The organism is Streptomyces sp. NPDC092370 (assembly GCF_044755265.1).
Taxonomy (GTDB): Bacteria; Actinomycetota; Actinomycetes; order Streptomycetales; family Streptomycetaceae; genus Streptomyces.
Map to the genome: position 1 here is coordinate 203,046 of NZ_JBIVQO010000007.1, position 114,921 is coordinate 317,966.

95 protein-coding genes and 8 pseudogenes (1 of these 103 cut by a window edge) are annotated in these 114,921 nt (G+C 72.1%); 54 read left to right on the forward strand and 49 right to left on the reverse strand.

From position 1 onward, the window contains the following. Positions 1–120: 120 nt before the first annotated feature. A complete protein-coding gene (locus ACIQHQ_RS22380) occupies positions 121–570 on the reverse strand; it encodes a MarR family winged helix-turn-helix transcriptional regulator (RefSeq protein WP_402613977.1) in 450 nt (149 codons plus the stop codon). Between the two features lie 86 nt (positions 571–656). Here ACIQHQ_RS22380 and ACIQHQ_RS22385 point away from each other — a divergent pair, with 86 nt between their 5' ends. Next, complete coding sequence (locus ACIQHQ_RS22385) at positions 657–2,459, forward strand: ABC transporter ATP-binding protein (protein WP_402613980.1); 1,803 nt, start codon at positions 657–659, stop codon at positions 2,457–2,459. Positions 2,460–2,502: 43 nt separating this feature from the next. Then, a complete protein-coding gene (mltG, locus tag ACIQHQ_RS22390) occupies positions 2,503–3,348 on the forward strand; it encodes an endolytic transglycosylase MltG (RefSeq protein ID WP_402613983.1) in 846 nt (281 codons plus the stop codon). Between the two features lie 28 nt (positions 3,349–3,376). Here the strand turns inward: mltG and ACIQHQ_RS22395 are convergent, their stop codons facing one another. Further along, a complete protein-coding gene (locus ACIQHQ_RS22395; RefSeq protein WP_402613985.1) occupies positions 3,377–4,453 on the reverse strand; it encodes an NAD(P)-binding domain-containing protein in 1,077 nt (358 codons plus the stop codon). Positions 4,454–4,620: 167 nt separating this feature from the next. On the opposite strand from ACIQHQ_RS22395, the gene ACIQHQ_RS22400 reads away from it, so the two are divergent. From ACIQHQ_RS22400 to ACIQHQ_RS22430, 7 genes and pseudogenes are all read left to right on the forward strand, one after another. After that, complete coding sequence (locus ACIQHQ_RS22400; protein ID WP_031137210.1) at positions 4,621–5,043, forward strand: YjbQ family protein; 423 nt, start codon at positions 4,621–4,623, stop codon at positions 5,041–5,043. Between the two features lie 134 nt (positions 5,044–5,177). After that, positions 5,178–8,312 carry a SpoIIE family protein phosphatase gene (locus ACIQHQ_RS22405; RefSeq protein WP_402613989.1) on the forward strand — a complete coding sequence of 1,045 codons (3,135 nt, stop codon included), beginning with the start codon at positions 5,178–5,180 and terminating at the stop codon, positions 8,310–8,312. A gap of 135 nt (positions 8,313–8,447) precedes the next feature. Then, entirely contained in the window at positions 8,448–9,980 is a 1,533-nt protein-coding gene (locus ACIQHQ_RS22410; protein ID WP_402613992.1) for a sugar ABC transporter ATP-binding protein, read from the forward strand. Further along, entirely contained in the window at positions 9,977–11,035 is a 1,059-nt protein-coding gene (locus ACIQHQ_RS22415) for an ABC transporter permease (protein ID WP_402613995.1), read from the forward strand. Before ACIQHQ_RS22410 ends, ACIQHQ_RS22415 begins: the two co-directional genes overlap by 4 nt. A 45-nt stretch (positions 11,036–11,080) precedes the next feature. Beyond that, positions 11,081–12,244: a substrate-binding domain-containing protein gene (locus ACIQHQ_RS22420; protein WP_402613997.1), complete on the forward strand. Its 1,164-nt coding sequence runs from the start codon at positions 11,081–11,083 to the stop codon at positions 12,242–12,244. A 161-nt stretch (positions 12,245–12,405) separates the two neighbouring features. Continuing rightward, positions 12,406–13,512, forward strand: a complete 1,107-nt coding sequence (locus ACIQHQ_RS22425; protein ID WP_402613999.1) for an NAD(P)/FAD-dependent oxidoreductase — start codon at positions 12,406–12,408, stop codon at positions 13,510–13,512. A gap of 133 nt (positions 13,513–13,645) precedes the next feature. Further along, a pseudogene (locus ACIQHQ_RS22430) lies at positions 13,646–15,045 on the forward strand (cytochrome P450). 198 nt (positions 15,046–15,243) lie between these two features. Here the strand turns inward: ACIQHQ_RS22430 and ACIQHQ_RS22435 are convergent. Continuing rightward, positions 15,244–15,672, reverse strand: a complete 429-nt coding sequence (locus ACIQHQ_RS22435) for a response regulator transcription factor (RefSeq protein WP_402614002.1) — start codon at positions 15,670–15,672, stop codon at positions 15,244–15,246. Positions 15,673–16,314: 642 nt separating this feature from the next. On the opposite strand from ACIQHQ_RS22435, the gene ACIQHQ_RS22440 reads away from it, so the two are divergent. Further along, complete coding sequence (locus ACIQHQ_RS22440; RefSeq protein WP_402614521.1) at positions 16,315–17,796, forward strand: MFS transporter; 1,482 nt, start codon at positions 16,315–16,317, stop codon at positions 17,794–17,796. A gap of 27 nt (positions 17,797–17,823) precedes the next feature. On the opposite strand, the gene ACIQHQ_RS22445 is transcribed toward ACIQHQ_RS22440, so the two are convergent. The 8 genes and pseudogenes from ACIQHQ_RS22445 to ACIQHQ_RS22480 form a co-directional block, all read right to left on the reverse strand. Then, positions 17,824–19,812, reverse strand: coding sequence for a GDSL-type esterase/lipase family protein (locus ACIQHQ_RS22445; protein WP_402614005.1), 1,989 nt, complete (start codon positions 19,810–19,812; stop codon positions 17,824–17,826). Between the two features lie 258 nt (positions 19,813–20,070). Then, positions 20,071–22,983, reverse strand: a complete 2,913-nt coding sequence (locus ACIQHQ_RS22450) for an ATP-binding protein (RefSeq protein ID WP_402614008.1) — start codon at positions 22,981–22,983, stop codon at positions 20,071–20,073. A gap of 193 nt (positions 22,984–23,176) precedes the next feature. Next, positions 23,177–24,181 carry a (-)-alpha-amorphene synthase gene (locus ACIQHQ_RS22455; RefSeq protein ID WP_402614011.1) on the reverse strand — a complete coding sequence of 335 codons (1,005 nt, stop codon included), beginning with the start codon at positions 24,179–24,181 and terminating at the stop codon, positions 23,177–23,179. Then, positions 24,165–25,640 (reverse strand): cytochrome P450, encoded by a 1,476-nt coding sequence (locus ACIQHQ_RS22460; protein ID WP_402614014.1) that lies wholly within the window; start codon positions 25,638–25,640, stop codon positions 24,165–24,167. The genes ACIQHQ_RS22455 and ACIQHQ_RS22460 overlap by 17 nt, the downstream gene beginning before the upstream one ends. 853 nt (positions 25,641–26,493) lie before the next feature. After that, positions 26,494–28,533 (reverse strand): CocE/NonD family hydrolase, encoded by a 2,040-nt coding sequence (locus tag ACIQHQ_RS22465; RefSeq protein WP_402614017.1) that lies wholly within the window; start codon positions 28,531–28,533, stop codon positions 26,494–26,496. Between the two features lie 16 nt (positions 28,534–28,549). After that, the gene (locus ACIQHQ_RS22470; RefSeq protein ID WP_402614020.1) at positions 28,550–29,863 is read right to left on the reverse strand and encodes an acetyl-CoA carboxylase biotin carboxylase subunit family protein; all 1,314 of its coding nucleotides are present in this window, start codon (positions 29,861–29,863) and stop codon (positions 28,550–28,552) included. Between the two features lie 159 nt (positions 29,864–30,022). Next, positions 30,023–30,311: pseudogene (locus tag ACIQHQ_RS22475) on the reverse strand (ATP-binding protein); the annotation flags it as partial. Between the two features lie 181 nt (positions 30,312–30,492). Further along, on the reverse strand, positions 30,493–31,119 hold the full coding sequence (locus ACIQHQ_RS22480; protein WP_402614023.1) for a LysE family translocator: 627 nt from the start codon (positions 31,117–31,119) through the stop codon (positions 30,493–30,495). Between the two features lie 111 nt (positions 31,120–31,230). On the opposite strand from ACIQHQ_RS22480, the gene ACIQHQ_RS22485 reads away from it, so the two are divergent. Further along, positions 31,231–31,683, forward strand: coding sequence for an Lrp/AsnC family transcriptional regulator (locus tag ACIQHQ_RS22485; protein WP_402614025.1), 453 nt, complete (start codon positions 31,231–31,233; stop codon positions 31,681–31,683). Positions 31,684–32,351: 668 nt separating this feature from the next. Here the strand turns inward: ACIQHQ_RS22485 and ACIQHQ_RS22490 are convergent. Both ACIQHQ_RS22490 and ACIQHQ_RS22495 read right to left on the reverse strand, forming a co-directional pair. Further along, complete coding sequence (locus ACIQHQ_RS22490) at positions 32,352–32,867, reverse strand: putative immunity protein (RefSeq protein WP_402614028.1); 516 nt, start codon at positions 32,865–32,867, stop codon at positions 32,352–32,354. A gap of 448 nt (positions 32,868–33,315) precedes the next feature. Then, on the reverse strand, positions 33,316–34,404 hold the full coding sequence (locus ACIQHQ_RS22495) for an AI-2E family transporter (RefSeq protein WP_402614030.1): 1,089 nt from the start codon (positions 34,402–34,404) through the stop codon (positions 33,316–33,318). Between the two features lie 650 nt (positions 34,405–35,054). On the opposite strand from ACIQHQ_RS22495, the gene ACIQHQ_RS22500 reads away from it, so the two are divergent. Then, positions 35,055–35,270: a hypothetical protein gene (locus ACIQHQ_RS22500; protein ID WP_402614033.1), complete on the forward strand. Its 216-nt coding sequence runs from the start codon at positions 35,055–35,057 to the stop codon at positions 35,268–35,270. A 349-nt stretch (positions 35,271–35,619) separates the two neighbouring features. Here the strand turns inward: ACIQHQ_RS22500 and ACIQHQ_RS22505 are convergent, their stop codons facing one another. Then, positions 35,620–36,111, reverse strand: coding sequence for a DUF2243 domain-containing protein (locus ACIQHQ_RS22505; RefSeq protein WP_402614035.1), 492 nt, complete (start codon positions 36,109–36,111; stop codon positions 35,620–35,622). A gap of 136 nt (positions 36,112–36,247) precedes the next feature. Here ACIQHQ_RS22505 and ACIQHQ_RS22510 point away from each other — a divergent pair, with 136 nt between their 5' ends. Continuing rightward, entirely contained in the window at positions 36,248–36,781 is a 534-nt protein-coding gene (locus ACIQHQ_RS22510) for a hypothetical protein (protein ID WP_402614037.1), read from the forward strand. 72 nt (positions 36,782–36,853) lie between these two features. On the opposite strand, the gene ACIQHQ_RS22515 is transcribed toward ACIQHQ_RS22510, so the two are convergent. From ACIQHQ_RS22515 to ACIQHQ_RS22535, 5 genes are all read right to left on the reverse strand, one after another. Then, entirely contained in the window at positions 36,854–39,130 is a 2,277-nt protein-coding gene (locus tag ACIQHQ_RS22515; protein ID WP_402614040.1) for a S9 family peptidase, read from the reverse strand. Then, positions 39,103–40,887: an N-acetylglutaminylglutamine amidotransferase gene (locus ACIQHQ_RS22520; protein ID WP_402614043.1), complete on the reverse strand. Its 1,785-nt coding sequence runs from the start codon at positions 40,885–40,887 to the stop codon at positions 39,103–39,105. Before ACIQHQ_RS22520 ends, ACIQHQ_RS22515 begins: the two co-directional genes overlap by 28 nt. Before the next feature lie 507 nt (positions 40,888–41,394). Then, entirely contained in the window at positions 41,395–42,495 is a 1,101-nt protein-coding gene (locus tag ACIQHQ_RS22525; RefSeq protein ID WP_402614045.1) for a glutamate--cysteine ligase, read from the reverse strand. A 347-nt stretch (positions 42,496–42,842) separates the two neighbouring features. Next, positions 42,843–43,397, reverse strand: coding sequence for a phosphodiesterase (locus tag ACIQHQ_RS22530; protein ID WP_402614048.1), 555 nt, complete (start codon positions 43,395–43,397; stop codon positions 42,843–42,845). A gap of 463 nt (positions 43,398–43,860) precedes the next feature. Next, a complete protein-coding gene (locus tag ACIQHQ_RS22535) occupies positions 43,861–44,022 on the reverse strand; it encodes a hypothetical protein (protein ID WP_402614051.1) in 162 nt (53 codons plus the stop codon). Between the two features lie 334 nt (positions 44,023–44,356). Here ACIQHQ_RS22535 and ACIQHQ_RS22540 point away from each other — a divergent pair, with 334 nt between their 5' ends. Further along, a complete protein-coding gene (locus ACIQHQ_RS22540) occupies positions 44,357–45,706 on the forward strand; it encodes a DEAD/DEAH box helicase (RefSeq protein WP_402614524.1) in 1,350 nt (449 codons plus the stop codon). A 119-nt stretch (positions 45,707–45,825) separates the two neighbouring features. On the opposite strand, the gene ACIQHQ_RS22545 is transcribed toward ACIQHQ_RS22540, so the two are convergent. Beyond that, the gene (locus ACIQHQ_RS22545; RefSeq protein WP_402614054.1) at positions 45,826–47,304 is read right to left on the reverse strand and encodes a non-reducing end alpha-L-arabinofuranosidase family hydrolase; all 1,479 of its coding nucleotides are present in this window, start codon (positions 47,302–47,304) and stop codon (positions 45,826–45,828) included. Between the two features lie 746 nt (positions 47,305–48,050). Between ACIQHQ_RS22545 and ACIQHQ_RS22550 the strand changes: the two genes are divergently transcribed. Further along, a complete protein-coding gene (locus tag ACIQHQ_RS22550) occupies positions 48,051–49,481 on the forward strand; it encodes an endo-1,4-beta-xylanase (RefSeq protein WP_402614057.1) in 1,431 nt (476 codons plus the stop codon). A 97-nt stretch (positions 49,482–49,578) separates the two neighbouring features. Next, positions 49,579–50,886: an RICIN domain-containing protein gene (locus tag ACIQHQ_RS22555; RefSeq protein WP_402614527.1), complete on the forward strand. Its 1,308-nt coding sequence runs from the start codon at positions 49,579–49,581 to the stop codon at positions 50,884–50,886. A gap of 128 nt (positions 50,887–51,014) precedes the next feature. Here ACIQHQ_RS22555 and ACIQHQ_RS22560 read toward each other — a convergent pair whose 3' ends face one another. After that, positions 51,015–52,241 carry a GAF domain-containing protein gene (locus ACIQHQ_RS22560; RefSeq protein ID WP_402614060.1) on the reverse strand — a complete coding sequence of 409 codons (1,227 nt, stop codon included), beginning with the start codon at positions 52,239–52,241 and terminating at the stop codon, positions 51,015–51,017. Positions 52,242–52,541: 300 nt separating this feature from the next. Here ACIQHQ_RS22560 and ACIQHQ_RS22565 point away from each other — a divergent pair, with 300 nt between their 5' ends. Beyond that, positions 52,542–52,958 (forward strand): hypothetical protein, encoded by a 417-nt coding sequence (locus ACIQHQ_RS22565; RefSeq protein ID WP_402614062.1) that lies wholly within the window; start codon positions 52,542–52,544, stop codon positions 52,956–52,958. Here ACIQHQ_RS22565 and ACIQHQ_RS22570 read toward each other — a convergent pair. Then, complete coding sequence (locus tag ACIQHQ_RS22570) at positions 52,924–53,412, reverse strand: hypothetical protein (RefSeq protein WP_402614530.1); 489 nt, start codon at positions 53,410–53,412, stop codon at positions 52,924–52,926. The two genes, ACIQHQ_RS22565 and ACIQHQ_RS22570, sit on opposite strands and share 35 nt — an antisense overlap. 483 nt (positions 53,413–53,895) lie before the next feature. On the opposite strand from ACIQHQ_RS22570, the pseudogene ACIQHQ_RS22575 reads away from it, so the two are divergent. Beyond that, a pseudogene (locus ACIQHQ_RS22575) lies at positions 53,896–54,152 on the forward strand (enolase C-terminal domain-like protein); the annotation flags it as partial. A 192-nt stretch (positions 54,153–54,344) separates the two neighbouring features. Here ACIQHQ_RS22575 and ACIQHQ_RS22580 read toward each other — a convergent pair. Continuing rightward, positions 54,345–54,728: a DUF5997 family protein gene (locus ACIQHQ_RS22580; RefSeq protein ID WP_402614065.1), complete on the reverse strand. Its 384-nt coding sequence runs from the start codon at positions 54,726–54,728 to the stop codon at positions 54,345–54,347. Positions 54,729–54,786: 58 nt separating this feature from the next. Between ACIQHQ_RS22580 and ACIQHQ_RS22585 the strand changes: the two genes are divergently transcribed. After that, positions 54,787–55,554: a LysR family substrate-binding domain-containing protein gene (locus ACIQHQ_RS22585; RefSeq protein WP_402614068.1), complete on the forward strand. Its 768-nt coding sequence runs from the start codon at positions 54,787–54,789 to the stop codon at positions 55,552–55,554. 167 nt (positions 55,555–55,721) lie between these two features. Here the strand turns inward: ACIQHQ_RS22585 and ACIQHQ_RS22590 are convergent, their stop codons facing one another. The 4 genes and pseudogenes from ACIQHQ_RS22590 to ACIQHQ_RS22605 all read right to left on the reverse strand — a co-directional run bounded on the left by ACIQHQ_RS22590 (position 55,722) and on the right by ACIQHQ_RS22605 (position 58,609). Beyond that, positions 55,722–56,486, reverse strand: a complete 765-nt coding sequence (locus ACIQHQ_RS22590) for a DUF4142 domain-containing protein (protein WP_402614070.1) — start codon at positions 56,484–56,486, stop codon at positions 55,722–55,724. 589 nt (positions 56,487–57,075) lie between these two features. After that, positions 57,076–57,336: pseudogene (locus ACIQHQ_RS22595) on the reverse strand (beta-L-arabinofuranosidase domain-containing protein); the annotation flags it as partial. Positions 57,337–57,429: 93 nt separating this feature from the next. Next, on the reverse strand, positions 57,430–58,113 hold the full coding sequence (locus ACIQHQ_RS22600; protein WP_402614073.1) for an HAD family hydrolase: 684 nt from the start codon (positions 58,111–58,113) through the stop codon (positions 57,430–57,432). A gap of 19 nt (positions 58,114–58,132) precedes the next feature. Next, positions 58,133–58,609, reverse strand: coding sequence for an Lrp/AsnC family transcriptional regulator (locus ACIQHQ_RS22605; RefSeq protein WP_031111300.1), 477 nt, complete (start codon positions 58,607–58,609; stop codon positions 58,133–58,135). Between the two features lie 198 nt (positions 58,610–58,807). On the opposite strand from ACIQHQ_RS22605, the gene ACIQHQ_RS22610 reads away from it, so the two are divergent. Both ACIQHQ_RS22610 and ACIQHQ_RS22615 read left to right on the forward strand, forming a co-directional pair. Then, on the forward strand, positions 58,808–60,298 hold the full coding sequence (locus ACIQHQ_RS22610; protein ID WP_402614076.1) for an FUSC family protein: 1,491 nt from the start codon (positions 58,808–58,810) through the stop codon (positions 60,296–60,298). 247 nt (positions 60,299–60,545) lie between these two features. Then, positions 60,546–61,571: a lactonase family protein gene (locus ACIQHQ_RS22615; protein WP_402614078.1), complete on the forward strand. Its 1,026-nt coding sequence runs from the start codon at positions 60,546–60,548 to the stop codon at positions 61,569–61,571. An 86-nt stretch (positions 61,572–61,657) separates the two neighbouring features. On the opposite strand, the gene ACIQHQ_RS22620 is transcribed toward ACIQHQ_RS22615, so the two are convergent. From ACIQHQ_RS22620 to ACIQHQ_RS22635, 4 genes are all read right to left on the reverse strand, one after another. Further along, positions 61,658–62,581 carry a sirohydrochlorin chelatase gene (locus ACIQHQ_RS22620; protein ID WP_402614080.1) on the reverse strand — a complete coding sequence of 308 codons (924 nt, stop codon included), beginning with the start codon at positions 62,579–62,581 and terminating at the stop codon, positions 61,658–61,660. 110 nt (positions 62,582–62,691) lie between these two features. Continuing rightward, the gene (locus tag ACIQHQ_RS22625) at positions 62,692–63,678 is read right to left on the reverse strand and encodes an N-acetylglucosamine kinase (RefSeq protein ID WP_402614083.1); all 987 of its coding nucleotides are present in this window, start codon (positions 63,676–63,678) and stop codon (positions 62,692–62,694) included. Beyond that, positions 63,675–64,352, reverse strand: a complete 678-nt coding sequence (locus ACIQHQ_RS22630; protein ID WP_402614086.1) for a uracil-DNA glycosylase — start codon at positions 64,350–64,352, stop codon at positions 63,675–63,677. The genes ACIQHQ_RS22625 and ACIQHQ_RS22630 overlap by 4 nt, the downstream gene beginning before the upstream one ends. 100 nt (positions 64,353–64,452) lie before the next feature. Beyond that, complete coding sequence (locus ACIQHQ_RS22635) at positions 64,453–65,610, reverse strand: WD40/YVTN/BNR-like repeat-containing protein (RefSeq protein WP_402614088.1); 1,158 nt, start codon at positions 65,608–65,610, stop codon at positions 64,453–64,455. Positions 65,611–65,823: 213 nt separating this feature from the next. On the opposite strand from ACIQHQ_RS22635, the gene ACIQHQ_RS22640 reads away from it, so the two are divergent. After that, positions 65,824–66,408 carry a hypothetical protein gene (locus tag ACIQHQ_RS22640; RefSeq protein ID WP_402614091.1) on the forward strand — a complete coding sequence of 195 codons (585 nt, stop codon included), beginning with the start codon at positions 65,824–65,826 and terminating at the stop codon, positions 66,406–66,408. Between the two features lie 4 nt (positions 66,409–66,412). Here the strand turns inward: ACIQHQ_RS22640 and ACIQHQ_RS22645 are convergent, their stop codons facing one another. Continuing rightward, positions 66,413–68,428, reverse strand: a complete 2,016-nt coding sequence (locus tag ACIQHQ_RS22645) for a HEAT repeat domain-containing protein (RefSeq protein ID WP_402614094.1) — start codon at positions 68,426–68,428, stop codon at positions 66,413–66,415. 180 nt (positions 68,429–68,608) lie between these two features. Here ACIQHQ_RS22645 and ACIQHQ_RS22650 point away from each other — a divergent pair. Continuing rightward, positions 68,609–68,800 (forward strand): annotated as a pseudogene (locus ACIQHQ_RS22650) (PaaX family transcriptional regulator C-terminal domain-containing protein); the annotation flags it as partial. 73 nt (positions 68,801–68,873) lie between these two features. On the opposite strand, the gene ACIQHQ_RS22655 reads toward ACIQHQ_RS22650, so the two are convergent. After that, positions 68,874–69,662, reverse strand: coding sequence for a pectate lyase (locus ACIQHQ_RS22655; protein WP_402614097.1), 789 nt, complete (start codon positions 69,660–69,662; stop codon positions 68,874–68,876). Between the two features lie 449 nt (positions 69,663–70,111). On the opposite strand from ACIQHQ_RS22655, the gene ACIQHQ_RS22660 reads away from it, so the two are divergent. Further along, on the forward strand, positions 70,112–71,452 hold the full coding sequence (locus ACIQHQ_RS22660; protein ID WP_402614100.1) for a PHB depolymerase family esterase: 1,341 nt from the start codon (positions 70,112–70,114) through the stop codon (positions 71,450–71,452). A gap of 34 nt (positions 71,453–71,486) precedes the next feature. Here the strand turns inward: ACIQHQ_RS22660 and ACIQHQ_RS22665 are convergent. Next, a pseudogene (locus tag ACIQHQ_RS22665) lies at positions 71,487–71,993 on the reverse strand (NADH:flavin oxidoreductase/NADH oxidase); the annotation flags it as partial. Between the two features lie 16 nt (positions 71,994–72,009). Here ACIQHQ_RS22665 and ACIQHQ_RS22670 point away from each other — a divergent pair. Further along, positions 72,010–72,329, forward strand: a pseudogene (locus ACIQHQ_RS22670) (IS982 family transposase); the annotation flags it as partial. 19 nt (positions 72,330–72,348) lie between these two features. Here ACIQHQ_RS22670 and ACIQHQ_RS22675 read toward each other — a convergent pair. Continuing rightward, positions 72,349–73,692: an FAD-dependent oxidoreductase gene (locus ACIQHQ_RS22675; protein WP_402614102.1), complete on the reverse strand. Its 1,344-nt coding sequence runs from the start codon at positions 73,690–73,692 to the stop codon at positions 72,349–72,351. 208 nt (positions 73,693–73,900) lie between these two features. Between ACIQHQ_RS22675 and ACIQHQ_RS22680 the strand changes: the two genes are divergently transcribed. Continuing rightward, positions 73,901–74,356, forward strand: coding sequence for a DUF6214 family protein (locus ACIQHQ_RS22680; RefSeq protein WP_402614105.1), 456 nt, complete (start codon positions 73,901–73,903; stop codon positions 74,354–74,356). 29 nt (positions 74,357–74,385) lie between these two features. On the opposite strand, the gene ACIQHQ_RS22685 is transcribed toward ACIQHQ_RS22680, so the two are convergent. Continuing rightward, positions 74,386–75,042 (reverse strand): DUF305 domain-containing protein, encoded by a 657-nt coding sequence (locus ACIQHQ_RS22685; protein ID WP_402614107.1) that lies wholly within the window; start codon positions 75,040–75,042, stop codon positions 74,386–74,388. A 190-nt stretch (positions 75,043–75,232) separates the two neighbouring features. Between ACIQHQ_RS22685 and ACIQHQ_RS22690 the strand changes: the two genes are divergently transcribed. Next, on the forward strand, positions 75,233–76,735 hold the full coding sequence (locus ACIQHQ_RS22690) for an LVIVD repeat-containing protein (protein WP_402614110.1): 1,503 nt from the start codon (positions 75,233–75,235) through the stop codon (positions 76,733–76,735). On the opposite strand, the gene ACIQHQ_RS22695 is transcribed toward ACIQHQ_RS22690, so the two are convergent. The 5 genes from ACIQHQ_RS22695 to ACIQHQ_RS22715 all read right to left on the reverse strand — a co-directional run bounded on the left by ACIQHQ_RS22695 (position 76,723) and on the right by ACIQHQ_RS22715 (position 80,781). Then, positions 76,723–77,409: a TetR/AcrR family transcriptional regulator gene (locus tag ACIQHQ_RS22695; protein WP_402614112.1), complete on the reverse strand. Its 687-nt coding sequence runs from the start codon at positions 77,407–77,409 to the stop codon at positions 76,723–76,725. The genes ACIQHQ_RS22690 and ACIQHQ_RS22695 overlap by 13 nt on opposite strands. Before the next feature lie 201 nt (positions 77,410–77,610). Next, on the reverse strand, positions 77,611–78,300 hold the full coding sequence (locus ACIQHQ_RS22700; protein ID WP_402614115.1) for an HAD family hydrolase: 690 nt from the start codon (positions 78,298–78,300) through the stop codon (positions 77,611–77,613). Positions 78,301–78,372: 72 nt separating this feature from the next. After that, positions 78,373–79,041, reverse strand: coding sequence for a phosphatase PAP2 family protein (locus ACIQHQ_RS22705; protein ID WP_402614118.1), 669 nt, complete (start codon positions 79,039–79,041; stop codon positions 78,373–78,375). A 166-nt stretch (positions 79,042–79,207) separates the two neighbouring features. Continuing rightward, on the reverse strand, positions 79,208–80,143 hold the full coding sequence (locus tag ACIQHQ_RS22710; RefSeq protein ID WP_402614121.1) for a M56 family metallopeptidase: 936 nt from the start codon (positions 80,141–80,143) through the stop codon (positions 79,208–79,210). A gap of 98 nt (positions 80,144–80,241) precedes the next feature. After that, a complete protein-coding gene (locus ACIQHQ_RS22715) occupies positions 80,242–80,781 on the reverse strand; it encodes a DUF5134 domain-containing protein (RefSeq protein ID WP_402614124.1) in 540 nt (179 codons plus the stop codon). A 149-nt stretch (positions 80,782–80,930) separates the two neighbouring features. On the opposite strand from ACIQHQ_RS22715, the gene ACIQHQ_RS22720 reads away from it, so the two are divergent. Beyond that, the gene (locus ACIQHQ_RS22720; protein WP_402614127.1) at positions 80,931–82,601 is read left to right on the forward strand and encodes an FUSC family protein; all 1,671 of its coding nucleotides are present in this window, start codon (positions 80,931–80,933) and stop codon (positions 82,599–82,601) included. Positions 82,602–82,741: 140 nt separating this feature from the next. Continuing rightward, positions 82,742–83,368, forward strand: a complete 627-nt coding sequence (locus ACIQHQ_RS22725) for a MarR family winged helix-turn-helix transcriptional regulator (protein ID WP_402614533.1) — start codon at positions 82,742–82,744, stop codon at positions 83,366–83,368. A gap of 261 nt (positions 83,369–83,629) precedes the next feature. Here ACIQHQ_RS22725 and ACIQHQ_RS22730 read toward each other — a convergent pair whose 3' ends face one another. Both ACIQHQ_RS22730 and ACIQHQ_RS22735 read right to left on the reverse strand, forming a co-directional pair. Then, positions 83,630–84,391 (reverse strand): VOC family protein, encoded by a 762-nt coding sequence (locus ACIQHQ_RS22730; RefSeq protein WP_402614130.1) that lies wholly within the window; start codon positions 84,389–84,391, stop codon positions 83,630–83,632. A 138-nt stretch (positions 84,392–84,529) separates the two neighbouring features. Next, the gene (locus tag ACIQHQ_RS22735; protein WP_402614132.1) at positions 84,530–84,922 is read right to left on the reverse strand and encodes a VOC family protein; all 393 of its coding nucleotides are present in this window, start codon (positions 84,920–84,922) and stop codon (positions 84,530–84,532) included. Between the two features lie 72 nt (positions 84,923–84,994). Here ACIQHQ_RS22735 and ACIQHQ_RS22740 point away from each other — a divergent pair, with 72 nt between their 5' ends. Beyond that, positions 84,995–85,534 (forward strand): GNAT family N-acetyltransferase, encoded by a 540-nt coding sequence (locus ACIQHQ_RS22740; protein WP_402614134.1) that lies wholly within the window; start codon positions 84,995–84,997, stop codon positions 85,532–85,534. 81 nt (positions 85,535–85,615) lie between these two features. Here ACIQHQ_RS22740 and ACIQHQ_RS22745 read toward each other — a convergent pair whose 3' ends face one another. Next, positions 85,616–86,299 carry a glycerophosphodiester phosphodiesterase gene (locus ACIQHQ_RS22745; protein ID WP_402614137.1) on the reverse strand — a complete coding sequence of 228 codons (684 nt, stop codon included), beginning with the start codon at positions 86,297–86,299 and terminating at the stop codon, positions 85,616–85,618. Between the two features lie 248 nt (positions 86,300–86,547). Between ACIQHQ_RS22745 and ACIQHQ_RS22750 the strand changes: the two genes are divergently transcribed. The 5 genes from ACIQHQ_RS22750 (at position 86,548) to ACIQHQ_RS22770 (ending at position 91,177) form a co-directional block, all read left to right on the forward strand. Then, complete coding sequence (locus ACIQHQ_RS22750) at positions 86,548–87,945, forward strand: DUF6421 family protein (protein WP_402614140.1); 1,398 nt, start codon at positions 86,548–86,550, stop codon at positions 87,943–87,945. Beyond that, positions 87,942–88,736 (forward strand): SDR family NAD(P)-dependent oxidoreductase, encoded by a 795-nt coding sequence (locus ACIQHQ_RS22755; RefSeq protein ID WP_402614142.1) that lies wholly within the window; start codon positions 87,942–87,944, stop codon positions 88,734–88,736. The genes ACIQHQ_RS22750 and ACIQHQ_RS22755 overlap by 4 nt, the downstream gene beginning before the upstream one ends. Continuing rightward, entirely contained in the window at positions 88,733–89,803 is a 1,071-nt protein-coding gene (locus ACIQHQ_RS22760; protein WP_402614536.1) for a threonine aldolase family protein, read from the forward strand. Before ACIQHQ_RS22755 ends, ACIQHQ_RS22760 begins: the two co-directional genes overlap by 4 nt. Before the next feature lie 87 nt (positions 89,804–89,890). Then, on the forward strand, positions 89,891–90,463 hold the full coding sequence (locus tag ACIQHQ_RS22765) for a transglutaminase domain-containing protein (RefSeq protein WP_402614145.1): 573 nt from the start codon (positions 89,891–89,893) through the stop codon (positions 90,461–90,463). Positions 90,464–90,475: 12 nt separating this feature from the next. Next, positions 90,476–91,177, forward strand: a complete 702-nt coding sequence (locus ACIQHQ_RS22770; RefSeq protein WP_402614148.1) for a B3/4 domain-containing protein — start codon at positions 90,476–90,478, stop codon at positions 91,175–91,177. An 18-nt stretch (positions 91,178–91,195) separates the two neighbouring features. Here the strand turns inward: ACIQHQ_RS22770 and ACIQHQ_RS22775 are convergent, their stop codons facing one another. Both ACIQHQ_RS22775 and ACIQHQ_RS22780 read right to left on the reverse strand, forming a co-directional pair. After that, complete coding sequence (locus ACIQHQ_RS22775; RefSeq protein WP_402614151.1) at positions 91,196–91,924, reverse strand: lysophospholipid acyltransferase family protein; 729 nt, start codon at positions 91,922–91,924, stop codon at positions 91,196–91,198. A 185-nt stretch (positions 91,925–92,109) separates the two neighbouring features. Next, positions 92,110–92,518, reverse strand: a pseudogene (locus ACIQHQ_RS22780) (DUF4395 family protein). A 78-nt stretch (positions 92,519–92,596) separates the two neighbouring features. Between ACIQHQ_RS22780 and ACIQHQ_RS22785 the strand changes: the two are divergent. The 4 genes from ACIQHQ_RS22785 (at position 92,597) to ACIQHQ_RS22800 (ending at position 95,600) form a co-directional block, all read left to right on the forward strand. Further along, entirely contained in the window at positions 92,597–92,998 is a 402-nt protein-coding gene (locus tag ACIQHQ_RS22785; RefSeq protein WP_402614539.1) for a thioredoxin family protein, read from the forward strand. A gap of 83 nt (positions 92,999–93,081) precedes the next feature. Continuing rightward, a complete protein-coding gene (locus ACIQHQ_RS22790; protein ID WP_402614154.1) occupies positions 93,082–93,573 on the forward strand; it encodes a flavin reductase family protein in 492 nt (163 codons plus the stop codon). A 220-nt stretch (positions 93,574–93,793) separates the two neighbouring features. After that, complete coding sequence (locus tag ACIQHQ_RS22795; RefSeq protein ID WP_402614157.1) at positions 93,794–94,582, forward strand: electron transfer flavoprotein subunit beta/FixA family protein; 789 nt, start codon at positions 93,794–93,796, stop codon at positions 94,580–94,582. 55 nt (positions 94,583–94,637) lie between these two features. Then, a complete protein-coding gene (locus ACIQHQ_RS22800; protein WP_402614160.1) occupies positions 94,638–95,600 on the forward strand; it encodes an electron transfer flavoprotein subunit alpha/FixB family protein in 963 nt (320 codons plus the stop codon). A gap of 57 nt (positions 95,601–95,657) precedes the next feature. Here ACIQHQ_RS22800 and ACIQHQ_RS22805 read toward each other — a convergent pair whose 3' ends face one another. Then, entirely contained in the window at positions 95,658–96,563 is a 906-nt protein-coding gene (locus ACIQHQ_RS22805) for an endonuclease/exonuclease/phosphatase family protein (protein WP_402614163.1), read from the reverse strand. A 193-nt stretch (positions 96,564–96,756) separates the two neighbouring features. Between ACIQHQ_RS22805 and ACIQHQ_RS22810 the strand changes: the two genes are divergently transcribed. Together ACIQHQ_RS22810 and ACIQHQ_RS22815 are read left to right on the forward strand one after the other, a co-directional pair. After that, positions 96,757–98,058, forward strand: coding sequence for a DUF6986 family protein (locus tag ACIQHQ_RS22810; protein WP_402614166.1), 1,302 nt, complete (start codon positions 96,757–96,759; stop codon positions 98,056–98,058). Positions 98,059–98,205: 147 nt separating this feature from the next. Next, entirely contained in the window at positions 98,206–100,149 is a 1,944-nt protein-coding gene (locus ACIQHQ_RS22815) for a serine/threonine-protein kinase (RefSeq protein WP_402614169.1), read from the forward strand. On the opposite strand, the gene ACIQHQ_RS22820 is transcribed toward ACIQHQ_RS22815, so the two are convergent. Both ACIQHQ_RS22820 and ACIQHQ_RS22825 read right to left on the reverse strand, forming a co-directional pair. Then, complete coding sequence (locus ACIQHQ_RS22820; protein WP_402614172.1) at positions 100,095–100,910, reverse strand: hypothetical protein; 816 nt, start codon at positions 100,908–100,910, stop codon at positions 100,095–100,097. The genes ACIQHQ_RS22815 and ACIQHQ_RS22820 overlap by 55 nt on opposite strands. A gap of 8 nt (positions 100,911–100,918) precedes the next feature. Then, a complete protein-coding gene (locus tag ACIQHQ_RS22825) occupies positions 100,919–101,905 on the reverse strand; it encodes a LacI family DNA-binding transcriptional regulator (RefSeq protein WP_402614175.1) in 987 nt (328 codons plus the stop codon). A 271-nt stretch (positions 101,906–102,176) separates the two neighbouring features. On the opposite strand from ACIQHQ_RS22825, the gene ACIQHQ_RS22830 reads away from it, so the two are divergent. The 13 genes from ACIQHQ_RS22830 to ACIQHQ_RS22890 form a co-directional block, all read left to right on the forward strand. Further along, positions 102,177–103,130, forward strand: coding sequence for an ROK family protein (locus ACIQHQ_RS22830; protein WP_402614179.1), 954 nt, complete (start codon positions 102,177–102,179; stop codon positions 103,128–103,130). 234 nt (positions 103,131–103,364) lie between these two features. Next, positions 103,365–103,808: a helix-turn-helix transcriptional regulator gene (locus ACIQHQ_RS22835; RefSeq protein WP_402614182.1), complete on the forward strand. Its 444-nt coding sequence runs from the start codon at positions 103,365–103,367 to the stop codon at positions 103,806–103,808. Positions 103,809–103,818: 10 nt separating this feature from the next. Next, on the forward strand, positions 103,819–104,235 hold the full coding sequence (locus ACIQHQ_RS22840) for a VOC family protein (protein WP_402614185.1): 417 nt from the start codon (positions 103,819–103,821) through the stop codon (positions 104,233–104,235). A gap of 150 nt (positions 104,236–104,385) precedes the next feature. Then, positions 104,386–106,779, forward strand: coding sequence for an ATP-binding cassette domain-containing protein (locus ACIQHQ_RS22845; protein WP_402614188.1), 2,394 nt, complete (start codon positions 104,386–104,388; stop codon positions 106,777–106,779). 144 nt (positions 106,780–106,923) lie between these two features. Beyond that, entirely contained in the window at positions 106,924–107,199 is a 276-nt protein-coding gene (locus ACIQHQ_RS22850) for a hypothetical protein (protein WP_402614191.1), read from the forward strand. 50 nt (positions 107,200–107,249) lie between these two features. After that, entirely contained in the window at positions 107,250–107,486 is a 237-nt protein-coding gene (locus ACIQHQ_RS22855) for a hypothetical protein (protein WP_402614194.1), read from the forward strand. Between the two features lie 60 nt (positions 107,487–107,546). Further along, entirely contained in the window at positions 107,547–107,744 is a 198-nt protein-coding gene (locus tag ACIQHQ_RS22860; RefSeq protein ID WP_402614197.1) for a hypothetical protein, read from the forward strand. A gap of 144 nt (positions 107,745–107,888) precedes the next feature. After that, complete coding sequence (locus tag ACIQHQ_RS22865) at positions 107,889–108,932, forward strand: NUDIX domain-containing protein (protein WP_402614200.1); 1,044 nt, start codon at positions 107,889–107,891, stop codon at positions 108,930–108,932. A gap of 306 nt (positions 108,933–109,238) precedes the next feature. After that, positions 109,239–110,270 carry an ABC transporter permease gene (locus ACIQHQ_RS22870; protein ID WP_402614203.1) on the forward strand — a complete coding sequence of 344 codons (1,032 nt, stop codon included), beginning with the start codon at positions 109,239–109,241 and terminating at the stop codon, positions 110,268–110,270. Positions 110,271–110,345: 75 nt separating this feature from the next. Beyond that, a complete protein-coding gene (locus ACIQHQ_RS22875; protein ID WP_402614205.1) occupies positions 110,346–112,022 on the forward strand; it encodes an ABC transporter substrate-binding protein in 1,677 nt (558 codons plus the stop codon). Positions 112,023–112,096: 74 nt separating this feature from the next. Beyond that, the gene (locus tag ACIQHQ_RS22880) at positions 112,097–113,089 is read left to right on the forward strand and encodes an ABC transporter permease (RefSeq protein ID WP_402614208.1); all 993 of its coding nucleotides are present in this window, start codon (positions 112,097–112,099) and stop codon (positions 113,087–113,089) included. 26 nt (positions 113,090–113,115) lie between these two features. Continuing rightward, positions 113,116–114,216 carry an ABC transporter ATP-binding protein gene (locus tag ACIQHQ_RS22885; protein ID WP_402614211.1) on the forward strand — a complete coding sequence of 367 codons (1,101 nt, stop codon included), beginning with the start codon at positions 113,116–113,118 and terminating at the stop codon, positions 114,214–114,216. A 26-nt stretch (positions 114,217–114,242) separates the two neighbouring features. Continuing rightward, a protein-coding gene (locus ACIQHQ_RS22890) for an ABC transporter ATP-binding protein (RefSeq protein WP_402614214.1) crosses the window boundary here: on the forward strand, positions 114,243–114,921 show its 5' portion. The gene runs 407 nt beyond the window's last position; 679 of the gene's 1,086 nt are visible here — the first part of the coding sequence; it begins with the start codon at positions 114,243–114,245; its stop codon lies beyond the right edge, outside the window.

Consider the following 114,921-nt stretch of genomic DNA (forward strand, 5'->3'; position numbering starts at 1 on the left):
CCCGGGGGCCCCACGCCCCCGCGCCCCCGGGCGGGGTGCCCCCCCCCCCCCCCGGGGGCCGGCCCCCCCCCCCCCCCCGGGCGGGGGGGGGCCCGCGGCCCCGAGTCGTGGTCCGGCCGGTCAGCAGGACCGCACCGGCGCCCCGTCGATCAGCGCGTCCAGGAGCCCTCCGAGCGCCTCGCGCTGATCCCCGGTCAGCGGCGCGAGGATCTCCTCCGCCGCCGACCTGCGCGCCGCCCGCAGCTCGCGCAGCGCGGCCCGGCCGTCGTCCGTGAGCTCGATGCGGATCACCCGCCGGTTCGCCGGGTCCGGCACCCGCCGCACCTTGCCGCTCGCCTCCAGGCCGTCGACCAGCGTCGTCACGGCCCGCGGCACCACCTCCAGCCGCTCCGCCAGGTCGGCCATGCGGGGCGGCGAGCCCCAGTGCGCCAGCGTGCGCAGCAACCGGGACTGGGCCGGGGTGATGCCGAGCTCGCGCTGCTCCAGATGGCGCTTCTGGATGCGGTGCACCCGGCGGGTGAGCCGCAGCAACTGCTCGGCGAGCAGGCCGTCGGAGTCGGGCGTGGTCATACGGGAACAATATCAGGATGACGTTCATTGTGAGTATAGGTAACAATGAGCTGTGATCCGATCCGCCGCATCCCTCGTAGGAGCCCATGCATCCCGACCGTGAAGCCCTCTGGACCCCGCCGGCCGACTCGAAGGAGCAGCCCCGGCAGGTCCGCCGCATCCTCGGCCTCTTCCGCCCCTACCGTGGCCGGCTCGCGATCGTCGGCCTGCTGGTCGGTGCCGCCTCGCTGGTCTCGGTCGCCACGCCCTTCCTGCTGAAGGAGATCCTGGACGTCGCGATCCCCGAGGGGCGCACGGGCCTGCTCAGTCTGCTCGCCCTCGGCATGATCCTCAGCGCCGTCCTCACCAGCGTCTTCGGAGTCCTTCAGACCCTGATCTCCACGACGGTCGGCCAACGCGTCATGCACGACCTGCGTACCGCCGTCTACGGCCGGCTCCAGCGCATGTCCCTCGCCTTCTTCACGCGCACGCGCACGGGCGAGGTGCAGTCCCGCATCGCCAACGACATCGGCGGCATGCAGGCCACCGTCACCTCCACCGCGACCTCCCTGGTCTCCAACGTCACCAGCGTGGTCGCCACGATCGTCGCGATGATCGCCCTCGACTGGCGCCTGACGGTCGTCTCACTGCTGTTGCTGCCGGTGTTCGTGTGGATCAGCCGACGCGTCGGCAACGAACGCAGGAAGATCACCACCCAGCGCCAGAAGCAGATGGCCGCGATGGCCGCCACCGTCACCGAGTCGCTCTCCGTCAGCGGCATCCTGCTCGGCCGCACGATGGGCCGCTCGGACTCACTGACGAAGTCCTTCTCCGACGAGTCCGAGGAACTCGTCGACCTGGAGGTGCGGTCGAACATGGCCGGCCGGTGGCGCATGGCCGTCATCACCATCGTCATGGCCGCCCTGCCCGCCGTCATCTACTGGACCGCCGGCATGGCCCTCCGGTTGGGCGGCCCCGAGGTCTCCATCGGCACCATCGTCGCCTTCGTCTCGCTCCAGCAGGGCCTGTTCCGCCCGGCCGTGAGCCTGCTGTCGACCGGTGTGCAGATCCAGACCTCGCTCGCCCTCTTCCAGCGCATCTTCGAGTACCTCGACCTGCCGATCGACATCACCGAGCGCCCCGACGCGGTGCGTTTGGACCGGATCAAGGGTGAAGTCCGCTTCGAGAACGTCTCCTTCGGCTACGACGGCAAGGGCGGCCCGGTCCTGGACGGCATCGACCTCACCGTTCCGGCCGGCGGGAGCCTCGCGGTGGTCGGTCCCACCGGCGCCGGCAAGTCCACGCTCGGCTATCTGGTGCCCCGGCTCTACGACGTGACCGGCGGCCGCGTCACCCTCGACGGAGTCGACGTACGGGACCTCGACTTCGACACCCTGGCCTGTGCGGTCGGCGTCGTCTCGCAGGAGACGTACCTCTTCCACGCCTCGGTCGCCGACAACCTGCGCTTCGCCAAGCCCGACGCCACGGACGAGGAACTCCACCAGGCGGCGAAGGCGGCGCAGATCCACGACCACATCGCGGCCCTGCCCGACGGCTACGACACCGTGGTGGGCGAGCGCGGCCACCGCTTCTCCGGCGGGGAGAAGCAGCGCCTGGCCATCGCCCGCACCATTCTGCGCGATCCGCCGGTCCTCATCCTCGACGAGGCCACCAGTGCGCTCGACACCCGGACCGAGGCCGCCGTCCAGGACGCGATCGACGCGCTGTCGGCGAACCGCACCACCCTCACGATCGCCCACCGGCTGTCCACCGTGCGCGGCGCCGACCAGATCGTGGTCCTCGACTCGGGGCGGGCGGTCGAACGCGGCACGCACGAGGAGCTCCTGCGGCAGGGCGGCCGGTACGCGGCGCTCGTACGCCGGGACGCCCAACTGGAGCCGACAAGATGAAAATATGCCGGGTTTATGGCGATATGCGGGTTACCGTGCCCGCATGCAGAAGAACACTCCGCCGCCGAGCACGATTCGACTGACGCGCCGGGGCCGTATCGCCCTCGTCGCGACCGGAGCCGTCGTGGTCGGTACCGCCGTGGCGGTGCCGCTGCTGACCCTGGGCACCGAGGAGGAGGGCCGGCCCGCGACCCTGGCCGTCCCTGAGGGCTGGCGCGCGAGCCAGGTCTACGCGGCCGTCGACAAGGCCCTGGACCTGCCCGCGGGCAGTACGAAGAAGTCCCTGGACAAGGCAGCCCTGAACCTGCCGAACGACGCCGAGGGCAACCCGGAGGGCTATCTCTTCCCGGCCACCTATCCGCTCCGGGAGAAGGCCACGCCGGACAAGCTCCTCGCGCTGATGGTCGACACCGCGAACGAGAAGTTCAACGGCGCGCCCATCGCCGCCGGGGCGCAGCGCAACGCCATGAACGTCTATCAGGCCGTCACCATGGCCAGCATCGTCCAGGCGGAGGCGGCCACCAGGGCCGACATGGGCAAGGTGGCCCGGGTGATCTTCAACCGCCTCGAACGCGGCATGCCCCTGCAGATGGATTCCACCATCAACTACGCGCTCAACCGCTCCACCCTCCGTACAGCGGAGAGCGACACCCGGATCGACAGCCCCTACAACTCGTACCAGCGCATGGGGCTGCCGCCCACGCCCATCGGCAACCCGGGCGAGGAGGCGATGCGGGCGGCCATCAACCCGCCCCCGGGGGACTGGCTGTACTTCGTCACGGTCCGCCCGGGCGACACCCGCTTCACGGCCGACTACCAGGAACACCAGCGCAACGTCGCCGAGTTCAACGCGCAGAGCAAGAAGAGCGGAGCGCGGGCCGCCGGATGACCGCCCCGCGGTCCCGCCCCGGCCGGTGTCAGGCCGCGGCCGGCTTTCTCTCCAGCAGTCGCCTGATGTCCCGTACGGCCGCGCGGCCGGCCCGGTTGGCTCCGATGGTGCTGGCCGACGGGCCGTAGCCGACGAGGTGGACGCGGGGGTCGGCGGCCGCGTGCGTGCCGTCCATGCGGATGCCGCCGCCGGGGGCGCGCAGGCGGAGCGGGGCGAGGTGGTCGATGGCGGCGCGGAACCCGGTGGCCCAGAGAATGACGTCGGCGTCGGCATGGCGGCCGTCGGCCCAGTCGACGCCCGTCGGTGTGATGCGGTCGAACATCGGCTGCCGGTCGAGGACCCCGTCCTCGATGCCCTGCCGGATCGCGTCGTTGAGCGGCAGCCCGGTGACCGAGACGACACTGCGGGGCGGCAGTCCCCGACGTACCCGTTCCTCGACGAGCGCGACCGCCGCGCGGCCCGCGTCCTCGTCGAACGGTCCCTCGCGGAAGACCGGCGGGCGCCGCGTCACCCAGGTGGTGGCCGCCGCGTACGAGGCGATCTCCAGCAGGTGCTGGGTGCCCGAGGCGCCGCCGCCCACCACCACGACCCGCCGCCCCGCGAACTCCTCGGGTCCGGGGTACTGCGCGGTGTGCACCTGCTGCCCGAGAAAGGTCTCCTGGCCCGGATAGCGCGGCCAGAACGGCCGGTCCCACGTGCCGGTGGCGTTGATCAGCGCCCGTGCCGACCACACGCCGTCCGAGGTCTCCACGAGCAGCCGCCCGCCGGACCCCTCGCGCACGGCCCGTACGTGCACCGGGCGTCTGACCCGCAGGTCGAAGGTCCGCTCGTAACGGTCGAAGTACGCGCTGATCACGTCGGCGGACGGCCGCCGCGGGTCCGCGTCCGTGAGCTCCATACCCGGCAGCGCGTGCATGCCGTGCACCTTGCCGTACGTCAGGGACGGCCACCGGAACTGCCAGGCGCCGCCGGGGCCGGGGGAGCGGTCCAGCACGACGAAGTCGCGGTCCGGCTCGAAACCGGATCGCCGCAGGTGATAGGCGCCGGCCAGACCGGCCTGACCTGCGCCTATGACGACTACCTCGACCTCACGTGTGTAGTTCACATTTCTACTAACCGGGGCGGGGTCATGGATCTTCCCGCCGTGGATCTTCCCGCGGGCGTGCGATGCGAGGCTGGTGACGCCCGACCGGCCCGTCCGATCCGAAGGCGGTTTCGCCACCCGGCCGGGTACGGCCCGGGAGAGCCCGGCGCGTGCGTCAGGATGGGGGCATGTCAGATGTCTTCACCACCCGAGTCCTGAACGTCAGCACCGGTGCCGCGGAGAGGGTCCTCGACATCACCGGCGACTGCGAGTCCTTCCTGCGCGAAGCGGCGGCCGGCCGCGACGGCCTCCTCAATGTCTTCGTCCCGCACGCCACGGCCGGCATCGCCGTCCTGGAGACGGGTGCCGGCAGCGACGACGACCTCCTGGCCGCACTGCACACCCTGCTGCCCGCCGACGACCGCTGGCAGCACCGGCACGGCAGCCCCGGCCATGGCCGCGACCACGTCCTGCCCGCCCTCGTCCCGCCCCACGCGACCCTGCCGGTGCTGGGCGGCCGGCTGGAACTCGGCACCTGGCAGTCGGTGTGCCTGGTGGACACCAATCGGGACAACCCGGAGCGGAAGGTGCGCCTGAGTTTCCTGGGGTGAGTGCCGCCCGCCCTGCCGGTCACCGGCCCGTTCGGCGCCTGCGCGCCGTGACGCCTGCCCGTAATGCCCGTATCCTCATCAATGCCAGACTGTCTTTCGAGCAGCGGATTGCCGCGGCGCAAGTGAGGCGAAGCGTGGTTCGGTCGGGCGAGGAACCCAAGCCGGCGGGGCGTGCGACGGACGGCACGGGGCCCGCCAGTCTTCGTGAGCTGTTCCTCCAGGGCGAGCCGGTGGCGGAGGGCGTACGGACGTCCATCCTGAACTCGTGGCAGCGCTGCCGCACCCTGGGCCTGTCGCCGGACACGCTCGAGCTGCCCTACCGGGAGGACTTCGACCCGGGCGGCCGTATCGCCCGGGCGGCCGCGCCGGTGCTCGACCGGCTGCAGGCCACGTTCGCCGGGAGCCAGGTCAACATCTCCGTCGCCGACGCGAACGGGACGGTGCTGCTGCGCCGCTTCGGGGACCCGTCGATGGCCAGACGTCTGCCCGCCATCCAGGTCGTGCCCGGGTTCGTGTTCGCGGAGCAGGTCGCCGGCACCAACGGCATCGGGCTGGCCCTGGCGGAGCGGCAGCTCATCCGCGTCTACGGCGCCGAGCACTTCGCGGAGCGCTCCCAGCAGAACGCCTGCGTCGCGCTGCCCGTCCGGGACCCGCTCAGCGGGCGCATCGAGGGCGTGTTGTGCCTCGGCTATCCGCGCGGGTTCGAGCGGCCCGCCCTGGGCGTCGCCATCCGCAGGGCGGCCGAGGGCATCGAACGGCGGCTGCTGGCGCAGAGCTCCGCGCACGAGCGGGCCCTGCTGCGGACGTACCTGGCCGCCGGGGCCGAAACCGCCGGCCCGCATCGCGGCGTGGCGATGGACGCGCTGGCGAACGAGTTCCGGTCCCGCGACGAGGCGATCCTGAGGGAGAAGGCCGCCGAGCTGATCTCCGGCGCGCAGCGGGGTGCCGTCGAGGTGACCCTGCCCGGCGGCCGGCGGGTGACGCTCGTGAGCCGCCCGGTGACGAGCGGCTCCGGCGTGCGGGGCATCGCCATCGAGGCCGTGCTGCCCGGCGCCCCGGCGGGGGAGCCGTTCGCCCTGCCCCACCAGGCGGAGGAGCTGCCGGCCCTCGCCGCCCCGCTCCCGGCCGCGCGCCCGGCGATCATCTTGCCGCCCGGTCACCTCGCCACGGTCCCCGGCCCGGTCGTCACGGCCGACGGAGACGGCGGCACGGCCGGGCCGCACGCGGTCGGCGGGGCCGGTGCGACCGCCTCGCCGGGGGTGCCCGCCGAGCCCGGCGCGACCCTCCCGGCGGACGGCCACGGTAGCGCCGTCGGGCCGGTCGCGGGGGACAGGGGCGAATACCCCGCCGAGCCCGGCACGGCCGGAGGTCACCGGGCCCCCGAGCCCACCACGAGCGGTGGCCACCGCCCCGCCGAGCCCGGCACGGGCGGCAGGAGCCAGGACGTCGCCGGGCCCGGCGACGCCGTCACGGCCCGCGGGGGCCGGAGCGCCTCCGAGCCCGGCACGCCCCTCCCGGCGGGCGGCGGCCGGGGCCCGGCGGGCGAGCACTCCGAGGCGGCGTTCCCGGCCCGGGGACTGGTGATGCTGGGGGAGCCGCACGTCGGGGCCTACGCCCTGGCCGCGCGCCGGCGTCTGGAGCTGCTGTCCGAGGCCAGTACCCGCATCGGTACCACCCTGGACGTGCGCCGCACCGCCGAGGAACTGGCCGAGACCGCGGTCCCCGGGCTGGCCGACTTCGTCACCATCGACCTCCCCGACGCCGTGCTGCGCGGCGAGGAGTCCGCCGATCCCCTCGCCGACCTGCGCCGTACGGTCCTCCACGGAATCCGTGAGGGCCTGCCCTTCACCCCGCCCGGCAAGCGCATCGACTTCGGCCCGACCGCGCCCCAGCTGCGCTGCCTCACCAGCGGCGAGGCCGTGCTGGAACCGGATCTGAAGGCCGCCGCGGGCTGGCTCGCCCAGGACCCCGAGCACACCGCGCGTCTGCTGACCCACGTCCACTCCCTCATCGCGGTCCCGCTGCTCGCCCGCGGTGTCCTCCTCGGCATCGCCAGCTTCTACCGGTCCGGCGGCTCCTTCGGGGACGACGACCGCTCCCTGGCCCAGGAACTCGCCTCCCGCGCCGCCCTTTCCATCGACAACGCCCGGCGATACACCCACGAACGCGCCATGGTCCTGGCCCTCCAGCGCCGGCTCCTCCCGCACGGACTGCCCGACCAGGACGCCGTCGAGGTCGCCCACCGCTACCTGCCCGCCGAGTCCGACGTGGGTGGTGACTGGTACGACGTCATCCCCCTGTCCGGTGCCCGCGTCGGGCTCCTCGTCGGCGACGTCGTCGGCCATGGCATGCTCTCCGCGGCCACCATGGGCCGCCTGCGCACCGCCGCCCGCAGCTTCGCCGAACTCGACTTCCCGCCGGACGAGGTCCTCACCCACCTGGACAACCTGGTGGGCCGCCTGGACCGGGAGGACCCGGACGGCAAGGGCGCCGGCGTCATCGGCGCGACCTGCCTCTACGCCGTCTACGACCCGACCTCGCAGCGGTGCCTGATGGCCCGCGCGGGGCACCCACCGCCCGCGCTCGTCCACCCCGACGGCACCGTGACCTACCCCGAGCTCCCCGCCGGGCCCCCGCTCGGCCTCGGAGGCCTGCCCTTCGACGCCGTCGAGGTCGATCTCCCCGCGGGCAGTCAGCTGGTCATGTACACCGACGGGCTCATCGAGGACCGGCACCGTGACGTCGACGTGGTCCTGGAGCAGTTGCGCGAGGCCCTGGCCCATCCCGAGCGGGCTCCCGAGGAGACCTGCCGGGCGGTCCTGGACACCGTCGCCCCAGCGCACCCGCACGACGACATCGCCCTGCTCGTGGCCCGCGTGCACGCCCTGGACCCCGGCCGGATCGCCGGCTGGGAGATGTCCGCCGACCCGGCCCTCGTCGGCGAGGTCCGGGCGTCCGCCATGCGGTGGCTCACCGACCGGGGACTGGACGAGACCGCGTTCGCCGTGGAGCTGATCCTCAGCGAGCTGATCACCAACGCCATCCGGCACGGCGCCGAGCCCATCCGGGTGCGGCTGCTCTATGGCCGGACGCTGATCTGCGAGGTCTCCGACGCCAGCGACACCGCCCCGCACCTGCGCCGCGCGGCCAGTACCGACGAGGGCGGCCGCGGTCTGTTCCTCGTGGCGCAGCTCTCGCAGAGCTGGGGCACGCGCTACCTGCCCGAGGGCAAGGTCATCTGGGCCGAATGCGGGCTCGACGCGGGGTGACGCGGGCACCGGCCCGTGCCGACACCTCGATCTCCCGTCCGGAAAGGCGCGCCCCATCCGCGCCGCATCGACCCGAAGAATGTCCGGAGAATGCGCGAAATGCTGTAATTTGATCTGGTGTGTGACGCTCCCGACATGCCGACGAAGGCGGTTTCGCCCTTCGGGCCGGAACCCCTGGTCCGTATCCGCGGGCTCAGCAAACGGTTCGGCGGCACCGTCGCGCTGGCCGGGGTCGATCTGGACGTCCGCCCCGGCAGCGTCCTCGCCCTGCTCGGGCCCAACGGTGCCGGGAAGTCCACCCTCATCAAGATCCTCGCCGGAGTCCACCACGCCGACGCGGGACAGATCACCGTCGCCGGGGAGCCTCTCGGCAGCCCGGCCGCCACCCGGAGCATGTCCTTCATCCACCAGGACCTCGGGCTCGTGGAGTGGATGACGGTCGCCGAGAACCTCGCCCTGACCACCGGTTACGCCCGCCGGTCCGGGCTGGTCTCCTGGCGGCGCACCGGCGAGCGCTGCGCCGACGCCCTGCGGACCGTCGCCGCCCGAGTCGACCCCGGCGCCCCGGTCTCCGCACTCGCGCCGGCCGACCGCTCGCTGGTCGCCATCGCCCGGGCCCTGGCGGCACGCGCACGGATCGTCGTCCTCGACGAGCCGACCGCCCGCCTGCCCGCCGCGGACAGCGCCCGGCTCTTCCGCGTCCTGCACGACCTGCGCGACCGAGGGCACGCCATCCTCTACGTCAGCCACCGCCTGGACGAGGTCTACCGAGTCGCCGACGCCTTCGCCGTCCTGCGCGACGGCCGTCTCGTCAGCCACGGCCCGCTGGCGGACCGCAGCCCCGCCCGGCTGGTCCACGACATCGTCGGCGAGGTGGACGAACCGGCCCCGCACCGCATCGCCGCAATCCCGGCCGGCGCACCGTCGGCCCTGACCCTCGACGGCGTGCGCACCCCCAAGGCCGGGCCCGTCAGCCTCGAACTGGCGGTCGGGGAGGTCCTCGGCCTGGTCGGCCTCTCCGGAGCCGGGCACATGGACCTGGGCCGCGCCCTCGCCGGCGCCCGGCCCTTCCTGGACGGGCGGGCCGTGCTGCACGGGCGGCCGTACCGTCCCCGCACGGTCGCGGAGGCCGTCGGCCTCGGAGTCGGGCTGGTACCGGGCGACCGGCTGCGGGAGGGCTGCCTCGCCGAGCTGACCGTACGGGAGAACCTCCTGGCCAACCCCCGCGCCGGAGGCCTTCCCGCACCGCGCTGGATCGGCCCCCGTGGCGAACGGGCCAGGGCCGCGGCCCTGATCGAACGGTTCGCGGTGCGCCCCCGGGACACCGAGACACCCATCGCCACGCTGTCCGGCGGCAACCAGCAGAAGATCATGATCGGCCGCTGGCTGCGGTCGGACCTGCGGCTGCTGATCCTGGAGGAACCGACCGCGAGCGTCGACGTCGGCGCCAAGGCCGCGATCCACCGTCTGCTCCAGGAGGCACTTCACACGGGCCTCGCGGTCCTGCTGCTGTCCACCGACTTCGAGGAGGTGGCGAGCCTGTGCCGACGCACGCTGGTCTTCGTGCGCGGTGCCGTGACGGCGGAGCTGAGCGGCCCCGCCCTCACCGTCGCCGGACTCACCCGGGCGGCCTCGGCCCTGCCCCCCACCACGGCCGGGCATCCATGACGCCGCCGCCCCGGCCCCGCCCCGGAGGCCACCTTGTCGGCGCCTACGGCCTGCTCGTCCTCACCGCCCTGCTCTACCTGGTCTTCTCCCTCGCACTGCCGGACACCTTCCCCACGCTCGACACCCTCGACTCGATCCTGTCCAACCAGTCGATCCCGGCGGTCCTCGCGCTCGCCGCCATGGTGCCCATCGTCACCGGCGCGTTCGACCTCTCCATCGGCTACGGCCTCGGCCTGGCCCATGTGATGGTGCTGTGGCTCGTCGTCGAGGAGGGCTGGCCCTGGCCGCTCGCCTGTCTCACCGTGCTGGCCGGCGGACTGGCCGTGGGCGTCCTCAACGGCGTCGTCGTCGAGTTCGGCCGGATCGACTCCTTCATCGCCACCCTCGGCACCGGCAGCATGATGTACGCCGTGACCGGCTGGATCACCGACGGCGGCCGGATCGTCCCCGGCCCGGGGGGTCTGCCGCCCGCGTTCACCGACCTCTACGACTCCTCGTTCCTCGGCCTCCCGGTGCCCGCCTTCTACGTGCTCGCCCTCGCGGCCGTCCTCTGGCTGGTGCTGGAGCGGCTGCCGCTCGGCCGGTACCTGTACGTCGTCGGGTCGAACCCGCGCGCGGCCGGCCTCGTGGGCATCCCGACCCGCAGGTACACCGTCTACGCGTTCGCCGCCTCGGGCCTGATCGTCGGCTTCGCCGGGGTGCTGCTCGCCGCACAGCAGCAGATCGGCAACCCGAGCGTGGGCCTCGACTACCTGCTGCCCGCCTTCGTCGGCGCCCTCCTCGGCTCCACGGCGATCAAGCCCGGCCGGCCCAACGCCCTCGGCACCGTCGTCGCCGTCGCCGTCCTCGCCGTCGGCCTCACCGGCATCGCCCAGCTGGGCGCCGAGTTCTGGACGGTTCCGCTGTTCAACGGCGGCACCCTCCTCATCGCCGTGGGCCTGGCCGGCTACGCGGCCCGCCGGCGGCTGCGCGGCGGCGCGGCACGCGACACGCCCGCCGCGCCACCCCCGCCCCCCTCCTCCCCGGCGCCGCAGAACGGGACGTCACCGCCCTGATCACCGCGCCGCGCCCGCCGCGTCGATCCCCTCCCTGGAGCTCCCGTGCACCGCATCCGCAAGGCCGCCCCCGCAGTCCGCACCGCGCGGCTCGCCTCCTGTGCCCTGCTGGCCACGGCCGCCGCCCTCATCGGCTGCGAACGCGGTTCCTCCGGCGGCACGGAGGAGACCGCGACGGCCCCGAACGGCTGCCCCGCCGTCCACGCCCGGGCCCGGGAAGCCGTCACGCGGGCGCAGCGGACCGGCATTCCCTGGCAAGGGCCCACCAGCGGCCCCGAGGCGGTGTCCGGCAAGGCGATCGTCTACGTCGCCCAGACCATGACCAACCCCGGCGTCGCGGGCGCCGCCAACGGGGTGCGGGACGCCGCGCGGGCCATCGGCTGGAACGTCCGGGTCATCGACGGCGGCGGCACCCCGGCCGGCATCCAGGCGGCCATGAGCGAAGCCGTGGCCCTGCGGCCCTCGGGCATCGTCATCGGCGGGTTCGACCCCGACTCGACGGCACAGCAGGCCGCCCGGGCCAACGCACTGCGCATCCCGCTCGTCGGCTGGCACGCGGTCCCCGAGCCCGGCCCCAGCCGGCAGCCCGACCTCTTCACCAACGTCACCACCCGCGTCCAGGACGTGGCCCGGATCAGCGCGCAGTGGATCATCTCCGACTCGGACGGCCGCGCCGGGGTCGTGCTCATCACCGACGCCTCGATCCCCTTCGCGCGCAACAAGTCCGACTTGATCCGCAAGGAACTGACGAGTTGTCAGGGGGTGCGGCTGCTCTCGGTGAAGAACATCCCGATCCCCGACGCCAGCAGCCGCACGCCCCGGGAGATCTCCTCACTGCTGTCCCGGTTCCGGGACCGCTGGACCCATTCGGTGGCCATCAACGACCTGTACTTCGCCGACGCCGCCCCCGCCTTTCGCGCCGCCGGCGAGAAAGGCTCCGGCCCGCCCTTCAACATCGGGGCCGGCGACGGCGACCCGTCCGCCTTCCAGCGTGTGAACAGCAGGCAGTACCAGGCCGCCACCGTGCCCGAGCCCCTGTCCCTCCAGGGGTGGCAGATCGTCGACGAGTTCAACCGCGCCTTCTCCGGCCGTCCCCCCAGCGGATACGTGGCGCCGGTGCACATCGCCACGGCCGCCAACAGCGAGGGCGCCACCACCTGGGACCCGTCGGGCTACCGGGAGGCATACCGGAAGATCTGGGGGAAGTGACGGTCGGTCAGGTACCGATCCCTTCACGGAACATGCACGGAACCTCGTAATCCCTTTAGGTTTCAAGCGCTACTGTCGCGTCAGTCGAGTGGCCGCCGCGGGGCGATCGAAGCGGGGCCCCTCCGCGGCGGCCCTCATCCCCCCGGCACAGGAGATTCGGTGTGTACGACGGTGACGTAGTGGTGATAGGCGGCGGGTACGCCGGTGTGCGGCTGGCCAAGCGGCTCGACGGCACGGCCCGGGTCACACTGGTGGACCGCAAGGAGGTCTTCTTCCACCGCATCGCCTCCCTGCGCGCCGGAGTGCACCCCGAGTGGACCCACACGCCCTTCATCCCCTACGACCGGCTGCTGCGCCACGGCCGGGTGGTCACGGGCAAGGCCGTCCGCGTCGACACCGCCGAACGGCAGGTCGTCCTCGCCACCGGTGAGCGGCTGCCGTACGACGTGGTCGTGATCGCCACCGGCGCCGACTACCCCGAACCGGCCCGCTTCACCGGCACCACCACCGAGGAAGCGGCCAAGTCGTTCGCCGAGCACCAGCGTGACATCGCCACGGCCGGGCACGTCCTGGTCGTCGGCGGCGGTCCCGGCGGAGTCGAGCTCAGCGCCGAGATCCGCCTCGCCCGCCCGGACGCCCGGGTCACCCTCGCCCACTCCGGGCCCGCGCTGCTCGACTCCACCGGCGGCCCGCGCCCGGGCCGCAAGGCGCTGGCATGGCTGGAATCCCACGACATCGAGGTACGGCTCGACTCCTTCATGTCGCCCGGCAACGACTTCGGCACCTACCGCGACGCCCGCGGCACGCTCATCGAGGCCGACCTGTCCTTCTGGGCGACGGGCACCACACCCAACACGCTCTGGCTGCGCCTGGCCGGGCACGGCGACTGGCTCAACGCTGCCGGACGGGTGAAGGTCGACCGGACACTCCGGGTCGAGGGCAGGCTCGACGTGTTCGCCGTCGGCGACGTGAACGACGTCAGCGAACTCAAAATCACCCCCGCCGCCCTCGCCCAGGCGGACATCGCCGCCCACAACATCCGGGCCTACCTGCGGAGTTCCGGAAAGCACCGCAAGGAACCGCGCCTGTACCGCCCGATCCGGCGCATCCCGCTCATCGTGCCGTTCGGTTCCGCCGACGGACTGACCGTGCTGCCGGTACCGGGCGGCGAGTCCGCCGTACTCGGCAGCCGCACCACCACCCTGGCCAAGGCGAAGAGCCTCATGACGCCCTACATGCGCCGTCAACTCGGTTACACAGCGGCCTGACCCGCCGCCGGAGGCGCCCTCGCCACCCCACCCCCGTCGTTACCCGCGGTTCAGCCTGGGGTAGGGTCCCCACCGTTTCCGGCTACCGACTGGTGGTGCGCCGGTACAGGGCGTGTCGGAGGGTGGCAAGACGATGGAATCCCAGTGGGGTGACGGCGGATCCGTGGACCTTGACGACACGAGGCTGGAGACACTCCGTCCTGAACCACTGCTGACCAGGGACTACGAGACGCGTCCCGCGCTCGTGTACGAGCGGCTGCGCCAGCGGCACGGCCCCGTCGCGCCGGTCGACCTGCTGGGGGTGCCCGCCTGGCTGGTCCTCGGCTACCGCGAGTCGCTCCAGGTGCTCCAGGACGACGACGGCTGGCCCAAGGGCCTGGAGAACTGGCGGGCCCGCACCGAGGGGCGGGTCCCGGCCGACTGGCCGCTCGGCCCCTCCCTGGAGGTCAACCACATCCTGATCCAGGGTGGGGCCGGCTACCGGCCGCTGCGCACCGCCTGGGACGTATCAAGCCCTTCCAGGACCCCCGCCACCCCCAGGCCAAGCGCCTGAAGGCCGCCGTCACCGCCTACGCCGACGAACTGATCACCCTCATCGGACAGGGCGGCAGGACCGGCGTCGCGGACCTGTCCGCCCAGTTCTCCCGGCCGCTTCCGCTGATGGTGGCCAGCCATCTGCTGGGCTTCCCCGGCTCGCAGGGCGACGACGCGCTGATGGACATGTGGCGCGTGCTCGACGCGGGCCCCGACGCCGAGGCCGCACTGGAGCGCCTGCTGGCCACCTTGGCCGAACTGGCCGCGCTGAAGCTGGAGAAGCCGGGCGACGACTTCCCCTCGTACCTGCTGGCCGCCCACCCGGACCTGTCGCTCGACCACCTCGCCCGCGAGCTGTTCATGCTGCTGGGCATGACCTCCGACCACGTCGGCATCCTCATCTCCAACACCGTCGTGGAGGTCATCTCGGGCGAGGGCAGCGTGCGCGCCAGCCTGTCCGCCGGGATGGTCAGGGAGACCATGAACCGGGTGGTGATGCGCAAGCCGCCGCTGGTCAACTTCGTCCCGCGCTTCGCGGCCCGCGACACCCCGCTCGGCAACTACACCATCCGGGCCGGCGACCCGGTGTGGGTCTCCCCGGGCGCCGCCCACGCCGATCCGCTCTTCGCGGACCACGTCGCCTCGGGTACCGCCATCAGCACGCGGGCCCACCTGTCCTGGGGTGCCGGGCCGCGCCAGTGCCCGGCACGGGAGCTCGCCTCGACGGTCGCGGCGGTCGGCGTCGGCCGCCTGTTCGAGCGGTTCGACCACCTCGATCTCGCCCTGCCCGCCGACCAACTGCCGTGGCGATCCTCGCCGTTCATGCGGGGCCTGCGCTCCCTGCCCGTGCGGTACGAACTGGCCTGCGCGCCGCCTGCACGGCCGTGGGCACAGGAGCCCACGCCGGGGGTGGCCGAGCAGGTCCTGCCCGACCCGACCGCACGCCAGCGCTCCTCGCTGTGGCGGTATCTGACGGGCCTCATTCGCGGCGGCCGCTGACCGGCGCGGCGCGGGCCGAACGCCCATCCCGCATCGGCGTTCCTCACGGTCCCGGATGATGCCTGCCCGCCGCACACGTGACAAACGGTGCGGGTAGGCGGTGCGCCCGCGACGGGATGCTCGTGGCAGATCCCGGAACAGGGCGCGAGGGTCCGCGGCGGGCCGCTCACCTCGACGACCTGCCCGGCCGTTCCTGTGTCAGGGCCCTCGGAGCCCAGGGCCCCAAGCGGGGACACCGGGCCCGGAGCAGGGGCCCGGGGCCAGGGACCCAGGGCGCGGAAGGGGAGGCTGAAACGGAGGCGGAAACGGGGCCCGGAGGCTCACGCCCAGCCCGGCTCCGTGGCGACCCGGATCGCGGCGATCCCCTTGCGGCCGCCCGTCTTGTGGGTTGATCGCCGACGTATGGTCGCGGACCGTCGCCGCGGACAGACACAGCCGCTCGGCGATCTCCCGCGCAGGAGTGCCGTCGGCGGTCAGCCGCAGCACCTCCACCTCGCGCGCAGTCGGCGGGTTCGCCCCGCCTCCAGCGTGGCCGGCGCGAAACCCGGGCTCGACGAACCGCTGCCCCCCACCAGCTTGCGGACACCGTGCACCAGCCGGTCCGGCGGGGCGTGGGGCTGATGACACCGGCGGGCCCGTGTACCCCTGCTCGGCCGCCGCGTGCAGGGGTGGGGGTCGCGGCGTGCGGATCGAGCATGCGGCGTGACCGCTCGGGTGCCGTCGAGGCCATCAGCAGCAGTTGGCACTCCGGTAGCCGCGCCCCGCAGCTCGCCCCGCACGGCGATCTCCTCGCCGCCCTGCCTGGAGTCCACGCCGATCACGGCCACGTCCGGCCGGTACACCAGGACGCGCGCGAGGACGCCGCCGTCGGCCTCGGCGACGCCCTCGAGATCGCCCTCGCGCGACAGACGCCCTCGAGATCGTCCTCGCGCGACGGCAGAGCGGCGAACGTCCGCGCACGAGACCGGTCTGCTCGACGAGAAGAACGCGGATCACGGTCGCTCCTCTCCGCCGTACGCGGCCCGCCGGGCCACCGTGATCGGATCATCCCCGCACCCGCGCGGCTTCCGGTTCGGGCGGCAGCACGACCGGCCGCCCTGCGCACCCGGCCGCCGGTCCGGCAGGATGCCCGCGGAGGCCGACGGTGATCGAGTGGTGAGGCGTGGGAGCCGGGCGTACCGTCGAACGGTGGACACCGCAGGCAGCAGCCCGCAGCCGGCTTCACCACAGGCGACCACCACCAGGGAATCCGGTGGTGGCGGCAACGCGATGGCGCTGCTCGTCATCGCCTCCTGCCAGTTGATGGTGGTCCTCGACATCACCATCGTGAACATCGCGCTGCCGCACATCCAGAGCTCACTGGAGTTCTCCACCACCAGCCTGTCCTGGGTGGTGAACGCCTACACCCTCACCTTCGGCGGTCTGCTCCTGCTCGGCGGCCGGGCCGGAGACATCCTGGGCCGACGGCGCGTCTTCGTCTTCGGCGTGCTGCTCTTCGTACTCGCCTCCCTGCTCGGCGGATTCGCCCAGAACGCCGGGCAACTCCTCGGTGCCCGCGCCCTGCAGGGCGTGGGCGGCGCCATCGCCTCCCCGACCTCCCTCGCGCTGATCAGCACCACCTTCCGCGAGGGGCCGGAACGCAACCGCGCCTTCGGGGTGTTCGCCGCGGTCTCGGCCGGCGGCGGCGCGATCGGCCTGCTCGCCGGCGGCATGCTGGTGGAATGGCTGAACTGGCGGTGGGTGCTGTTCGTCAACGTGCCCATCGGCCTGCTCATCGTGCTCGCCACACCGCGCTTCATCCGGGAGTCCGACCGCCACCCCGGCCGCTTCGACATCACCGGCGCCCTGACCTCCACCGCGGGCATGGTGCTGCTCGTCTACGGCTTCATCAGAGCCGCGCAGGACGGCTGGCGCGATCCCCTCACCCTCGCCTCGTTCGCCGGAGCGGTCGTGGTCCTGGCGGCCTTCATCGGGATCGAGCGGCGTTCGAAACAGCCCATCACACCGCTGCACATGTTCGCCGACCGCAACCGCGCGGGCACCTACGGCATCATGCTGTGCCTGGCCGCCGCCATCTTCGGCATGTTCTTCTTCCTCACCCTCTTCGTGCAGAACGTCCTCGGGTTCAGCCCGCTCGCGGCCGGCCTCGCCTTCCTGCCGGTCAGCGCGGTCATCGCCATCGGCGCCGGACTGGCCTCGCGGTTCCTGCCCGTCTACGGGCCCAAGCCCTTCATGGTGATGGGCGCGATCCTGGCCGCGATCGGGCTGGCCTGGCTGACCCTGACCGACGTGCACTCCACCTACGCGGGCAGCGTCCTCGGCCCGATGCTCGTCTTCAGCATGGGCATGGGCATGGAGTTCGTGTCACTGACTTTGATGGCGCTGTCCAACGTGCCCACACCGGAGACCGGTGCGGCTTCCGGGCTCCTGAACGCCACCCAGCAGGTCGGCGGCTCCCTCGGCCTGTCCATCCTGGTCACGATGTACGGCACGGCCAGCACCAACGAGGCGGACAAGCAGGTCCCGGACTTCCTCCGGCAGGCGACCCCGGCCGAGCGCATCCGGTTCGAGCGCACCGGGCAACTGCCCAAGCCCTGGTCCGACGAGATCCTCACCGCCGGCGTCTCGGCCGCCTTCATCATGGCGGCGATCTTCACCGCCGTCGCCGCGCTGATCGCCCTGGTCGTCATCCAGGTCCGGCCCTCGGACCTCGAACGCCTCAAGGGAGGGGTGGGCCCCGGTCCGATGTGAGGCCCGCCCCCGCACCCTTCAGGCCTGCTACGAACCGATCCGCGCCGCGATGACCGGCGCCAGCCGGTCGGCGATGACCCGGTGCCCCCGGTCGTTGGGATGCACCGAGTCCGTCAGATCGCCCGAGCCCAGCCAGCCGGTCGTGTCGACGAAGGAGACCCGCGCGTCACCACCGGCGACGGCGGCCTTCACCGCGGCCTCGGTCTGCGGGACGAACCGCCCGCGGAACGTCTCCAGCGCGAAGATCCACGCCTGCGGATACGCGGCCCGCACCTTGCGCAGCAGACTGCTGTACGCCGACTGGAACTGTGCCGAAGTCACCCCGTGCCCGACGTCGTTGGTGCCGAGGTTGATGACGACCGCGTCGGCCCGGTAGCGCGAGAAGTTCCAGTCGGGGGTGGCCGCGTTCGGGTTGAGCTTGGTGAACTGCCGCTCCAGCCCCACGCATCCGTCCGCCGCGGCCACCAGGCATGCCCCGCCCTGCGCGATCTGCGTGTGCTCGACACCCAGCCGCTCACCGATCAGCCAGCCGTACGCGGTACGGGCGTTCTGCGAGCTCGTCGTGCCCACGGTGATGGAGTCGCCGACGAACTCGACCAGTTTCGCCGGGGCCGGTGGGGCGAACGTCGTCGCGCCGCTGTCCAGGACCAGTCCCTGGAACACGGCGTCGCCCCGGTACGACCCGGCCACCACCTGGTAGTTGACCTGCAGGGTGTGGTTACCGGGGGACAGGGCCGTCGGGGTCAGGTTCACCGTCCCCTTGACGTCGTCGTAGAACCTCACGGGGCCGTTGTCGATCCGCGCCCACAGGTCGATCGTGCCCCGCTGCTTCAGCTTGACCGTGCGGCCGGTGAAGCCGGCCCGGTAGTACGCACCCGCCCAGTACGGGGTGTAGGCCGTGGCGGAGCTGGTGGTGTCCCAGCGGCCGACGAACTTGATGTTCGGGTCGCCGGGCTGGCCGGGGGCGGCCGCCTTCGCCGTGGCGGTGGTGCCGAGCCGGGCGCGGACGACGGGGGCCAGACGCTCGGCGAACGCGGTGTGCCCTGCCTCGTTCGGATGCCCGTTGCCGTCCTCGTAGTGGATGCCGTCCGTGAGCCAGCCCGTGGTGTCGACGTAGTGCACCCGCGCGTCACCGGCGCTGTTGCGGGCGTTGACGGCGGCCCTGGTCTCGGTGACGTAGCGCTTCTTCAGCGTCTGCACCGCGAAGAGGTGCGCGGTGGGGTAGGTGGCGCGCACGTCGCGCAGGAAGGTGGTGTACGCCGACTGGAAGGCGGCGCCGGAGACACCGTGCCCGATGTCGTTGGTGCCGAGATTGATGACGACCGCGTCGGCCCGGTACCGGGAGAAGTCCCAGTTCGTGCCACCGGTGCTCGCCGCCTTGAAGAACTGCCCGCTCAGGCCGGTGCAGCCCGACCGGGCGACAAGGCAGTACCCGGACCGGGCGATCTGCGTGTGCCGCATGCCCAGCCGTTCGCCGGTCTTCCACGCGTAGGAGTCCAGCGCCAGCCGGTCGGTGAGGGCCCCGGCCGTGATGGAGTCGCCGACGAACTCCACCAGCCCGGACGGTGCGCCGGCGGCGACGGTGCGGGCCCCGGAGTCCAGGACCAGGCCCTGGAAGACGGTGTCGCCGGAGCGGTAGGCCAGGCGCAGGGTGTGGGTGCCGGGCGACAGCGGCCGGGGCGTGAGGTTCACCGTGCCGCGCACACCCGCGTGGAAGACGTCGGGTCCGCCGTCGATGCTCGCGTAGAAGTTGACCGCGTTCCTGGCCTTGACCTTGACCGTGGTGCCGGTGAAACCGGTCTGCAGATAGGCGCCGGTCCAGTGGGGTACGGCCGCGGTGCCGGCGGAGGTGTCCCAGCGTCCGACGTACGCGATGTTGGGGTCGGACACCGAGCCGTCACCGGGGGCGGCGTGCGCGGGCGAGCCGCCGGCCCAGGACAGCAGACAGGCCATGAGCGCGGCCGCCAGCAGGGCCGGCAGGGCACGTCTTGGGAAGGTGTGGGGGGTGGTCTGCACGGGGGTTCCCTTCACTCGGGAGGGGTGGGAGCGTTCCCAGCGGCAGCCTTTCGAGGGAAGCAGTGAAACGGTTCAACGTCAAGTCACCGGTTTGGGGAGGAAGTTGGGAGCCAGGGCGTCCTGGCAGAGCCGCACGGACCTCACCGAGTTCGGATTCGGGGAGTCGAGGGGGTATGGGAGGGCCGACGCGCGACCGCGGTGAGCGGTCGCGGAGTGCGGTTGCCCGGCGGCCGGGTGCGTGGCGCACGGGCCTGCCCGTCACCGTCCGGGCCGAGGACCGGCCTCCAGCGCCGCCCCGAGGCCGGCCGCGTCCGTGCCGAGTTTGCGGTACACGCAGGACAGCCGCTGCCGTACCCCTTGCACGGTGATCCCCAGCTCCATCGCGACCACCGACGCAGGGAGGCCCCCGGCGGTCATCTCGGCGGCCTTGCGTTCCTGAGCCGTGAGCATGTCGGTCTGTGCGTAGCGCAGGGGCAGGGGGCGCAGTCCGGCCGCGGAGAGTTCCCGCCTGGCCCGGGCGGCGAGACCCTCGGCACCGCAGTGCACCGCGCCTTCCAGACCCTGGTACAGCCGGTCGGCGGCGTCGTGCAGACGGCCGGCGCGGGCCAGCGCGGCCCCGTGGCCGACCAGGGCACGGGCCAGTTCGTACGCGGCGGGCGACTGCTGGAGATGGTCGACGGCCGCCGCGTGCGTCTCGAGCGCCGCCTCCCCGCCCGTCACCTCCGCCCGGGCGTGCAGCGCCTGGCCGATCGCGGAGGCCGCGCCGAAGTCACGGGCCCGCTTCACGGCGTCCTGCGCGTGGCGCACCGCCAGGTCGGGAGCACTGCGCGACAGGGCGGACGCCAGTCCCAGTTGCCAGGGACACCAGGCGGGGTTGCGCCAGTCCCGGCCCTCCAGCCACTCGCCGACAGCGGTCAGCAGGTCGGCGGCGTCGTCGAGCCGGCCCTCGGCCAGGAGCAGCTCGGCGTAGACGGTTCGCGGGTCGGGGTAGATGACGGCGTTCGGGATGTGCTCGCCGTAGTGGTACCTGTCGGCGAGCCGGCGTGCCGCCACGACACGGCCGCGGGCCAGCAGTGTCTGGATCAGGATGCCGATGGCGAACCACTGGGCGGGGACCGCGCCTTCCACCCGGTCGGCGATGCGCAGGCCCTCCCGCACCAGGTTCTCCGCCTCGGCCAGGCACCCGCGGCGGTACCGGATGTACCCGGAGAGCGTCTGGCCCAACGCCAGATGGGAGCCGCGCCAGCCCTTGGACTCGCACTCGGCCATGCCCTTCGCGAACAGTTCCTCGGCCCGTCGCGGCTGGTCGCAGTACATGAACACCAGAGCGACCGAGACGGGAACCTCGAAGCCCCGGTTCTCGTGGGTCCAGCTCAGTCCGCCGCGCAGGGCCTCCTCGGCGTAGGCGAGTGCCTTCTGCCGGGGCTCGCCGCGCATCATGGCGTCCCAGGCGCGCGAGCCGAGGATGCAGCGCTCCTCCAGACCACGGCCGGGAAGCCGGTCGGCCAGCCGGGCCAGTGCCCGCGAACGGCCGGCGGAGTCCGCCTCGTCGGTGCGGAACGCGCTCCACACGAAGTGGTCGGCCTGCATCCGCAACCGGATCCGGGGATGGGCGCCGGCCCGCTTGGCCTCATGAGCGGCCACTGTCGCGGCCTCCGCCATCCGGTCGGTGTGGGCCAGCGCCTGGGTCAGCCGGTACACCATCGAGGCACGCAGCTCGGGGTCGATGTCCTCTTCCGTGAGCGCCTCCCGCAGATGCGTGACGGTGGCCGTGGGCTTGATGAGGAAGGTCGCGCAGGCGAGTTCGTGCAGCAGCGCGGCGCGGTCCTCGGGAAGCGGCGGCTCCTGAAGGGCCCGGTTCAGCAGCCGCCGGGCCGCCTCCGGGGCACCGGAGTGCAGGGCTTCACGGGCGGCCTGCCGCAGACAGGCGACGGCCTCGGTGCTGCCCTCGCAGGGCACTTCGAGCAGGTGCCGGGCCGCGGCGGCGTAGCCGAGTCCGGCCGCCCGGACGGCCTCCGCGGCCGAGTTGTGCAGGCCCTCACGCAGGCTCGGCGCGATGGACCGGTAGATCGTGGTGGCGATCAGCGGGTGGACGAAGGCCAGGCGCTCCCCCGGCCCCTCGCCGTCGGCCAGGATGCGGGCGGCGCGCAGTTTCTCCGTGGCCTCGGCCGCCGCCGTGCGGCCGATCGCCGCAATACGGGCGGCCAGTTCCGGCGAGATGACCTGTCCGAGGACGGCCGCCGCGTAGGCGAAGCGGACGGTGGTGGTGCCCAGCCGCTGAAGTCGTTCGATCAGCCCTGGTCCCTTCACGGCGGCGGCCAGGTCCCGCATCACGGGAAGGTCCTCGCTGGTGCCCCTCAGATGGCGCTCGCCGAGCCTGATGGAGAGCTCCACGGCCTCGAAGGGGCTCCCTCCGGTGGCCTCCCAGCACTCCTCGCAGAACGCGTCCTCGGCCTCCTCGCCGACCTCGTCCCGGACGATCCGTGCCACGGCCGTCGCGCTGAGCGGCGCCAGGACGAAGGGGCGGTTTCCGAGGTCGGGGGACGGAGCGCTGAAGGCGGCCGCCTCGAGCGGCAGTTCGTCGGGCCGGAAGGCGACGACGATCAGCAGCGAGAGGTCCACGGCCCGGGGCGCGAACGAGGCGAGCCAGCTCAGTGATTCGACGTCGGCCCAGTGCAGGTCGTCCAGAAGCAGCACGACGGGTGCCTTCATCACCGCCAGGCGGGTCATCACCCAGTCGAGTCCGTCTCGGACCCCGGTCGGATCCGGCACATGGCCGCTCGGCGTCGCGACCAGGCCGAGCGCGGCGCCGACGATGTCGTGCCAGCCGCCCAGGAAGGTGCGGAGCTCCTTGTCGTCCATGGACGCCAGCGCGGGCTGGACGACCTGGCGCACCAGGTGGAACGCCAGCTCCTGCTCCTTCTCGCCGCCCCTGCCGGACAGCACGGTGAACCCCTGTGCCCGGGCCCGGGCCCGGGCCTCGGTCAGCAGGGCGGTCTTGCCCATCCCGGCAGGGCCGGTGAAGGCGAGGAGTCCGCCGCGTGGCGCCCGGGGCAGGCCGTCGACGGTGTCACACAGACCCGTCAGCGCCGAGTCGAGGGCGCGGAGCTCCTTGCGGCGCTCGAGCAACGGCCGTGTCTCGGGCGGGGGTTGCCGCAGCTCGTTCGCCATGTGCCGTACCGCTTCCTGTCGTCGCCCGTCGGGAGGCAGCGAGAGCGTACGCCTCCCGACGGGCACCGTTCCGCATTCTGGAACGAGCACGACGAAGAAGGGTGAATGACCTGCCACAGGCGCGTGAAACGCGGGTTCGGCGGGTACCGTCGCTTGAATGGGCACCCGCCTCGCGGCCTGTCGAAGCGCCCTCTCACCCCAAGGCCGGGCCCGCCGCATCCGCGTAGCGCGGCACCGTGCGGGACCAGTAGTAGCAGCCGCCGATCCAGCCGGCCATGCCTTCCACATAGCCGACGCCCGAAGGGCTCAACGACGGTCCGATCTCGTCGTAGACCGTCTCGAACTCGCGGATCGTGCGGTTGATCTGCTGGATGGCCAGGGTGACGGCCATCGGCAGGGGGCACTGGTGGGCCCGCTGGTAGGCGAGGGCCAGGTTGATCACCTCGCCGGACCGTTGCTCCTTGACCGCGGAGAAGAGGTCGGGGATCCACACCGCGGCGTCGGCCGACAGCCGGGTCAGATGCCGCATGAGCGGGTGGTGGAGTTCCCCGGAGCTCAGCTCGCACGGCTGCGCGGCCTCGCACAGCGGGAAGAAGGGCTCGACGCCCGCCGTGAGGGACCGTATCGAGGTGCACAGCCCGGACCGCAGGGGGGAGGGGTGGGCCTGGGCCACCGCCTCGTACAGCAGTCCGTGCACGTACTCGCGGCTCTTCCAGGCCCAGCGCGCGGCCTGCGCGGGTGTGCACCGTTCGCGGACCCGCCGGTACAGGTCGGCCAGCGCCGCTCCCAGAGGGGTGGAGGCCGGTGCTCCGTCCCGCAGGATCGCGATGCTCTCACACAGCATCGGCAGCAGCCGGCCCGGCCGGCGCCGGCCGACCTCCTCGGCCCGGTCGTCGAAGACGAACTGGTACGCGATCTGGTCGGCGACGAGTTGCAGCACGCCGGGATCCGCGTCGGGGCTGTTGTAGGACGCGAGTTCGCCCGGGCGGGTGCGGGAGATCATGACCGGCACTCCCGGTTCGTCACTCAGTCCGGTCCTGCGCAGCCACTGGTCGACGCCCGCCGTGGCCGCCGCTTCATGTGGGTTCCGGCGGAACGGGAAGGGCATGTAGAGATGAGCGTCGATGAGCTCCACCAGGGTGGAACTGGCGATCCCGCCCGGTGTGACGACCGCTGTTTCCTCATGCGTGGTGGACACCGCTGCCACCGCCCCTCCGGGTTTTCTCCACCCCGGCCACCGTGGGCGCGGCTCCGGTCGCGAGGGCGGCGGCGTGCGGCTCGGCGCCGCCCGGTGCGTCCGCCCGCGGTGCGCAGATCATCGTCAGGGACCTCGGGCCCAGCGTCGCGCCGGGGCGCGGCGGTGCGACGGGCCCGGCCGGATGCCGTAGCCGCCAACGGCCGGCGATGGTCGCCAGGGCCACCGTCATCTCGGCCATGGAGAACAGGTCGCCGATGCACTTGCGGCTGCCCGCGGCGAACGGGATGAGCGCCCCGTGCGGACCGGGGGCGGCCTCGCCCGCCGCCCAGCGCTCGGGCAGGAACCGGTCGGGCTCGGGGAACGACGCCGGGTCGTGGTGCAGCAGGTACGGGCTGTACAGGACCGTCGTTCCCCGCGGCAGCCGGCGTCCGGCCAGCTCCGCCTCGCGGGTCGTGACCCGGGTGAAGAGCCAGCCCGGCGGGGAGTGGCGCAGGGTCTCGGTGAGGACGGAGCGGGTGTAGACCAGACGCGGCAGATCGTCGACGTCGGGCAACCGGCCGCCGAGGACGGAGTCGACCTCGGCGTGCAGCCGCCGCTCCACCTCCGGGTGCCGGGCCAGGAGACTGAAGGCCGAGGCCAGACACATCGAGGGGCTCTCGGAACCGGTGAGCAGGAGTGACACCAACTGGTCCTGGACCTCCCGGTCCGTGACCGAGGTCGTGCCGTCCTCGGCCTGGGCGGCCGCCAGCAGGAGCCCCAGCAGATCGTCGCGGGGCGGGCCCTGGCGGCGCTCGGCGACGGCCCCGTCGATGAGCTCGTGTACCCGCCGCACCGCGCGCCGGTAGCGGCGGTTCGCGGGAGTGGGAAGACGGAACAGGGCGTCGACCGGTACGACCGTGCGCACGAACAGGCCGCGGACGATGGCGGCGAGGCAGCGCCGCACCTCGTCGGTCGCGGCCGGACCGAGCGCGTCGGACAGCAGGAGCCGGCTGATCAGCCGGGTCGTCAGACCCAGTGTGGCGGCACTGACATCGACCTTCTGCCCGTCGCGCCAGTCACGGCACAGCGACTCGGCCTCCTCGGCCATCAGGTCCGTCTGAGCGGCGACGCCGGCAGGGCGGAAGGTGGGTTGCAGCATGCGGCGCTGACGCCTGTGCTCCCCGTGCGGACATGTGACGACGCCGTTGCCCATCAGCGCCCGAAGTCGCTCGTACTGCGGCCCGCCCTTGTCGAACGTCAGGGTGTCCCGGAGCATCCGGTGAACGAGCTCGGGGTGACACACCATCCACGCCCGCTGGGGGCCCAGGCGTATCTCGACCAGATCGCCTTGGGCGGGAAGAGAATTCAGAAACTCCAGCGGCCGACGGAACAAGGCGATACCGTGGCCGATGGATGGGAATATGCCTGGAGCAGTACCAACCGTCCATGCCTGTTCCGATTCAGGAACGGAACCGTTCATCGAAATACCACCCGCTTCGGTCGACCAGGGAAAACGGTGACTTTTCACCGACGTGGCGCTTGCACCATGTCCTGCCCAGTCCCAGTGGGCCGCCGACTCGACGAACCCCTCCTCCAGGGGGGCGCACGGGTGCACGGGGAAGCGCTGAGTGCATCACCACCGAAGTCCGTCAGGCGGCAGGCGGTCTTCTTCCGTCACTCGCGCTTCACGACCCGCCACCGCGCACCGCCGCGGGGCACCTCCCGGTCGAAGTGGGCGGCGTCCGACCCGCGCTGCAGGAGACGGAGCGGGCCCGATCCGTGCCGTCGTGCGGTCCGCGCCTGCCTGGGCAGCCGGCTGGTCGGCGTACAGCCACCGGCTCGACGCCCTGCATCCGAAGGGGCTCGGGCGGGCGCTGCCGTCGGTGTGCGCCGACGCCTGGTAGCCCTGCCGCTCAGAGGGAGCGGCCGCTGTCGACGAGCCGGGCCGGGTTCGCCAAAGTCATGGGTGTGCCCCTGTCGTTGTCGGCGGCGGGCACGGCGTCGGGGATGCCCTCATGGCAAGGCGGACGCGGCACGTGTCCGCGCCCGCCCCGCGCGGTGTCTCCGGCAAGCCGCCGCGGCCCCGACCGCCACCCGCCCGGCCGACGTTCCGAACAGCGGGTTGTCCCGTCGGCAGGGGACGGCCGTGGCACACCGGCGCATCGGTGTCCTGCAGCCGAGCTGAGCCGTCTCTTCGCCCGGGAACTGGGCCATGACGAAGAGGTCCTGGCCCTCTGGTAGAGGGCCAGGACCTCATCACCTACGACCTCTTCGGCATGGGCCCGCACGACGGGCACTTCCGCTGGTGCGCCGCCCGGCTCAGATGAAGCGGCCTACAGCAGGTCGCGGGGGATCTTCTCGTTCCAGGTGCGGGAGAAGACCCGCCGGTCCGCCTCGTACGCGTCGAGGGTCGCGTCGACGAAGAAGTCCGTCTCGTCGCACGTGAGCCGGGTGTGGGTGACCACCCGCGCGTCCCAGTCGTCCCGCCGGAACCGCATGGTCCAGGTGGTTTCGCCGCCGACCGAGGTGAAATCGTCGGCGACCGCCGTATAGCGCTCGTGGGCGCGGCGGCCGGCCTCCAGGCCGATGTCCTCGAAGCGGACCGTGCCCCGGTCCTTCACGATGTCCAGCTCGGAGTGATAGCCGATCAGGTCCCGCTTGACCTCCCAGCGCTCCTCCGGGGGCGTCACCTGGGTCATGGCGAGCGGGGGAGTGCCCTCGGGCTCGCCGAAGGGGGACGACGGCACCTCGTCGGGCTCGTCCACCGGCCGCACCGGCAGGGTGAGCGTGCTGGAGTGCTCGTGGACGCTGAGCATGGCCGGCTTGGGCGCCGGCCAGGCCAGCGGCCAGTACGACGTCGACAGGGACAGCCGGATGCGGTGGCCCGGCGGGAACGCCTGCGCCACACCGTTCAGCGGGATGGTGGCCCGGTAGCGTCGGCCCGGCTCCAGCAGCTCGGGAGACTCGGTGCTGTCACGCCGGGTCAGATTGAGAATGCCGTACGACACGCGCGTCGCGGCGCCGTCGGGGCTCACGTCGGACAGCCGCGCGGCCACCAGGGCGACCGGCTCGCTGACCGACAGGTCGAGCTCCACGGTCGGCGAGCCGAGGATCTCCACCGGCTCGGTCAGCGGCTCGGTGTCGAAGACGAGCGAACCGCCGTCCTCCTCCCGCTGGTCGTAGGGCAGGTCCGGCGGCGCGTTGTACGAGGCCCACTTACCCGCGAACTGCCCGACCGACAGCGGCGACCGGACGGTCATCGCCTCACCGCCCTCGGGCGCCCGGGCCTCGGTCTCCCGCGGTGGCCCGATCGTGTGCCGGGTGAGCGGGTGCCTGACGGGCCGGATGTGCGGAGACGGCCAGTCCGGCTCGCCCACCCAGCGGCCCGGCCGCTCCTCGTAGGAGGTGGAGGGCGGCACGCTGTCCTGCATCCACGCCTGGAGCATCGGCCCGTCCATGACGCCGTTGTCGACGCCCTTGAGCCAGTGGTCCCACCACCGCACGAGCTCCTGGAGGTAGCCGATCGCGGGACCGGGCTCCCCGAGGTGCGGGAACTTGTGCGACCAGGGCCCGATCAGCCCCTTGCGGGGCACGTCCAGGTTGCCGAGCAGCCGGGTCACGGCGTTGGAGTAGCCGTCCGCCCAGCCGCTGGAGGCCAGGACCGGGCAGCGCACGCTGGAGTAGTCCTCGCACACCGAGGCGTGCCGCCAGTAGTCGTCGCGCCGCTGGTGACGCAGCCACTGCAGGACCCAGGGCTCGGTGTTCTCCAGCCGCTCGTGCCACATCTCGCGCCAGCGGTCGCCGACGACGGACGGGTCGGGCGGGCAGGTGCCGTAGGCGAACATGGTGCCCGCCTCGGCGAGGTTGTCCGACAGCAGGGCGCCGCCCATGTAGTGCATGTCGTCGGCGTGCCGGTCGTCGGTGAACGAGGCGATGGCGATGGCCTTCAGGCTCGGGGGCCGGCGGGCCGCCACCTGGAGCGCCGCGAACGCGCCCCAGGAGATGCCCATCATGCCCGTGCCGCCGTCGCACCAGGGCTGCTCCGCCAGCCAGGCCAGGACCTCCTCGGCGTCCGCCTGCTCCCGTTCCAGGTACTCGTCGCGCAGCACGCCCTCCGAGTCACCGGTGCCGCGCAGGTCGACGCGGACGCAGGCATAACCATGCCCGGCGAGGTAGGGGTGGTGGATCGAGTCGCGTACGGCGGTCAGGTCGCGCTTGCGGTACGGGATGTACTCCAGCACCGCCGGCACCGGCTCCTGGTCGGAGGAGGTGGGGCGCCAAATGTGCGCGGAGAGCCGGACCCCGTCGGACATCGGGATCGTGACGTGCTCTTCTTCCTTCGTCTCGTACGGCAGGTTGGTCACGTAACGCATGGAAGTGACGTGCTCCTCACTTGCGCGCGGCGTCGCCCTCGGACGGGGCGTCCTCGAAGGCGAGGCCCAGGGCGGCCACGCAGTGGTCGAACTTCTTCCGCAGATCCGCCTCGTCGGCTCCGCCGGTGTAGATGTGCGCCAGCTCGTAGCTGTAGCTGTCCTGCCCGGGAAGGTCCGAGAGCCTCTCGCCCTCCTTGGGGATCACCTCGATGCGCACGCCCGGGGTCTCCCGCTCGATGCGGGCGATCTCCTCGGGACTCGGCACCCGGCGCACCACACCGTCGGTGAACCAGCGGTGGTACCACTTCGCGGCCATCGCGTACGAGCCCTCGCGGTGTGGCATGCGCGGGTCCTCGCCGAGGGCGAGGCTGACCATGCAGTGATGGTTGGGCACGCCGTCGACGTACTGGAACAGCTCCGCGTGGGACTGGGAGTGCCGGGGGTTGATCTCCAGCAGGTTGATCTCCTGGGTTCGCGGGTCGTAGAAGTACTCGATGCTGAAGGTGGCCGAGTCCATCCCGATCTGCCGCATCACCCGCTCGCTGACGTCGTGCAGTTGGGTGATGACCGGCGGCGGCAGCATCGAGGGGTACTGGTGGCGCAGGAAGCAGGAGGAGTCGGGGTACTGGATGGAGTCCAGGACCCCGTAGATGGTCACCTCGCCCCGGTGGACGTAGCCCTCGACGGCGACCTGGACGCCGGACAGCGCCTCCTCGGCGAGGCAGACCCGGCCACCCACGCCGTCCATCTCCGGTGGCAGGTCGATGCGTTCGAGAATGTGCTCGAAGGGGCGGCCGATGCGCGATATGCCGCCTCGGATCTCGGCGACGGCCTTGCGGAACTCCTCTTCGTCATCCACTCCGAAGGCGAGTTCGGAGGAGTACGAGAGGGCGGGCTTGAGCCACATCGGGAAGGTCACGTTCTCCGGCGGGCGCGGCGGGTCGGCCGACAGGTCGACCTGGTCGAAGCGCGGGTGCCGGTCGGTGGCCTTCTGCTGCTCCAGCCGGCTCCAGTACTTGTGCTCGCACTTGACCACCGACTCCAGGCTGGTGCTGCGGGTGCCGTAGCGCTCGCTCAGCATCGGGACGAGGGTGCTGACCGGGAAGTCCCAGTAGCCCACGATCGCGTCGATGCTGCCGTCGAACGCGTCCAGCACGCCCTGGGCCTTGTCGAACAGCGTGGGCAGGTGCACTTCGCCGACCTGGAGTTCCTCGATTGTCAGCAGCTGGTGGAAGCGCAGCCGGTCGGCTCCCGGGACCTGCTGGAGCGTGGGCAGATTGGCCTCGTCGAGCCCGATCACAAAGACGTTCTTCACCGTCTCGTCAGACACGGCTCTCCTTCCGACGACGTACGGCCCGAGGGCCGGCTTGCAAGATCGTCGGGGTACCCCTCCTACCTGCGGGCATGCCGCTTTGGACACCGCGCCCGTACCGGACGCCGGGGAACAGGGCCGCCGCGACCCGGGCACCCTCGACCCTGTGCGCTCGGCTCACACCCCGGCCGGCAAGGACTGTTTTGTCCAGATGGTCTTGCCCGTGGGAGTCCGGCGAGCGCCCCACCGTTCGGCGAGCTGGACGACGAGCAGCAGACCTCGTCCGCCCTCGTCGAAGACCCGGCCCGGCGCAAATGCGGCGCGGTGCTGTTGCCGTCGGACACCTCGCAGATGAGGGTCGCATCGCGGATCAGCCGCAGCTCGATGGGGGCGCCGCCGTAGCGGAGCGCATGGGTGACCAGCTCGCCGACGCCAGTTCGGTGGCAAACTCCGCCTGCGCCAGACCACATCCGGCCTGCGACATGGAGGTGCTCTCCGACGACCTGTGCAGCCGGCCGCCCGGCTGGATGATGAACACCGTCGCTCGTTCCCGCCGGGCTTCGAGTGCGCCGAGCCTCACCACCGGGACGGTGATCCCGCGCTGGGTTCCCCCGTGCTCGTCTTCGGCAGTCGCCTCCCTCGGTCCGTCAGACTGCCATGCGTTCCACCAGCAGAAAGCCGCCGATGACGATCATCAGGGCGCCGGAGGCACGGGTCACCGCCCGGGCCGCGGAGGGCCTGGTCCCCAGGACCGTGCGGGCCAGCACCCCCACGGTGAGGTAGACGACGGCGCAGGCGGTCATGTGCAGTGAGCCGAGCAGGCCGGTCTGGCCGGCGACCGGCCAGGCGCCCGCGGGGTCGATGAACTGCGGGAACAGGGAGAAGTAGAGCAGCAGGGCCTTGGGGTTGAGCCCGCTGGTACCCGCTCCCTTGAGCATGACCCGCACTCGGGAGGAGGTCCCGGATTCCGGCTCGGCCCCGGTGGCCGTCAGGGTGGCCGGCTGCCGCAGCACCCCCCACCCGAGCCACACCAGATAGCCGGACCCGGCCACGGTCAGCGCGGTGAGCAGCGTCCCCGAGCTCGCCACGATCACCACCAGGCCCGCGACCGCGAGCAGGGTGTACCCCGCGTATCCGGCGACCAGTCCGGCGACCGCCGGCACGACCGACCGGTCCCGCAGGCCCGCCGTGATCGCGTAGGCCCAGTCCGCGCCGGGGGTGAAGATCAGCAGCAGATTTACCGCCAGGAAGGCCGCCAGCGTCGTCGTGTCCATCGATCGTTCCCTCTCACGTGCCGTGGTGCGAGAGGGAGGCTAGGCCGGATCGGCCCGAAGGTGTTCCCTTCTTTACTCCTTGATCGCGTGATCTGGGGCAGAATCTTCTCCATGGATGCCCTGGACCGGAAAATTCTCACCGAGCTGCAGCTGGACGGCCGTCTCACCGTCACCGAGCTGGCCGCCCGCGTGAAACTGAGCGTCTCGCCCTGCCACCGCAGACTGCGCGATCTCGAACGTGAGGGCGCGATCCGCGGATATCGCGCGGTGGTGGATCCGGCCGCCGTGGGACTCACCTTCGAAGCCCTGGTCTTCGTCACCCTGCGCTGGGAGGACGCCGACACGGTCTCCGCGTTCGAAGAGGCGGTGACCGCCGTCCCGCACGTGCTCCAGGCCCAGCGCCTGTTCGGCGACCCCGACTACCTCCTGCGCGTCGCCACCACCGACCTGGGCGCCTTCCAGCAGCTCTACGACCAGCAGCTCGCCCGGCTTCCCGGCGTCCAGCGCCTCAACTCCACGCTCGTCATGAAACACGTCGTCGACGACCGCCCCCTGCCGGAGTGAGCGGCTCACCCCGGCGAACTCCTCCTGGACCGCCCCGGGGCGGGATGCCGGCCTCGTCGAGGCCGGCAGTGCTCTTGCCTGCCGGGCCTTTGATGTGCCCAGGAGAACAGGTGTCTCGTCGCCCACCGCCTGGGCGTGCGGCACTGTACGGCCTGTCCGGCGGCGGGAAGACGGACACGGCGGAGCGGGAACGTCCCGGAACACCGGCTCGTCGCCCCTGAGTTCGCCCACCTCCCGGTCGCCCACGCCTGACCTCGCCACGCCCGAATCCGCCCCATGCCGCCGACCCAGGGGGGCATCGTGCCCGACACCACGACACGACCACCGTCCTGCCCGCACTCCCCGCGCTGAGCGCGCAGGGCGAGCGCCTGATCGAGCTGAGGGTGCACGAGAGGACCGAGTCGTCCGCCGACGAGATCCGCACGTTCGCCGCCGGGGCCGGGGCCGGGGCGGGGGCCGGAGGGCCGGGGGCCGGGGGGTCGGGGCCGACGGCGACGGTGCGCCGCCGGCCGTGCGCCCGGACTTGGCCCCCGCCCTCGCGCCGCTGCTCCGCCGCGACGGCGAGGTGCCGGTGGATCAGCAACCTCCCGTGCCTGCGATGGCTCGGAGACCGAGAGGCGCCGGCGGCGATCAGCTCCGTGTGGACGGTGCTGACGCGCGACGCGCGCTCAGCAGTCAAACACCGACCAGCAGATGTCGTTGCGCAATCGCTGGTCGTCACATACGAGCTCGCGAATCGCCTCCGGGAGCTGGTCGCGCTGCCATTGGCACTCGCGTCGCCCTGCGGCCTCACTCTCGCCTTTCGGCGCGGCGGCGCGTGCGGCCTTGATCGCATAGGCAGCCGCACCGAGCTCGTGCGCGGCGACGTGTGCGACGACTGCGGCCTGGCCGGCGGCGTAGGCGGCATGCCGTGCTGCGCCGCGCAGGTCTCGAGCCGCGCCCATGGCATGGCCGCCCGCCGCGCGTGCCTGCATCATCTTGACCTCACCACGCGCCCAGGCGCGGGCATGCTCGAGCGCCTGGCGCGGCCGTGGGTCCTCAGGCCGAGCCGACTCGAAGAGGTCAAGGACGTGCTCTGCGCAGGCTGCCGCCCAAAGCGCGAGGAGATGGTGATCCGAGTCAGTGAGGGTCCCACCACGGCGGATCGTCACGAAGCGAGGGTCCCTGACCTTCGGGAGGATCATGGTTGGCATCCCTTTCGGCTGGTATGAAGCGAAGCCTGCAAACCCGGTGGTCGGTCTGGCAAGCCCGGCTAACACTTCCCGGCCGGACGAGACGAGCTCTCAGTGAGCCTTTGGTTCGCCTATCGAGTCATTCATGCCAATTTTCGGTGGCCGGATACGAAGACCGAACCCCAAGCGAAACGCCCGGAAAACGGCTTCTGCGGCCAACAACAGATCAGTTACGCGCCGGGTTCCTCACAAAAGCTGGCTCGTCCGGCTCGAGCACGGCCTCGATGTCGTGCGGCAGGCCGAATGGGTCATCGATCTCGGCCCGGACGGTGGCAAGCACGGCGGAGAGGTCGTGTTCACCTCCGCCGGGTGAACCGCTGGCGTCTGACCGGGACTCGCGCCGCGGTGCCGGCCCGCACGGCACCACGGTGGGGACCGCGGATCCGGAGGGGGCGCCGGCTCAACCCCCTCCCCGCAGCGCCTGGTACACGGACCACACCACAGCCACCAGGGGTACGGCCACCACCGCGCCGATCACCCCCGCCGCGACGGCCCCTCCGACCACCGCCAGGGCGACCACCACCGGGTGCAGGCGCACGGCCCAGCTCATCACGATGGGGTGCAGGAGGTGGCCCTCGATCTGGCCGATGACCACGATCAGGGCCACGACCACCAGGGCGATGAGCGGCCCCTTCGACGCCAGCGCGACGACCGCGGCGATCGCCAGAGCGATGGGCGAGCCGATCAAGGGGATGAACGCGGCCAGGAACTCCAGCAGGGCCAACGGCACGGCGAGCGGCACCCCGAGGGCGAACAGCGCGATGCCCACGAGGACCGCGTTGGTGGCCGCCACCAGCAGGATGCCGTGCGTGTAACCGGTGAAGGTCCGCCAGGCGGCCCCGGCCGCGACCGCGAACCGCTGCCGGGCCCGGCCGGGGAGCTGGTCGCACAACCACTGCCACTGCTTGTCGCCGGAGTGCGTGAAGAAGACCGCGCAGAACAGGGCCAGCGCGAGCACGGTCAGCACCTCGATCAGTCGGCTCGCACCACTGAGCGCCGTGCTGATGAGGGTGGAGCGGTGGTCCGAAAGGAGCTTGCCGATCCGCGACTGGAGGTCGTCGAACGCGTCCGCCGGGAGCCGGAAGGGCGGTTCCTCCAGCCGCCGCTCGATCCGGTCGATCCCCGCCACGAATTCCTTCTCCAGTCCGGTCCGCTGGTCCGCCACGGTCTCACCCACCAGAGCCAGTGCCCCGAGGACGAGGACGATGCCACCGATGAGCGCGACGGCGACCGCGAGCGGCCGGGGCATGTAACGGGCGAGGAGACCGGCCACGGGACGCAGCACCGCGGTGATGACGAGACCGAGGAAGACGGCGACGGCGACCCGGTGGAACTGCCCGAGCAGGGAGAAGGCGACCCGCACGACGATGCCGACCGCGATGAGCCGCCACGCGTACGCGGCCGCGGTCCGCAGCACGCCCGGCACGCGCGACTCGGCGTCATTCGGGCGGGGCAGGGCCGAGGCGGGTGGATCGGGGGGCGTCGACATCTCATGCCCGTACCACCCCTCGGCCGCCGAACCGCCGAGCCGGCCCGCAATTCCCCCGAAGGCCGGTACGGGCCCGGCCGGTCGGACGCCGGGTCCGGGGGACCTGCCGACGGTGATCCAGGCCGGTCCCGTCCCGCCGGTCGCCTGCCGACGGTGATCCAGGCCGGTCCCGTCCCGCCGGTCGCCTGCCGACGGTGATCCAGGCCGGTCCCGTCCCGCCGGTCGCGGTGGCCTGATGACGTCCGACCGGGGCGCCCGGCGAGGAAAGCCGCGGAGGCGACGCGGCAGATCCCCGCCGCGGCCGTCACCGTCAGCCGGTACGCACCATGTCCTCCGTTCCCTCACCGTCGCCGTGGAGTCTGTGCACACGGCAACAAGGCGGAAGACGGCCGCCGGATCCGTCTGTCACCGATCACGGACATTCCTCGGCGCGGTGGCCCGCGCACGGCCGCCTGAACAGCGCAAGCGGCCAGAGCGGCCGGTCGCCTACCGCCCCGACCCCGACCTGCCGCCGCGCCCCGCCGCACATCGGGCGGCACGAGCGAGCGGTGGGCCGGCGCGGTGTGCCCCGCTGCGCCGAGCGGCGGGCACCCGGGCGTTCGGCCATGCTGGGCCAGGTGGCACCCCTTCCACACGACAAGGAGCCCCGTATGCCCACGGACCAGGTCGGACGATTCCTGGCAGCCCTGGACCCGCAGCACCGCGAGGACATCGGCTCCCGGCCGCGCGAGGAGCAGGAACGCCTCGCGGGGGCCTGGGAGCGGGAGCTGGAGGCGGATGACGAGCTCGACACCCTCGACGAACTGTCACCGCCGGCGGCGGAGGCCGAGGCGGCCCGCCGCGTCCTGGAGCGCGAGACCGACTAGAGCGAACCCTCGCGGACTACCCCGCCCCCGGACGCTCCGGGACGTCGTCGCCCTTCCGCGCAGGCGCGACACCGTTGCGCTGCGCCGGACGGGAGCGTGACACGGGACGAGCTGACCGGGCCGGGCGCCACTGACGCGGGCCGGGACGTTCGGAGCTCCGCTCGATCCGCATTCCTCCGAAGCCGGCGCACATCCTGTCGGACAGCCGCGCCGCATCATCACGGACGCCGCGCATCTCGTACGGCTGCGGCGCCGGGGATCGCCGTACGGCGGTCTCTGTTCGAATCTCCGCGGCGATTTCCCCGGCATCGTGCGACGAAGACGGAGGCCGGCTTCTCGCCGACAGCCCTCAAGAGCCGCCCTCGCCCCGGTCGCGCCGGGCCGCACGGACGGCGAGGACCACGCCGACGAGCAGCAGGAGCAGGCCGGCGATGTTCCAGGCCCAGTCGTACGGCGTGACATCCACCCCGTAGCGGATCTGGTGCAGGCGCAGCAGCTTGTGGTCGACGATCCCGTCGAACACCTGGAACAGGCCCAGGCCCAGGAAGAGGCCCGCCCACGCAGAGGTCCGGACCAGGCAACGGCGGCGGCGCAGGTCGGCGTAGAGAAAGAATCCGGCGACCAGGCCCAGCAGCTCGACGCTGTGCAGCAGCCCGTCGGACAGCAGACCCACGCGAGTGGTGGAACGGTCGTAGAAATGGTGCCAGCCGAGGAGCTGGTGGAAGACGATCTCGTCGACCGCCGCCATCACGGCCGCCCCGATCAGCACGCAGACGGCCATCGACCTCCCGGGTTCGGGCCCGACGCCCGGGGAGGTGGTCGACCGGGCCGTTCTCGTCATGGGCATCGCCTCCTGCCGTGGTGCGGGCCCCCGCCACCCGCCGTCCCGTGCCGCCGCCGGGGGGAGACAGCGGCGACGTGCCTGCCGTCGCCGACGCGGAGGTGACCTGACGGTGATACCGGGTACCCGCCCCGACATGCTCAAGCGCGCACTGTGGCAGGGGCTGGTCGCCGGTACCGCCGGAGGCGTCGTGATGACCCTCGGCGAGAAGATCGAGCAGGCCGTCACCGGGCGGCCCGACTCCCATGTGCCGGCCCAGGTCCTCCAACGGCTCATCGGTCTGCCCGAACGTCCCGGCGCCCAGCCGCTGCCGGTCAACTGGGCCATGCACGTCGGCCAAGCCGCCCTGCTCGGCGTGCTGCGGTCGGTCATGGCCCAGTCGGGGCTGCGCGGGCCGTTCGCCTCCGCCAAGTTCGCCGTGGTCCGCCTCACCAACGACCAGATCCTGGAGAACGCCACCGGTGTGGGCGCCCCGCCGCCCACCTGGCCCCGCAGGGAACTCGTCGTGGACGTCCTGCACAAGACCGTCTACGCGTTCGTCACCGGCGCCGTCGCCGACGCCTTGGCGGCCCGCAACGGTCCCGGGCCCGGACAGCGCCACGCCGCCGTGCGCCCGGGCCGCCACGCCGGTGTCGGACCGCTTCCCCGCAGGCACGCGCACGGCACGTGAACCTGGACGACGGCAAGAGGTGCAGGGCGTCCCGGGCCGCGTCGACGTCCGTGACGCCGACCTGGACGCCGCTCACCCGTTGAGGTGTCGTGCCAGCCAGTCCGCGGCGGCACGGCGGAAGAGCCGCCGGTTGTCCGCACGCAGGAAGTCGTGTCCCTCGTCGCGCAGAGTCAGGAGTTCGGCGTGGACGCCCCGCTCTCGCGCGGCCCGTACGAACTGGTGCGACTCCCCGGGCGGCACGTTGGTGTCGTGTTCGCCGTGGACGGCGAGCAGCGGGGCGCGCAGCTGGTCGATGCGGTTCATCGGCGACAGGGCACGCAGCAGTTCGCGGTCGCGCTCCGGGTGGCCGTACTTGTGCGCCGCCGATTCCGCGATCCAGGGTTCCGTACCGGCGAAGAAGCTGAGGAAGTCCGACATGCCGCACACCGCGACGCCGGTACGGAAGAGATCCGGGTGCCACACGAGCGAGGCGAAGGTCAGATAGCCGCCGTACGAACGGCCCATGACCGCCAGCCGCGTCGGATCGGCGGGGCCCGCCGTGACCGCGTGGGCCGCGCAGTCCGCGACGTCGTCCAGCGCGGCGAAGCGGCCTGCGCCGAGGTCCGCGTCGACGAACGACCGGCCGTGCCCCGAGGATCCGCGTACGTCGGGTGCGAAGACGTCCAGGCCCCTTCCGGCCAGCTCGTGGTAGAGCGGGTTGAACACCGGACGTTCCTGTTCCTCCGGGCCACCGTGCAGGTGGATCACGCAGGGTGCCGGTTCGCCGGGGGAACGTCCCGGTGCCCTGTAGTACCAGCCGCTCAGGGACAGCCCGTCCCGCGCCGTCAGCCGCAGGGGGACGGGGCGTACCGGTGGGCGGCCCGGCGGGGTGGCGTCCGCGTCCCGGGCCGACCAGGGGGTGCGGAGCAGGGACACGCCTTCGTGGGCCCACCAGACGCCCGGCCGCCGCTGCGACCCGGACAGCGCGAGCAGCAGCCGCCCGGCGCCGGCGGCGGTCACGCGCGTGACGACCTCGTGAGGCAGGGCGAGGGGCCTGGCCGGGCCCGTGCTGTCCGCCGTCTGCCCGGCCGGGAAGGTCTCGACGAGTTCCAGCTCGCTCGCGCCCTGCGCGTTCCACGCCAGAGCGGCCGTGCGGCCGTCGTGGGCCAAGGCCAGGAGTTCGAGATCGTTTCCCTCGCGTTCGGCCACGACGGACACACCGCGCGGTCCTCCGTCGGCGTCCAGAGCGACTTCGAGGAGCGCCGCGTACTCGCGGTCGGCGTTGCTGCGCAGCCACAGCGTCCCGCCCTCGGGTGAGAACCGGCCGATCCACGGGTCGCCGTCGGCCACGGGCATCGCGAAGGTGGCCGCCGAGTCGGCGGTGCGCCGCACGACCGCCTCCCGCCGTCCGCGCGGCCCCCGGCGCAGCAGCACGAGTCCGCCGTCGTGGCTGAGGTCGCACGCTCGCAGGGAGGCGGCGTGCGTCTCCGCGGTCAGCAGCACGGGGGACGCCAGGCCGTCGGGGTCGATCAGGTAGACGGACAGGCCCCCGCCGGGCCGGGCCGCCGGGACCCCCGCCGAGCCGCCCGCCGGTGACCCTTCCGGCGCCGCCTCAGGGGTGCTTGCGTACGCCGATGCGGCGTCGGCCCCCGGTGACCCGTCGTACACGGCCGCGCCGAGGAGCCGCGCACGTCCGTCCCGGTCCGGCCGGTCGGCCGCCGGGCGGGCCCCGGCGAGCAGGCCGTCCGCCGGGCCGTGGCCGGACAGGGCCCGCCCCGCGAACCCCGGGGACGCGGGGGGCGGCGCAGCCGCGACGGTGACGGCGACGGCCGAGCCGTCGTGCGCCCAGCACCCCAGATAGGCGGAACTGGCCGGATCGGCCCCCGCCAGGATGCGGCGGCCGGTGCCGTCGGGCCGTACGCACAGCACCCGTGTGTGCTCACCGCCGCCCGGCGCGGTGGTGTACGCGATCCAGCGCCCGTCCGGTGACCAGGAGACCTCTTTGACGGGGTCGGGTGAGGAGTCGAGCAGCCGCACCTCCTCGCCGCCGACGGGGCCGGCCCAGAGCTGGGGGACGCCGCCCCGGTCGCAGATGAAGGCCGCCTCGGTGCCGTCGGCGTCGGCGGAGGGATACCAGCAGCCGTGCGCGCGCAGCCGGGTGACCGCGTCCTGCGGGCCTCCCGCATCCGGCAGCGGCACCGGAGCGGGGGCAGCCTCCCGGACGGCGCCGGAGAAGTCTCCCGCCCGGGCGTCCGTGGGCGTCCCGGGCGGGGGGCCGAGCGTCCCGGACCGCACGCGCGGGGACGCCGGATCGTACGCCGTCCGCACGCCCTCGCCGTCGGTCATGTGATCCCGTGGGTCTGCAGCCATATCTCCAGCAAAGCGATCTGCCACAGGGCGTTCGCACCCCGCTTGGTCCGGTGCTCGTCGGGCGCCGCGAGCAGCCGGGCCACGTACGACTCCTGGAACAGGCCGCGCCGCTTCGCCTCGGGTGCCTCGAGCGCCTCCCGTACTCGTTCCAGCACCGGGCCGGCCATATGCATGATGGCCGGAACCGGGAAGTAGCCCTTGGGGCGGTCGACGACCTCCAGGGGGAGGAGCTTGCGGCCCGCCTCCTTCAGCACGCCCTTGCCGCCGTCGGCCAGCTTGAGCTCCGGCGGGCAGGCCGCCGCCAGTTCCACCAGTTCGTGGTCGAGGAACGGCACCCGGGCCTCCAGGCCCCAGGCCATGGTCATGTTGTCGACCCGCTTGACGGGGTCGTCGACCAGCATCACGTGCGTGTCCAGCCGCAGGGCCGCGTCCAGCGCGGTCTCGGCTCCCGGGACCGCCATGTGCTCGCGCACGAAGCGGCCGGAGACGTCGTCCCGGGTCAGCAGGTCCGGGCGGAGCATGCCGGCGAGATCGGCGTGCGGCCGGTCGAAGTAGGTCGCCGCGTACCGCTCGGGTTCGTCCTCGCGCGGTACCCCGGCCAGTTCCGGATACCAGTGGTAACCGGCGAAGACCTCGTCGGCGCCCTGCCCGCTCTGGACGACCTTGACCTCTTTGGACACCTGCTCGGACAGCAGATGGAAGGCGACCACGTCGTGGCTGATCATCGGCTCGCTCATGGCCGCGATCGCACCGTCCAGCGCCGTGGACACCCGGTCGGAGGGGACCATCAGCCGACGGTGTTCGGTTCCGAACTCGCGTGCCACCAGGTCCGAGTAGTGGAACTCGTCCCCCTGCTCTCCGCCCTCCGACTCGAACCCGACGCTGAAGGTCCTCAGGTCGCGCTGGCCCTCGTCGGCGAGCAGCCCGACGATGAGGCTGGAGTCCAGGCCGCCGGAGAGCAGGACACCCACCGGTACGTCGGACACCATCCGGCGGCGCACGGCCGTGCGCAGCGCTTCGAGCACAGTGTCACGCCATTCGTCCGGGCCCATGCCGGTGTGCTCGGGCCGACGCGTGTAGGAGGGCTGCCAGTAGCGGTGGTCCCGGTGGGTGCCGTCCGGCTCGACGACCCGCACGGTGGCCGGGGGGAGCTTGCGCACGCCGTTGAGGATCGTGTGCGGCGCCGGGACGGTCGCGTGCCAGCTCAGGTAGTGGTGCAGGGCCACCGGGTCGAGTGAGGTGTCCACGTCCCCGGCGGCGAGGAGGGCGGGCAGTGTCGACGCGAACCGCAGCCGGCCCGGCGTCCGCGCCAGGTACAGGGGCTTGATCCCGAGCCGGTCGCGAGCGAGGACGACACGGCCGGTCCGGTGCTCGACGACGGCGAACGCGAACATGCCGTGGAAGCGCTCGACGCAGGCGGTTCCCCACTCCAGGTAGGCGTTGAGCACCACCTCCGTGTCCGAGGTGGACGTGAAGCGGTATCCGAGGCCGCGCAGTTCCTCGCGCAGTTGCGGATAGTTGTACACGCAGCCGTTGAAGACGCCGGTGACCTGCCCGCGGGCGTCGGTCATCGGCTGGGCCCCCTGGTCCGACAGATCGATGATCTTCAGCCGCCGGTGCCCCAGGGCGACCGCGCCCCGCGTCCAGGTCCCCTCCCCGTCGGGCCCGCGGGCGGCGAGCCGACCGCTCATGCGCTCGACGGCCGTCAGGTCGGCCGGGCCGCCGTCGAAGCGGATCTCCCCGCTCAACCCGCACATGACATCCCGCCTCCCTTCCGCGTGCCGGCGGTCACGCGCGGCCGGTGCATCGACGCGCCCCCTCCGGCGAGGACTCGGACGGTTCTGCGAGACATGACAAAGCCCTTTCTGCTCAGGGACGGGAGCCGAGTCGTACGGCTGCGGGGCGCGCGAAGGCGACGGCCTCTTCCGGGCGTACCCGCGGTGCGCCACGGCGGTCCCCGGGTGATGTGCACCGGTACGTCGGTGGCCGATGCAGCCGGACGTCCCCGGACCGGTCGGGAGGCACGCGCCGTGCACCTCTCTCCCACGTGGATGCCCATGCTCACGGTCACTCCTAGGGGTGCCGGGCGTCTGCCCCGAGGCCCGCCCCGGCACCGGGCGGTTGCGGTGCTCTGTGCCGTCTTCTGGGTTCCCCGACCGTGAGCGGATAAGCCGGACGTTCACACGCTGCACCACCGGCCTCAGGAGTTTCGCACCCGCGTCGGTGACGACTCGCCCGGTCAGCGCCGTGCGGGCACCGTGCCGTCAGGGGGTGGTGCTCTCGTCGACGATCAGCTCCATGACCGCGGTGAGACCGCCTTCGGACAGTGCGGCACGCTGCCGGTCGGCGCCGGTGCCGTGGCGCAGCAGCCGGTGGACCAGGGCCGTGATCTGCCGGGTGTCACCGGCCGCGTCGAGCGCGGGAGCCACATGCCGCAGGAGCCGGCACAGCACGTCCCCGGCACGGCGTCGTTCGCCGTCGCTCGGGTCGATCAAGGTGTCGCCGAGGCCGTGCCGGGCGGCGTGCCACATGCCGGCGTGCAGCAGTTCGGGCGCGCAGTCCGCGGCGGGCGCCCGGTCGGCGGTCGCTTCCGCGAGGGCGGTCGCCACCAGGGCACGGACGATGCCGGCGCACATGACCGCCTCGTCCGCGCGCAGCTGGACGTCCATGCAGCGCACTTCGATCGTGGGGTACCGCTCGGAAAGGCGCGCCTGCCAGTACACCTGGCCGGTGTCCGAGATCAGGCCGCTGTCCACCAGGTGCTGGATCCGCCGCTCGTAGTCCGCGGCGTCACGGAAGGCCGGAGGCACACCGCCCACCGGCCACCGGTTGAAGATCATCGTGCGCCAGCTCGCGAACCCGGTGTCGTGAGCGTCCCACAGCGGAGAGTTGGCCGACATCGCCGTCAGGACCGGCAGCCACAGCCGGATACGGTTCAGGACCTCGACGCCCGCCTCCCGGCTGGGCACACCGACGTGCACGTGCATGCCGTTGATCAGCTGTTCCGCGACGAGCTGCGGTGCCTGCGCGACCATGGCCCGGTAGCGGGCGCGGTCGGTGACCGCCACGGGGTGCGTGTCGCGCAGCGGTGGCGTCCCACAGGCCGACATCCGGCACCCGTGTTCCTCGGCCGCCGCCCCGACGGCGTGCCGAAGACGCAGCAGGTGCCCGCCGACCTCGTCGAGTGTGCCGCACACCGGCGTCGCCACCTCGACCTGCGCCTGGAGCAGTTCGGACTGCACCTCCCGCTCGCCCACGCACCGGGCCTGGCCGGCCGCCATGCAGACCTTCTCCGCCTGTGGCGCCGGGAACCCCGCTATGGGGTCGACCAGCAGGTACTCCTCTTCCACGCCGACCGTCGTCATCGACCGCCCTCTGCTTCCTCGCGGCCGCGCACCGGCTCGCGATTCTCCGACGCCCATCGCGGTGCGGATCGCCTCGGCGAGGCGCCCGCCCTGGGGCTGACACCGAGTGCCGCAACCGCTTCATCACAAACCCCACACGGTTGAGGAGGTGCGGCGCCGATGGTGCGAAGTCGAGGCCGGGCGCTTCACCCGGGGCGTGTGCGGTCGAGGCGTACGGCAGGCCCGTGAGGACCGGGGCGTCGGCGGTGAAGGGGGCCCGGCACCCGGGCAGGCCGCTGCGCGGCCCGGTCGAAACGCACGGTCCGTCCGGTCGGCAGCGGGCGCAGGTGTGCTGAAACCCTGCCTGATCAGCCGCGCGCACGGCCCGCCCGGGAGCCCCGGTAGGCGGCGCGGCGGGTCCTGGCCAGGGCACTGCCGGGGGTGAATCCGGGCACGCTGTGCGCATAGATGTCGAAATCCGGGCCTTCGTGCCGGCGCAGCGGCAAGGGCGCGCGGACCGTGAGGACGGCGAACGGACGCCGGGGCCGGTCGGAGGACTCGGCGCACAGGTCGAACAGGAGCGGTCCGCTCGCCAGGGCCCGCTTCAGACTCGCCGGGTCGCCGTGCACCGGCGCCCGCCCGGAACGGCGTGGAAAGGCGGTCAGGACGCCGCGGCGGCCGCCGACCCGGTAGGGGAGCAGGCTGGAGTACGGGCCACCCAGCGCGTCGGCGCGGGGCAGTGGCAGATGTCTGGTGATCCTGCCTCGGCCGCTGCTGGTCAGGAGCAGGTCGAGAGGGCGGTCGACACCGTCGGCGTGCTGCACGCGCACGGCGAGACCCAGCCCGTCGGGCAGCCGCCCGGGCAGGCCCGCCGCTCGTGAGAGACGGACTGTGGCGGCGTACGTCCGGGTGCGTCCAGCCACGGCACGTCCCAGGGTGTGCCCCCGACCGTGACCTCCAGATCGGCCGAGCACGTCAGCCCGTGGGGATGCAGCGCAGGGGCCGCGCGGAGCGTGGCCAGGCGACGGAAGCCGGCTTCGACCGTGGCGATCGCCCAGGATCCTGGCGGTGCGCGTCGCCGCCGCTCGGCGGTGGCCGGCGCGTCAGGAGGTGCCGGCGCGACCGTCGCGGGCCGGACCGTCCGCTCTTCCATCGCTCTGCTCCTCGCTGTCATCGAGCATCGGTGCCCTTCCACCCCGCCGTCGCTTCCCGGAGTCCCGGAGTCCCGGAGTCCCGGAGCGCAGGCGCGGGCGCGGCGCGGGCCTCGATCGTCTTCAGCCGACCACGCATGCGGCACCCGCGGGGCGGGCTGGTCGTGGACCGGTCCTCGCAGCAGGCAGGGACCGGGTCCACGGCCGACGCCGCGGTCGATGACCCGAGCCGGGGTCATCCGGTGTCTTCACCGGAGGGCTCCTGCGCGTCGGCGGGCTCGCTGCCGCCGGACGCGTCCGGCTCCGGACGTCCTTCCTCCTCCGGATGGACGTCCCGTTCACCGGTTTCCCGCTCCAGGGGGGAATCCGGCTCGCGTTCGGCTTCAGGGCTGCTCATGGTGCCTCCTCCGCGCCGTGGGGAACGGGTCTCCCGACTTCCCCTGTACCGGGGAGCGGAAACGGCGGACCGAGGCCCCCGGGAGCGCGTGGGGTAGGTCGTCCCCCGGCCGAGCGGCACGACCATGGCGGGCCCGGACGGCGAGCCCGTGCTAGCCTCGGCTGTTTGCATCGTCGGGTGCTCCGTGCGGTGCCCCTGGCTGGTGACCGCGTCCCGGCCGCGCCCTCCTCGGTACGGTCCCTTCGGAGGAAGGCTTTCTGTGAGCAGTGAATCAGCACGCGCCGATGCCCGGCGGCAGGACGATGCGGCCGAGGCGGCAGGCGCCGCTTCGGGGCTGCCCACAGCGACATCCTTCGCGCAGCTGGGGCTGCCGGCCGCGGTCCTGCGGGCGCTCGACGAGCACGGTGTGACGGTGCCCTTCCCCATCCAGGCGGCGGCGCTGCCGAACGCGCTCGCCGGTCGGGACGTCCTGGGCCGGGGCCGCACCGGTTCCGGCAAGACGCTCGCCTTCGGCCTGGGGATGCTCGTCCGGACATCAGGCCGGCGCGCGCAGCCCAAAGAGCCGCTGGCGCTCGTGCTGGTGCCCACCCGGGAGCTGGCGCAGCAGGTCGCAGAGGCGCTCACCCCGTACGCCGAGGCGCTGCGGCTGCGGCTGGCGACCGTGGTGGGCGGCGTGTCCATCGGACGGCAGGCCGCCGTGCTGCGGGACGGCGCCGAGATCGTCATCGCCACGCCCGGCCGGCTGCACGACCTCATCGCGCGCAGGGACTGCCGCCTGGGACGGGTGCGCATCACGGTCCTGGACGAGGCCGACCAGATGTGTGACCTGGGGTTCCTGCCGCAGGTCACCGAGATCCTGGACCAGGTGCGTTCGGACGGGCAGCGGATGCTGTTCTCCGCCACCCTCGACCGGGACGTCGACGAGCTGGTGCAGCGCTACCTGCGCGATCCGGCCGTCCATTCCGTCGACCCCTCGTCGAGCGCCGGGTCCGCGATCGAGCACCACGTCTTCGTCGTGCACGGCCCGGACCGGTACGCGGTGACCACGGAGATCGCCGCCCGGGACGGCCGCGTCCTGCTGTTCCTGGATTCCAAGCACGGCGTCGACCAGCTCACACGGCATCTGCGGGCCAACGGGGTGGCCGCCGCCGCCCTGCACAGCGGCAAGTCCCAGCCGCAGCGCACCCGGACCCTCGCCCAGTTCAGGAACGGGCAGGTCACCTCACTGGTGGCGACGAACGTCGCCGCACGCGGTCTGCACGTCGACGACCTCGACCTCGTGGTCAACGTCGACCCGGCCACCGACCCGAAGGACTACCTGCACCGCGCGGGCCGCACGGCTCGGGCCGGCCGCTCCGGCACTGTCGTGACCCTCGTCCTGTCGGGACAGCGCCGCGAGACGAGCCAGGTCATGGCGGACGCCGATGTCGCTCCCAAGGTCACCAAAGTGCGCTCCGGCGAGGCGGAGTTGAGCCGGATCACCGGTGCCAGGACCCCCTCAGGGGAGCCTCTCGACGGCGGGCCGGCCGTATCCCGCCCCAAGAATCACAACGCCCCGTTCCGCGGCCTGGGCAGCGCCAAGGACACGAAGAGCGGCTCCGGCGGCAGGCCGTCCCGCAAGAGCAGCGAGGCCCGCAAGCTGGCGGAGGCCCGCAAGGCGGCCCGCGTGCGGCGCGGCGGCTGAGACCCGGCTCGCCCCGTCGCCGTATGAGCGCCGACATCGGTACGTGACCAGGGCGGGCTCGGCCTTCCGCCGAGCCCGCCACACCGGCTCCCTGCCGGAGCCGGGCTGGTGTCACGCCGTCAGCGCCGCAGGGTCAGCAGACCCGGGCGGTAGGGCCATTGGCCGTAGTCGCCACCGGAGTTGGGGTTGCGTCCCTGGTAGAGGAACTGCAGGTTGCAGGGATCGACGGTGAAGGTCTGGTCGGCGCTGGTGCGGATCAGTTCGCCGTGGCTGATGTCGTTGGTCCAGGTGGCGCCGCTGTTGGCCTTCCCGGCGAAGGGGTTGCTCTCGGTCGCGGCCTGGGGTGTCCATGAGCCGTTCAGGCTCGTGGCCGTGAACGAGCGGAAGTAGCGGCCCTGCGCGCCCCTCGCCTCGACGATCATGAGGTAGCGGTTCTGGCCCTGGAGCTTGTAGACCTGCGGGGCTTCGAACAGGTTGTCCGCCGTATCGCTCATGATCGTTGTGTAGGTCGAGCCGAAACTGCTCGGGAAGTTCCCGATCGGCATGCTGGCCCGGTAGATCTTGCCGTTGTCACCGGCGAAGAACAGGTACATGTTCTGGTCGTCAGCGATGAGCGTCTGGTCGATGGGGCCGGTGCCGGAGCCGGTGATGCTCCCGGAGAAGAGCACCTTCTGTGCCGACCAGCCGTTGGGGTTGGTGGGGTCGCTCGACGTGCGGTAGGAGAAGGCGCTCCCTCCGCCCCACTGGTAGGCGAGCACCCAGATGTTCTTCGGCGCGAAGTAGAAGAGCGTGGGCGCGACGGTGGAGGCCGACATCGTGTTCTGGCTGGCCGAGGCCATCTCCGACCAGTTGGTGAACAGGCCGAAGTTCATGGAACCCCAGCCCACTCCCGTTCCCGCGGCGCCGTGCGTCGTCGCGTAGACGAGGTGCTTGCCGTTGTAGGGGGCGACGGTGAAGTCCTTGAGCGAGGCCCACCCGGCCTTGGGCTGCGCCAGCGCGCCCGTCGACGTCCAGCGGTATGTCGAGGGAAGAGCGCACGGGCCGGGGTTGTCGGCGCCGACCTTGACCAGCTGCCACTGCTGGTTGGTGCCGCCCCAGTCGTCGTACTGGACGATGTTCGCGTTGTCGGCGGTGGAGCCGCCCTGGACTTCCAGGGCCTTGTTGCTGTGGCGCGAAACGAGCCGTACGTAGCCGTCCGAGCTGTCGGCCAGCCGCCACTGCTGGTTCGTGGCGTTCAGGTCGGTCCACTGGACGATCGATCCGCCGTTCGCGGTGGACCAGTTGTGGACGTCCAGCACCTTGCCCGAGAGGCGGGACTTGATGCGGTAGTAGCCACCGCCCGAGTCGACGAACTGCCACTGCTGCTGGCTCTGGTCGTTCCTGGTCCACTGGGTGATGCGAGCACCGTCGCCGGTCGCCATGTTGTAGACGTCCAGGGCTTTGCCGCTATTGCGGTTGACCAGCACGTATGAAGCGTTGGGGTCCACGGTCGCCGCGGCGGCGGGCTGGGCGCCGAGGAACGTGGCCACGAGCAACAAGGGCGAGAGGATGGCGAGTAAGCGTCTTGGGCGGACCGGGGACGGGTGGCGAAACCACATCGGAGGGCCTCCTTTGGGGGTGGGGTGAGGTGACCCGATGAATCTCGGAGCGGACCTGCCGGGGGGTGGGAATCTCGAAACTTTCGAGGAATTCCCGAATGCCGTGACGCCACAAGCTAGGAATAGGGCGCTCTCGGGTCAAGGCCTGTCGCCGATCTGTCCACAAACAGCGCCTCCCCCTCGGGCCTGACGCGCCGACGCGCCGACCGGAAACTTCCGGAGTGCGCAGGCTCGTCCCGGCCCAGGCCCCACGGCGTCAGCCGACCGCGACGTCGGCGGTTCGCCTTCCGCTCGCCGGGGTCTCCAGAAAGTTTCGGGCGGGAAAGCGAAACTTCTTCTGTGAGGAGTATTGACGATTCATCGTCAACAGCTCAATCATCCCTGTCTGAGAACCGGCCCAGTTCGAGAGGCCGAACCCGGCCCTGGGCAATCCGTGCCGCACGGCGGATCCACGCACAGCCGCACGACGGATCCGCGCACCACAGCACCCGCGTCACCCCCTTTCGCTCCGGTGAGGTTCGCACCAGCGCATCCTGGCTCTTCGCGCAGTTGGAGAGGTGCGCGACGCCGCGCGGCGGTCCCCCGGCCGAGCCGCGATGGAGTACCCCATGCCTGTGCCGAAACGCCGCCCGCCGCCCGCGTACTGCCCGGGTTCCGGCCCGCCGCGTCCGTCTGCCGACTGGGGGCGGACGACACGTTCCCCCGCGCTTCAGCCCTTCCGTGATACCGACCTTGGAGGCACAGCCATGGGCTCGTATGCCCTTCCCAGACCTGTTGTCCGCCGGAAGACCCGCGGCCTGCTGCCGGCGCTGGTCGTCGGCGTCCTCGCTATGGTCGCCGCACTGGTGGCGCCGCCGCCCGCACACGCCGCCGAGAACACCCTCGGCGCCGCGGCGGCGCAGAGCGGCCGCTACTTCGGCACCGCCATCGCCTCGGGCCGGCTGGGCGATTCGACGTACACGACGATCGCGAGCCGTGAGTTCAACTCGGTGACGGCCGAGAACGAGATGAAGATCGACGCCACCGAACCGCAGCGGGGCCAGTTCAACTTCACCGCCGCTGACCGCGTCTACAACTGGGCGGTGCAGAACGGCAAGCAGGTGCGCGGCCACACCCTGGCCTGGCACTCGCAGCAGCCCGGCTGGATGCAGAGCCTCAGCGGCAGCACGCTGCGCCAGGCGATGATCAACCACATCAACGGCGTGATGGCCCACTACAAGGGCAAGATCGCCCAGTGGGACGTCGTGAACGAGGCCTTCGCCGACGGCAGTTCGGGAGCCCGGCGCGACTCCAACCTGCAACGCACCGGCAATGACTGGATCGAGGTCGCCTTCCGCACCGCGCGCGCCGCCGACCCGGCCGCCAAGCTCTGCTACAACGACTACAACGTCGAGGACTGGACCTGGGCCAAGACCCAGGCCATGTACGCCATGGTCCGGGACTTCAAGCAGCGCGGCGTGCCGATCGACTGCGTCGGCTTCCAGTCGCACTTCAACAGCGGCAGCCCCTACAACAGCAACTTCCGCACCACCCTGCGCAACTTCGCCGCCCTCGGCGTCGACGTGGCCATCACCGAACTCGACATCCAGGGCGCCCCGGCCACGACCTACGCCAACGTGACCAACGACTGCCTGGCCGTCCCGCGCTGCCTGGGCATCACCGTCTGGGGTGTGCGCGACTCCGACTCCTGGCGACCGGAGCACACGCCGCTGCTGTTCAACGGCAACGGCAGCAAGAAGCCCGCCTACACCGCCGTCCTCAACGCGCTCAACGGCGGCTCCACGACGCCCCCTTCGGAATCCGGAACGATCAGGAACGCCGCTTCGGGCCGCTGCCTGGACGTGCCGGGCACCAGCACCACCGACGGCACCCAGCTCCACCTGTGGGACTGCCACAACGGCACCAACCAGCAGTGGACGTACACCTCCGCCGGTGAGCTCAGGGTCTACGGCAACAAGTGCCTGGACGCCGCCGGCACCGGCAACGGCGCCAAAGTCCAGATCTACGGCTGCTGGGGCGGCGACAACCAGAAATGGCGCCTCAACTCCGATGGATCCATCGTCGGCGTCCAGTCCGGCCTCTGCCTCGACGCCGTCGCAGGCGGGACCGCCAACGGCACCCTGGTCCAGCTCTACTCCTGCTCGAACGGCAGTAACCAACGCTGGACCCGCACCTGATGGGACCCGCAGACGAAAGGGTGAATCGATGAAGACGTACGGTGCGGCTTCCTCCGCCCCGCCACGCAGAGATCGCTGGTGGTCCCGGGTCGCCGCCGTGGTGGCTGCGACCCTCGCGATCGGCATGCTCTCCGCGGTGAATCCGGCGCCCGCCGAGGCGGCGACCGTGGACACCAATGCCTGGTATGTCCTGGTCAACCGCAACAGCGGCAAGGCGCTGGACGTCTCCGGCACGTCCACCGCCGACGGCGCGCGGGTCAGCCAGTGGACGCGCAACGACGGAGCCGCCAACCAGCAGTGGCAGTTCGTGGACTCCGGCGGCGGCTTCTACCGCCTCAAGGCCCGGCATTCGGGCAAGGTTCTCGACGTGGCCGGCGCCTCGACCGCAGACGGTGCCGCGATCCAGCAGTGGGCCGACCACAACGGGGCCAACCAGCAGTTCCGCCTGGCCGACTCCGAGGCGGGCCACGTCCGGCTGATCAACCGCACCAGCAACAAGGCGGTGGAGGTGCAGGGCGCCTCCACCGCCGACGGCGGCAACGTCGTCCAGTACTCCGACTGGGGCGGCACCAATCAGCAATGGCAGATGATCAAGCTGTCGTCCGGTGGAGGCGGCGGCGGATGCGGCAGCGCCCCGACTCTGGCGAGCGGTACGCACACGATCCAGAGCGGCGGCAAGAGCCGCAGCTTCATCCTCAGGGTTCCCGCCAACTACGACAACAGCCGCCCCTACCGGCTGATCTTCGCGTTCCACTGGCGGGGCGGGACCGCCGGCGACGTCGCCTCGGGTGGCACGAGCGGGGCCGCCTGGTCCTACTACGGCCAACAGGAACAGTCGAACAACGGCGCGATCCTCGTCGCCCCCCAGGGCCTCGGCAACGGCTGGGCGAATTCGGGCGGTGAGGACGTCACCTTCGTCGACGACATGATCCGGCGCATCGAGGGCGGCCTCTGTGTCAACCCGGCACAGCGTTTCGCCACGGGATTCAGCTGGGGCGGCGGTATGAGCTACGCACTCGCATGCAGCCGGGCGAACGTCTTCAGGGCCGTAGCGGTCATCTCCGGCGCTCAGATCAGCGGGTGCAGCGGCGGCAACCAGCCCATCGCCTACCTCGGAATCCACGGCATCAGCGACAACGTCCTCAACATCGGGCAAGGCCGGTCCCTGCGCGACAGATTCGTCAGCAACAACGGCTGCACCCCCCAGAGCCCGCGCGAGCCCGCGCCGGGCAGCCGAACGCACATCACCACCGCCTACTCGGGCTGCCGTGCCGGATACCCGGTCCGATGGGCCGCGTTCGACGGAGGCCACATACCCGGTCCGGTCGACGGCTCCGGAGGCGAAAGCGGCGTCACCACCTGGACCAAGGCAGAGATCTGGAGGTTCTTCGCACAGTTCCAGTAACACCCCCCCCGCACCACGGAGGGCAGCCGGAGCCATCCCGGCTCCCTCCGTGGACGGCTGTCCGAGGCTCTAGAAGAAACCCAGCCTCTTCGCCGAGTACGACACCAGCAGGTTCTTCGTCCGGTCCGTCAGTCCCAGTCCCGCAGCGCCGTCGTCAGCCGGCCCGCCACGATCGCGCGGCGCGTGTCGTCCGGGCCGAGCAGACGCAGCGCGTGCTCGTGGATCTCCGCGTCGTAAGGGGCCCGTTCGCCGTACCGCAGGGCGTGCTCGGGGCGAGTGCTCGCCAGCACCGCCTGCCGTACCGCCACGTCGAGGCGGGTGCGCCACTCCTCGATGCCGGGTGCCTCGGAGCGGGGCAGGAGCGGACCGCCGTAGCGGCGCAGGGCGGTGTGGGTGTCGCCCTGCTCCAGTGCGCGCAGGACGTCGGCGGCGTCGCAGGACACGGGGGCGGTGAGGGCGTAGTGACGGGGGGAGATCGCGCCGCCCAGCGCCCGGCGCAGGTGGGAGATCTCCGCCTTGAAGGTGGACGAGGTGACCGGCCGGTCGCCGTACAGGGCGGCGCGCAGCCGCTCCGGGGTGAAGCCCTCGGGTTCGAGCGCGAGGAGGGTGAGGATCTCCAGCTGGCGGGGGCGCAGCCGGAGGGAACGTCCTTCGTGCACGGCGTGTTCGGAGCCCAGACACGTGAGCCGGAGCGGGCCCGGACGGGGAGCCTCCGTCGTCAGGCGGGCCTCGATCGTCGCCACCAGTGTGCGGACGGTGGACATGGCCAGGGGATGCGAGCGGTCCCAGGTCGTGGACAGGTCCAGAACGCCGAGGACACGACCGTCCCGGTCGTGCACGGGGGCGCAGTAGCAGACCCAGCCGTGCAGGGCCGACACCAGGTGCTCCGCGGAGAACACGGAACTCGGGCGGCCGGTGCGCAGGGCGAGGGACAGCGCGTTCGTCCCCATGGCCTGCTCGTCCCAGCGGCCGCCCGGCGCGAAGTTGACCCGCTCGGCCAGGCGGCGCATGCCCGGACCGCCGCAGGTCCACAGGATCGTGCCGGACTCGTCGGTGACCGCGGTGACGAACCCGGCGTCCTCGCCGATGCTGTGCAGCTCCCCGGCGAGTGCGGACACCGGCCCGTACAGCGGTGAGGCCGTCCAGCGCTGGTGCACCCGGCCGTCGTCGGTGAGCGGGGCGCTGTCCCGGCCCGGGTCCACACTGCCCAGCGAACGCGCCCAGGACTCGGTCACCTCGTGGCGCAGCGCCGCGGTGCCCGGCCGCGCGCCCGGGACGGTCAGCCGCGGCACCCAGCGTGACCACTCGTGCTCCAGCACGGCCCTGCGCTGCCGGAGGTCGGGGCGCTGCGACATGGCCTCTCCCTGCCGTCGTACCGGTTTCTCGACGTCAGGTCAGTGTTACCGGATGCGCCTGCCCCGGTCGAGGATTCCGTCCGGCCCGGGAACGACGTTCCGCAGGGCGGGGCCGAGGGCGGCGGGATGGTCTGGAAGTGACGGGTCGGCCTGGAACCGTCCTCTGCTCTGAACGGGCGACCGCCTGACTGGATGTTTGTCCGGTATCCGCGTGCCGCCGTACGGGTGACGGGTTCACTCGACCCGACGGACGCGGCCCGGCCCGCGTACCACCGGTGCGCGGGGCCGCGTTTGCCCGGCATGGACAGCACGGAGACGGTGCGGCGCCTTCCCGGGAGCGACGCCGCGCCCCGCTCGTACGCCGAACTCACCAGCGGATACGCGGGACATCCGCCGATCTACGCGGCCCTGCTCGCCGAGTGGGAGGCCCGGGGGCACACCGTCCCGGAGCACCGCGACGGCCAGTGGGTCTCCTTCGCGGCGCCGGCCGAGAGCGAGACGTGGACCACCGTCACCTCGTGGACCGCCGGCCGGCACATGAGTCCTGTCGCCGCCGCCCCGCACCCGGCCGCCGCTCCCCAGCCGGCTGCCGGCCGGCACCCGGGGGCGGCCGCTCCCGCCGGTACCCGCCCTGCCCCCGGCCGCCCCCCGGGGGCGGCGGCACCCTCGTCCGGCGCCCGCCTCACCAGCCGTCCCTCACCACCGGCTCCGCGCTGACCGGCGTCAGCACCGCGAGGGTGCCGCTGGCCTCCCGCAGGGCCGCTTCGAGGGTGCCGGGCGTGTGCAGGGCGCCGGTTCCGTCCGGCGGGACGAGCCACTCCAGACGCCCGGCGGGCCGGTACGGCGGAGGAACGGCGACCCAGGAACCCCGCCCGACGTGCCGTACCCCGAAGCCGATCCACTCGCTGACGGGATCCGGCGGAAGGAAGAACCCCACTCTTCGCGCGGCGCAATCCACCAGGGTGGGGCCCGGCACCTTGAGCGGGTCGCGCCACAGGATGTCCAGTGCGAGGAGGCCGAGCCGGTCGGGAACGCTGAGGACGTCCCAGTACCGCCCGGCCTCCACCAGTGCCGTCCCCGTGCCGTAGTCCCACTCACGCTTGCACTCCTGGGGGTCCGTGGCGGCCGCGGCGAGCCACTCGACGGCTTGCTTCCACATGACGCTCTGCATGGCCACCCCAAGCACAGTCGGCGGCGCCGCGGTCTGGCGCACGGGACACGAGCCGGTGACCCGCGGGGTTCCGCGCGCCGCCCGGCCGTTGTCATGGTCGTAGATATTTCTACGCCCCGGAAGGGGTGGCGTGGCCTGGCGTTTTGGGACGGGCCCCTCCCGGTCGAATCAGGGCAATCGAAGGTGCCGTCCCGTAACGCTGCGGTCAACTTCGCGCAGGTCCGGCCGCGCTACGGGCTCGGTCACCCGGGGGAGTGCGCCCCTCCGCCGGGAGGGGCGCACGGATGTCACCGGCGGGGAAGCCTCGGCTCGTAGTCCGGCTGAACCGCCGCATGCAGCCGGTGTCGTCCCGGCTGCGCAGCCCGGAATCGACGTACCGCCGGTGCAGCCGCTCCGGTCGGTCGTGGTCGAGTTCGACGCCCGGCCCCGGTCCGGCCGGCACCTCGACCCCTCCGTCGGCGCTGCTCCGGCACGCCCGGCTGGTGTGTGATCGCCGGGGAGCACCTCAGGCCCGCCGTCGAGCAGGACGCGATCCAGGTGCTGTTCACCGACCACCACCACGGGGGGCGGGCTGCGCCACACCCGCGAACCGGCCATCGGGTGCGAGGCGTTCGGACTGGCCCCGTCGATGCACTCCACCTCGCATCTGGGCATCAGCCTGAGCGATGCCCCACGTCGCCGCGGCCGTCCCCCGCCTCGACCACTCCTGCGACACGCACTACCCGGGGAACGCCGCCGACGGCTGGTGTCCTCGATGCCGTCCTTGAGGCCGACGACCCGGGACAGGCCGGCGTTCTCCGCGGCCGTCTCGGCGGCGAGCCCGCGTGAGGCCCAGGAACACGGGGAAACAGCACGGCCCCCACCGGATGATCCGGTGGGGGCCGTGCGAAAGGGAGGTGCGAAGAGGAGGTTCGAAATGGAGGGTGATCAGGTCAGTCCTGACGCTCGGCGTTCTTCTTCTTGATCCGGGCGGCTTCCTTGCGGACCTCCGCCTGGGTGGCGCGCTCCCGCTCCAGCCACTCGGGGCTCTCCTGCTTCAGCGCCTCGATCTGCTCGGTGGTGAGGGGCTCGGTGACACCCGCGCGGGCGAGTCCCGCGATGGAGACACCGAGCTTCGCGGCCACGACCGGCCGGGGGTGCGGGCCGTTGAGCCGCAGGTCCTGCAGCCATTGCGGCGGATTCGCCTGGAGCTCGTTCAGCTCGGCGCGCGAGACGACACCCTCCCGGAATTCGGCGGGGGTGGCCTCGAGGTACACACCCAGCTTCTTCGCCGCGGTCGCGGGCTTCATCGTCTGGGTGCTCTGGTGCGACGTCATGCCGTCCAGCGTATCGAGCGTGTGCACGATGGCCGACCACGCCCGGTAACCTGGCGAGGTGACAGGCTCGGATGCAACCCCCTCGTTCCGGCTCGCCTACGTCCCCGGGGTGATGCCCGACAAATGGGTGCGCGTCTGGAACGAGCGGCAGCCCGATGTCCCGCTGATCCTCACGCAGGTGCCCGCCGGAGCGGCCGCCGAACTGCTGCTGGACGGGGACGCCGACGCGGGACTTCTCCGCACACCCGTGGACCGGACGGCCTTCGGCGCGATCCCCCTCTACACCGAGCAGACGGTCGTCCTGGTGCCCAAGGACCACCTGGTCACGGCCGTCGACGAGGTGGCGCCGGACGACCTGGCCGACGACGTCGTGCTGCACCCCCTCGACGACGTCCTCGACTGGGACAGCCTGCCCGGGCGGCCCGCCCTGGAGCGGCCCGCCACCACGGCCGACGCGGTCGAGCTGGTCGCGGCGGGCATCGGCGTCCTCGTCGTCCCTCTGTCGCTCGCCCGCCTGCACCACCGCAAGGACCTCACCCACCGGCCCCTCAGGGACGCCCCCGAGTCGAGTGTGGCCCTCGCCTGGCCCGAGGACGCCAAGACGGACGAAGTCGAGGACTTCATCGGCATCGTCCGCGGCCGCACGGTCAACAGCACCCGGGGGCGTCAGCAGCCTTCGGCGCGGGGGGAATCCACCGGTGCGGACCGGGGCGGCGCCCGGCGCAAGCCGGTGTCCGGCAAGTCGGCGGGGGCGAAGCGCACCGGGAGGAGCGGAAGCGGCGCGCCCAAGGGCAACAGGCGCGGCAAGCCGCGCCGGCGTTCGTAGTACCGGGCCGACCGTCACCGTGGCGCCGACACCGGCCGTCGTGCGTGCGGCCCGGGGCAGGCGTCGTGCGTGCGGCCCGGGGCAGGCGTCGTGCGTGCGGCCCGGGCCAGCCGTCGTTCGCGGGTGTGGGGCCGGCGGACGGACCGCGGCCCCGCACCCGTACCCGCTCAGCTTGCCGACGGGGACGGCGCCGGCGCTCCAAAGGACGGATTGGGGGCGACCGTCTGGAAGTCCTTCAGGTCTTCGGGGACCGGCAGCACGCGGACCGGCGCACCCTGCTGCGGCGGCGGCGGTGTCGTCTGCTCCTGGGGCAGCTTGGGCGGGGAGGTGATCTGGAAGCTGACCTGCTCCTGGTTGATCAGGCCGGTCTGCTCCAGGACCGTGATGTGGTCGAGAACGGTGTCGTTGGTCGTGTCGGCGAGCTCCCGCACGAGGCTGTTCCGGGTGGTCGCCCGGATCTTGGCGATCGCCGGGAAGATGCCCCCGTGCGCGACGCGCATGATGGTCACGGCCGTGGACTCGAACTCCTTGCCGGTGCTGCCTTCGGCCGTCGCCACGAACTGCTGCTGCTGCGGCGACGGCTCGTTCGGCAGGGTGATGCCCAGGTCCGTGGAGACCTTGCGGCAGCCCGCGTCGAGCCGGCCGTGACCCACGAGCAGGTGCTTGGCGACTTCCTGCATCTCCGGCGACGAGCTCCGCTGCTTGATCAGTTGCCCCAGCGGGTACTCCCACAGGCCGGCCGCGCGCACGCGCACCACGAAGTCGCGGTCCGCCTCGGTCAGCGGGCCCCACTGGGTGTTGGCGATGATGCGGTCCTGGCCGGAAGCCGCGTTCTGCACGCCCAGCATGCTCGGGTAGGCGAGCGCGGTGAGCGTAAGGATCAACGCACCGCCCACGAACGCGGTTCCTGCCGTGCTGCGCGAGATGCGCATCGTGCCTCCTGGGATATGAACGGCCCAACACCAAGAGGTACGGATGCCAGGGGCGAAACAATCACCTCTGCCGTAAAAAAGTTCGGTCGTCTCCGGCGCTCGCCCGGACGCCGGACCCGATCCCTCCGACGGGTGCTCAGGGCTTGTACGACGCCGCTGCCGCCGTCGCCACCACCGTCTCCCCGTCCGCCCTGCCCAGCAGGCGGGCCGTCACCCACGCGGACACCGTGGACCGTACCCGCGCCACCAGCGCCCCCCTTGCCCGGGAAGGGCGCCCCGGCCCCGATCTCTTCCAGGAGCGTGGTCCCGTCGGACTTCGCCGGTTGGCGTCGCCCGGGTCCCGGCCGCCGAACACGAGCTTCGGCTCGACGCGCCGGAAGTGGGCGTGCGTCGGCTCCTCCGTCCCCTCGGAGAACGGCGCCCACGCGGTCCCGTCCAGAGGGAAGTGCAGCGGTGCGTCCGGCACCGGGTGTGGGGGACGGAGACGGATCGCCGGACAGACCGGCGTCGCGGTACAACCCCACCTTCTGTACAGGGCCCGCTCGTATGGTCCATGTCCTCGGGGTCCCTGCTCGTGGACGAACAGGGTGCGGCTCGGCTTGAGCATGTCGTACGCGCAGGTCTCGGCGGTGGCACCACCGATCGTGCCCGCGATCATGTCCCGGGCCTTCAGGAACTCGCCCGTGCTGGTGCCGCCGATACCGTACATGCGGTGCGGGACGACCATGTCCCAGAAGTTCTCGCCGAGGTGAGGCACGGCTCCTCGCCCGACAGCCGCACGGAGCCGGTGAAGATCGGGATGTGCTGGCCGGCGTGCAGCCCGTCCAGGATGTCGGTGTTCGCCGCGCACGCGTCGATCAGCCGGTCCAGGCCGAACAACCGGGCCGGTGCCAGGTGTTCCGGCTTGCCGGTGATGGGCGTGCGGATCACGGGAGAGGTGACGTCAGGACAGCCGAGCCCGGCTCACGAGCCAGGCGTACGCGGCCCGCGCCGTGAACTCCCCCTGGCCGCCCCGCAGCAGCAGATCCGCGGTGGCGAACTCCGGTGCGTCCGCCTGCGCCGGGACGTACGGGATCGCGATGCACCGCATGCCCGCCGCGTGCGCGGCGGCGGCGCCCGGAGCCGCGTCCTCCAGTACGACGCAGTCGGACGGGGGCGCGCCGAGCCGGCGGGCCGCCTCCAGAAAGACGTCGGGAGCGGGCTTGCCGTGCGCGACCTCGTCGGCGGACAGGTGCGCGTCCAGCCCGGTTCCGGCCAGTACCGCCGAGATGGCCTCCGGGGACGAGCCGGAGGCCACGGCCATGGGAACGCCGTCGGCCGCCAGCAGTTCGACGAGGGTGCGCATCTCGGCGTAGGCGCGCGTGGCGCCGCGGGCCAGCTCCAGATAGCGGCGGTTCTTGGCGGCGAGCAGTTCGTCCACCGGGGCGCGCAGGCCGTAGCGGTCCTTCCAGTCCGCGACGGTCTCCTGGGTGCTGATGCCGACGTACCGCTCGTGGTCAGCCCAGGTGAAGTCCGCCACTCCGAATGCCGCGAGCGTCTGACGGCCCGCCTCGTAGTAATTCGGCTCGCTGTCCACGAGCGTTCCGTCGAGATCGAAGATGACCGATATTCCGTGGAGCGGGCTCATGCCGCCATGCTCTCAAAGATCATCCGCGGGCCGACCGCCCGATCGACTCCACCAGCGGCAGCATCCGGTGGGAGACGCGTTCGCGCAGGGCGACCTCGGTCCGGGTGCGCACCACCCCGGGCATGCTGATCAGCTTCTGGACGACGTCCTCCAGATGCGCGTTGTCCCGCGCCACCACCCGGGCCAGCAGATCCCCGCCACCGGTGATCGAGAAGGCCTCCACGATCTCCGGTACCGCCGCCAGCGCGTCACCCACCTCGTCGAGATGACCCTGGGTGACCTCGATGTGCACGAACGCGAGCACCGGATGTCCGAGTGCGGCGGGGGAGAGGGCCGGTGCCGTGCCGGTGATCACGCCATCGCGCTCCAGCCGGTCGAGCCGGGCCTGCAGGGTGCCCCGTGCCACGCCGAGGATCCGGGCGTACTCGCGCACGCTCGTGCGCGGCTGCTCCAGCAGCAACCGCAGGATGCGGGTGTCGAGCTCGTCCACGGGCATGGCGCGTCCTCCTCGGCCGTTGGCTCTGCCGCGGCCGCCCCTCAGCCGCGCCGACAGTACCAATGGACCAGTCTAGAAGGAGCCGGTTGAGCCAGTGGCCTCCGAGATGCTCATATGGGGGAGTCGATGGCGCTGCGGACCCCGCGGCGCCTTTTTCGTGCCTACTCGTGGCCGGCGTTTCGAAAGGGGCGGTAAGCGGTGCTGAAGAGGGTGTTCATGGCTCCTGATCCGGGGCGGACGCGGTTGCGGTTCGGCGCGCGCGCCGTGCTCGGCATCGCGCTCGCGGTCGCCGTGTGCGGCCTCGCCGGGCATTCCCTCGCGGGTGCCGTCACCGGCGGTCTCGCCGCCCTGCTCGCCTTGTTCACCGTCACCGACGCCACGGTCCGCGGCCAGGCGGTCACGACCGCGCTGCTGCCCGCCGTCGGCCTCCCGGTGCTCACCGCCGCGGCCGAGCTGCACGACCATCCGGTGGCCCGCGACCTCACCTTCCTCGCCCTGGTCGGCGCGGGCGTGTACGCGCGCCGCTGGGGGCCGCGCGGGCACAGCCTCGGTGTGTTCGCGTTCATGACCTTCTTCGTGGCGCAGTTCCTGGATGCCACCACCGACCAGCTGCCCCAGCTGTACCTCTCGGTCCTGCTGTCCGTCCTCGCCGCCGCCGTGGTGCGCTTCGGTCTGTGGTGCTACGAGCGTCGCCGGCCCGTGCCCGCCGTGCCCGCGCCGCCGGGCGGCACGGGTCTCGCCCGCGTGACCACCCGCCAGGCGATCCAGGCCACCGCCGGGGCCGGCTTCGCCCTCGTCGTGGGCCAGCTGGTGTCCGGGCAGCGCTGGTACTGGGCGGTCGGCGCCACCTGGTGGATCTTCGTCAACACCACCTCGCGCGGAGAGACCCTGGTCCGCGGCTTCCGGCGGCTGCTCGGCACGGTCATCGGCATCGCCCTCGGCCTGCTCGTGGCGGTGCCCGTGCACGGCGACCCGGCCGTCACGGCCGCGCTCGCCGCCGTCTGCGTCTTCGGCATCTTCTACACGGCCGCCGTGTCCTACACCTGGATGATGCTCTGGGTCACCCTCCTCGCCGGACTGCTCTACGGCCTTCTCGGCGTCCTCGGCCCGGACCTGCTCGCCCTGCGTCTCGCCGAGACCGGCGTCGGGGCGCTCGGCGCCGCCCTGGCCGTGATCCTCGTCCTGCCCGTCACCACCCACAGCATCACCGACGCCTGGATCCGGCGGGCCCTGCGCTGTGTGCACGCCTGTGCCGTCGAGACCGCGCGCCGCCTGGCGGGGGCGCAGGACGCGGACCCGGCCCCGCGGGTGGCGGAGCTGGAGCAGCTCCTCGCCCGGGTACGGCTCTCCGTCGCCCCGCTCGTGCACCCGCTGAACCCGATGCTCGGCCGCAAACGGCGCGCCCGGCACGTGCTCGCCCTCCTCGACGACTGTGCCCGGGAGATCCGCGGCCTGGTGGCCGTCGCGGCCGACCCGGAGGCCTCCCACGACGCCCGTCTGGCCACGGCCTGCCGACGGGTGGAGGCCGCCGTCGAGGCCCTCACCGAGGGCAGGGACATCGCGGTCCACGCGGACGGGCTCCCTCACGCGGAACCGGCCCTGGCCCATCTGCACGGCCTGGAACGAGCCCTGTCCGAACTGGCCCGTCCCTTGCGCGCGCCGTCGGGCTCCCCGCTGGTGGGTGCCTGAGGGGCGCTCTCCGTCCCGGGAGGCACGGGTCGGTGTGGGGCCGGCCGTCGCGTGCCGCGTGGGGCCCGCCGCCCGGTGGGGAGGTCAGACACTGGGCTCCCGGCCCGGCAATCGGCCTCGGACCGGTCGCCGCCCCTGACTCGGGCCCGGGGCCGACCGGGCGACCCGCCCCCTTGACCGCTTGGTCTAGACCGCGCATGATCGGCTGCGCGGTCCTTCCGGGCGGCACGGCGAGAGGGAGACAGCGGTGGCGGACGGCGGGCGGCGGGCGTTCATCGGGTCGTTCACGGCGGCCGGCGGTCCGGGGATCGTAACGGCGCAGGTCGACACCGACAGCGGCGCGCTGACCGTGCTGAGCAGCGTGAACTCCGTTCCGGACCCCTCCTGCCTCACCCTCTCGCCCGACGGCGGGACGCTGTACGCGGTCAGTGAAACGGCCGACGGCGCGGTGACCGCGTACCGGGTGGACGGGGACCAGCCCGAGCCGGCCGGGCGGCCCGTCCCGGTCGACGGCAGTGGTCCGACCCACCTCGCCCTGTTCGCCGGTCACGTCCTGACCGCCAACTACGGCTCCGGCAGCGTCACCGCGGTCCCCGTCCGCCCCGACGGCACCCTCGCGCGATCCGCTTCCGGAGTGCTCCGGCACACCGGCGCGGGGCCGCACACGCCCCGCCAGCAGGGGCCCCACGCCCACCAGGTGCAGCCCGACCCGAGCGGCCGGTGGGCCGTCAGCGTGGACCTCGGCACGGACTCGGTGCGGGTGTGCACGCTGACGGACGGCGCTCTCGCCCTGCACCGGGAGACCGCCCTGCGCCCCGGCTCGGGGCCGCGCCACCTGGCCTTCCACCCGGACGGCTCGCACGCGTACGTCGTCAACGAACTGAGCCCCTCCATCACCCTCTGCCGCTGGAACGCGGCGGAGGGCGTGCTGACGCCGCTCTCCGAGACGCCGGTGCTGTCCGGCGCACCGGCACGTGACGCCTACCCCTCGGGCATCGTCGCCTCGCCCGACGGCCGCTTCGTCTGGACCGCCACCCGCGGCGAGGACGTCCTGTCCGTGCTGGCCGTGGAGGGCGAGGGACTGCGGCTCGTCACCACGGTGCCCTGCGGTGGCCACTGGCCGCGCGCCCTCACCGTCTCCGACGGATTCCTGTACGTCGCGAACGAGCGCTCCGGAGAGGTGACCTGGTTCGCCGTCGACCCGCGTACGGGCGTGCCACGACGCGCCGGTTCCCTCGGTGTGACGGCCGCGTCCTGCGTGGTCCTGGGCTGACGGAGAGGTCCCGCCCGGAGCGCGGCCCTACGACGGGAAGGCCCGCTCCGAACCCGGAGCGGGCCTTCCCGTCGGTACGTCCCGCCTCAGCGGGCCGGCGCGCTCTGCGCCTGCTGCGGCGCGATACCCAGGGCCGTCGTGTACTTGGCCAGCGCCAGCTTGCCGATCGCCGGGTACGGGCCGAGCGATTCGGCGGCGGAGCAGCCCGCCTCCTTCGCGGCCTCCTCGACCAGGCCCTGCTCGATCTCCGGGCCGATCAGATACGGCGCGAGCGCCAGTTGGCGCGAGCCCGAGGAACGCAGCTGCTCGGCGACGGACGCGATGGAGCCCTCCTGGTCCAGGGCCGCCGCCATCACCGGCACGGCGAGGCGCGCGGCGAGCAGCATGCCGGTGATCCCGGCCGCCTGCACGGCCTCGTCACCGCCGACGGAGGCCAGGATGATGCCGTCCGCGGCGGTCGCCACGGTGAACAGCCGGGCACGGTCGGCACGGGCCAGACCGGCCTCGGACAGCCGCACGTGCAGCGCCTCGGCGAGCAGAGGGTGCGGGCCGAGGACATCGGTCAGCTCGGCGGCGACGCGGCTCTCCATGAGGGCCTGGCGGACCTGGCGCAGCAGCGCGCTGTCCGGGCCGGCGAGCAGCGGCACGACGACGGCGACGGGGCCGTCGGGCATCTTGACGTCCAGGCCGGCGGCCCGGGCCTGCTCGAAACGGGCCGTGCGCTCCTCGGCGGCGTGCACGAGCACGGCCTGCAGCGAGGCGAACTCCGCGTTGTCCCCGTCGAGGTATCCGATGCGGGCCTCGAGGCCGGGCAGCTCGGAGCGGGCGATGCTCACGACCTCCTCGGCGAGGCTGCGCGTGGCGCTACTGGGCGTCCCCGGCACGGCGAGGACGAGCGCGGGCGCGCCCTCGGGAGCAACCAGCGGCTCGGGACGGCGGTGCCGTCCGGGCTGGCGGGGGCGCGGCATTCGTACGGGCAGGCCATCCGCGGGCCCAGTGGGGGAACTCATGGCGCCGCATGTTACTGGCTTCCAGGGTTCCCCTGTTCGGGGAGGGTGCAGGTGAGCGGTATCCGTCCTGTTTTGTCTGATGAGTTACGTACGGACCGGATACGGTTGGATCAATCACCCGACCGGGTGGTCACGGACAACATCCTCTCGTCACCCGGCAGCGTGAGCGCACCGGCGCTCAGCTCGGCGGCGATGCGCACCGCTCCGTGCAGCGGATCGCCCTCGGCCGGCAGCCGCCGTGCCCGCGGCAGCCGCCGCGCCAACTCCTCGTCCACAGGCCCGAGCAGTGGGGCGCCCAGCTTGAAAAGGCCGCCGGTGACGGCGACACACGACTCACCGCCGGAGGGGCACACGGCCGCCGCGGAGTCGGCCACGTGCCGGGCGGCCGCGCGCAGGATGCCCGCCGCGACGGGATCCTCACCGGTGCAGGCGGCCACACGAGGCGCGAAGGAGGCGAGGACGGCGGGCCGGTCGGGACGGGGGTACAGCGCCCCGGGCAGCCCCGCGACGGGCCCGAACATCTCCTCGGCGCAGGCCAGCAGGCGGGCCGAGCCGTCCGTACGCCCGTCGTGGGCGCGCAGCGCGGCCTCGAGACCGGCCCGGCCGATCCAGGCACCGCCCCCGCAGTCGCCCAGCAGATGCCCCCAGCCGTCCGCACGCCGCCAGCCGGTCAGATCGGTGCCGATGGCGACCAGTCCCGTACCGCCGGCGATCACGGCACCGGGACGTGGCCCCAGCGCGCCCATGTACGCGGTCACGGCATCGGCGGCCAGCGCGACCGTGCGCACGCCCCACTCCCGGGCCAGGGCACCCGGCAGTTCGGCGCGCAGCCCGTCGCCCAGGGACGCCAGACCGGCCGCGCCGACGACCACGGTGGCCAACGGCACCGGTCCGGCCTCGGCGGTCAAGGCACGTACCAGCGGCACGAGTCGCGCCATGAGGTCCTCGGGGTCGATGCCCCGCTCGCCCGTGCGGACCGGCTCGTCGCAGGCCCGACGGGCCAGCGGACCGCGTTCGGCGGTCCCCAGCACGGCACGCAGACCCGAGCCGCCGGAGTCCACGGCGAGGAACCCGGAACCCTCCGGCGCCCCGGTCACGGCAGGCGCCAGTCCACCGGTTGGCCACCCTGACGCATCAGCAGGTCGTTCGCCCGGCTGAACGGACGGGATCCAAAGAAGCCCCGGTCGGCCGACATGGGGGAGGGGTGGGCGGATTCGACGGAGGGCAGGTCGCCGAGGAGCGGACGCAGATTGCGGGCGTCACGGCCCCACAAGATGGACACCAGCGGCTTTCCACGCCCCGCCAGGGCCCGGATGGCCTGCTCCGTGACCTCCTCCCAGCCCTTGCCGCGGTGCGCACCGGGCTTGCGCGGGGCGGTGGTCAGCGCCCTGTTGAGCAGCAGCACGCCCTGCCGCGTCCACGGCGTGAGGTCGCCGCTGGACGGCTGGGGAAGTCCCAGGTCGGCGGTCAGCTCCCGGTAGATGTTGATGAGGCTGCCGGGCAGCGGCCGCACCTCGGGAGCGACCGAGAAAGACAGCCCCACCGCGTGCCCCGGAGTGGGGTACGGGTCCTGACCGACGATCAGGACACGCACGTCGTCGAAGGGCTGCTGGAAGGCCCGCAGGACGTTCGGCCCGGCCGGCAGATAGGTGCGTCCCGCGGCGATCTCCGCGCGGAGGAAGTCCCCCATCGCGGCGACGCGTTCGGTCACCGGTTCCAGGGCCTTCGCCCAGCCCGCTTCGACGATCTCATGCAAGGGTCGTGGTGCCACGGGCGTCACCCTACTGCCGTACGGGCAGCGGCTATCAACCGGTGGCCAAGGCTGCTGGGCGACCTCGTCCTTCGCCTCGTCCCCCCGTGTCATCCGCGTCTCAGCCGACGACCGCGGCCCGCACGCACAGCACGTCCGGCAGGTGCGACGCGAGGTGCCGCCAGCTGTCGCCGTCGTCCGCCGACGCGTACACCTCGCCGTTGCGGTTGCCGAAGTAGACGCCCGCCGGATCGGCGTCGTCCGTGCACATCGCGTCGCGCAGCACGGTGCCGTAGTGGTCGTCCTGGGGCAGCCCCGCAGAGAGCGGCTCCCAGCTCTTGCCCGCGTCCGCTGTCCGGTAGACCCGGCACCGGTGGTCGGCCGGGACCCGGTCGGCGTCGGCGTTGATCGGGAACACGTACGCCGTGTCGCCCCGGTGCGGGTGCGCCGCCGCCGCGAAACCGAAGGTGGACGGCAGGCCTTCGCCGATGTCCGTCCAGTGCGCGCCCGCGTCGTCGCTGCGGTACACCCCCCAGTGGTTCTGCAGATACAGGCGGTCCGGGGTCACCGCATCCCGCGTGACCTTGTGCACGCACTGGCCGAACTCCGGGTTCGGGTCGGGCAGGAACACCGCGGAGACACCCGAGTTGGAGGGTGCCCAGCTCGCCCCGCCGTCCAGTGTGCGGAACACGCCGGCGGTCGAGACGGCGACCGTCACCGCCTTGGGATCGCGCGCGTCCGTGAGGACGGTGTGCAGTCCCTCACCGCCGCCGCCGGGCACCCACTTCGACCTCGTGGGGTGCTCCCACAGGGGCCGGACCAGCTCGAACGTCTCCCCGCGGTCCTCCGAGCGGTACAGCGCCGCCGGTTCGGTGCCCGCGTACACCACGTCCGGCTCGGCGGCGGCCGGGTGCAACTGCCACACGCGCTCCAGGGACGCCCCGGTGTCCTTCGGGAACGTGACGGCCGGACGGGCGGGTTCGGTCCAGGTCCGGCCGAGATCGTCGGAGTGGAACACGGACGGGCCCCAGTGCGCGCTGTCCCCGCCGGCCAGCAGCCGCGGGGTCCCGGCCCGGGTGTCGATGGCGATCGAGTACACGGCCTGCGCGTTGAAGTAGGGGCTCTCGTCGAACTCCCAGGCGCCACCACCTCGCCGGCGCCCGATGAACAGGCCTTTGCGCGTGCCCACGGCGAGCAGAACCTCGGTCATGCCGATCACCTCCGCGGCGTCATCGTCGACGCCTTCGTCCCAGACACCGGCCAGTCTGCACCCGACCACTGACAGTCACCTCCGCAACCCACTCCGCCGCAGGTCAGCGGGGTGTCGGCGGCGTGGTCGGGCAGCGCGGCGGACCGCTTTGGGAAGCCGCTCGCGAAGGCCGGGGCCGGTGGGGGCCGGCAGACCCAACCGGATGTAGTGAGCATGCAGGCGCCGCCGTCCGTATGGGGAGGGCGGCGGGATGGTCGTGGGCTCGTGAGGAGGAGGCCTCCGATGGCGTTACGTGGTCCGAGGGTGTGGCTGTGGCGCTGGCGGCGCAATCCGCTCAAGCGCCGTGCGGACAGGGTGGAGGCCTGGGTCGTGCTGGGCGTGTGGGTGCTCACCGCGTTCGCCGGGGTGCTGGCCGGGACGACGGTGAGCCGGTCCGTCGAGGACGGGCTGGCCAGGGAGCGCGTGGAATGGCATCCCGTCGAGGCACGGCTCACCGAGCGCGCTCCCGGAACGGCCTCCGACAACGCCCATGTGTCGCGCGCCGAGCAGGTGTGGGCGACGGCGCACTGGACCGCCGCCGACGGTTCCGGGCACTCCGGCCAGCTACGGGTGCCGGCGGGCAGCGCCGCCGGGACCCCGGTCACGGTGTGGACGGATCCCGAGGGCCGGCAGGTCACCCGGCCCGTCACCGTGTCCCAGGCCCGCGTGCGCGCCTTCCTGATCGGCGGTGTGGCGGGCGTCTGCGCCGCGGCCGTGCCCCTGTTCGGCGGCCGCGCCCTGCGCGGCCGCCTGGAGCGTCGCCGCATCGACCAGTGGGACGTCGAGTGGTCCCGCTTCGGCCCGATGTGGGGGCGTACGGCGGGGTGAGGACCTACCGGTGCCCCGTTCCGGCCAGCGCCTGCCGGCACACCCGCAGCAACTCCAGGTCCTGGTGTATGCCGTAGCCGCCGCGGTCGGTTCGATGCCGCCGGGGGGAGGCGAGCTCCGCTCGGAGCAGGTCGTGCAGAGGTGTTCCCGCCGGACCCAGGACCGCGACGCACGCGGCGACCGTCCGACGCGTGCCCGGGTGCTCCGCCCAGGCGGAGCGAAGGACAGGAAGGCACTGTTCCGGCTCAGCGGCCGCCCGCCACATCGCGCACGCGGCCGTGACCCGCTCCCACGGGTCACCGGAGCGGGCCATCCGGCGCAACCCCGGCAGGGCCGGGCGGGCCGCAGGCCCAAGCCGCCCCAGCACGGCCGCCGCACGGCGCCGCCGACCGCTCGCGGGGCCCGTCAACTCCGCGAGGAGCACGGGCAGCACGGCGTCCGTATCGCCCGTGACCGACCACAGCGCGTCCGCCGCCGCCACCGCGCAGTCGGTCTCCAGCAGCCCGCGCAGATCCGGTATCGCCTCGCGCGCGGCGCTGCCGAACGCGCCGAGGGCACGAACCGCCGCTTCCGTCACGGTCTCGCGCCGCCCCGGCCCGTCCGGCAGGCCGCGCAGCAGGCGTGACACCGCCGGAACGCACTCGGCGTCGCCCAGTGCGGCGAGGGCCGACAGCAGGGGAACGGCTCGCTCGTGCGGGTCGGGCGCGTCGAGCGGCACGCGCGCGAGCCGTCTGCGCAAGGTGGGGGCGAGTGGCAGGGCAGCGCGGCCCAGGTGGGGTATCACCAGCCCCAGGTCGTTCGGGACGACCGGGCCCGCCAGCACCTCGGCCAGCACCGGGGTGGCCCGCGCGTCCCCGGACCGGGCCAATGCCTTGAGCGGGCCGCCCAGAGTCGGCGCACCCCGCTCCCCGTGCCGTACACGAAGCTCGGGGCGGTAGGTCACCAGCGCGTACAGGTGGTCCGCGGCGGGCGCGGCCAGCGCGAAGAGCTCCACCAGGACGGCGACCGCAGCGTCGTGCAACCGCTCCTCCTTCGCGCCCAGTTGGGCGCCTATGAGGGTGACGGGCTCCGCATGGCCGGTACGCCACTCGCGCAGCAGTCCGGCCGACATCCACACGCCGTTGCACCGGTCGAGGGGATCCGGGCTGGTCAACTGCCCGCGCAGCAGGGCGACCCGGTCGGCCACCCGGCCGCCGAGCGCGGAGTGCAGGGTCCGCAGCAGCCGGGAGCCCTCCTCGTGGGAGGGGCGCAGGCGCCGCAGCCGGCGGGCGAGCGTGTCCGGGCCAGGACCACCGCACGGGTGCCCGGCCCGGGCCCGTTGCCCCGATCTGTCCCTGAGCAGGTGGACGACGGTCGGTACGAGATCGGCGGGGAGCAGCTCCGGGGCGCACCCCGCGAGCTGTCCGAGTGCGGCGAGCCGGAGACCGGGGCCGTACGGAGGCCCGCTCAGCTCGGTCAGCAGACGCACCGCCTCGCCGGCGTGCGCAACGCCGTCCGGGCGGTGCCGCTGGACGAACAGACCCAGGCTCTCCGTCAGCGCGAGCAGGACCCGGTCGTCCCGTTCCACGGTGATCCGCTCCCGCACCAGGGCGAGCACCCGCGCCGGCTGGTCGAGGAACCGCACGAGCGCCCCGGGCACCGCCCGGCGCACTCCCGCGTCCTCGTCCCCGGCGAGCCGCACGAAGATCTCGGCCCGCGCGCGCAGGGCCGCACGGGCTCCGGCCGCGAGATCGTCACGGGGCCCGCCGATGTCGCCGATGCTGACGAGGAGTTCCACCACGCCCTCCCGGTCCCGCACCTCCTCACGGGCGGCGAGCGCGAGAAGAAACGGAACACAGGCGAGCGTCGAGTCGTACACATCGCCCTGGTGGTGCACGGCGCCGTACATCCCGTCGAGCGCGGTCTGCCGCTCGGCCGGGTCTGCGGAGGCCAGTCCCCGCAGTAACCCGGGCACGTCCTCCGCGCTGCCGTACGCATGGCGCAGCGAGGCCCAGTCGACCTCGTCGATCCCCCTGAACACGTTGTCCTCCCCCGGGTGAAGTGCCACCTGACGGGGAGTCTGCACCACGGCACCGACAACGAAGCGGAATCAGGAGGTGACTGTGCGCGAACTGTGCGCACGATGGCCGGAGTTCGAGTCGGCAGTCCACGCCGGTCAGGCCGCCCCGACGCCCCCGCCGGGCAGCGCCCGCTCCACGATCGCGCCGGCGACTCCCGCCCGGCCGACCGCCTGAGCGCCTTCGCCGCCGTCGTGCGGCACCTGCTCGCCGACCCCGTGCTGCCACCGGTACTCCTGCCCGCCGACTGGCCCGGCGCCGAACTGCGCGCCGCCTACGGCGACTACCGGCGGGAGCTGATCGAGGAGGTACGCGCGCGCGTCGGCGGCACCTGACGCGGACGGCCGTGCGCAGCGCCCGCCGGGACGCTCCGCACGGCCGCCTTCTCCGTGGGGGGATCGCCTGGGACTACCTGTAGGTGATGTCCGAGGTGGAGTAGAGGCAGTTCTTGCTGTCGGGCCCCGATCCGACGGCGGTGTTGTTGTTGTACTTCTGGCAGGGGACGACCTTGCGGCCGGAGTCGTTGCGGATCGTGATGTTCCGCAGGGTCGCCACGTCGTTGCGGTTGACGTTGATGCCGACGAGCCGCGCGGTGGAGCCGGTGCCCGTCACGTCGATGGTGTTGAGATTGACCTTGCGCGTGTACTGCGTGGAGCAGTCACCGCAGGAGCGGTAGAGCGTCTTGAACTCCTGCACCGCGAAGTTGGAGATGGTCAGGGTGCCGCCGCCGTTGTGCTGGAAGACCTTGTCCGCCGCCTTCTTCGCGCCGCCGCCGATCACCTGGTACGTGGCGCCGTTGCCGCCGCGGAAGGTGGCGGCGTCCTCGCCGACGTCCTCCCACCAGACGTTCTGCAGCGTGCAGCTGCCCTCGCAGTGGATGCCGTCGGCCGCGGGGGCGCCGAGGATGACGTTCTTCAGCACCGCGCCGTTCGACAGCCTGAAGATCGGGTCCTGGCCCTCCTCCTGGCCGTCTCCGGCCAGGGCCCCGGTGCCGTAGTACCGCTTCATCCCGTAGTCCTTGGTGCCGGAGACGGAGATGGTGGACGAGGTGCCCTGGCTGCCGTTGGGGGTCGGCCAGGTGGCGGCGCTCGCCGCCGGGGCATTCACTGTCATGATCATGACAACCGACAGGCCGAGTGTGGCCAGCGCGCCGGTCAGCGCCCGCCTGCGGGCGGGCGGACGTGTCGCAGAAGTCATGTCCCGATTCCTTCTGTCGTGGGGGTGGATGGGGTCAGGGCCTTCCGGTGGTCGTGCGTCCCGTGAGGGTTCCGTGGGGCTCACGGCTTTTCATGTACATGAATTGCATTCGACTTGCTGTCCCGTGTGTGGGGCACGAGTGCGTTCGTTCGCGCCGCCGGGTCACACTGTTGAACGGAACGTAGAGGGCAAGCGCTTTCTAGTCAACGCCTCACGCACAACGTATTCGGCCGGTCCGATGGCGGCGCTGGGGGTGTGGGAGCGCTTCCATGAAAGCCATGTCCATGCCACCATGCCGAAACGGATGCTTCCCTCCACGCTTCGGCAGCGAGCCCGCGGAAGGGGGCTGCCCGAAGGCCTCGCGCCCCGCTGACCCGGACCGACCCCTTCGCCGAACAGCCTCGTACGACGTCCTGCGCACCGCACCCCACAACGGAAGGGACCCGGACGTGCCTGCCACCCCCCATCCCGCGACGAGGAGACCCCTGCGGTCGATCCTCCTCGCGCTCGTCACCGCGCTGCTGCCGTTGCTCGCGGCCTCCGCGCTCACCGCGCCCGCGGCGGCCGCGGGCGAGCTGGCCCGCGCTTCGGCCCGCCAGGGGGCCGTAACCGCCGCGGCCCTCACCGAGGTGACGAACTTCGGCCCCAACCCGAGCAACCTGCGCATGTACCTGTACGTGCCGGAGAGCGTGACTCCCGAACCGGCCGTCGTGGTGGCCGTGCACTGGTGCACCGGATCGGGCCCCGACATGTACAACGGCACCGAGTACGACACGCTGGCCGACCGGTACGGGTTCATCGTGCTCTATCCGTCCGTCACCCGCAGCAGCAAGTGCTTCGACGTCTCCTCGCCCCAGGCCCTGCGCCGCGGCGGCGGCAGCGACCCCGTCGGCATCAAGTCGATGATCGACTGGGTCACCCGCACCTACGACGCCGACACCGGCCGGATCTTCGCCACGGGCATCTCCTCCGGCGCGATGATGACGAACGTCCTGCTCGGGGACTACCCGGACGTGTTCGCGGCGGGCGCCGCCTTCTCGGGCGTCCCGTTCGGCTGCTTCGCCACCACCGACGGATCCGAGTGGAACAGCGCCTGCTCGGGCGGCACGGTCACCCGCACCCCGAAGGAGTGGGGCGACCTGGCCCGGGGCGCGTACCCCGGCTACACAGGGCCTCGCCCGCGGATGCAGATCTGGCACGGGACCCAGGACGACGTCCTGCGCTACCCCAACTTCGGGGAGCAGATCAAACAGTGGACCGATGTGCAGGGCGTGAGCCGGACGCCCGCCACCACCGACACCCCCCAGTCCGGCTGGACCCGCACCCGTTACGGCGGCACGGGCGACCGGGCCCCCGTGGAGGCCATCAGCCTCCAGGGCGTCGGCCACAACCTGTACGCCCAGGGCATGGCGTCCCGCGTGCTCACCTTCTTCGGCCTGGACGGCTCAGGCCCGGCTCCCCAGCCTCCGCCCGGTGCCTGCAAGGTGACGGCCTCGGTGAACGCCTGGAACACCGGTCTGACCGCCACCGTGACCGTCACCAACACCGGCTCGACCACCGTCAACGGCTGGAAACTCGGCTTCACGCTGCCGGCGGGGCAGACCGTCACAGGCGGTTGGGGTGCCACGTACGCGCCGTCGTCCGGGTCGGTCACCGCGACCAACGTCTCATACAACGGCACCATCGCGCCGGGTGCGAGCGTGAGCATCGGATACCAGGCCGGTCACGGCGGCAACAGCGCCGTTCCGGCCGCGTTCACGCTCAACGGGACGGCGTGCGCGGCCGGTTGACGTAGCTGTGTGAGTGCCGGACCGGACGGTCGGATCAGCCGGGCCGGTGGTACTGGTCCGGCACCCGCACCTCGCCGCAGAGCTCCCGTGCGGCGAGCCGCGCCCACGGGGGGTGCGCAACGGCTCGGGGCCCAGCAGGACCGCGTCCGCCTCGCCGTTGGCCGGGATCTTCCCGGCCTGCTCGACGTCGGTGACGAGGCCGACCGCGACGATCGGCAGGGCCGTCTCGTTCTTCACCCGGGCGGCGAAGGGCATCCGGTGGCCGGGGCCGATGGGGATGCGGACGCCGGAGGCGTTGCCGCCGCTGGAGACGTCCAGCAGGCCGATGCCGTGGTCCCCGCAGGTCGGTGGCGAAACGGACCGTGTCGTCCGCGCTCCAGCCGCCGTCCTCGAGCCGATCCGTCGCCGAGATGCGGAAGAACAGCGGCTTGTCGTCCGGTCAGACCTCCCGCACGGCGTCGACGACTTCGAGGGCGAAGCGAGTGCGGTTCTCGTACGAGCCGCCGTAGGCGTCGGTGCGGTGGCTGGAGTGCGGGGAAACGCCACGTCGTCCACCGCAGGTGATCCTGGCCGACAAGGGCTCGCCGGGAAGGAGTTCCAAGCGTTCGTCATCGAACGGCAAGGCGCCCGTCTGGTGCGGCCCGACCGCGAGGACGAACCGGCCCGCTTCGGCAAGATCACTCGTGCCCGCCAGTGGATCGAGGCTGTCATCGACGCCCTCAAAGGCCGGTTCAGCCTTGGACGACACGGCGGCGGTACACCGGCCGGGGTCTTCGCCCGTACCGGCCGAAGACCCCTCGCCCTCGCCGCCGGCGTCTGGCACAACTGGACCACCGACGCCCTGATCGAACGATCCCTGATCGCCTGCGACCACTGAGAACACCGGACTCATTCATCTAGGGAGCCCGGCCCGCTGCGGCCTTCAGGAGGGACGGCCAGTCCGGGAGCTTGACGACCCCGCGGCCCAGTGCGGCTCCCAGGTCCGCCTCCGCTCGCTCGATCGACCGCCAGCCCTCCCATTCGACCGGGTGGATGCCCGCGGCGTGCAGCAGCGGGAGCGGGTCGTCCGGGACGGCTCGCAGGGCGAGCGCCGGGGCGTCCTCCAGGAGGGACGTCGCGGTCTCCTTCGCACAGGGGCGGTTCGAGCCGATGACGCCCGTGGGACCGCGCTTGATCCAGCCCGCCACGTACTCGCCCGGGGAGGCGACCCCCTCGCGCAGGACCCGGCCGCAGAGGTTCGGAACCGTACCGGTGCCCGGATCGAACGGGAGGTCCTCCAGGGGTACCCCGCGGTAGCCCACGGAGCGCAGGACCAGCTGCCCCTCGATGACCTCGTGGCGGCCCGTTCCCGTCACGCCGCCGTGGCCGTCCGGGACCGTCCGCTCGAACCGCGCCGCGCGCACGTGGCCCTGCCCGGCGAGCAGTTCGGCGGGGCGGAGGAAGAACCGCAGGTGGATGCGGCGGGGCGCGCCGGTCGGGGACGCCTCGGCCCAGCCGCGCAGCACGTCCACGTTGCGGCGCTGCGGGGCGGGCAGCGCGCAGGGGTCGGTGTACCCCGGGTCCAGGGCCAGCTCCGCCGGGTCCACGACCACGTCGGTCTGCGGCAGGGTGCCCAGCTCGCGCAGTTCCTTGGTGGTGAACCGGGCCTGGGAGGGGCCCCGCCGTCCCACCATGTGGATCTCGGTCACCCGGCTCGCCCCCAGAGCGGCCAGGGCCGCCTGCGGCATGTCCGTCGGGGTGAGCTCGGCCGGTCCACGGGCCAGCATGCGCGTGACGTCGACGGCGACGTTCCCCACACCGATCACCACGGCAGACCGGGCGTCCCGCAGGAAACCGGCGTCCACGGCGTCCGGGTGGGCGCTGTACCAGGACACGAACTGTGTCGCCGACCAGCTTCCCGGCAGGTGCTCACCGGGGATGCCCAGATGCCGGTCGGTGGCGGCGCCCACGCAGTACACCACCGCGTGGTAGAGCCGGCGCAGTCGCGCCACGCTCACCCCGTCGGGGCCGATCCGCACACCGCCGAGGAACCGCACCCGGTCGTGCTCCAGTACCGCGCGCAGCTGGTTCTGCAACGACTTGATCTTCTCGTGGTCGGGCGCCACGCCGTAACGGACGAGACCGTACGGACACGGCAGCCGGTCCAGGACGTCGACGCACACCTCGGAGTCCAGCCCGACGAGGCTCTGGGCGGTGTAGCACCCGCTCGGCCCGGAACCTACGACGGCGACGCGCAGCACGGCGGTACTCCTTACCCGGGGGATCCGGCGGATCGCGGGAGAGCGCTGACGCCTCCAGCATCGCACCGGCCGGGCTCCGCTGACAGGGTGCCGTACGCCACCCGGGCGCGTGTCCGATCTGTAGGGAATGTGATCATGCGGTTACGTTCGGTGTGTGCTGGAAGCCTCCTTTCTGAATCTTTCTGATCGCTCTCCGGCGGGGGACGCGGTGTCCGTGCGCCCCGCGTGGGAAGTACGGGAGAACGAGGGTGCCACCCGGTGGTTCGAGTTCCGGCTGGCCTTCGCGGACGGCGCCCGGGTCGACGCGCTGGCCGTCGTGGGCGGCGGATACGTCGGTGTCGAGGAGGTGCGGGCCCAGCCCGCTCTGTCCCTGGACGACCTGGCCGTGCTCGCCGACTGGATCGAGGAGTCGGTGGCCGAGGCGTGCGCCGGGTCCGGGCCCGATGGCCGCGGGGGCGAGGGGCGCCGTGCCCGGCCGGTCTGGCCGCGCGGCGCGGAGGGGCGGCGGCTGGTGGCGCAGGAGTACCGCGCCGCCCAGCTGGACGGCGCCGACCCGGTCCTCGCCGTCATGGGCGCGACCGGGCACAGCCGTCGTACGTCGCTCAGGCTGATCGGCCAGGCCCGGGACGAGGGTCTGCTGTCACCGCGCCGCGCCCGGCGCTGAAAGCGGTCGGGCCCCCGCCCCGGAGCGTGTCAGAGCATGTTCCGCATCCGGGTGATCTCGCTCGTCTGCTGCGCGATCACCTCGTCGGCCATCTCCTCGACGCGGATGTTGTTGCCCTGCCCCTTCACGTCCGTGGCCATCGTGATCGCACCCTGGTGATGAGTCGTCATCAGGGTCAGGAAGAGGTGGTCGAACGCTCTGCCGTCGGCCGCGCGGAGCTCTTTCAGCTGGCCCTTCGTCGCCATGCCCGGCATCGTGGCATGCTCGTGCCGCCCGGCCTTCAGCGGCTTGCCGTACGACTTCAGCCAGCCCTTCATGGCCTCGATCTCGGGCTTCTGGCCGGCCGCGATGCGCTCGGCGATCCGCTTCACGTCCTTCGACCCGGCGCGCTCGGGGACGAGTTCGGTCATCACCAGGGCCTGGGCGTGGTGCTCGATCATCATGCGGACATAGGAGACGTCGGCGGAGTTGGGGGAGTCGTTCTCCGAGCGCCGCTCGGCGGCCTCCTCGGCGGACAGGGTGCGGTTCGCCTCGCCGGGCTCACCCGGGGCGATCACGGCGGGCCCGTCCGCGGCGGCCGGTTCGCGGTCCGAACCGGAGTCACAGCCTCCGGCCGCGAGCACGGCCAGGGCGACCAGCCCCGTCGTCGCGACGGCGGACGCCCGGGACGCACGGCGGAAGAGCACAACGACCTCCTGTGGCAGGCGGGTTGGGACGTACCTCGGGTTGCGGACGACGTGCCGGCACCTTTCCGCGGATCATTGATCGAAAAACTTCATTGCGATTCTGTTGCCCTCTATTGGTATGTGCATGGCGAAGACGATACTGCGTGGTGCGTGAACCGTTCCGCAGTGAACGGAACCAGGGAGGAAAACAGTGATCCTGTTGAACGACCGCAGAACACGCCGCAGACGCCTGGGAGTTGCCGCCGCGGCCGCCGGGCTGCTGGGCGCGCTCCTCACCGCGGCACCGGCAGGGGCCACCCCCGACCCGGGGGACGCGCCGCCCGCGCCGAGGAAGGTCTCCCAGGGCGACCGGGCCGAGGTCCGTGAGGCCATCCGCAACGGCGACATACCCGGCCAGGACGAGATCGTCCACTCCGACAACATCCAGCACCTGGCCCACGTCCCCAAGGACGTGCTCCAGGGCACGAACTCGGACCTCGCCTTCCAGGGCAGGTACGCGTTCGCGGGCAACTACGACGGCTTCCGCATCTTCGACATCAGCAACCCCAAGGCGCCGAAGACCGTCGCCCAGGTGCTGTGCCCGGGCTCGCAGAACGACATCTCCGTCTCCGGTGACCTGCTGTTCCTGTCCACCGACTCCTCGCGCAGCGACAGCAGTTGCTCCAGCACCACCCAGCCGGCGACCGAGAAGTCCTCGTGGGAGGGCATGAAGGTCTTCGACATCAGCGACAAGCGCAACCCGAGGTACGTCGCCGCCGTCGAGACCGCCTGCGGCTCGCACACCCACACGCTGGTGCCCGAGCGGCGCAACGTCTACGTGTACGTCTCCTCGTACTCGCCGAACGCCGCCTACCCCGACTGCCGGCCGCCGCACGACGGCATCTCCGTCATCAAGGTGCCGCGCAACGCCCCCGAGAAGGCGAAGGTCGTCGGCTTCCCCGTGCTGTTCCCCGGTGAGGGGCCGGACGGCGGCGGGAACCCGGGCGGACCCACCAACCCGGGCGTCTCCAAGACCACCGGCTGCCACGACATCACCGTGCTCCCGTCGAAGGACCTGGCCGCGGGCGCCTGCATGGGCGACGGCATCCTGTTCTCCATCGAGGACCCGGAGCGCCCGAAGGTCATCGACCGGGTGCAGGACAACGTCAACTTCGCGTTCTGGCACTCGGCGACCTTCAACCAGAAGGCGAACAAGGTCGTCTACACCGACGAGTTGGGCGGCGGCGGTGCGGCCACCTGCAACGCGGAGGTCGGCCCGGACCGCGGTGCGGACGGCATCTACGACATCGTCGGCAAGGGCGACGAGCGCAAGCTCGTCTTCCGCAGCTACTTCAAGATCCCCCGCCACCAGGCCGACACCGAGAACTGCGTGGCCCACAACGGTTCGCTGATCCCGGTCAAGGGCAAGGACATCATGGTCCAGGCCTGGTACCAGGGCGGCGTCTCCGTCTGGGAGTTCACCGACTCGGCCAACCCGAAGGAGATCGCCTACTTCGACCGCGGCCCGCTGACCACCGACACGATCAAGTCGGGCGGCTCCTGGTCGGCGTACTACTACAACGGCCACATCTACTCGAACGAGTACGCCCGGGGCTTCGACGTCCTGAAGATCGACGACCGGCGCACCGACCCGGCCCGCCGGGTCCACCAGCGCGAACTCAACGTGCAGACGCAACCGGACTACTTCGACTGATCCGGCGGACCGCACTGCGGTGCGGCCCCGGTCGCGAAGAACCGCGACAGATCCTTGTCGCCCCTCCCGCCGGAGGCTCCGGTCTCCGGCGGGAGGCCCAGCTCCCAGTCGAGCCGGTAACGCTTGAACAACTCGGTCCTCAGCACCGGCACCGGCATCGGCACTCCCGGCACCAGGGCCGCGTACACGGCGCCCATCAGCAGGGCGCGCATCATCGGGTAGTCGCTGTCGACGTCCGATGATCCGTGCCGGGCCATGGTCTCCCGCAGCAGCTCGGCCAGACGCCGCTGCTCCGGGCACTGCATGAAGCCCTCGGCCTGCAGGATCCCCGCCATGTGCTGACGCATCAGCACGGGCCGGTCCCTGGCCAGACCCAGGATCGCGTCGATGGCCCGGGCCATCCGCTCCCGGCCGTCGTCGGTGCGCGGCTCCCGCTCCAGCGCCTCCTCCAGTGTGCGGTGCATCAGCCGGTGCACGGCGGACTGCACCAGCTGGCGCTTGCCGGGGAAGTAGTAGGACACCAGGCCGCGGGCGGAACCAGCGCGGTCCGCTATGTCGCCGAGCGTGGTGGCTTCGTAGCCGCGCTCGCCCACCAGTTCGACCGCCGCCTGCAGCAGTCGCTCCCGGGAACGCCGCCGCAACTCTTCATTGACCGAGGCGCTACGCGGAGACATGCTGTAACTCCTGTGTTGACTGGCTGCCAGCCAACTATACTCAGGGCGTCCGGCCGAGACCCGTGAGGTCTGGGCCGGTGATGCCGTCTGCCTCGGGCGACGCGGGGGATCGTCCGAGGCGGGCGAGCCATCGGCCCTGGTAGTGGCCTCGGGCTACTTCCTGGTGGGGGGCGCACCGCTCTTATCCGGGGCGCGCACCCCTCAGCTCACCAGATCCAGGACCGGACGCAGCCCGTTCGGCCGGTCGGCCGCCGGCAGGTGGTCCACGAAGTGCACCTCGCATCCCAGAACGGTGGCGCCGCCGTCCGCCCTGCGATCGTCGCCGACCATGAGGGTCTTGCGCGGATCGGCGCCGAGCGCCTCACAGGCGGTGGCGAAGAGCCGCGGGTCGGGCTTCTGGATGCCGTGCTCGTACGACAGGACGTACGCGTCGACATAGGGGTCGAGGCCGTGCGCGCGGAAGACGGGACGCAGGTCCCAGCCGATATTGCTGACGACCCCGACCGGGACGCCCCGCTCCCGCAGGGTGCGCAGCACCTCGACGGCGTCCGGGTAGGGGGCCCACGCGGCCGGGGTCATGTGACGGTCGTACAGCGCGTCGTGCAGCGCGGGGTCGGGCAGCGGGACCTGCCGGGAGAGACCGGTGTAGGCCGCCCGGTGCAGAGCGGCGCTCTGGTCCCGGACCGGCCAGGTGTCGGCCAGGTCCTCCGGTACCCGCGCGGGGTCGCCGCCGCCCGGCAGCGCCCCGACCGATTCCAGCGCCCGTGCCGCGGCGGCCAACTCGGCCTCCGCGAGCCGGACACCGGCCCCGGCCAGGGTGCCACGCAGCCAGGAGTCGGTGGACTCGACACGGAAGAGGGTTCCGGAGAAGTCGAAGAGCACAGCCGTCATGCGGCGAATCCTACGAGGTCCCGCCGGGCCGCCGTGCGAAGACCGGTGAGGCGGCCCCGACTTGCTCCGGCTTCAGGGATGCCAGCGCCGGTGCACCCACACCGCCAGGGCCACCACCGTCGTGCCCAGCAGCCAGCCGCCCAGCACGTCCGACGGCCAGTGCACGCCGAGCCAGATCCGGGTCAGCCCGACTCCGGCCACGGAGACGACGGCCACGGCCAGGGCCGAACGCCGCACGGCCCGGCCGGCGCCGTGCCGGTGCAGGAGCCACAGCAGCAGGCCGCACACCACCGTGGCGGTCATGGCATGACCCGACGGGAACGCCGAGTAGTGGGCCGAGTCGACGGGGTCGGGCCAGACCGGACGCGGTCGGTCCACCACCGCCTTGATGCCCTGCTGCAACAGCGTGCCCAGCGCGACGGCCAGGGCCAGCCACACCGCGGTCCAGCGCGCCGCCACCCGCACCACCAGCCACACGACGACGGCCGCGGACAGCAGACGCATCGTCCACGGGTCCCAGACCCAGTCGGTGAAGATACGGCACGCCTGGGTGAGAGCCGGTTCGTCCACCGCCCAGCGGTGGACGGTATCGGCGATGTCCCCGTCCGCGCGGATCAACGGACTCCATCTGGCCGCGACGAGGGTCAGCAGCAGCGCCGAGCACATGGCCAGGACGCCGGCGAAACGGGCGGCGCTGCGGTTCTCCGGACGGGGCGGCGAGTCGAGGGTCGGGGTGTGCATGATGCGATCCTCGCCGAACCGGGGGGTCCGGATCCAGTACGGCGACGATCCGCGGCCCGGGGAGCACGCGCTTCGGCCAGATGGCAACCGCCGGATCCGGCCCGGGCGAACACCTCGCCCGATGCCGGCGCGGCGGGAGCCCCGGCCGTCCCTGCCGCCCCTCCGGCTATCCCAGCGCCCGCAGCCCCGGGACGAACGCCACCAGGACCGGCACCACGGGCACCAGCGCGGCCGCCGCCGTCAGCCGCAGGCGCCGGGCCGCGGTCAGCCGGTCCGGCGGAGTCAGCAACCGGTGCACCCGGGCCGGGACATGGGCCTGCGGGGTCGGGCAGGGGCCGAACACACCGCGGTGCTCGTTCAGTTCGACCAGGGCCAGGGCCGTGGTCAGACGGCCGAAGCGGCGCGATGCCGTGTCGTCGGCGGCGAGTTCGACCAGGCGGTGCATCTCGGCGCGGAACGCGGCGAACACCGGAACCTGCGGAAAGCCGCAGGCCAGAGCCGAAGAGCAGTTCAGCAGCCAGTCGTGCCGCGCCCGGGCGTGGCCCTGCTCATGGGCGAGCACGGCGTCCAGCTGCCGACCCTTCAACCGGCGCAACGCGGCCGTGGTGACGACCAGTTGCGGGGGAGTGCCGGGCTGCCACCAGGCGTCGGGCCGCTCGCTCTCCAGGACGACGAGCCGGCCCGAGACGGCCACCTCGCCCGGCAGCAACGGAGCCCGGACCAGCAGATCGGCACGCCGCCGGCGGCGCCGGACACGGGCCCGGCCGATCTCGTGGGCCAGCATCGCCGCGCTCCACAGGCCGCCGCCGGCCAGCGCGACCGCGAGGGTCGCCGCCCAGGGGCCCGCCGTACCGAGGGCATAGGCCTCGACGACCGCGCGGGGGGCCGTCGCGAAGAGGTGCCCGCCGACCACGTGCCAGGCCGCGGCCGCGCTGAGCGTCATCGACAGCACGCAGCACACGAGGACTGCCGCCACCACGCACTGCCACATCCACAGCGCCACCACCGGCTCGCGGTCCGGCCAGTCCGCCCGGGCGAGCAGCCGCGGGGCGACGACGGCGGTCAGGGCGCCGAGCAGCAGCAGCACGGCGGTGAGCATCATGAGGGCAGCCTATGAGCGCGGCCCCGCTCAGGGGCAGGGCTTGTGGCGTCAAAGTGACGCAGGCAACGGATCCGCTGCGGGCGCCGGGTCGGCCCCCTTCACAGCGTCAGCAGCATCGCGACCGTCGCGATCCCCATCGACAGCCGGCAGGCCCGCGCCAGTTCCGGCCGGTCCCCCCACCCGGCGGAACCGCCGCCCCCGGCCATGGCGGCGACCGGCACCAGACGGACGCCGCTCAGCAGCACGTACCCGGCGAAGTACAGCAACAGCGCCCCGGTCAGGACCGGGACCCCCTGACCGTGCCCGTGCCCGGGCGAGCCGGCCATGGCCACGGACATGTAGGTCATCGCCACGGCCCCCACCACGTGGTGGAGGTGGTGCGCGCCCGTCCGCGCCGCCCACAGCGCGTGCACGCCCGCCGCACCGAACACCACCGCGTAGACGGGCCAGGTCCACGAGGGCGGAGTGAACACCGCCGTCGGCACGGCCATCGCGGCCATCCCGAAACCCATCAGCGCCTCACCGCCCGCGGCGCTGCGCTGCTCCTCGGCGCCGCTGCGCATCCGCGCCAGGCAGTAGGCGCCGGTCACCGCGCAGAGCGCCACCAGCAGCCAGCCGGACGAAGCCGGTCCGTGCACGCGCACCTCCTCGTTCGACGGTCGGTCATTCGATGCCCGGGCCCTGCGGCGCGCACGCGAGCGCAAGGATGTACACGGGGGGCATTGGAGGGAGCACATCACGTGAGCAGCGATATTTTACGAGTAAAACACCTGTTAATCTTGTGGTCATGAGCAGTGCGCCCCCCGCCCCCGGCCCCGCTTCCCCACCCGCACGGCGTCTGCCGCCGGCGGGGGTGCTGCGCCTGGGCAGGCCCTCGGAGATCTGGTTCAAGCCCGCCCTGAGCGTCGTCGCGGCGATCGCTCCGCCCGCCCTGACCCTGGTCGCCCTCGGCCGGCTCGACCTGGTGATGTACGCGATGGCCGGGGCCCTGTGCGCGCTGTACGCCCACAACCGGCCCTACGCCGCCCGGGCCGGGGTCCTGGTGGGGGTGGTGCTGGGGATGCTCGGCGGGCTGGCCGTGGCGCTGGTCGCGGCCTCGCTCACCCGCAGTGCCACCGTCCTGGTCACCGTCGGCGCCCTGCTGGCCGCCGCGCAGAAGGTGCTGTGCGACGCCACCCGGGTCGGCCCGCCCGGCAATGTCGTCCTCACCTTCGTCAGCTCCGCCTCCCTGTTCGCACCCCAGGCCCTCGCCCAGGTGCCCGGCCATCTGGCCCTGGCCGCCGCGACGGGTGCCTGGGCCTGGCTGGTCTGCATGGCGCCCGCGCTCGTCCGGCCGCACGGACCGGAGCGCCGTGCCACCGCCGCGGCCCTGAAGGCCGCCGCGGCGTACGCCGACACCGGCGACACGGGGGAGGGGCACGCGCGCGTCCGCGCCGGAGGTTACGCCGCCGTGCAGGCCGCATGGCAGTCACTGCTGTCAACCAGCGCCCCTTCCCGGACCCGGCGGGCCCTGCAACGGCTTGTCGTCCGTGCCGAGGTCGCCCTCGCGGCGCCGACGGAGGCGGACGCGGACCGACTGCGCGGATGGGCGGGCGCGCTGCGCGGCAGGGGGCCCGTCCCGGAGGCGGGCCTGCCGGACGCGGCCGCCGACGAACTGCTCGGTGTGGACGCGGCCCGGACCCTCCGGGCGCGGCTGGGCCCGCTGACGCCGCTCGCGGTGCGTACCGCGCTCGGCTGCGCGCTCGCCGGCCACGCCTCCCTCGCCCTCGGGGTCGGCCGCCCTTACTGGGCGCTGGTCACCGCCGCCTCGCTCTACCAGGCCAACCTCTCCCTGACCTGGAGCCGGGCCGTCCAGCGTGTCGTGGGCAACGTCGTCGGGGTGCTCGTCTTCCTGGCCGTCGTGCCCCTCGCCCACCTGGGGCCGTGGGCGCTCGTGCTGTGCTGCCTGGCGTTCAGCTTCGGTGCGGAGGCGCTGATCAGCCGGAACTACTGGCTCGGCAGCGTCTGCGTGACGCCCATGGCCCTGCTCATCACGGAGTTCGCCGGATACCAGGAGCCCGGCACGCTGATGAGGGAGCGCGTCGTGGACACCGTCATCGGTGCGCTGGTGGGGTTCGCCGCCGCCGTGGCCGTCACCAATCGTCGCGCGGGCGACCGCGTCGAACGGGCGCTGACCGCCGCCGACCGGGCTCGCGAACACGCCGCCCGCCTCCTGGCGGAGCCGCACCCCGGCCCCGCGGTGCTGGAGCCCGCCCGTCGCGGTCTCGCCGTCGCCCTGGCCGACCTGCGGACCACCGCCGACGCCGCCGCCGGTGAATGGTGGCAGCGGGCCGTGCCGCAGGAGCGGGTCGTGCTCGCCGAGCAGTCCGGACACCGTACGCTCGCCGCGACGGCCCGACGCCAGGGACTGCTCCCGGACCGGGACCCGGCCACCGAAACGGAGGACGCACGGCCATGACGCCGACCGAAGGAGCATCGCCCAAGGGGCCCGACGCGGGACGGAACCCGCAGCCGGTGGCGAGAGGGCGGAGGGCCGACGAGGAGGCAGCGACCGGAGGAGACCTCACCGGCGGTTTCCAGGGGACCGGAGGGGGTTCGGTGGAGGAGACGCACGCGCCCGGCGGGGGGCATGCCGCCGGGAGGGATCCGGCTCGCGACCCGGCGGCCGGAGCCGATCCGGCGGGCGAGCCCCCCTGCGAAGCCGAATCGGCCGGGGGCCGCCGGGGTGACACCGTCGCCGCTGTCGTTCGGCAGTGGCGGATCGTGCATCCCGGGCTCGACACCGGCCCGATGGAGGTCATCGGGCGGATCAACCGCTGTGCCGCCCTGTTGCAGCAGGCAGAGGACGCCCCGTTGCGCCGCGCGGGGCTCAGCAGGCCCGAGTTCGATCTGCTGGGCGCGCTGCGCCGTACCGGACACGAGCTGACGCCCGGGGAGCTCGCCCGGGAGACCTTCTCCTCGGGGGCCGCCGTCACCAAACGCCTCAAGCAGCTGACCGAGCGCGGTCTGGTCGAACGGCGCGGCGATGCCCGTGACCGCCGGGTCGTGCACCTCCGCCTCACCGACGCCGGACGTGACCTGGTCGACGGCATCCTGCCCGTCCAGCTCGCCTACGAGACCGCCGTGCTGTCCGGCCTCGACGGCCCCGAGCAGAGTGAACTCGCCGCTCTGCTCGCTGAGTTGCTCAGCCGGCTGGAGGGGCGGCTCGGCGTGCCGCGGGCCTGACCGGCGCGGTCACGTTCTCAGCGCACCTCCTGCGCCGTACGGCGGTGCGTGGGGCGGCGGTGGTCGACGGCCGTCCAGCGGTCGCCGTAGATGTTCCCTTCTTGCCCGTGCCCCAGCCCCAGTCGTCGCCGCGCAGACCGGTCCTGCCGACCAGTGAGTGACGCACTCCCGTCCCCTTCGGGCAGGTCGTACCCAAGACGCCAGGAGCTGGAGCGCATCTCAGCGCAAGCCGGACCCGTCCCGGGCGGCACACCGTCGGTCTCAGGTCTCGTCGGCCGCCCGGTACACGCCGAACATCGCCCCCTGCGGGTCTCGCAGCACCGCGATGCGCGGCCCGTCGGGCACCGAGGTGGGCACCATCAGAACCGTCCCGTGCCGCTGCACGACGGCCGTCGTGGCGTCCACGTCCGCCACGGCGAAGTACGGCAGCCAGTGCGCCGGCACCTCGGGCGGGAATTTGTCGTCCATCGTCACCATGCCGCCGAAGTCGGCGCCATCGACGCCCCACTGGGTGTAGCGGTCCGACGGGGCGACCGTCCAGCCGAACACCCGCGTGTAGAAGGAGACGGCTCCCTGCGGATCCCGTGTCATCAGCTCCACCCAGCCCAGCGAACCGGGCGCGTTGAACAGCCCGGCGCCCGGGAAGGTGCCCGCCTGCCACAGCTGGAACACGGCACCGCCCGGATCGGCGGCCACCGCGAAACGGCCCACCTCGGACACGTCCACCGGGCCGAACAGCATCGTCCCGCCCGCCTCGGCCACCGCCCGTGCGGTGGTGTCCGCGTCGGACACCGCGAACGACACGTTCCACGCGACCGGCTGCGACGGCTGGTACAGCGGCGCGAGCGCGGCCACGGCCGCGTCCCCGAGGTGCGCGACGGTGTAGCCACCGGCGTCCTGACGCCCGTCCGTCTCGGGCCGCCAGCCGAACAGGCGGGTGTAGAACCGCCGGGCCGCGTCCAGGTCGCTGGTCCCCAGCTCGGCCCAGCAGGGGCCGCCGGTCACCGGTGCGTCGAGCTTCATGGCGTTCCTTCCACGAACGGCGGCAGGCCTCCCCGGGGGGTCCCCTCCAGCACGCTAAGCCGACCTCCGGCCTCCCTGCCATCCGGGGAAACCCACCGGTGTGCCGCTGCGGCCCGGCGCGCACGGCGCCGGCCGGTCTCAGATGCCCGGCCGGTAGCGCATCGGATGGTCGGCCGGGACTTCCACCAGCACGATCGGCGTCCCGTCCGGGTCCGCGATCCACATCTCGACCAGCCCCCAGGGCTCCCGCACCGGCGGCCGGACGATCTCCACGCCCTTGACGCGCAGCTCCTCCTGGGCCGCCGTCACATCGTCGACCTGCAGCCACAGGCGTACGGCGGGTGCCGGGGGCGTCTCGGATCGGCCCGAGACCTCCAGGAAGCCGCCGCCCATGAAGAAGACCGTGCCGCGCTCCGGCCCCGTGCCGAACTCGCGGTACACGGCGAGGCCCAACTGCTCACCGTAGAAGGCTCGGGACCGTTCGGGGTCGGTCGGGTGGAGCAGGATCCTGCTGCTGAGTACATGCACCATGCGGCGGAGCTTAGTGGCGGCGTTACGCTCGTCCCTGCCCGAGCCGCGTCAGGAAAACGGAGACCCGCACCAATGGAGACCGCCGCCACCCCACTGACTTTCCGCGATGCCACCGACGCCGACGTGGACGAGCTGGTCGCGTTGATCGAGTCGGCGTACCGGGGCGACGACAGCCGGGCCGGGTGGACCACCGAGGCGGACATCCTCGAGGGGCAGCGGACCGACCCGGAGGGGGTGCTGGAGGTCGTCACGTCGCCCGACAGCCGGCTCATGACCGTGGAGCGGGACGGCAGGATCGTGGCCTGCTGCCAGTTGCAGCACCACGGCGACCACGCCTACTTCGGGATGTTCGCCGTAAGCCCCCGGCTCCAAGGCGCGGGACTCGGCAAGGTGATCATCGCGGAGGCGGAGCGGCAGGCCCGAGAGACGTGGGGCGTCAAGGAGATGCAGATGACCGTGATCTCCGTGCGCGCGGACCTCATCGCCTGGTACGAGCGGCGCGGCTACCGCCGCACGGGACGGATGACGCCGTTCCCGTACGGCGACGAGCGCTTCGGCGTTCCGCGGCGCGACGACCTGGAGTTCGAGCTGCTGGTCAAGGAGCTCGCCTAGAGGGCCTGTCGTGCGGATCGTCCCCCCGTCGGCTGACAGGAGCCGAGCCTCACCGCCGGCCTGGCCGACGACCGACGGACCTTATGCCGTGAAGCGGCCGGTGCGCTTGATGTCCGGGTGGTCCGTGGTCGCGCCGTCCAGGCCGAACGCCCGGACCAGACGCAGCTGCTCCTGCGTGTTCACGACCCAGCCGATGATCTTCAGATCGGCCTTGCGGGCCCGCTCCACGATCTCCAGCGTGAGCCGGCGGATGTTCAGGCAGACGGTCTCGGCGCCGGCCTGCACCGCGCGGTCGACGATGTCCGTGCCGTAGCGGCTGGCGATCAGCGCGGTGCGCACGCCCGGCACCAGGGGTTTGATCTCGGCGATCGCCTCGTCGTGGAACGAGGACACCTCCACCCGGCCGGCCAGCTCCCGCAGGTTCATCACCTCGGCCAGGGCCCGCGCCGCGTGCACGTCCTTGATCTCCGCCTGAAGGGGCGTGTGGACGGCCTCCAGGACCTCCTCGAAGACCGGGACCCGTTCGCCCCGGCCCGCGTCCAGGGCTCGCAGTTCGGCGAGGGTCTTCTCGGCGATCGGCCCGGTGCCGTCGGTCGTGCGGTCCACATCCGTGTCGTGCATGACGACGAGCGCGCCGTCCTTGCTGAGATGCAGATCGAGTTCGATGGCGTCGAGGCCCGCCTCCTGGGCGGCGACGAAGGAGCGGAGGGTGTTCTCTGGCTCCACACCCATGACTCCGCGGTGACCGATGGTGAGGAAGTTCAAGGCGCGACTCTCTTCCGTCGACAGGCGGCACGGGGGCCTGACGGCCCCTCCGACCGTATCGCCTGGACCCGCCCTGTGCAGAGAGTGAGGGCATGGTCGCCGCGCATGCGGGCAGAAGCGTGGCCGACAGGAAAAAGTGCGGTGAAGACCAGGGTCGGGCAGGATAATTTCCCGGGGCCACCCTTGCTGGGAGGAACCTCGTGTGTATACGGTCTGCATACGTGAGATTCTCCCGTGGAAGGTGGGACATGACGGAAATTCTTGTGCAGGTGGGTTCGGAGGAAGGTCTTCCTCCCGTGGCCAGGGTGGTGGAGCACCCGGCATGGCCCGTGCTCAAGGATGCCGTGGAGCGGATCCGTCCATGGCAGTCCAAGGACGGGTCGATCGACTTGGACGCCGAGGGCGCACCCGACCCGGCCGACGTCGAGCTCGCCGTCCGCCAGGTCGCCGACGCCGTCCTGGAGCTCTCTGCGCTGCTCCCGCACGACGGGGCGTATCACGAGGCCCTGGTCAAGGACCTGACCCGGTGGGCCGACAGCGGCTTCCAGGTGCCCGACTTCCTCGACTCGCTGCTGGCCTTCCAGCCGGCCGCGAACCGCGTGGACGGCCTCCAGCACCTCGTCGTCTTCCCCATGTACACGCAGAACGGCAACCCGGACCGCAACCTCGAGGCGGTCGTGCTGCGCATGGTCTGGCCGGACTGGCTGGCCGAGCTGGAGCGCACCCGCTACGACAACCCGCTGTTCTGCGGCATCAAGTTCGAGGACTTCACGGCCGGCTACGACACCAACTCGGCCGTCCTCTTCCCCGAGACCATCGCCGTGCGTGAGGCCCCGGAGCGGTTCACCTGGGGCGGCATCTTCTGCGACCGCGAGGCCGCCCGCTTCCGCCGCGTGACCGACGCCGCCGTCGACATCCTGGGCCTGGACCTGCCGGAGGACGTCGCCGCGATGGTCCACGACCAGAAGCGCTGCGAGGAGGCGTTCGTCCTGTGGGACATGGTCCACGACCGCACCCACAGCCACGGAGACCTGCCCTTCGACCCGTTCATGATCAAGCAGCGCCAGCCGTTCTGGATGTACGGCCTGGAGGAGCTGCGCTGTGACCTCACCGCCTTCAAGGAGGCAGTGAAGCTGGCGGCGGACGGCGTCCCGCAGGCGCGTGACGTGCAGGTCGCGGTCCTCTTCGACCGCATGTTCCGCTTCCCGGTCACCGGCGAGCGCGTCCGCAACTACGACGGCCTCGGCGGGCAGCTCCTCTTCGCCTACCTGCACAAGCACGATGTCGTCCGCTGGACCGACAACAGGCTCACCATCGACTGGGAGCGCGCTCCGCAGGTCACCAACCAGCTGTGCGGCGAGATCGAGGACCTGTACCGCGACGGCATCGACCGCCCCAAGCTCGTGCACTGGTTCGCCGGGTACGAGCTGGTCTCCACCTATCTCTCCCCGCACCCGGGCTCGAGGTGGGCCAAGGGCCCCGATGCGCTGGACACGACGCAGCCGCCCCGCAAACTCGTCGATGACGTGCTTCCGGACGAGTTTCCGCTGAGCATGTTCTATGAGGCACTGTCCAAGAAGCTGAAGAACGTGATCGCCTCCACCAAGGGCATCACGGCCGACAGCGCCGAGCGGATCGCCGCATGAGCGATCGGCGTACCGAGGACACTGCTCAGGAGGCGAGGACCATGGCGGGGAACGGGGCGCTCAGCGGTGCGGTGATCGCGGTGGCCGGAGCGGGCGGACCCGCCGGCCGGGCCGCGCTGCTCAGGCTGGCCGAGGCGGGTGCGACCGTCATCGGCTCGGACAACGATCCGGAGCGGCTGGCGGAGGCGGTGGACGCGGCGAGCTACGCGACCGGCGGCGCCACCGTCACCGGAGACACGGTCGATCTGCTGGACCTGGGGGCCACCCGCGACTGGGCCACCCGCATCGAGAAGGACTTCGGCCACGTCGACGGCCTGGTCCACCTCGTCGGCGGCTGGCGCGGCAGCGAGACCTTCACCCGGACCAGCCTCGACGACTGGGACTTCCTGGAGATGCTGCTCGTGCGCACCGTGCAGCACACCTCCCTCGCCTTCCACGAGGCGCTGCAGCGCAGCGACCGCGGCCGGTACGTGCTGATCAGTGCCGCGGGCGCCACCAAGCCCACCGCGGGCAACGCCGCGTACGCGGCCGGCAAGGCGGCGGCCGAGGCGTGGACGCTGGCCATGGCGGACTACTTCCGCAAGGCCGGGGGCCCCGAAGGTCCGACGTCGGCTGCTGCGATCCTTGTGGTCAAGGCACTGGTCCACGACGCGATGCGCGCCGACCGACCCAACGCGAAGTTCGCGGGCTTCACCGACGTCAAGGATCTGGCCGAGGCCATCACCGAGGTCTGGGAGAAGCCCGCCGCAGAAGTGAACGGAAACCGTCTGTGGCTCACCGAGAAGCCGTGAACCCGCCGAAGAGCGACGCCCGTCGCCGTCACGATCCCGAGGTCCGCGGTTTCGCCAGCGACAACTACGCCGGGGCCCACCCGGAGGTGCTCGCCGCCCTGGCCCTGGCCAACGGCGGGCACCAGGTCGCGTACGGCGAGGACGTCTACACCGAGAACCTCCAGCAGGTGGTCCGCAGCCACTTCGGGCCCACGGCCGAGGCGTTCCCGGTCTTCAACGGCACCGGTGCGAACGTCGTCGCGCTCCAGGCCGTCACCGACCGCTGGGGCGCGGTGATCTGCGCCGAGAGCGCGCACATCAACGTCGACGAGTGCGGTGCCCCGGAGCGGGTCGGCGGTCTGAAGCTGCTGACCGTCCCGGCGCCGGACGGCAAGCTCACGCCCGAACTGATCGACCGGCAGGCCTACGGCTGGGACGACGAGCACCGCGCCATGCCGCAGGTGGTCTCCATCGCCCAGGCCACCGAGCTGGGCACGGTCTACACGCCGGAGGAGATACGCGCCCTCTGCGAGCACGCCCACGCGCACGGCATGAAGGTGCACCTGGACGGCTCGCGTCTGGCCAACGCCGCCGCCACCCTGAACGTCCCGATGCGGACGCTCACCAACGCCGCCGGCGTCGACATCCTCTCCCTGGGCGGTACGAAGAACGGCGCCCTGTTCGGCGAGGCCGTCGTGGTCCTCAACCAGGACGCCGTCAGCCACATGAAGCACCTGCGCAAGCTGTCCATGCAGCTCGCCTCCAAGATGCGCTTCGTGTCGGTGCAGCTGGAGGCCCTGCTCGCGCGGGACCTGTGGCTGCGCAACGCCGGCCACGCCAACGAGATGGCCCAGCGCCTCGCCGAGGGCGTGCGGGCCGTGCACGGTGTGGAGATCCTCTACCCGGTGCAGGCCAACGCGGTGTTCGCCCGCCTGCCCCATGACGTGAGCGAGCGACTCCAGAAGCGGTTCCGCTTCTACTTCTGGGACGAGGCCGCGGGCGACGTCCGCTGGATGTGCGCCTTCGACACCACCGAGGAGGACGTGGACGCGTTCCTGGCCGCGCTGAAGGAGGAGATGGCCCGCTAGCGCCATCGCCGCCGACCATGTGCATAGGTATGCGGCAGAGCGTAAATCGATTGACCCTGGGCGGGTCTCTTCCTACGCTCTGCCTCTATGCAGCTGATCCAGGAGACTCCTGACCTCTCGGCGTATCTGGCCGCCGATGAGGCGATCGACCATCATCACCCGCTCGTGCGCGAGACGGCGGCGATGCTCGCCGACGGGGTGGCTACTTCGTATGAGTATGCGCGAGCGGCCTTCGTGTTCGTGCGTGACGCCATTCCGCACGCGCAGGACTCCGGTGACCTCCGCGTCACCTGGCGCGCCTCCGACGTCCTGGAGCAGCGCACCGGCATCTGCTACGCCAAGGCCCACGCCCTGGCCGCGCTGCTGCGGGCCGAGGACCTCCCCACCGCGCTGTGCTACCAGAAATTCGAGCAGGTGCACGGGCTGGTCGCCGTCCGGTTCAACGGCGCGTGGCACCGGCAGGATCCCCGGGGCAACAAGCCCGGAGTCGACGCGCAGTTCTCCCTCGACGGTGAGCGTCTGGCCTTCACGCCCGACCGGGCGTCCAATGAACTGGACTATCCAGTCTTGTATGCTGCACCGCATCCGGTCGTGCTGGCCGCCCTCACGGCGGCCCGTGACCGGCCGCACCTCTGGCAGACGCTCCCCACCGCACTCTGAGGCAAGGCGACCATGACGCTCACGCTGACCGTGTCCGACGACGTACGCGTTCTCGCGCCCGGCTTCACGCACATCGCGATCGAGGCGCACGGCCTCGTCAACGGGCCGAGCGACGACGCCGGTTCCGCGCTCCTCGACGACGCGACGCGCCGGCTCGCCGCACGGCTGGACGGTCGCGCCCCGCACGAGGACCCGCACATGGCCGCATGGCGCGAGACCTACACGGCCTTCGGCTCGAAGCCGTCCCGCACCCGAAACTCCGCGGAGGCACTGGCCAAGCGTGCCCTCTCGGAAGCGGGACTGCCCCGTATCAACCTGCTCGTGGACCTCTACAACGCCGTCTCCGTGGCCCATCTGATCCCCGTCGGGGGCGAGGACATCGACCGCATCGAGGGCGGCATGCGCCTGATCCGAGCCACGGGGGAGGAGGACTTCGTGACCGTCGCCGGCGGTGAGGAGACCGTCGAGCACCCCGACGCGGGCGAGGTGGTGTGGCGCGACGACGCGGGCGTGACCTGCCGCCGGTGGAACTGGCGACAGGGCCCGCGCACCCGGCTCACCGAGGAGACCACCTCCGGCATCTTCCTGCTGGAGAGCCTGGCCCCGATGCCGGTGGCCGACGTGGCGGCGGCCGCGGCGGAACTCGCCGAGCTGCTGGCGGAGTTCAGCCCGGGAGCGGACATCGCCGTACGTGCTCCGGAGCCCTCCGCCTGAGCCGCGGCCGGCCGGGCGTCAGTGCGCCTCGGCCTCGCGCACCTGCTCCGGCGTGGGGGCCGTGCCTCCGAGGTGGGCCGGCATCCACCAGGTGTCGTCCGGGCCCTTCGGGCGGACGGGGTAGGCGCGCTGGGCGGCTTCGAGGAGTTCCTGGACCCGCTCGCGCAGCTGCCGCGTGATGGCGCCCGCGTACTTGTCACGGGAGGCCTCGATCGCCTCGCCCACCCGGATCGTGATGGGGATGTGGCTGCGCTTGAAGTTGCGCGGCCGGCCCTTGGTCCACAGCCGCTGCGTGCCCCACACCGCCATCGGGATCAGCGGGACCCCGGCCTCCTGGGCCAGGCGCGCGGCGCCCGACTTGAAGCTCTTCAGCGTGAACGACTGCGAGATGGTCGCCTCGGGGAAGACCCCGATGATCTCACCCGACCGCAGCGAGTCCAGGGCGTGTGCGTAGGCCGCCTCGCCCTGCTTGCGGTCCACCGGAATGTGCTTCATCCCGCGCATCAGCGGCCCGGAGATCTTGTGCCGGAAGACGGACTCCTTCGCCATGAAGCGCACGAGGCGCTTCTGCGGCAGCGCCGCCAGGCCGTCGAAGACGAAGTCCAGGTAGCTGATGTGATTGCTCACCAGCACGGCGCCGCCCGAGCGCGGGATGTTCTCCGAACCCTGGAGGTCGATCTGGAGGTCCCACACCTTGAACAGGGTGCGGGCGAAACCGACGACGGGACGGTAGACGAGCTCTGCCATGGGCGGGTCGGACCCCTCCTGCTCTGCCTGGGAAGGGATTCCCAGTGGAAGTTACGCAGCCGTAGGTTTACGGCTTGTCGCAGATGGTGCCCCAAGAACGGCCGGGTAGCCAGTCCTCGTGCCCGTGGGCCGCGAGATTCTCGTCACGTCGCCCGCCGGTCCCACCTCGTGCTTTTGCACCCCCATTACTCCGCGCGGGCCGTCATCCGCCGCACGAGCAGGTACAACTCGCAGCCCGGGCAGTACCCGAACGCCGCATCGAGGAAGGCGGCGGCGAGCGCCGCGCCGCTCGCCGCGACACCCGGTCAGCCGGGTCCCAGGGGGTAGCCCACGAGCCCGAGTCCGGCGAACAGCAGACCCACCGCCAGGACGAAACGCGGCGGTTCGGAGGCCTCGTGCTGCGTCGGCGGTCCGAGCCGCGGCCGGACGGCCCTGCGGAACTGCGGGCCGTAGGGGGAGCGGCTCACTCCGCCCGCCGCGCCCAGCAGGAAGGGTCTGTCAGGCCGGCAGCCAGACGCTTCCCGTGACCGGCACGACCGCCAGGACGGCGGCCGTGACGGCCGCGCCGAAACGCCCTCTCGCCTCGATGTGCAGGCGAGGAAAGCATTCCGCAGTGCGGCCGCGTAGCGGGGGCGGGAATCTTTGCGATCTCGTGAACGCTTGCAGCTGATGATGACCGGACTGGTGGTGCTCGCGGCGGCGAGCGCCTGCGGAGTGCTGCAACGGCGGCGGAGCGGGAGAGTGCGCGTGCGTGGGCGGGACGAGGGCAACCGGCTCGATGCTGCGGAGCTGGGCGCGCGGCTCGGCGAGCGGGCCACGCTCGTGCAGTTCTCCAGCGCGTTCTGCGCGCCCTGCCGGGCGACCCGGCGGGTCCTCGGCGAGGTCGCCGCAGTGGTGCCGGGGGTGACCCACGTCGAGATCGACGCCGAGGCCCACCTGGACCTCGTGCGGCGGCTGGACATCCTCAAGACCCCGACCGTGCTGGTCCTCGACGCCGACGGGCGTGTGGTGCGGCGGGCCACGGGGCAGCCGCGCAAGGCCGATGTGATCGCCGCGCTGGGAGAGGCGGTGTGACGGCTGTGACCCCGCCAGTGAGTCATCTCCCACATCAGGGAACTAACTTGACTGCGCCTGCCATTTATCGTCAGCCTGCCCCCATGCCTGCGGACCTTCTCGCCACGCCCGACCTCCTGCGCTCCGTCTTCCGCCGGCACGCGGCGGGAGTCGCCGTCATCACCGCCCGTGGCGAGGCGGGCCCGGTGGGCTTCACCGCCACCTCCCTGACGTCCGTCTCGGCCGAGCCGCCCCTGCTGTCCTTCGGTGTCGGCACCGGCGCCTCCAGCTGGCCCGCGATCGCGACGGCGGACCACGTCGGTGTCCACATCCTCGGCGAGCACCAGCAGGAGCTGGCCGCCACGTTCGCCCGCAGCGGAGCCGACCGCTTCGCCCCGCCCACCGCCTGGGGGGAGGGGCCCGAGGGCGTCCCCGTCCTCGACGGCGTGCTCGCCTGGCTGGTGGGCCGCGTCGTCGCGCGCGTGCCCGCCGGGGACCACCGGATCGTGCTCGCCGAGGTCGTGCAGGGCGACCCCTCGGGCACCGGCCGCCCCCTCCTCTACCACCAGGGGCGTTTCCAGCGTCTGCGCGACTGAGTCCGGGGTTCCCCCGGGCTGCGTGACCGTCGAGTTCCGGTTACGCTGCGTTGCGAAGGTCACAGTTCAAAGCGCTTGCTTAGCGGGAACGAACTGGGTGTACTGACGAGTAATATTTCGCTCGGGGCGTGGGTCGCCCCGACCGGGAACGGACGCTAGAGGCGCCTATGCTGCCTGCAAGTAGGCAGCATGGAAATGACGATGCAGTAGGAGAGCCGGCGTGAGCTTGAGGATCGTTGTCACTGTGAAGTACGTGCCCGACGCCACTGGCGACCGGCACTTCGCCGATGACCTGACCGTCGACCGGGACGACGTGGACGGTCTGCTCTCCGAACTCGACGAGTACGCGGTCGAGCAGGCGCTGCAGATCTCCGAGAACTCCGACGACGACGTGGAGATCACCGTCCTCACGGTGGGCCCCGAGGACGCCAAGGACGCCCTGCGCAAGGCGCTGTCCATGGGCGCCGACAAGGCGATCCACGTCGAGGACGACGACATCCACGGCACCGACGCCATCGGCACCTCCCTGGTCCTGGCCAAGGCCATCGAGAAGGCCGGTTACGACCTGGTCATCTCCGGCATGGCGTCCACCGACGGCACCATGGGCGTCGTGCCCGCGCTGCTCGCCGAGCGCCTGGGCGTCCCGCAGGTGACCCTGCTCTCCGAGGTCTCCGTCGAGGACGGCACGGTCAGGGGCCGCCGCGACGGCGACGCCGCTTCCGAGAACCTCGAGGCCTCCCTCCCGGCGGTCGTGTCCGTGACCGACCAGTCGGGCGAGGCCCGTTACCCGTCCTTCAAGGGCATCATGGCGGCCAAGAAGAAGCCGGTTCAGTCCTGGGACCTGTCCGACCTCGACATCGAGGCCGAGGAGGTCGGCCTGGAGGGCGCCTACACCACGGTCGACAACGCGGCCGAGCGCCCGGCCCGCACCGCGGGCACGATCGTCAAGGACGAGGGCGAGGGCGGCAAGCAGCTCGCTGAGTTCCTCGCGGGCCAGAAGTTCATCTAGGCCCCGCAGTCGCCGTCCGTCCCTCAACTTTCGCAAGCAGGAGAGAAGAAGTCCCATGGCTGAAGTTCTCGTCTACGTCGACCACGTGGACGGCGCCGTCCGCAAGCCCACCCTGGAGCTGCTGACCCTGGCCCGCCGCATCGGCGAGCCGGTCGCCGTCGCGCTGGGAGGCGGCGCCGGTGACACCGCCGCCGCGCTCGCCGAGCACGGCGCGGTCAAGGTCCTCACGCACGAGGCCGCCGAGTACGCCGACTACCTGGTCGTACCGAAGGTCGACGCCCTGCAGGCCGCGGTCGAGGCCGTCTCCCCGGCCGCCGTGCTGGTCCCGTCCTCCGCCGAGGGCAAGGAGATCGCCGCCCGTCTGGCGCTGCGCCTGGGCTCGGGCATCATCACCGACGCCGTCGACCTGGAGGCCGGTGACGAGGGCCCGGTGGCCACGCAGTCGGTGTTCGCCGCCTCGTTCACCACCAAGTCCCGTGTCTCCAAGGGCACCCCGGTCATCACGGTCAAGCCCAACTCGGCCGCGGTGGAGGCCGCCCCGGCCGCAGGCAGCGTCGAGGCCCTGAACGTGTCCTTCTCCGCGCAGGCGACGGGTACGAAGGTCACCGGCCGTACGCCGCGTGAGTCGACGGGCCGTCCGGAGCTGACCGAGGCCGCGATCGTGGTCTCCGGTGGCCGTGGCGTCAACGGCGCGGAGAACTTCGCAATCATCGAGGCCCTCGCCGACTCCCTCGGCGCGGCCGTGGGCGCCTCGCGTGCCGCGGTGGACGCCGGCTGGTACCCGCACACCAACCAGGTCGGCCAGACCGGCAAGTCCGTCTCGCCGCAGCTGTACATCGCCAACGGCATCTCCGGCGCGATCCAGCACCGTGCCGGTATGCAGACCTCGAAGACGATCGTGGCGATCAACAAGGACGCCGAGGCCCCGATCTTCGACCTCGTCGACTACGGCGTCGTCGGCGACCTCTTCGACGTCGTTCCGGCCCTGACCGAGGAGATCAAGACCCGCAAGGGCTGATCGGCCCCGGCTGTGGAAGGCCCCCGTGACCGTGCGAACGGCCACGGGGGCCTCTTCTCATCCCAGGGTCATCGAGGCCTGCACCGGCAGGTGGTCGCTCGGATACGTCCCGTCCCTGCTGAAGGTGTTCATCCCGGCCCAGTGCGTGGTCACCCCGGGGGTGGTGAGAATCCAGTCGATGCGCCGCCCGCCGGGCTTGAGCGCCCGGTAGCCGTGGTGCGTGCCGTACGCCGGACTCCGCGAGGCGGCTGCGTCCCAGGCGTCCACCAGTCCGATGTCCAGCATCAGGTCGTGCACCCGGTTGTCGTGGGCGGCCGCGTTGAAGTCGCCGGTGACGACGACCGGTATCGATTGGTCCCACCCGGCGATCGTCTTGGCGATGAGCCCTGCCGAGCGCTCCCGGGCGTACTGGCTGACACTGTCCAGGTGTGTGTTGAGGACGTAGAACTCCCGTCTCCCGTCGGCGAGATCCGCGAAACGGACCCAGGTCACCATGCGCAGCCAGTCGGCGCCCCACGTGTTCGAGGCGATCGTGTAGGGGGTGTCGGACAGCCAGAAGTGATCGAATTCGATCGGGTCGAGTCTGCGCGTGTCGTAGAAGACCGCCATGAATTCGTCCTTGCTGCCTCCCCCGCGTCCGGTGCCGATCCAGTCGTAGTGCCCGCCGAGATCCTTCTCGATGTCGCGCACTTGCCGGTAGAGCCCTTCCTGGATGCCGAGGAGGTGCGGTCGCTCGCGGCGCAGCAGTTCTCGCATCACCGGTCGGCGCACGGCCCAGCGCGGTGTCTGGTCGACGACGGTCGCGAAGCGCACGTTGAACGTCATGACGTTCAGGGCGCCCGGGTGCCCGCCGGTGGAAGCGGGTTGTGCGGGACCCGCAGTGGTGAGCAGCGGTCCTGAGACGGCGGCCGCCGCCACTGCCTTGAGCCCATGGCGGCGCGTCACTCCGACCTCGTTCGGCACGTGGTCTCCCTCCCCTTGCACGTCAGGATGAAGCTTGCCTTCTGAATACGGAAGATGAGCGTGGGTCGGCGGCGACCGTGGGTGAAGGATGGGGAATCCGCCTTCGAGACGGTGTTGACCAGGCCGAAGGGCGGCCGATAACTTCGCTCTACGGATTGTTGATTCCGCACAACGGAAACAGGAGGGTCTCGGAATGGGTCAGGGCCGGCAGGAGAAGGTGGCGACGAGCCTCGCGGGCGCCGTCAGCGAGGAGATCAGCGCCTCCCTCGCGCCGGTCGACGCCGAGCTGGAGCGCCGCTATCCCGGAGACCCCGGCACCCGCCAGCCCGTCCACACGGTCTACGTACCCGGCGACGTCTTCGCCGCCGACACCGTCCGCACCTGGGGCGACCGGGCGCTCGCCGCCCTCGACGAGCACGCCCCGGACGCCGAGGCCTTCGCCGCCGTCCTCGGTCTCGCCGACGAACTCGCCGAGCCGGTCCACGCGCGCGTGCGCGCCAAGCTGGAACGCGAGCCGATCGAGGACCTGCGCGTCGACTTCGAGGACGGCTACGGCAACCGGCCCGACGCCGAGGAGGACGAAGCCGCAGCCCGCGCCGCGCGTCTCGTCGCCGAGGCCTACGAGAACGGCACCGCCGCCCCCTACATGGGCATCCGCATGAAGTGCATGGAAGCGCCCGTACGCGCCCGGGGCATCCGCACCCTCGACATCTTCCTCACCGGCCTGATGGAGGCCGGCGGCCTGCCCGGCGGGCTGGTGCTCACCCTGCCGAAGGTGACCTACGCCGAGCAGGTCACCGCCATGGCGCGGCTGCTGGACGCCTTCGAGAAGGCGCACGGCCTCGAACCGGGCCGGATCGGCTTCGAGATCCAGATCGAGACCAGCCAGTCCATCCTCGCGGCCGACGGCACCGCCACCGTCGCCCGCATGATCCAGGCCGCCGAGGGCCGCGCCACCGGCCTGCACTACGGGACCTTCGACTACAGCGCCTGCCTCGGCGTCTCCGCCGCCCACCAGGCCAGTGACCACCCCGCCGCGGACCACGCCAAGGCCGTCATGCAGGTCGCCGCCGCCGGTACGGGCGTACGCGTCTCGGACGGCTCGACGAACGTCCTGCCGGTCGGCCCGACCGCCAAGGTCCACGACGCCTGGCGCCTGCACTACGGCCTCACCCGCCGCGCCCTGGCCCGCGCCTACTACCAGGGCTGGGACATGCACCCCGGCCACATCCCCATCCGCTACGCGGCGGTCTTCGCCTTCTACCGTGAGGGCTACGAGCAGGCCGCCGCCCGCCTGTCCCGCTACGCCAACCGCACCGGCGGCGACGTCATGGACGAGCCCGCCACCGCCAAGGCACTCGCCGGCTACCTGCTGCGCGGCCTGGACTGCGGCGCCCTGGACATCGGCGAGGTCGCCCGGCTGGCCGGCCTGACCCGGGCGGACCTGGAGAGCTTCGCGGTGCCCCGGCGCGGGGACCTGACGGTGTCCGCCTGACGGCCTCCCTCCGGACGGCTGAGCCGGCACGTACCGGCCCTGTCACAGCCGTCACCGGCGGCTGGCGCGGTCACCCCCGCCCCGTAGTCTGTACGCCACGTACTGACGGTGTCAGCGCATCCGGTGGGTCACAGGAACGGGGCAGGGGTGTCGACGGGGGAGCACGGGCGGACGGACGGGATCGGGCGGCTGCTGGCAGGCCGTTATCGCGTCACGGCGGCGCTGGGACGCGGCGGCATGGGCCTCGTCTGGAAGGCCGTCGACGAGGTCCTCGGCCGTGAGGTCGCGGTCAAGGAGCTGCGCACCTACACCGACGCGGCCGGTCCGGAACTGGCCGGTCTGCAACTGCGGATGCAGCGCGAGGCGCGTGCGGCGGCCCGGGTGCGCCACCCCGGCGTCATCGCCGTGCACGACATCGCCGAGGTCGACGGCCGCCCGATCATCGTCATGGAACTGGTCGACGGGCCGTCCCTGGACGACGTCCTGCGCGAGCACGGCACGCTGGACCCGGGGAAGGCCGCCGGGATCGGTGCGAAGGTCATGGACGCGCTGGCCGCCGCCCACCGCGCGGGCGTCCTGCACCGGGACGTCAAGCCGGGCAACATCCTGCTCGACCGCTCGGGCCGGGTCGTCCTCACCGACTTCGGCATCGCCACGATGGAGGATCCCGGAGACGGTTCCGCCACACACCTCACGCGCAGCGGCGAACTCGTCGGATCCCTCGACTACCTGGCCCCCGAGCGTGCCCAGGGCGCCGACCCGGGCCCGGCCTCCGACGTCTGGGCCCTCGGGGCCACGCTGTACGCGGCCGTCGAGGGCGCCTCGCCTTTCCGCCGTACGTCCACGTTCTCCACGCTCACCGCGATCGTCACCGAGCCGCTGCCCGAGGCCCGTCGCGCCGGCCCCCTCGAGCCCGTGCTGCAGCGGCTGATGGACAAGCGCCCCGATTCCCGCCCGGAGGCCGACCAGGCCCGCGACATGCTCCAGGCGATCGCGGACTCGGACGGCACACAGGCGCCGACCGCTGCCTTGCGGGGCGCCGCGGCCGCGCCTCCGCGGCCGGAGACGGAACGCAGCCTCCCGTCGGTACCGCCGGGGTTCGGCCCGCCGCAGGCCGGCGCCGCCGGGCCCCACCAGGGCGCGAACACACCGGGCTTCGGTACGGCGGGCGCGTTCGGGGCGGCCGGCTACGGCGGCCCCGGCCACCCGGCGCCGGGAGGGTCCGGTCCACAGGGCCCGGACTCCGGTGCGCAGGGCTCGACTCCCGGTCACCCCGCGCCGGCAGACCCGGGCGCGCACGGCTCGGGAACCGGCCCCCGGGGCTTCGGTCCGGCCGAGCCCGCAGGCACGGCCCCCACCGGCCCGATGAACGCCGACCGTGCCGCGCCCCGCCGCAGGACCCGTGTCCTGCTCGCCGCCGCGGCCGTCACCGTCGTCCTCGCTGCCGCCGGTACGACGGCCGCCCTGATGAGCGACTCCGGCGACAAGGGGACCGACGGCCGCAGCGACGCCGCCCCCGCGCAGGCCGGGGCCTCCGGCGGGTCCGGCGGCGCGGAGGACGGCTCGAACGCCCCGAAGCCCACGCGGCAGGGGGACGAGAAGGGCAAGGCGCCGTCCGAGAAGCCCGCGGACGACAAGAGCCCCCGGTCCACCGGCAAGGCGACCCCGTCGGGCCCCGCCACGTCCTCGGGCGGCGGCAGCACGGGCGGAACGAGCGGAGGGACGTCGGACGGCGGCACCACTGGAACCACCACCGGTGGTGGTTCCGCAGACGGCTCTGCGACAGGCGGCGGCTCGGCCACCCCGGCCCCGGTCTGCCACGCCATCGGCGGCGGCAAGTACAACTGCCAGGTCTGGAAGACCGCCGACTCCCACACCGCCTCCGGCACCAAGGTCGGCACCCTCAACGCGGGCACCAACTACTTCTACTGCCAGCAGAACCTGGGCCGCCGCGAGACGTCCGGGGAGTGGACCAACGTCTGGTGGGCGAAGACCGACGACGACAGCGGCAACACGAACGTCTGGGTCAGCGACGTCTACATCAAGGGCGGCGACAACGACGCGCCGGTCCCCGGGCTGCCGCTCTGCTGACCCCGCGCCGAGGCGGCCACATACCGCTCGAGACCGGAGGCCGTCACCAGCTTCTCCTCGATGAACAGCCGCGTGCCCCGCTCGCACAGCCGCCGGTCTCCGCGGGCCCGCGCGCAGAACTCCTCGGGTACGACGCCGAACAGCTCCCGCAGGCGCGGCAGGCACACGAGCAGCTCGGTCAGCAGCTCCCGCTCACCGGGGTGCGGGCGAGGGGTGCCCATGCCGTCGTGGAGGACGCCGTGCCGGTTGACGTAGGCGTGGGCGCCGGGCAGCCGGGTGCCGTCGGCGAGGTCGATCCGCACGTCGGGCGACGGCAGCCAGGCCCGGTCGAAGTTGCCGCCCGGCACCGGCGCGCCCTCGCTCGCGTCGATCACGGCGAGCTGCTCGGCGTCGAGCCACAGGACGAACAGCTCCCGCACCGTGTCCGGGGCGCCGACCGGCGAGGCCGACACGTATCCCATGCGGCTCACATGCGCCGAGACGCCGGCGTCGACACCCGTCACCCGGGCCTTCGTCATCGGCAGGGGCGAACGGATCCCGAACTCCCCCATCTTGTGCCGCAGCTGGCCTGGGCAGCCGTTGGAGCCGATGGCGATGACCGGGGTGCGGTCCTCGTACACCAGCCGCTCCGGCGGCAGGAAGCGGTCCCCGTCGAGGAGCCCGGAATCCGCCGGCCACGCGCCCGGGTACAGCAGGGGATGCGCGCGCGGCGCCTCGGCCAGGCCCAGGGCCCGCAGTGTGTGATCGGTGGCGTCGTCCATCGGCAGGCTCAGTCCGCCGGTGGGATCTCGCCCGAGCCGCGGGTGATCAGCCGCGTCGGCAGCTCGATGCGCTCGGGGGTGACGAGGGTGCCGTCCAGTTGCCGGAAGAGGCGCTCCGCGGCGGTGCGGCCGATGTCCGAGGCGTCCTGGGCGACAACCGTGACGCCCGGCTGGAGCAGGTCGGCGAGCTCGATGTCGTCGAATCCGACGAAGGCGACGCGGCGGGTCTGCTCGGCGAGCACCCGGACCACGGTGACCGTCACCCGGTTGTTGCCCGCGAAGATCGCGGTGACCGGGTCCGGGCCCGTCAGCATCTGCTCGGCGGCCCTGCGCACCCGCTCGGGGTCAGTGACGCCGAGTGACATCCAGGAGTCCGCCACCGGTATGCCCGCGTCCTCCATGGCCGCCCGGTAGCCGCGCAGCCGCTCGGCGGCGGTGTGGATGCGGGGCATGTCGCCGATGAAGCCGATCCGGCGGTGCCCGTGCGCGATGAGATGGGTGACGCCGTCGCGGGCGCCGCCGAAGTTGTCCGACAGGACCACGTCGGCGTCGATATGACCGGCCGGCCGGTCCACGAACACCGTGGCGACACCGGCCTTGAGCTCGGGTTCCAGATACCGGTGGTCGTCCCCGGCCGGGATCACCACCAGCCCGTCCACCCGCCGCGCGCACAGGGCCAGCACCAGTTCCTGCTCCCGCTCGGGGTCCTCCGCGCTGGAGCCGTTGATCAGCAGGGCGCCGTGCGCGCGGGCCACCTCCTCGACGGAGCGGCTCAGCGGCCCGTAGAACGGGTCCGCGAGGTCCTCCAGGACCAGGCCGATGCTCGCCGTGCGGCCCTTGCGCAGCACCCGCGCGCTGTCGTTGCGGCGGAAGCCGAGGGCGTCGATGGCCTCCTGGACCCGCCGCTCCGTCTCCGGGGTGACCCCCGGCTCCCCGTTCACGACACGGGAGACCGTCTTGAGGCCGACTCCGGCGCGCGCCGCGACGTCCTTCATGGTCGGCCGCGTGCCGTAGCGCGTTGCGGATCGGAGGGGGGTCTGGGGCACGGTGCGGTGTCCTGTCCTGTCGTCCACGGGGTGCGTCGATCCTGGGTTTGTATGAGGATGTGGCGTCGAGCATAGAGCCTGGACAACGTTGTCAGGCTCGGGGGAGACTGTCCACCGCAATCTCCGGCCTCGCGCAGCGTCGCGGGACCGGTCCGCTGCTTGCCCTGCTTGATGGCTTTCTCGGCGTTTTTCTCATGCCCGACGGGGAGATCCGACTCTGATGCACACCGACCTCGTGGCCGCGCTCGACATAGGCGGCACCAAGATCGCCGGCGCCCTGGTGGACGGCCACGGCCGCATCCATGTCCGCGCCCAGAGGCCGACGCCCGCCGGGGAGGACGGCGACACCGTCATGCGGGCCGTGGAGGAGGTGCTCGGCGAGCTCACCGTGTCACCGCTGTGGGTGCGGGCCGGGGCCGTGGGCATCGGCAGCGCCGGGCCCGTGGACGCCTCCGCGGGCACGGTGAGCCCGGTGAACGTGCCGGGCTGGCGCGACTACCCGCTCGTCGCCCGGGTCCGGGCCGCGGCCGGGGGCCTGCCCGTCGAGCTGATCGGCGACGGTGTGGCCATCACGGCGGCCGAGCACTGGCAGGGCGCCGCACGTGGTCACGACAACGCGCTGTGCATGGTCGTCTCCACGGGCGTCGGCGGCGGCCTGGTGCTCGGCGGCCGGCTGTACCCGGGGCCGACCGGCAACGCGGGGCACATCGGCCACATCAGCGTGGACCTCGACGGCGATCCCTGCCCCTGTGGCTCGCGCGGCTGCGTGGAGCGCATCGCGAGCGGCCCCAACATCGCCCGGCGCGCCCTGGAGAAGGGCTGGCGGCCCGGCCCCGACGGGGACACCTCCGCCGCGGCGGTGGCCGCCGCGGCACGCTCCGGCGACCCGGTCGCCGTCGCCTCCTTCGAGCGGGCCGCCCAGGCCCTGGCGGCCGGGATCGCCGCCACCGCGACCCTCGTGGAGATCGACATCGCCGTGATCGGCGGGGGAGTGGCCAAGGCGGGTGAGGTCCTCTTCGCCCCTCTGCGCAAGATCCTGAGCGCCTACGCGACCCTGTCCTTCGTCCGGCACCTGACCGTGGCCCCGGCGCAGACGGGCACGGACGCCGGTCTGGTGGGCGCGGCGGCGGCAGCCCTGGCGAAGCGGACGGACGCGGCGGCGGCAGGGGTGTGAGACCGGGACCCGGCCGATCCGGCAGGAACGTTCAGCCTGCGGAGGGTGCCGGGGCTCACGGGGAGGGCGGGCGCGCGGCCGGGGCCGACCGTGGGGCTGCCGGCTCCCCCCTCCCCGGATGCCGCCGGGCCCGCCGGGGCACACCTGGTCCGCCCCCGGCAGCTCGGGAAAGCGGCCGATCCGGGATACCCGGGAATCGACCGCATGTCCGTGTGATGTGGCACGATCGCGCGTGTGAGCAGCAGACCCGCCTCGGCGCAGCACCTGCGCGATCTCGCCCGACTGCGCCGCGTCAAGGACCGGATCGACCGGGAGTACGCGAAGCCTCTGGACGTCGAGGCGCTCGCCCGGGGCGTGCACATGTCGGCGGGGCACCTCAGCCGCGAGTTCCGGCAGGCGTACGGCGAGTCGCCGTACAGCTATCTCATGACGCGGCGCATCGAGCGCGCCATGGCGCTGCTGCGCCGGGGCGACCTCACTGTCACCGAGGTGTGCTTCGAGGTCGGCTGCGCGTCGCTGGGCACCTTCAGCACCCGTTTCACCGAGCTGGTGGGCATGCCGCCCAGTGCATACCGGCGCGTGGCGGCCCGGGCGACGGCGGGCATTCCGTCGTGCGTGGCCAAGCAGGTGACCAGACCGGTCAGGAATCGAGAAGCGCCCGCCCCGGGCCGAAACTAGCGTGAGGGCCATGGACCTTCGGATTCACGCCAGTTTCCTTCCGCACGACGACCCGGACGCCGCCCTGGCGTTCTACCGCGACACCCTCGGCTTCGAAGTCAGGAACGACGTCGGATACGAGGGCATGCGCTGGATCACGGTCGGCCCCGTCGGCCAGCCCGGCACGAACATCGTGCTGCACCCGCCGGCCGCCGACCCCGGTGTCACCGAGGACGAGCGCCGCACCATCACCGAGATGATGGCCAAGGGCACCTACGCCGGCATCGTGCTGGCCACCACCGATGTCGACGGCACCTTCGAGCGGGTGCAGGCGGGCGACGCCGAGGTGGTCCAGGAGCCGGTGGACCAGCCCTACGGAGTGCGCGACTGCGCCTTCCGCGATCCCGCGGGCAACATGGTCCGCATCCAGCAGGTCAAGGACCGGTAGAGGCACGCCCTCACAGAACGACGCGTCACCCGCAGGATTCCCGTACGGCCACGCGGCGCCGCCGGCTCCCGCCTCCCGCGCCGCGCCCCCGGCGGGCGCGGGGGAGCGAGATCGTCCCAGCGCCGGCACCGCCCGACAGATGGAGACACCATGAGCAAGGCCACGACGACGGACGGACGGTCGGCAGGGCCGCACGTCGCCGACAGCCATGACGTGATCCGCGTGCACGGCGCACGCGAGAACAACCTCAGGGACGTCAGCATCGAGATCCCCAAGCGCCGGCTCACGGTGTTCACCGGCGTCTCCGGCTCGGGCAAGAGCTCGCTGGTGTTCGACACGATCGCGGCGGAGTCGCAGCGCCTCATCAACGAGACCTACAGCGCCTTCCTGCAGGGGTTCATGCCGAACCTGGCCCGGCCCGAGGTCGACGTGCTGGACGGGCTCACGACCGCCATCGCCGTCGACCAGCAGCGCATGGGCTCCGATCCCCGCTCCACCGTGGGCACCGCCACCGACGCCAACGCGATGCTGCGGATCCTGTTCAGCCGGCTCGGCACGCCGCACATCGGCCCGCCCGGCGCGTTCTCCTTCAACACCGCCTCGGTGTCGGCGAGCGGCGGGCTCACGGTGGACCGCGGTGCCGAGAAGACCAGGACCGAGAAGGTGTCCTTCAGCCGCACCGGCGGTATGTGCACGCACTGCGAGGGCCGGGGCAGGGTCTCCGACATCGACCTCACCCAGCTCTACGACGCCTCCAAGTCGCTGTCCGAGGACCCGTTCACGATCCCCACCTACACCGGCGGCGGATGGGTGGTGCGGGTCATCGCCGAATCGGGCTTCTTCGACAAGGACAAGCCGATCCGCGAGTACACCAAGAAGGAGCGGCACGACTTCCTGTACCGCGAGCCGACCAAGGTGAAGATCAACGGTGTCAACCTCACCTACGAGGGGCTGATCCCGAAGATCCAGAAGACCTTCCTCTCCAAGGACCGCGAGTCGATGCAGCCGCACATCCGCGCCTTCGTGGACCGGGCGGTCACCTTCACCCGGTGCCCCGAGTGCGACGGCACCCGGCTCAGCGAGCTCGCCCGCTCCTCCAGGATCGGCAAGGTCAACATCGCCGACGCCTGCGCGATGGAGATCCGCGACCTGGCGGAGTGGGTGCGGGGGCTGGAGGAGCCATCGGTGGCGCCGTTGCTCGCCAAGCTCCAGCACACCCTCGACTCGTTCGTCGAGATCGGTCTCGGCTACCTCTCGCTCGACCGGGCGTCGGGCACGCTCTCCGGTGGCGAGGCGCAGCGCACCAAGATGATCCGCCACCTCGGCTCCTCGCTCACCGACGTCACCTACGTCTTCGACGAGCCGTCCATCGGCCTGCACCCCCATGACATCCAGCGGATGAACAACCTGCTCCTGCGCCTGCGCGACAAGGGCAACACGGTGCTGGTCGTGGAGCACAAGCCGGAGACGATCGCCATCGCCGACCACGTCGTGGACCTCGGCCCCGGCGCGGGCACGGCGGGCGGCACCGTCTGCTTCGAGGGAACGCTGGAAGGGCTGCGGGGGAGCGGTACCGTCACCGGTCGTCACCTCGACGACCGGGCCAAGATCAAGGCGACCGTCCGCAAGCCGGCCGGCGCGCTGAAGATCCGGGGCGCCTCGGCGAACAACCTGCGAAACGTCGACGTCGACATCCCGCTCGGCGTGCTCGCCGTCATCACGGGCGTCGCCGGCTCCGGCAAGAGCTCCCTCGTGCACGGCTCGATCCCGGCCGACGAGGGCGTGGTGGCCATCGACCAGACACCCATCCGCGGCTCCCGGCGCAGCAACCCGGCGACGTACACCGGGCTGGCCGACCCGATCCGCAAGGCCTTCGCCAAGGCCAACGGTGTGAAGCCGGCCCTGTTCAGCGCCAACTCCGAGGGAGCCTGCCCCACCTGCAACGGGGCCGGTGTCATCTACACCGACCTGGCGATCATGCAGAGCGTCGCCACGCCGTGCGAGGAGTGTGAGGGGAGGCGGTTCGACGCGTCGGTGCTGGTATACCGCCTCGGCGGCCGAGACATCAGCGAGGTGCTGGCGATGCCGGTGACCGAGGCGGAGGAGTTCTTCGGCAGCGGCGAGGCCCGCACCCCGGCCGCTCACAAGATCCTGGAGCGGCTCGCCGACGTGGGGCTCGGCTACCTCACACTCGGCCAGCCGCTCACCACGCTGTCCGGCGGTGAGCGGCAGCGGCTCAAGCTGGCCACGCACATGGGCGAGAAGGGCGGCGTGTACGTCCTCGACGAGCCGACCACCGGCCTCCATCTCGCGGACGTGGAGCAGTTGCTGGGCCTGCTCGACCGGCTGGTCGACTCCGGCAAGTCGGTCATCGTGATCGAGCACCACCAGGCGGTCATGGCACACGCCGACTGGATCATCGACCTGGGCCCCGGCGCGGGCCACGACGGCGGCCGGGTCGTCTACGAGGGCACCCCGGCCGACCTCGTCGAGTCCCGCTCGACGCTGACCGGGGAGCACCTGGCGGTCTACGTCGGCGCCTGACGAAAGTGCGTCCGGGCCGTGAGGCGGGACGCTCCCGTGCTCGCCTCACGCCGGCATGTCGGACATCAGGTGTAAAAGGTATGAATATCGACCCTTGTCGCGGGCACTCCGTCTCCTGCAATCCTCCACGGATCGGAGTCGCTGATGATCATCAAGAAGATGCACGAGATGGGTGTCCGCAGCGAGCACGCCTACATGGCCGGCATGGCCTCCATCGGCCTCAGCGTCGTCGCCTGGATCGGCTCCCTGAAGATGGAGCCGGGTACCGGCCTCGCCCGTGCCGACCGCTGGGGCATTTTCGTGGGCGAATGGGCCCCCACCTTCTTCGGCCTCGGCCTCGCCCTGTCGCACTACGAGCAGCACGACGGCACCCTCACCGCCGACGTCCACGAGTTCCGGTCGACGCGCACAGCGGGCTGAACGGCCCAGCCCGGCGCGCGGCCGGCGCGCTTCCCGCCCACCCTGGTGCCATGGCGTCCGTGAAACCCGTCGTGGTCTACCCGCCCGCCGCGGACGGCGGCCGTCGGGTCCGTGTGGACGACCAGTTCCTCGGCATCGCCTACGGGCCGATCGATGTGGCCGAGTTCCTGCGGCGGGCCGGTATCGAGGACGCGGACGAGGCGTACGTGGCGGCCACAGGGCTCATCGAGTGGCGCGGCGGCGGCCCCCAGGCGTGGGCGGCCGACCGGGACGGGGACTCCGCCTGAAGCGCCGTCGCCCGTAGGAGGCTGCGTGACCCCGCGGCGGGTCCGGCCGTTGAGTCGGGCATGAAGAAGCGCAGCATGCTCGCCATCGCCTCCCTCGCCACCGGCTTCGTCGTCGCGGCGGTCACCCCGTCCCACGCCCTCGGGGACAGTCTGGGCACCCTGAGCGTCGACGAGACCCGCAAGACCCTCGACGAGACCGTCGCCGAGGACGGCCTGTCCCTGGACCGGAAGGACGGCACCCGGCACGAGAAGGGCTGACGGCCGCACGGCTCGTCGGCCACGGCGCCGTCGCTCCCGCCAGAGGGGGCGCCGGCGCCGTCGTCATGCGCCCTCAACTGCGGCTGGTTTCCGTGGCAGGGTGGAGCGGGCAAGCCTCAGGGGGCCAACAGAAGAGGGGGACCTGTGACCGTCGTCTGGATCAACGGCGCGTTCGGTGCGGGGAAGACCACCACCGCTCGGGAGCTGATCGAACTGATCCCGAACAGCACACTCTTCGACCCGGAGGTCATCGGCGGCACGCTCGCCCGGCTGCTGCCGCCCAAACGCCTCGCCGAGGCCGGAGACTTCCGGGACCTGCCGATCTGGCGACGGCTCGTGATCGACACGGCGGCCGCGATGCTCGCCGAGCTCGGCGGAACCCTCGTCGTCCCCATGACCCTGCTGCGCCAGGAGTACCGAGACGAGATCTTCGGCGGGCTGGCCGCGCGCAGGATTCCGGTCAGCCACATCCTGCTCGCTCCGGCCGAAACGATACTGCGGGAGCGCATCGCGGGCCGCGAGGTTCCGCCGGACCTGCCCGAGGACGAGATACGAATACGCCAGTCGTCCTTCGGCCACATGGAGCCGTACCGGGCCGCACTCGCCTCCTGGCTCACCGCCGACGCCCACCCGGTCGACAACGGCGACCTCACGCCGTACCAGACGGCCGTCCGGATCGCCGACGCCGTCACCAGCGGTTCCGTGCCCGTCTGCGACATCGTGCAGACGCCGGAGCCCACCGCCGAGACACTCGCCGCCGGGGTGCTCCTCTTCGACGAGCGGGACCGGGTGCTGCTCGTCGACCCCACGTACAAGGCCGGCTGGGAGTTCCCCGGCGGCGTCGTCGAACCCGGGGAGGCACCCGCGCGCGCCGGGATGCGCGAGGTCGCCGAGGAGACCGGCATCAGCCTCGACGAGGTGCCGAGCCTGCTCGTCGTCGACTGGGAGCGCCCCGTGCCCCCCGGGTTCGGCGGTCTGCGGCTGCTCTTCGACGGCGGCCTCCTCCGCTCCGCGGAGGCCGGCCGGCTGCTGCTGCCCGGCCCGGAGCTGCGCGGCTGGCGGTTCGTCACCGAGGAGGAGGCCGCCGGCCTGCTGCCCCCGGTGCGCTACGAGCGGCTGCGCTGGGCCCTGCGGGCCCGTGAGCGCGGAGCGGCCTTCTACCTCGAGGCCGGGGTTCCGGTCGGCTGACGGCGCGCGCCGCACGCGTGCTCTTTACCCGGCACGGGGAATCCCGAGGGAAAAGCGAGAGGAAACGACGGCGGAGCCACGGCCAATCCCTGCCCAAGGAACTCTCCTCGGACATTCACGCGCCGGGTAATCGCATTCCCCGCTCTCGCCAACACTTTTCCATGTAGGCAAACAATCCCTTTTCTCGCCCCTGCGCGGCTTGACCGGACTCGCAGGCCGTTGCGAAAGTCCGCAGAGTCTCACGGCGGAAGCAACGACCGCCACCCAATTTCCTTGCCCCAGGGGCAGATCCGGGATGTCCGTACGATGACCACGCAACACCAGCCGGTCGACACCGGCGGCGGCACCGCGTCGCCGGCCGAACCGTCGACGCAGGAATCCAGACCCGGCGGCACGGTAGTCGCCGGCCGCTCACCGGCCCGGATGGCCTGGCGGCGGATCAGACGGGACAAGGTCACCACGGTCGCCCTGGCGGCCACCCTCCTGTTCATCGCGATCGCCCTCCTCGCACCGGTCCTCACCGCGCTGACCGGCTGGGGGCCGATCACCCCCGACAACAAGGCGATCGATCCGGACACGGGCAACTTCCCCTACGGATCGCTGGGCGGCATCAGCGCCCAGCACCTGCTCGGCGTCGAACCGGGCACGGGCTACGACCTGTTCGCCCGGCTCGTCTACGGCTTGCGCACCTCCCTCTACGTGGGATTCGCCTCGGCGCTGCTGTCCACCGCCGTCGGCGTCGTCGCAGGGCTCGCCGCCGGCTACTTCGGGGGCTGGGTCGATTCCCTGCTGTCCCGGATCATGGACGTGATGCTGGCGTTCCCGCAGCTGCTGTTCATCATCGCGCTCACCCCGGTGATCCAGAACGCGCTGCAGACCAACAGCCACGGCGGCACCGACGAGAACCTCCGCCTGCTCGTCCTGGTCCTCAACATCGCCGTCTTCGCCTGGGCGTACACCGCCCGCCTGGTGCGCGGACAGGTACTGTCCCTGCGCGAGCGGGAGTTCGTCGACGCCGCGCGGCTGATGAGCGCCGGCCGGCGGCACATCCTCTTCCGGCAGCTGCTGCCCAACCTGTGGGCGCCGATCCTGATCTCCTTCGCGCTCGCCGTCCCGCAGAACATCACCACCGAGGCGGCGCTGTCGTACCTGGGCGTGGGTGTCATCCCGCCCAACCCCGACTGGGGAGCCGTGCTGTCGGACGCCTCCCAGTTCTTCCTCCAGGACCCGATGTACCTCTTCGTGCCCGGCGTCCTGCTCCTGCTCCTGGTCCTGGCGCTCAACCTGCTCGGGGACGGCGTCCGGGACGCCCTGGATCCCCGCGCCCGACGCGGCTGACAAGCCACCCACCGAGTTTCGGCCCGGCGGTCCCACCGACGGCCGCCGCCCCGTAGCAAGAACGGAGTTTCCCCAATGACGCGCAGAACGCGCAGATCGCGCACAGTCGCTCTCACGGCAACCGCCGTGGTGATCGCCCTCGGAGCCACCGCCTGTGGAGGGTCCTCCGGCAGCAGCGCCGGCGGCTCCCCGTCCAAGGGCGGCACGCTGACGATCCTCGACGACGCCGACTTCAACCACATCGACCCTCAGCGGACGTACACCACCGAGGGTTCGAGCATGGACTACGAGCTCGTGCGCACCCTCACCGGTTGGGACGAGACGGCATCCCGGCCCAAGCTGGTCGGCGACCTGGCGACCGGCACCGGAACGGCCACCAAGGGCGCGACGGTGTGGACGTTCCACCTGCGTCACGGGATCAAGTGGCAGGACGGCGGCGAGGTCACCGCCCAGGACGTCAAGTACGGCGTCGAACGGGCCTTCTCCCCGGACATCAACGGCGGTCCGCCGTACGCCAGTCAGTGGCTGGTCGGCGGCGACTCCTACAAGGGCCCGTACCAGGGCAAGCAACTGGCCTCGATCCGGACACCGGACAAGTACACCCTCGTCTTCCATCTCAACCAGCCCGTCGCCGACTTCAACGAGACGACGGCCATGACCGGCTGGTCGGCGGTGCCCAAGGCCCACGACACCGGCGCCACGTACGACACGCATGTCTGGTCCGACGGGCCCTACATGATCAAGTCGTACACCAAGAACAAGGAAATGGTTCTCGTCCGGAACAAGAACTGGAGCCGGTCGACCGACCCGATCCGCCAGCAGAACCTCGACGAGATCGACGCGAAGTTCGGGCAGGACCAGGCCGCCATCGACCAGCAGATCAAGTCCGACGGCGGATCCGCGCAGACCGCGATCACGCAGACACCGATCGCCGGCTCCGACCTGACGACGATGGCGGGCGACCCGTCGCTGACGTCGCGCTACTACAAGATCCCGGCGCCGGGCATCAACTACATGGCGATCAACATGAACCGGGTCAAGGACCTCAAGGTCCGTCAGGCCATCGAGTACGCCGTCGACAAGACCACCGTACGCGGTGCCTTCGGCGGTTCGGCCTACGGCAACTACGCCACCACGATGCTCGCCCCCGGCATCGACGGACACAAGGACTTCAACCTCTACAGCAGCAACCCCTCCGGTGACCTCACCAAGGCCAGGGCCCTGATGAAGCAGGCCGGCAACCCCAAGCCGACGATGTCCCTCGCGGTGGAGAACATCCCCACGCACGAGCACTTCGCCGACGCCGTGAAGACCGCGCTCGCGAAGATCGGCATCACGGTGAACATCACCCCGATCGACAAGAACAACTACTTCAGCACCGTCGACAACGTGAAGAACCAGTACGACCTGACCTGGGGCGACTGGATCGCGGACTGGCCGAACGCCTCCACCGTGCTGCCCACCCTCTTCGACGGGCGCCAGATCAAGAAGCTCCCGCAGTCCAACAACGACCTCTCGTACCTCAACGACCCGAAGGTCAACGCGCAGATCGACACGATCGGCACGATGACCGACATCAAGCAACGCGACACCGCCTACGGGGCCCTGGACGAGCAGATCCTGAAGGACGCCGCCGTCGTCCCGCTGATGTACATGAACTTCAGCGAGGTGAGCGGCTCGAAGGTCGGCGGGGTCATCAACGACCCGATCATGGCCGAACCCAGCCTGGTGCACGCGTACATCAAGCAGTGACGCATCCCCTCTGAACCCCGCCGACGGCCCCGGCCGCCGGCGGGCATCCCCCTCACGTCAGGTCCCGGCACCCCATGTTTCGTTACCTCATCAGACGCCTGCTGGCAGCGGCCGTGATCATGCTGGTGATCACCACGATCACCTTCTTCATCTTCTTCGCGCTGCCGTCCAACCCCGCGCTCCTGGCCTGCGGCAAGACGTGCTCGCCCTCCCGTCTCGCGGAGATCAAGCACTCGCTGGGCCTGGACCAGAGCTATCTGACGCAGTACTGGGAGTTCGTCAAAGGGCTGGTCGCGGGGCGTGACTACGGTGACCAGAGTGTGCGCATCCACTGCGGCGCGCCCTGCCTCGGCATCTCCTTCCAGACCGACACGCCCGTCCTGACCACCCTGCTCCAGGACTTCCCGGCGGATCTCTCCCTCGGCCTGGGCGCCGCAGTGGCGTTCCTCGTCCTGGGCGTCGGCCTCGGCACCGTCGCGGCGGTGCGCAGGGGCCGGGCCGCCGACAAGGCGGCGGTCGGACTCGCCCTGTTCGGCGTGTCGGTGCAGATCTACTTCATCGGCCTGCTCCTGCTGTACCTCTTCGTCGACACGTTCCAGATCCTGCCGACCTCCGGCTACACGCCGATCACCGAGGACCCGGCCGGCTGGTTCCAGGGGCTGATCCTGCCGTGGAGCACCCTGGTCATCGTCTATCTCGCGATGTACACCCGGCTCACCCGCTCCTCCATGCTGGAGGTCTTCGCGGAGGACTACATGCGCACCGCCCGCGCCAAGGGCCTGCCTGCGGCCACCGTCGTCCTCAAGCACGGTCTGCGGGCCGCCGTCACGCCGATCATCACCATCTTCGGCATGGACGTCGGCTCACTGATCGGCGGCTCCGCGGTCATCACCGAGTCGGTGTTCGGCATCAACGGCATCGGCAAGCTCGCGGTCGACTCCGTCCAGAACTCCGACCTGCCGGTCATCCTCGGCACCACGCTCTTCGCCGCGACGTTCGTCGTCCTCGCCAACGTCGTCGTCGACCTGGTGTACGGCCTCGTCGACCCGCGCGTGCGCCTCGCCTGAGCCCTTCCTCGTCCTTAGGAACTCCCGTGTCCGTATCGACCTCACCGCAGCCCGCGCACGTCGCGCCCGCGCCCGCCCCCTTCCTCGACGTCCGCGACCTGAGGGTGGCCTTCCCGACCGAGGACGGCCTCGTCAAGTCCGTCGACGGCGTTTCCTTCACCCTGGAGAAGGGCAGGACCCTCGGCATCGTCGGCGAGTCCGGCTCCGGCAAGTCGGTGACCTCGCTGGCCCTGCTCGGACTGCACAAGGGCACCCGCGCCCGGGTCTCCGGCGAGATCTGGCTGGAGGGCAGAGAACTCGTCGCCCTGCCCGAGGCCGACATGCGCGCACTGCGCGGCCGTACGGTCTCCATGATCTTCCAGGACCCGCTGTCCGCGCTGCACCCCTTCTTCTCCGTCGGCTCCCAGATCGCCGAGGCCTACCGGGTGCACCACAAGGTCTCCAAGAAGGAGGCCGGCAACCGCGCGGTGGAGATGCTGAAGCGGGTCGGCATCCCGCAGCCCGAGCGCCGGGTCGGGGACTACCCGCACCAGTTCTCCGGCGGTATGCGCCAGCGCGCCATGATCGCCATGTCGCTGGTGTGCGACCCGGCCCTGCTCATCGCCGACGAGCCCACCACCGCCCTGGACGTCACCGTCCAGGCGCAGATCCTGGACCTGATCCGCGACCTCCAGGAGGAGTTCGGCTCCGCCGTCGTCATCATCACGCACGACCTCGGCGTGGTCGCCGACGTCGCCGACGACATCCTGGTGATGTACGGCGGCCGCCGCATCGAGTACGGCACCACCCACGACGTGCTCAAGCAGCCCCAGCACCCCTACACCTGGGGCTTGTTGCAGTCGATGCCGCATCTCGGCGGCGATGTCGGTGAACGGCTCAACCCGATCCCCGGCAGCCCGCCGAGCCTGATCAACCTGCCGGACGGCTGCTCCTTCCACCCGCGCTGCGCCTACAAGGGCTGGGTTCAACAGGGCCGTTGCACTGCGGAACGGCCCGAGCTGCGCCCGGTCTCCGGCAGTGAACGACACCTCGCCGCGTGCCACCTCGGCGACGACGCCAAGCGGGAGATCCGCGGCGGGGCCGGTCCGGACGAGCGCGGCGCCGCGGCCGCACGGACCGCGCAGTGACGGCGGCGGACGAAAGGGAGCATGCCGTGAGCACCACCGAGCCCTTCACCGGGCAGAGCACCGATCGCCCCGCCGGCGAGAACCTCCTGGAGGTACGCGGTCTGCGGAAGCACTTCCCCATCCGTCAGGGCGTCATCCTCCAGCGGCAGATCGGGGCCGTCCGGGCCGTCGACGGCATCGACTTCTCCGTCGGACCGGGCGAGTCGCTGGGCATGGTCGGCGAGTCCGGCTGCGGCAAATCGACCACCGGCCGGCTGATCACCCGGCTGCTCGAACCCACCGGTGGCTCCGTCGTCTTCGACGGCGAGGACATCACGCACCGGCCGCCCGGGCGGATGCGAGAGGCCCGGCGCAACCTCCAGATGATCTTCCAGGACCCGTACTCGTCGCTGAACCCCCGGCACACCGTCGGCACCATCATCGAGACGCCGATGCGGCTCAACGGCATCAACCCACCGCAGGGGCACAAGAAGCGCGCCCAGGAACTCCTGGAGACGGTCGGGCTCAATCCCGAGCACTACAACCGCTACCCGAACGAGTTCTCCGGCGGTCAGCGCCAGCGCATCGGCATCGCCCGCGCGCTCGCCCTGCGGCCGAAGCTGATCGTGGCCGACGAACCCGTCTCCGCGCTGGACGTCTCCATCCAGGCGCAGGTCGTCAATCTGCTCCAGGACCTCCAGCGGGAGTTCGGCATCGCCTTCGTCT

Excerpts from the sequence above, each read along its gene's own strand:
- ACIQHQ_RS22605 (WP_031111300.1), bottom strand. The coding sequence starts at position 58,609 with ATGCCCGTGGACGAGCTCGACACCCGCATCCTGCGGTTGCTGCTGGAG.
- ACIQHQ_RS22655 (WP_402614097.1), bottom strand. The coding sequence starts at position 69,662 with ATGACTTCTGCGACACGTCCGCCCGCCCGCAGGCGGGCGCTGACCGGC.
- ACIQHQ_RS22755 (WP_402614142.1), top strand. The coding sequence starts at position 87,942 with ATGAGCGATCGGCGTACCGAGGACACTGCTCAGGAGGCGAGGACCATG.
- ACIQHQ_RS22765 (WP_402614145.1), top strand. The coding sequence starts at position 89,891 with ATGCAGCTGATCCAGGAGACTCCTGACCTCTCGGCGTATCTGGCCGCC.
- ACIQHQ_RS22640 (WP_402614091.1), top strand. The coding sequence starts at position 65,824 with ATGGCGTTACGTGGTCCGAGGGTGTGGCTGTGGCGCTGGCGGCGCAAT.
- ACIQHQ_RS22480 (WP_402614023.1), bottom strand. The coding sequence starts at position 31,119 with ATGGACACGACGACGCTGGCGGCCTTCCTGGCGGTAAATCTGCTGCTG.
- ACIQHQ_RS22825 (WP_402614175.1), bottom strand. The coding sequence starts at position 101,905 with ATGAAGGACGTCGCGGCGCGCGCCGGAGTCGGCCTCAAGACGGTCTCC.
- ACIQHQ_RS22730 (WP_402614130.1), bottom strand. The coding sequence starts at position 84,391 with ATGAAGCTCGACGCACCGGTGACCGGCGGCCCCTGCTGGGCCGAGCTG.
- ACIQHQ_RS22520 (WP_402614043.1), bottom strand. The coding sequence starts at position 40,887 with ATGTGCGGGTTGAGCGGGGAGATCCGCTTCGACGGCGGCCCGGCCGAC.
- ACIQHQ_RS22695 (WP_402614112.1), bottom strand. The coding sequence starts at position 77,409 with ATGTCTCCGCGTAGCGCCTCGGTCAATGAAGAGTTGCGGCGGCGTTCC.
- ACIQHQ_RS22775 (WP_402614151.1), bottom strand. The coding sequence starts at position 91,924 with ATGGCAGAGCTCGTCTACCGTCCCGTCGTCGGTTTCGCCCGCACCCTG.
- ACIQHQ_RS22450 (WP_402614008.1), bottom strand. The coding sequence starts at position 22,983 with ATGGCGAACGAGCTGCGGCAACCCCCGCCCGAGACACGGCCGTTGCTC.
- ACIQHQ_RS22410 (WP_402613992.1), top strand. The coding sequence starts at position 8,448 with ATGCCGACGAAGGCGGTTTCGCCCTTCGGGCCGGAACCCCTGGTCCGT.
- ACIQHQ_RS22850 (WP_402614191.1), top strand. The coding sequence starts at position 106,924 with ATGATCATCAAGAAGATGCACGAGATGGGTGTCCGCAGCGAGCACGCC.
- ACIQHQ_RS22560 (WP_402614060.1), bottom strand. The coding sequence starts at position 52,241 with ATGTCGCAGCGCCCCGACCTCCGGCAGCGCAGGGCCGTGCTGGAGCAC.
- ACIQHQ_RS22565 (WP_402614062.1), top strand. The coding sequence starts at position 52,542 with ATGGACAGCACGGAGACGGTGCGGCGCCTTCCCGGGAGCGACGCCGCG.
- ACIQHQ_RS22570 (WP_402614530.1), bottom strand. The coding sequence starts at position 53,412 with ATGCAGAGCGTCATGTGGAAGCAAGCCGTCGAGTGGCTCGCCGCGGCC.
- ACIQHQ_RS22770 (WP_402614148.1), top strand. The coding sequence starts at position 90,476 with ATGACGCTCACGCTGACCGTGTCCGACGACGTACGCGTTCTCGCGCCC.
- ACIQHQ_RS22485 (WP_402614025.1), top strand. The coding sequence starts at position 31,231 with ATGGATGCCCTGGACCGGAAAATTCTCACCGAGCTGCAGCTGGACGGC.
- ACIQHQ_RS22720 (WP_402614127.1), top strand. The coding sequence starts at position 80,931 with ATGAGCAGTGCGCCCCCCGCCCCCGGCCCCGCTTCCCCACCCGCACGG.
- ACIQHQ_RS22380 (WP_402613977.1), bottom strand. The coding sequence starts at position 570 with ATGACCACGCCCGACTCCGACGGCCTGCTCGCCGAGCAGTTGCTGCGG.
- ACIQHQ_RS22785 (WP_402614539.1), top strand. The coding sequence starts at position 92,597 with ATGACCGGACTGGTGGTGCTCGCGGCGGCGAGCGCCTGCGGAGTGCTG.
- ACIQHQ_RS22505 (WP_402614035.1), bottom strand. The coding sequence starts at position 36,111 with ATGACGAGAACGGCCCGGTCGACCACCTCCCCGGGCGTCGGGCCCGAA.
- ACIQHQ_RS22400 (WP_031137210.1), top strand. The coding sequence starts at position 4,621 with ATGTCAGATGTCTTCACCACCCGAGTCCTGAACGTCAGCACCGGTGCC.
- ACIQHQ_RS22525 (WP_402614045.1), bottom strand. The coding sequence starts at position 42,495 with ATGACGACGGTCGGCGTGGAAGAGGAGTACCTGCTGGTCGACCCCATA.
- ACIQHQ_RS22845 (WP_402614188.1), top strand. The coding sequence starts at position 104,386 with ATGAGCAAGGCCACGACGACGGACGGACGGTCGGCAGGGCCGCACGTC.
- ACIQHQ_RS22490 (WP_402614028.1), bottom strand. The coding sequence starts at position 32,867 with ATGATCCTCCCGAAGGTCAGGGACCCTCGCTTCGTGACGATCCGCCGT.
- ACIQHQ_RS22735 (WP_402614132.1), bottom strand. The coding sequence starts at position 84,922 with ATGGTGCATGTACTCAGCAGCAGGATCCTGCTCCACCCGACCGACCCC.
- ACIQHQ_RS22860 (WP_402614197.1), top strand. The coding sequence starts at position 107,547 with ATGAAGAAGCGCAGCATGCTCGCCATCGCCTCCCTCGCCACCGGCTTC.
- ACIQHQ_RS22740 (WP_402614134.1), top strand. The coding sequence starts at position 84,995 with ATGGAGACCGCCGCCACCCCACTGACTTTCCGCGATGCCACCGACGCC.
- ACIQHQ_RS22440 (WP_402614521.1), top strand. The coding sequence starts at position 16,315 with ATGGCGCTGCTCGTCATCGCCTCCTGCCAGTTGATGGTGGTCCTCGAC.
- ACIQHQ_RS22840 (WP_402614185.1), top strand. The coding sequence starts at position 103,819 with ATGGACCTTCGGATTCACGCCAGTTTCCTTCCGCACGACGACCCGGAC.
- ACIQHQ_RS22550 (WP_402614057.1), top strand. The coding sequence starts at position 48,051 with ATGGGCTCGTATGCCCTTCCCAGACCTGTTGTCCGCCGGAAGACCCGC.
- ACIQHQ_RS22700 (WP_402614115.1), bottom strand. The coding sequence starts at position 78,300 with ATGACGGCTGTGCTCTTCGACTTCTCCGGAACCCTCTTCCGTGTCGAG.
- ACIQHQ_RS22870 (WP_402614203.1), top strand. The coding sequence starts at position 109,239 with ATGACCACGCAACACCAGCCGGTCGACACCGGCGGCGGCACCGCGTCG.
- ACIQHQ_RS22580 (WP_402614065.1), bottom strand. The coding sequence starts at position 54,728 with ATGACGTCGCACCAGAGCACCCAGACGATGAAGCCCGCGACCGCGGCG.
- ACIQHQ_RS22855 (WP_402614194.1), top strand. The coding sequence starts at position 107,250 with ATGGCGTCCGTGAAACCCGTCGTGGTCTACCCGCCCGCCGCGGACGGC.
- ACIQHQ_RS22385 (WP_402613980.1), top strand. The coding sequence starts at position 657 with ATGCATCCCGACCGTGAAGCCCTCTGGACCCCGCCGGCCGACTCGAAG.
- ACIQHQ_RS22500 (WP_402614033.1), top strand. The coding sequence starts at position 35,055 with ATGCCCACGGACCAGGTCGGACGATTCCTGGCAGCCCTGGACCCGCAG.
- ACIQHQ_RS22830 (WP_402614179.1), top strand. The coding sequence starts at position 102,177 with ATGCACACCGACCTCGTGGCCGCGCTCGACATAGGCGGCACCAAGATC.
- ACIQHQ_RS22600 (WP_402614073.1), bottom strand. The coding sequence starts at position 58,113 with ATGAGCCCGCTCCACGGAATATCGGTCATCTTCGATCTCGACGGAACG.
- ACIQHQ_RS22590 (WP_402614070.1), bottom strand. The coding sequence starts at position 56,486 with ATGCGCATCTCGCGCAGCACGGCAGGAACCGCGTTCGTGGGCGGTGCG.
- ACIQHQ_RS22710 (WP_402614121.1), bottom strand. The coding sequence starts at position 80,143 with ATGATGCTCACCGCCGTGCTGCTGCTGCTCGGCGCCCTGACCGCCGTC.
- ACIQHQ_RS22880 (WP_402614208.1), top strand. The coding sequence starts at position 112,097 with ATGTTTCGTTACCTCATCAGACGCCTGCTGGCAGCGGCCGTGATCATG.
- ACIQHQ_RS22515 (WP_402614040.1), bottom strand. The coding sequence starts at position 39,130 with ATGGCTGCAGACCCACGGGATCACATGACCGACGGCGAGGGCGTGCGG.
- ACIQHQ_RS22510 (WP_402614037.1), top strand. The coding sequence starts at position 36,248 with ATGCTCAAGCGCGCACTGTGGCAGGGGCTGGTCGCCGGTACCGCCGGA.
- ACIQHQ_RS22705 (WP_402614118.1), bottom strand. The coding sequence starts at position 79,041 with ATGCACACCCCGACCCTCGACTCGCCGCCCCGTCCGGAGAACCGCAGC.
- ACIQHQ_RS22545 (WP_402614054.1), bottom strand. The coding sequence starts at position 47,304 with ATGTGGTTTCGCCACCCGTCCCCGGTCCGCCCAAGACGCTTACTCGCC.
- mltG (WP_402613983.1), top strand. The coding sequence starts at position 2,503 with ATGCAGAAGAACACTCCGCCGCCGAGCACGATTCGACTGACGCGCCGG.
- ACIQHQ_RS22800 (WP_402614160.1), top strand. The coding sequence starts at position 94,638 with ATGGCTGAAGTTCTCGTCTACGTCGACCACGTGGACGGCGCCGTCCGC.
- ACIQHQ_RS22535 (WP_402614051.1), bottom strand. The coding sequence starts at position 44,022 with ATGAGCAGCCCTGAAGCCGAACGCGAGCCGGATTCCCCCCTGGAGCGG.
- ACIQHQ_RS22495 (WP_402614030.1), bottom strand. The coding sequence starts at position 34,404 with ATGTCGACGCCCCCCGATCCACCCGCCTCGGCCCTGCCCCGCCCGAAT.
- ACIQHQ_RS22620 (WP_402614080.1), bottom strand. The coding sequence starts at position 62,581 with ATGAGTTCCCCCACTGGGCCCGCGGATGGCCTGCCCGTACGAATGCCG.
- ACIQHQ_RS22460 (WP_402614014.1), bottom strand. The coding sequence starts at position 25,640 with ATGAACGGTTCCGTTCCTGAATCGGAACAGGCATGGACGGTTGGTACT.
- ACIQHQ_RS22790 (WP_402614154.1), top strand. The coding sequence starts at position 93,082 with ATGCCTGCGGACCTTCTCGCCACGCCCGACCTCCTGCGCTCCGTCTTC.
- ACIQHQ_RS22820 (WP_402614172.1), bottom strand. The coding sequence starts at position 100,910 with ATGGACGACGCCACCGATCACACACTGCGGGCCCTGGGCCTGGCCGAG.
- ACIQHQ_RS22465 (WP_402614017.1), bottom strand. The coding sequence starts at position 28,533 with ATGCGTTACGTGACCAACCTGCCGTACGAGACGAAGGAAGAAGAGCAC.
- ACIQHQ_RS22750 (WP_402614140.1), top strand. The coding sequence starts at position 86,548 with ATGACGGAAATTCTTGTGCAGGTGGGTTCGGAGGAAGGTCTTCCTCCC.
- ACIQHQ_RS22810 (WP_402614166.1), top strand. The coding sequence starts at position 96,757 with ATGGGTCAGGGCCGGCAGGAGAAGGTGGCGACGAGCCTCGCGGGCGCC.
- ACIQHQ_RS22415 (WP_402613995.1), top strand. The coding sequence starts at position 9,977 with ATGACGCCGCCGCCCCGGCCCCGCCCCGGAGGCCACCTTGTCGGCGCC.
- ACIQHQ_RS22875 (WP_402614205.1), top strand. The coding sequence starts at position 110,346 with ATGACGCGCAGAACGCGCAGATCGCGCACAGTCGCTCTCACGGCAACC.